This window comes from Lelliottia sp. (genome assembly GCF_045627565.1).
In the GTDB taxonomy this organism is placed as follows: Bacteria; Pseudomonadota; Gammaproteobacteria; order Enterobacterales; family Enterobacteriaceae; genus Enterobacter.
This window is the reverse complement of record NZ_JAZQNX010000026.1, coordinates 1-115,343: the sequence shown is the minus strand read 5'-3', so window position 1 is coordinate 115,343 and position 115,343 is coordinate 1. Positions and strand designations below refer to the sequence as shown.

Below are 115,343 nucleotides of genomic sequence, written 5' to 3'. Positions count from 1 at the left end.
TGAAATGGTGACGGTTAGCCAAATTTCAATCGGTTTGCACGGATATTTTTTTGGAAACATTCAAGCGGTGACTCATTTCACAGATTAATAATTATCATGTCGCGAGGGCGATAATAAGTGATCCAGGTTACGGCAATTCGCTATCATCAGCATATCATCTCGGGTATCTGGCTGATTGAGGGAATAATCGTCGGTCAGCAAATATTCAAAACCACATATCTACTGTGTGTTTAGTACAATCCATCGGCAGCTTTAAAAGAAGGTTCACATGTTAAACAACATTCGTATCGAAGAAGATTTGTTGGGTACCAGGGAAGTTCCAGCGGATGCCTACTACGGTATTCACACTCTGAGAGCGATTGAGAACTTCTACATCAGCAACAACAAAATCAGTGACATCCCTGAGTTTGTACGCGGTATGGTGATGGTGAAGAAAGCCGCAGCCCTGGCAAACAAAGAGCTGCAAACCATTCCTAAAAGCGCTGCAAATGCCATCATCGCAGCCTGCGATGAAGTGTTGAACAACGGAAAATGCATGGACCAGTTCCCCGTCGACGTTTATCAGGGCGGCGCAGGTACCTCCGTGAACATGAATACCAACGAAGTATTGGCAAACATTGGCCTGGAGCTGATGGGTCACCAGAAAGGTGAGTACCAGTACCTCAATCCTAACGACCACGTAAACAAGTGCCAGTCCACCAACGACGCCTACCCGACCGGTTTCCGTATCGCGGTTTACGCGTCCGTTGTGAAACTGATTGACGCGATTAACCAACTGGGCGACGGCTTCCAGCGCAAAGCGGTTGAGTTCCAGGACATTCTGAAAATGGGTCGTACCCAGTTGCAGGATGCGGTGCCGATGACCCTCGGTCAGGAATTCCACGCGTTTAACGTGCTGTTGAATGAAGAGACCCGCAACATTCTGCGTACCTCCGAACTGCTGCTTGAAGTCAACCTCGGCGCAACGGCCATCGGTACGCGTCTGAATACACCAGACGGTTATCAACAGTTGGCCGTCGCGAAGCTGGCAGAAGTGTCTAACCTCGCGGTTGTTCCCGCCGAAGACCTGATCGAAGCGACATCCGACTGCGGCGCTTACGTCATGGTGCACAGCGCGCTGAAACGCCTGGCGGTTAAACTGTCCAAAATTTGTAACGACTTGCGCCTGCTCTCTTCCGGTCCGCGCGCTGGCCTGAACGAAATCAACCTGCCAGAGCTGCAGGCCGGTTCGTCCATCATGCCAGCCAAAGTCAACCCGGTGGTGCCAGAAGTGGTGAATCAGGTATGCTTCAAAGTCATCGGTAACGACATCACCGTCACCATGGCGTCCGAAGCCGGTCAGCTGCAGCTGAACGTGATGGAGCCCGTGATTGGCCAGGCCATGTTTGAGTCCATCCACATCCTGACCAACGCCTGCTACAACCTGCTGGAAAAATGCATCAACGGCATCACGGCCAATAAAGCCGTGTGTGAAAGCTTCGTCTACAATTCTATCGGCATCGTCACCTATCTGAACCCGTTCATCGGCCACCACAACGGCGATATCGTTGGTAAGATTTGTGCTGAAACCGGTAAGAGCGTGCGCGAAGTGGTCCTTGAGCGTGGATTGCTGACAGAGGCTGAACTGGATGATATCTTCTCGCCGCAAAACCTGATGCATCCGGCATATAAAGCGAAACGGTATACCGATGAAAGCGAACAGTAACAGTTCCGGTTAAATTTCCGAAAGGCACGTCACCCAGTGACGTGCCTTTTTGCTTTTATAGGACATCACAAAAATAACATTTATGTATCCAACATCTAACATTCAAGGAAGCGATTATGATTGTCATTGAGCTGATTATCGTTTTAGCGGCGATTTTCATCGGCGCCAGGCTAGGAGGAATTGGTATCGGCTATGCCGGGGGATTGGGCGTGCTGGTTCTGGCAGCCATTGGTGTCGCTCCGGGGAAAATCCCTTTTGACGTGATCTCCATCATCATGGCGGTGATTGCGGCTATCTCGGCTATGCAGATTGCAGGGGGTCTGGATTATCTGGTTAATCAAACCGAAAAACTGCTACGCAAAAACCCGAAATACATCACTATTCTCGCGCCAGTCGTCACTTACTTCCTGACGATTTTTGCCGGTACGGGCAACATCTCTCTGGCGACGCTGCCGGTTATTGCCGAAGTGGCGAAAGAGCAAGGTATTAAGCCGTGCCGCCCGCTGTCGACTGCCGTGGTGTCTGCGCAGATTGCGATTACCGCCTCGCCGATTTCTGCCGCGGTGGTATATATGTCATCGGTAATGGAAGGCCATGGCGTCAGCTACATTCATCTGCTCTCCGTGGTGATCCCGTCGACGCTGCTGGCCGTACTGCTGATGTCGTTCCTGGTCACCACGCTGTTTAACTCCAAACTTTCTGACGATCCGGTGTACCTGAAACGTCTGGAAGAAGGTCTGATCGAACTGCGCGGTGAAAATAAAGTTGAGATCAAACCGCGCGCGAAACTGTCGGTGCTGCTGTTCCTGCTGGGGGTGGTCTGCGTGGTGATTTATGCCATCGTCAACAGCCCAAGCCTGGGTCTGGTGGCAACGCCGCTGATGAATACCACCAACGCGATCCTGATTATTATGCTGAGCGTCGCGACCCTGACCACCGTGCTGTGCGGCGTGGAAACGGACAGTATTCTCAGCTCCAGCACTTTCAAAGCCGGGATGAGCGCCTGTATCTGTATCCTCGGCGTGGCGTGGCTGGGTGATACCTTCGTCTCCCACAATATCGACTGGATTAAAGATACCGCAGGCACCGTGATTCAGGGCCATCCGTGGCTGCTGGCGGTGATTTTCTTTGTGGCTTCCGCGCTGCTGTACTCTCAGGCCGCGACGGCGAAAGCGCTGATGCCGATGGCGCTGGCGCTGAACGTGTCGCCACTGACAGCGGTCGCCTCCTTCGCTGCCGTTTCTGGCCTGTTTATTCTGCCAACCTACCCGACGCTTGTCGCAGCCGTGCAGATGGACGATACCGGGACTACGCGCATCGGGCGTTTCGTCTTTAACCATCCGTTCTTTATTCCAGGCACGATGGGCGTAGTGTTTGCCGTGTGCTTCGGTTTCCTCATCGGCAGCGTGATTCTTTAAGCGTTCGATGTTGTAAAATTTGTTAAATTCGGGCCGCTCAGCGGCCCGATTCATTAATGCCCTCTGACCCGCCGTGATATAGTGATTTTTTCGCGATGAGGAGGTCGACTTGTGAACACGCCTGACGCCGTTGTTGTGCTTTGTACCGCTCCCGATGAAGCAACCGCCCAGGAACTGGCCGCCAAAGTACTGGCTGACAAGCTCGCGGCCTGCGTTACGATCCTGCCTGGCGCCACCTCCCTGTACTACTGGGAAGACAAGCTTGAGCAAGAGTACGAAGTGCAAATGCTGCTTAAAACCTCGGTAGCGCATCAGCAGGCGCTCCTGGATTGCCTCAAATCTCATCATCCTTACCAGACTCCGGAACTGCTGGTTCTCCCAGTGTCCCACGGCGATAACGACTATCTCTCATGGCTCAACGCTTCTTTACGCTGATCCTGCTGCTGTGCAGCACATCAGCTTTTGCCGGGTTGTTCGACGCACCTGGCCGCTCAAACTTTATTCCTGCTGATCAGGCGTTTGTCTTCGACTTCCAGCAAAACCAGCACGATCTCAGCCTTAGCTGGCAGATCAAAGACGGATATTATCTCTACCGCAAACAGGCCAGCATCACGCCAGCCAATGCGAAAGTCGGCGAGCCGCAACTGCCTGCGGGCGAGTGGCACGAAGATGAGTTTTACGGCAAAAGCGAAATCTACCGCCACCAGCTTGTCGTGCCGGTCAGCGTCAATCAGGCCAATAAAGGCGCGACGCTCACCGTGACGTATCAGGGCTGTGCCGACGCCGGTTTCTGCTATCCGCCAGAAACCAAAATTGTGCCGCTCAGTGAAGTGGCTGCTTCTGCTCAGCCTGCTGCGCCTCCTTCCACTGAGAAGGGGGAAGACAGCGCAGAACTGCCGTTCTCTGCGCTCTGGGCGCTGCTCATCGGTATCGGTATCGCCTTTACGCCATGCGTGTTGCCGATGTACCCGCTTATTTCAGGCATTGTGCTCGGCGGTAAACAACGTTTATCCACCGGTCGCGCATTGCTGCTGGCGTTTATCTACGTTCAGGGCATGGCGCTCACCTATACCGCACTCGGGATTGTGGTTGCCGCCGCCGGACTTCAGTTCCAGGCCGCGCTTCAGCATCCGTATGTGCTGATCGGCTTGTCGGTCGTGTTTACTCTGCTGGCGCTGTCGATGTTTGGCCTGTTCACCCTGCAACTGCCCTCCTCGCTACAAACGCGTTTAACGCTGATGAGCAATCGCCAGCAAGGCGGCTCCGCAGGCGGCGTGTTTGTGATGGGTGCGATTGCCGGGCTGATTTGCTCGCCGTGCACCACCGCGCCGCTGAGCGCGATCCTGCTCTACATCGCGCAAAGCGGGAACATGTGGCTGGGCGGCGGCACGCTCTATTTGTACGCGCTGGGTATGGGTCTGCCGCTGATTCTGATCACCGTGTTTGGCAACCGTCTGCTGCCGAAAAGCGGCCCGTGGATGGAAACGGTCAAAATCGCCTTCGGTTTCGTCATCCTGGCGCTGCCGGTGTTCCTGCTGGAGCGCGTGATGGGTGACGTATGGGGCCTTCGTTTGTGGGCCATTCTTGGCGTCGCGTTCTTCGGCTGGGGGTTTATCACCAGCCTGCAGGCGCAAAAAACGTGGATGCGTATCGTACAAATCATTCTGCTGGCGTCTGCGCTGATCAGCGTGCGACCGCTTCAGGATTGGGCATTTGGGGCACCTGCTGCGCAAAACCAGGCTCATCTTAACTTCATTCAAATCAGCAACGTTGATGAGCTGAACCACGCGCTGGCACAGGCAAAAGGCAAACCCGTCATGCTCGATCTGTACGCCGACTGGTGTGTCGCCTGCAAAGAGTTCGAAAAATACACCTTTAGCGATCCGCTGGTGCAAAATGCGTTAAAAGATACGGTTCTGTTGCAGGCGAACGTGACTGCCAATAATGCGCAGGACAAGGCTTTGCTGAAACAACTCAGGGTACTCGGTCTGCCGACGATTTTATTCTTTAATGCGCAGGGAGAAGAGCAGCCGAGCGAACGTGTGACAGGATTTATGGATGCAACCGCGTTCAGCGCGCATTTGCGCGATCGCCAACCGTAAACGACACTGTTAACGGGACAAACCGTTAGCATTGGGAGGAGAAAACCGTGCAACGCGAAGACGTACTGGGACAGGCCCTGCAATTACTTGAGATACAAGGGATCGCCAGCACCACGCTTGAGATGGTCGCCGAACGCGTCGATTATCCACTGGATGAATTGCGCCGTTTTTGGCCGGATAAAGAAGCGCTGCTCTACGATGCGCTCCGCTATCTCAGTCAGCAGGTCGATATCTGGCGCAGACAGCTGATGCTGAACGACGCGCTGACGGCCGAGCAAAAAGTGCTGGCACGCTATACGGCGCTGGCGGATTGTGTGCGTAACAACCGTTACCCTGGCTGCCTGTTTATCGCCGCCTGCACGTTCTACCCCGATCCGGGCCACCCGATCCATCAGCTCGCCGATCAGCAAAAACGTGCCGCTCACGACTTTACCCACGAGCTGCTCACGAAGCTTGAGGTTGACGATCCGGCGATGGTCGCTAAACAGATGGAGCTAGTGCTGGAGGGCTGCCTGAGCCGCATGCTAATCAATCGTAGCCTGACCGACGTGGAGACGGCGCACCGTCTGGCAGAAGATATTCTGCGCTTCGCTCAGTGTCGCATGGGTGGTGCGCTAACCTAAGCCAGCATTCCCGCCCACGCGGAGACAAACAGACACAGCGCCATCAGGCGCTGAAAGCGCACCATCGCCACGGTGGTGCGAAACACCCGATTCACCGCTTTTCCCAACCACGCCCAGCACATCAAACACACAATCGAAATTATCAGAAACCACAGCGCCATTAACGTGACATCGTGCAGCGCATTCTCGCCTGCCGGTGCAAACAAGCTCACAACCGCCAGCGCCATCATCCATGTTTTGGGGTTAATCACCTGCAATAGCGCCGCCGCTCGGGCCGTAAAACGTCGATGTGATGGCGTCGATAAATTGGCCGCTGGGGCGCTGAAAAGCTGCCAGCTCATCCAGCTCAGCCATAGAACCCCTGCCCAACTCATCACCTGACGAACCAGCGGATATTGGCGTAAAACCTCCCCAGCCCCCGCACCGGAAATCAACACAATCAGGCTTGCCGCAAAACATCCGCCCAGAATCGCAGGCACGGTTTTTTTAACGCCAAAGTGCTGGCTGTTGGTCAGAACGAGAATATTAGTCGGGCCGGGCGTTATCGAGGCGACAAACGCAAACAGCAGAAACGGCATCAGATTCACAGGTGACTCCTTTTTTTTTAGAGTCCTGACTGTGCCGCTATTTTCTGGAAACGTCTGGAAGGTTTGTGCACAACCGACGGTAGTGGGCAGGCGTTATGCGATAGGCACGCTGGAACCAGCGTCCTAAATGACTTTGATCGGCAAAACCGAGCGCCGCGGCCACCTCGACAGGCTGTTCGCCCATCCCCAGCATCTGACGCGCTTTTGCCAGGCGCAACTGGATAAGCCAGGCGTGCGGTGCCAGGTGGAATTCGCGCTTAAAGCAGCGCGTCAGCGTAAAACGATCGGTGCCCGTTTCTCGCGCCAGATCGGACAGACCAATGTTGTCCCCCATATGAGCATACAAATAATCACGCGCGCGATGGGCAACCGCAGCGCTTTGTCGCTGCACGGGCAGTCTTTTGCGCCAGTGACAATGGGAGGTAATTTGCGCGAGCAGATTATCCATTGTGCTCTGCTGCACGATCTTCATCTCCTCATTGTGAAGCGTGGAAAAGGTGTCGCTAATGGTCCTCACCAGCTGCGGTTCACGCGTCAGAGTCTGCGCGAAATGCAGCGAGTAACTGCCCGGCGTGGATTCATATAGACCGTGCAGCGTGTTGGTCAGCCAGTGCTCATCTAGATAAAAGGTCAGATAGGTAAAGCCACCGTCTACTGGCGCGTCACCGTCGTGGATTTCACCCGGTTCCAGTAAAAACGCATCACCTGGATGACTGCGATGCCGCTCGCGGCGGCAGTGGAATTGTTGCGTACCAGACAGGGTAATGCCCACCAGATAACTGTCGTGCCAGTGCGGATCGAAGGCGTGGCCTTCAAAGTGTGCTTTGATCGTCTCAATACCCGTTTCCGCATGCTGACGCAGCTCAAGCCAGTCGTTTGCCATACCCCCTCCTCATCACAATCAGCATTGCTCGCCCTGGCGTTTTTGTCTGGAAGATTTGTGCAAAATCGACGCGTAGATCGACAGATTGCCGTAAAGTTAAGCAGTTGAACAGCTTTCCCCGAATTAGGGTTGACGATCAAACGGGATTAAGGTTTAATGCGCTCCGTTGCCCGGATAGCTCAGTCGGTAGAGCAGGGGATTGAAAATCCCCGTGTCCTTGGTTCGATTCCGAGTCCGGGCACCACTATTTAGAAGAACCCGCCTATGGCGGGTTTTTTGCTTTCCGGAACACCAAAATTTCGATCTTCGTTCGATTTTCCCCCGCAAGCAGCATACCGCGAGTTCAACTTTTCTCTATACGCATCCCCCGCCCACTCCCCACCAATTACTGAAGCACTTCCGCCCCGAGTGGGTTATAAATGTGGGATACCCATTCCGGAAGCCCCCTTATGATGCGATTGATCCTGATTCTGCTCGGCGTTGATTATCTGCGTTCGCACTGGCGCGGACTGCGGCGCTTCGGGTGGGTCACGCTGATTGCCGGGACGGTTATCTTTATCGACGCGATGGACGGCGTGCTCTACTTCCCTATCGAACCTTTTGCGTTTCTGCTGCTGATTGAAGGCGGTGCAACCTTACTGGTCGCGCACAGCGGCATGGGCGGGCAGCGCATTTTGCGCTATGTCAAAGGTGCGACGTTTTCACTGGCCGCCGTGCTGATCCTCGCCGGAAACCACGACGGTAATATTGTGCTGGCAATGATTTTCGGCACGCTGTTCTTGCTGGATGGCGCGCTACAAATCGCCTCGGCCATTGTAGTGCGCTATCGGCGCTGGCGGCCTGCCCTGGCAGGAGGAATCGTCGAAATTGCGCTGGCGATTTTCTTCTATCAACCGTGGCCCTCGAATTATACAGGCACCGTTCCGTACTGCCTCGGTCTCGGCCTGGCCTTTGCGGGCTGGAATATGTTTATTCTCGCTAACCGGGTCAAAATGGCGGCAGCCAACCCAGGTCTCAAAGGCGAAGAGTATATGGAAGAAGCCGACACGCATCAGCCTGCCGTGGTGGAATGGGATGGCCCGCCAGACGACGATGAAAAAGCGCTGACGGTTCACGTCTGGACTCCCGTTGGCTCAGCATCCGGCGAGACGATTTCCCGTCCCGTGATCAGCCGTTATATTGCTGCCGTGGATAAAAATGGCGTGATCTCAACCGGACACGCGGCGCTGGAATCCCCTGGCGGGATTTACATCAGTTTATATCCCGCCGTTGAGATCGACCGCTCACCGGATGCCTTCGCCCGCCTGCTACGCGCCACGCCCGAAAATAACGTGCCGGGTGAATTTCAGTCGGATTACATCACCGAATCCAGTAAATGGTGCCACTCCACCCGCAAGGTGCGGATTCGCAATTACAGCGAAACGCGTCTGGCGGCATTCTGGGAAAACTACCGCCAAAACGAATCCTATAATCTGACCCACCGTAACTGTTCCAGCAGCGTGGCAAGAGCGCTGGAAGCGGCGCTTGAGGGTTCTGTCGGCAGGTTGTGGCAAAAGCGCGGCTTTTGGCTCTCGATTGGAAAACTGATATCCACACCCGAACTGTGGGTCGCGTTGCAGCTGCGAAAACGTGCCGAAACAATGGCCTGGACGCCCGGACTGGTGCTGGATTACGCGCGCGCCATGAGCATGCTGGCCGACCCGCGCCCGACAGGCTGGTTCAATACCCTTGGCCGGGCCTTGAGAAAAATGTTCCATCGCCGCCTCGCATGGGTGAAAGGGAAACATGGCGAAGGGGTGACAGGTGAGGAAGACGCTGGCTGATAGTTAAAGCCGATTTTGCATAGCGCCCTTTCGGACAGAAAAATCAAAGAGCGAACAACAGGGTGCTATACCGCTTCCACGGCAGATAAATGGGATAACCGTTTTACCCAACCCTGGCTTATCGCGACGGACAGGCGACGACAATTGAAGTCGAGTTTTGCGAATGCATAACAGCCCGTGAGCGCCCCGCAAAATGCCCTCGCCGCCTCGCAACTCACGCTATACTTGCCCCAGAATCCCCCTCCTGGCAGGCCGCAACATGACGACAAAAATTCTCTCGCGTGACTGGCGTATTCCCACGGCAGGCCTGCTTTTGTTGCTGGTTCTGTTTAGCGGATTCACTTTACATGCTCACTGGAGCGCGTTTATTCAATGGTGTCTCGCCACGCAAATCACGCTGCACCGCTATCTGGTGATGTATTTGTTGCAGCTGAATAATCATCAGTACAGCGGCGGATTGTGGCTCCTGACGGGCGCGTTCTTCTATGGCGTTCTACACGCGATCGGCCCGGGACACGGTAAATTCATCGTCACGACCTATCTCACCACCAATAAAGAGAGCCAGCTTGCCGCGCGCGTCGTGCCCTTCCTCGGTAGCCTGATGCAGGGCCTCAGCGCCATTCTGTTCGTCTTTGTGTTGGCCGTTGGGTTTAACCTCGCCTCTGGCGATCTCAGCGCCAGCCGCTGGTACGTGGAGAAGATCAGCGCATTGCTGATCGGTGCATTCGGTGTCTTTATGATTTACCAAACTCTGAAAAGCCTGCGGCCACGCAGGCTTTCTATTCGCAGCGTAACACCGCTCCATCAGCACGATGATCGCTGCGGTTGCGGGCATCACGGCGTCAGCACAGATGTGGAAAAAGGCGACTGGAAAACGCGTCTGGGAGTGATTCTGGCGATCGGCGCACGCCCATGCAGCGGGGCGATCATGATTCTGATGTTCTCAAATGCGCTAGGAATTGTGACGTGGGGAATGGCGGCGGTGATGACCATGTCGCTCGGTACCGCGCTGTCGATTATGGGACTATCGCTGGCGGTGCGCTATGCGCGGGAACGGACGGTCGCTTTCTTTGGCGGCAGTTCTACAATGAGTTGGCTGGTGCCCGCGGCAAAAATTGCCGGGGGAATCGTGCTGATCCTGTTTGCAACAGTGCTGTTCCTGACGGTGATCCCCATCAGCGCCAACGGCGACTACATCGCCGCCGGATGCTAATAAAAAACCCGCCGAAGCGGGTTTTTCGTTTTACTCGTTAATGCGAGGATGCTGATCCACCAGACGAGAGCGCTTCTTCTGCAGCTCTTCAATCTCTACGTCAAGATCGTCAATCTTCTGCTCAACATTGTCGTAGTGTTCGCGCAAAATCTCTTTCGCTTCCTGAAGGTCAGACGCCGCAGGCGTGGCCCCTTTCAGTGGCTGATTCGCGGTCTCTTTCATTGTCAGACCGGTAATCAAACCAATCACCGCAATCACCATCAGATAGTACGCAGGCATCATCAGGTTCTGCGTGCTTTCGACCAGCGAGGCCGCAATGGTCGGCGTCAGGCCGGCAACCAGCACCGAAATATTGAACGCTGCCGCCAGCGCGCTGTAGCGAATATGCGTTGGGAACATCGCCGGAAGCGTTGACGCCATCACCCCGATAAAGCAGTTCAGAATCACCGCCAGCATCAGCAGACCGGCGAAAATCAGGCCCAGCACGTTACTGTTAATCAGGATAAAGGCCGGGATCGCCAGCAGTAAGAGCGCAACGCTACCCAGAATAATGAACGGACGGCGACCATAGCGGTCACTCAGCAGGCCCATAATCGGCTGCACAAACAGCATCCCCACCATGATGGCGATAATAATCAGCACACCGTGATCTTCGGAGTAATGCAGGTTATGCGACAGGTAGCTCGGCATGTAGGTGAGCAACATGTAGTAGGTCACGTTGGTCGAAATGACCAGACCTACACAGGTCAGCAAGCTACGCCAGTGTTTCGTCGCAATCTCTTTAAAGGAGACTTTCGGTCCTTCCTGCAGCCCTTCGCGATCGCCCTGCTCCAGTTTTTCAACATGCTGCTGGAACGCTGGCGTCTCTTCTAACGCATGACGCAGGTATAGACCAATCAGACCCAGCGGCAGCGCCAGGAAGAACGGAATACGCCAGCCCCACTCAAGGAAGTTATCTTCGCCGACGACGGTGGAAATCAGCACCACGACGCCCGCACCCAGCACAAACCCGGCAATCGAGCCAAAGTCCAGCCAGCTACCCATGAAGCCGCGTTTACGGTCCGGAGAATACTCGGCGACAAAGATCGACGCACCGGTATATTCACCACCGACCGAGAAGCCCTGCGCCATTTTACACAGCAGCAGCAGTATCGGCGCCCAGATGCCAATCGTCGCATAGGACGGAATCAAGCCGATACAGAATGTACTGATCGACATGATCACAATCGTGATGGCGAGTATCTTCTGGCGACCGTATTTGTCGCCCAGCATCCCGAAGAATAAACCACCCAGCGGGCGAATCAGGAAGGGTACGGAGAAGGTACCTAAAGCCGCGATCATCTGCAGGCTCGGGTCGGCACCCGGGAAGAAGACTTTACCTAAAGCGTAGGCAACGAAACCATACACACCGAAATCAAACCACTCCATCGCGTTACCCAGCGACGCAGCGGTAATGGCTTTACGCAACTTGCTGTCATCAATGATAGTGACGTCGCGCAGCGTAATGGGTTTGACTTTTTTCCTTTTAAGCATTGCTATCCTCGTAGACTCAGCCCTGTCCATACCACAGATCTTCTTGCGGTCTGTGAACCTCGAATTCGCCTCATGCGAATCTTCTTCTTCAAGCGTAGCAGGTTTACTTACATTGACGTTTCTCGTCGATACAACCGAACCTGTTGACGCCTGTCTGGGCAGTTAGTGACGTCTTTACCCTACCAGCCTTTAAATAGGTGATCAACTTCACAGATATTTACGTGAGGTGTCAGATGTTGTCAGAAAACGTCAACACACTTTAATGACCGTGAAAATCCTGTGTCCTTTAGGATTCACTTTATAAGGTTATTATTTTCATCAAAATTCGAAAAAACACTCACCTTTATTCACATTAAATTCACAGCAATTTTAATAACTAATAATGTAGACACGTGTTTACAAAAATATGTGATCCAGATAACTAAAACATTGTTTTATTTTCATTGAATCATAATTCCAAAGATCAGATGATAAGCCCGAACACGCCGCCCCGGGTGCATTTCACCCGCCGTAAACAAGGTAAAACTGATTACGGCTTCTGGTTAAACAGACGGTTCACCAGACAGTAAGAATTCACAATAACTTGAATTCAATACGAATTTCTACCCGACTTGTCCGCCAGAAACGCGAGATAAGATGTGAGGATTTATCATGAAAATCAAAGCCACAATTGAACGCATCCCTGGCGGGATGATGTTGGTCCCTCTGGTACTTGGCGCAATCTTAAATACCCTGGCCCCGAATACCGGCGCTTATTTTGGCGGGTTTACCAAAGGAATGATTTCCGGCACGGTGCCAATTCTGGCGGTGTGGTTCTTCTGTATTGGCGCATCCATTAATTTACGTGCAACCGGAACCGTATTACGTAAATCCGGTACGTTAGTGCTCACCAAAATTGCTGTTGCCTGGGTTGTTGCCATGGGCTGTGCGATGTTCATTCCTGAGAATGGCATTCAAACCGGTTTCTTCGCCGGTCTCTCCGTTCTGGCGATTGTGTCTGCCATGGACATGACCAACGGCGGTCTGTACGCCAGCCTGATGAATCAGTACGGCACGAAAGAAGAGTCCGGCGCATTCGTGCTGATGTCTCTGGAGTCTGGCCCACTGGTGACCATGTTAATCCTCGGCTCCGCAGGTCTGGCATCGTTTGAGCCGCACCACTTCGTGGGCGCAGTCCTGCCATTCCTGATTGGTTTTGCCCTGGGCAACCTGGACACCGACCTGCGCGATTTCTTCAGCAAAGCAACGCCGGTTCTGATTCCCTTCTTCGGCTTCGCGCTGGGTAATACCATCAATCTGAACGTGATTATGGACACCGGCCTGCTGGGTATCGTGCTGGGTGTTGCGGTTATTATTATCACCGGTATTCCGCTGATTATTGCCGACCGCGTGATTGGTGGTGGGAATGGTACCGCCGGTGTCGCCGCTTCGTCAGCCGCAGGCGCTGCGGTAGCGAACCCGATGATCATTGCGCAGATTAACCCGTCATTCGAGCCTGTTGCGGCCTCCGCGACGGCACTGGTGGCCGCGTCAGTCATCGTGACCGCGATTCTGGTGCCAATCATCACCGCCCTGTATGCCAAACGCTACGGCAATATCCCCAAAGCCGACGTCGAGCCGCAGCCGGTCGAATCGTTGCACCACTAAGCTCCTCACATAAAAAACCTCTCAGATGAGAGGTTTTTTGTTTTACCGACGTACCATGTTATTCGCCGAACATCTCGCCCACCATCGCGTCCGCCAGCCTTTTCGCCGAACACAATCGCGGCATGCCAAGCGCCACCGTTTGCCAGCTCTGCGTCACCGACCAGCTCACCGGATGACGGTCCACATGACACCAGTCCCCCAGCCAGCCGAGCATATCTTTATGATCCATTAAACCCGGCGATACCGGCGTGGCGAGCCATTGATGGTAAAAATGACGTGTTGTTGGGGCAGCATTAATGCCCTGAGCAAGATAGTTCGCTGCCAGGCTGCGCAAATTGTCCTTCAGCATCGCCGCGACATCATCATTCGCCAGACGGCAGGCATCACCAAATGCCCCCCAGCGCAGCTCTTCCAGCGCGACATAACACCGTCCCGCCAGCGACCAGCCATCGTATTGGCCCGCCCGCCAGTGGTTAAAGATTTGCTCGCTGTGTTCGCCCGCCTGCACCGTCAAGCCACGCTGTGACAACGCTTTTTCTTTATAGGCCGCGCGCTGGTGAAAATAGGAAGAGAGATCGTCATATTGCTGTATCAATCCCAGAGAGTGTTGCTTGGGACGGTTAGTTTGCTGGCGCAGAGAGGTTAATTTGTCGGTCATACGCGTCAAGGCCAGGTGTCCAGGATCGAACATACCGGCCAGTTTTTCCGCCAGACCCAGCCGCAGGGCAGCATTTTCGCTGAACATTCCCGTCATCGCCCAGGGTCGAAGCTTCGTCTGAGTCATGATCTCCTGGGCTAAACGCTCACGAAACTGCTGCTGCTGAGGCACCAGCGGAGTGAGACGCACCGCGTCCACTCCTTGCACCAAATCAACCATAAATTTGGGATGAATACACTCTAACGTCCGCCCGGGACCGTCCAGCAATGGAGTTGTCATGTTTGCTCTGCCGCGAATAAAGTTTGAATATCATCGCGTAACAATCGGGTATCTTCCTGAATCCACGTCGCAGTTGTAATACATTGCTGCAACAGCTGGCTGAGCGCTCTGGTTGAATGCTCATTTTGCTGCCGCACTGCGAGGCTATCACGCAAGCTTTCCTGTAAACCGGTGAGGCATAACGAGAATTCCGCAAAAAACGTTGCCATGCCTGCCGTAACAGAAACATCGACCTGCGCCACCAAAGCTTTATAGATTTGTTCACAAAATTGATCAATATGTTCTTTGATTCGCGTATGAAGCTGCGCGACGTCAATGACGTATCGCGTGCGCGTCACCACGCAATCTTCCCAGCCCCAGCCCGGATTGTTTAGCCAGCGTGAAACCGTTTCGCGCACGCTGCTGGAACCAGAGATCTCACCGGCGGGACGATTTTCTGAGGCAATCGCGTCGTTGAACAGCCCGCGCGTGTTGAAGTTGAGCTGACTGGCCTGGAACGCCGGGAAGCTAATCCGCGCCCGAAATCCAGCGTGGCTTAACTCTTCCTTGATGCGTTTCTCAATCGGACGCATCGCCTCGTTTAAGGATCGCGCCAGCGTCGACTCAAGCTGATCAAAGCGCAACGCCAGCTCGCGGCTGATTTTGCCCTGTGCGTCCAGCATCACGAGTTCACAGGATGAACGGATTTTGCTCAGCACAATCTGCGCCTGGCCTTCGTCATCGAGCACCAGTTGCCCCATGTCGTGTTGCGCCCCGTTTCGCAAATTCATGCGGTCAATGCCGGCCAAATCGAGAATGTTATCGCCGTCAAAAATATGGCTAATCGCCTGCTGGATCTGGTTTTTCTGATGAGTGATAAACGTTTGTGCTGCATCCAGTGCCTGCTCGACTTCGTGTCCGACTTCGTCGCTCACCACATCCTGACGCATCTGAAGCAGCGCCATATCCTCTTCCAGACGCGAAATATTCAACTCCAGCTCATCAAAGGCGACTGTCAGCCCCTGATAGCGGAAATCCAGATATTCACGGGCGTTCTGCGCATAGTTGAGGAGCTTATGGGACGCCGAGCGCAACGCATACAGCGACGCGTTGGCATACGCGGCATAAATCAGTTTGCGAATCGGCTGCTCAAACAGCGAATCTTCCCACAGCAGATCGGCGGCATGGCGAATATGTTCTACGTCATCCAGATCCGCCGTGCGCCAGCGACGTCCCAGCGCGGCTTCGGCAAAATCTTGCACCCAGCGCTGTTCCTGATGATCCGGCAAACGGCCATTGTTGGCGATTTCAAAGCGCGCACGATTCGCCAGATAGGCCCACATCGAGGAGACGGGATAAATCTGCCCCGGTGAAATATTGCCTTTCATCAGCGTGCCGGAAATCATCGCCCGCACCTGTTCTTCATCGTCGCTATTGCGGTCTTTCTGATCGAATTTATTGACCAGCGCGTACAGCGGCACTGATTTGCCCACCGCCGAAATCGCCTGCCGCACCTCTTCATCGGAAATCGATTTAAGCTGGGTGTAATCCATCACTGCCAGCACCGCCGAGGAGCGCGCCAGCTGCTCGTTGAGCATTTTTTGCAGATGCGGTTGCCCGGCTTCATTCGGCCCCGGCGTGTCCAGCAGCGTCAGTTGCCCAAGGTGAGAATCCATGCCCGCGAGGTGGACAAACTCCACTTCAATCACCGGAATATGCTCAATCGCGGTGTATTCAGTAAACGGAAAATCAACGCCTAACGCTTGAGAGAGCCGCACTAAATCATTCAGGCTTTTCAAACACTGAAAAATAGGCTCCGCGCCAAGATAATGTTTTTCGAAGGCTTGACCTTGTTCAATGCGCCCGAGCAACGCATTCATGTCTTTATCAATTTCGAGGCGCTGCGTCAGCTTGCCGCGATCGTGATTACACAGTTTTTCCTGCAATTGTTTAATCAGCGTGTCGATCGGTGAAACATGGGCAAAATGCAGCACCGGCTCTTTTTGCCCCGGCGTGTGGCGGATCATCGTCGGCAGCGCGGTCATTGGACGATTACGGTTGGGTAAGACTTCCGTGCCGACAATCGCATTAATCGTGGTCGATTTCCCGGCCTTCATCGTGCCAACAATGGCCAGCACCATCTCAAGACGGGTTATTTTTCGTAATTCGTTATTCAGCATCGACAGCTGGGTTTCAACACCCCGGGTGCTGAAGTGCAAAGGCAGCACATTATTGCTGACACCGGTTATTGCTGCAGTAGTGCTATCCATTGCCGCAATCGGCATTGATTTCAAGGCATCAAGATTCTGTAAAGCAAGTTGTAGCAGCCGCTCGGCTTCCTGGCTCAATTCAAATATTGTTTGTGTGTGCATGATAAAAGCCTTTCCTTAACGCAAATTTATTACTTTTATTAAGCCAGATAGTTTTAATAATGAAATTTCGGCTTTATTGATTACGCGTGGAAATTAGGTTCATTGAATATAAGCGTCTGATGACAAAACAAATATAATCTGTTTGCAGCGTAGAGCGCTCGTACACTCCTCTCGGCTAGAAAAGCCGAAAGATAATGAGCGTAGACCATTTTTATGGAGCTATAGGATATATCAAAGTAATTTACCCACCTAAAAAGAGAGGTAATTCCCGGTCACCAAAGAAGAAGTGGCAAATCCGGTTGCGGTTGCTAAATAACAACAGCGCACCTCACCTTATCCGAAATGTCAGTACCTGGCAATTTGCGCAATAAAATATTCTATATATTTCATCGCGATGTTTATCTCTTAAGCACGCTGTTAGCATCGCTTAACTGACTGACAGGAAATGTCACTCCAGATGCGGTGTTTTATTTATTTTTTAAAAAAAGAATATCACCGACAAAAGTGGGGGCTTACGCTATACTTGACGCCTTTTTCGGCAAACTGCCGTGTTTTGGCTGGCGCTTTCCAGCCCCGTTCGCACTTTTAGAGGATACCGATATGTCTCTTCCACACTGTCCAAAATGTAATTCCGAATACACCTACGAAGATAACGGCATGTTCATTTGCCCTGAATGCGCCCATGAATGGAATGACGTAGAAACATCGCAAGATAGCGATGCGCTGATCGTAAAAGACGCCAACGGTAATCTGTTGGTCGATGGCGATAACGTCACCGTCGTAAAAGACCTGAAAGTAAAAGGCAGTTCTTCCATGCTGAAAATCGGCACAAAGGTGAAGAATATTCGTCTGGTTGAAGGCGACCATAATATTGACTGCAAAATTGACGGCTTCGGCCCAATGAAGCTCAAATCAGAATTCGTTAAAAAGAACTGATTTGTCTGCCCGGTAGCGCTTAGCTTACCGGGCAGACTGGAACTACACTTATTGAGCTTCTCTTACCTGAGGTAATGATTATGCCGTTAAGTCCCTACATCTCTTTCGCCGGAAACTGTGCAGAGGCCACCGCCTTTTATCAGCAAACGCTCGGCGCAGAACTCCTCTACAAAATCACCTTCGGCGAAATGCCCAAAGACGAGCACAGCGAAGACGGCTGCCCTTCCGGCATGTCATTCCCTGACTCCGCCATTGCCCATTCCAACGTCCGCATCGCCGGGAACGATATTATGATGAGCGACGGCCTGCCCGGAGACAAAGCCCAGTACGCAGGCTTTACGCTGGTGCTCGACACGCAGGATGTGTCAGAAGGCAAACGCTGGTTCGATAATCTCGCCGAGGGCGGCAAGATTGACATGGCGTGGCAGGAAACCTTCTGGGCGTACGGCTTCGGTAAAGTCACCGACAAATATGGCGTTCCGTGGATGATTAACGTCGTTAAACAGCAGTAGCAGGCTGGCGGAGGCCGCGTGCTTCCGCCTGTCATCCCTTTCACCTCAACTCTTCAAACTCCCGCAACCAATACTTAACCCAAATGTCACATTAATCCGCCAGCATGAGGCCACATTTATCGTGAGGCCCAGCACATGCAAACTGTCATCCGCGTCGAGAAACTGAGCAAGACCTTTCATCACAATAAGGCCCTGCATGCCGTTGATCTGACCGTCGAGAAAGGCGAAATGGTGGCGCTGTTGGGGCCTTCCGGTTCAGGCAAATCCACGCTTCTGCGCCATCTGAGCGGCTTAATCACCGGGGATAAAACGCCTGAAAGCCACGTCGAACTGCTGGGAAATACCGTGCAGCGCGCGGGCCGTCTGGCAGGCGACATCCGTAAAAGCCGCGCGCAAACCGGCTACATCTTCCAACAGTTCAACCTGGTAAACCGCCTGACGGTGATGGAAAACGTACTGATCGGCGCGCTCGGCAGCACCCCTTTCTGGCGCACCTGTCTGCGCTGGTTTTCACCCGTTCAAAAACAGCACGCTCTTCAGGCGCTGACCCGCGTTGGCATGGCGCATTTCGCCCACCAGCGCGTCTCCACGCTGTCCGGTGGACAACAGCAGCGCGTGGCGATTGCCCGGGCGCTGATGCAAAAAGCCAAAGTGATTCTGGCCGATGAACCCATTGCCTCTCTCGATCCGGAATCTGCCCGCATCGTGATGGAAACCCTACGCGACATTAACCAGAACGACGGCATCACCGTGGTCGTGACGCTGCATCAGGTGGATTACGCCCTGCGCTACTGCGAGCGCATCGTCGCCCTGCGTCAGGGACACGTGTTTTACGACGGCTCAAGCCAGGCCTTTGATAACGACCGTTTTGACCATCTCTACCGCGGCATTACCCGCGTCGAAGAGAATGCACAGGCTGCTTAACGCACACAAAAAGACCAGGCTGCCCCATGAAATAGCCTGGAACATTGCCCAAGTGAGGAAGATAGATGAGCTATAAAGCCGTTGCCGCGCTGGCTTTCACCAGCATGTTCAGTATCAGCACCCTGTTAAGCCCGGCGTACGCCGAAGAACAGGAAAAAGTGCTGAACTTTGGCATTATTTCGACCGAATCACAGCAAAACCTGAAGCCCCAGTGGGAACCGTTCCTGAAAGATATGGAAACCAAACTGGGGATCAAAGTGAACGCCTTCTTCGCGCCGGATTACGCGGGGATAATCCAGGGCATGCGCTTTAACAAAGTGGATATCGCCTGGTACGGCAACCTCTCCGCCATGGAAGCGGTGGATCGTGCTAACGGCCAAGTCTTTGCACAGACCGTCGCCGCTGACGGTTCTCCGGGTTACTGGAGCGTACTGATTGTTAACAAAGATAGCCCAATCAATAACCTCAATGACATGCTCGCCAGGCGCAAAGATCTGACGTTTGGGAACGGCGATCCGAACTCAACGTCCGGTTTCCTCGTCCCAGGCTACTACGTCTTTGCCAAAAACAATATCTCCACCAGCGAATTCAAACGCACCGTCAACGCGGGACATGAAACCAACGCGCTGGCTGTCGCCAATAAACAGGTCGATGTTGCCACCAACAACACCGAAAACCTCGACAAGCTGAAAACCTCCGCGCCCGAAAAACTGAAACAGCTGAAGGTTATCTGGAAATCACCGCTGATCCCTGGCGACCCGATCGTGTGGCGTAAAAACCTCTCCGAAGGTACCAAGGACAAGGTGTACGACTTCTTTATGAATTACGGCAAAACGCCAGAAGAGAAAACCGTGCTGGAACGCCTGGGCTGGGCACCGTTCCGCGCCTCCAGCGACCTGCAGCTGGTGCCGATTCGCCAGCTCGCGCTGTTTAAGCAGATGCAGAGTGTGAAGGATAACAAAGGCCTGAGTACGGAAGAGAAGACCAGCAAAGTGTCCGGCCTGCAGGCGCAACTGGAAGATCTCGACCGTCTGACCGCCGCCCTGAGCGCGATGACCAGCGTGAATAAAGCGGTGCAGTAACACAAGTCCCCTCTCCCTTGAGGGAGAGGGAGAACAGATTAAGGAGCCAACATGCAAACCATCACCGTTCCACCGCCAAAGCGCAGCTGGTTCTCGCTGATCAGTTGGGCCATTTTGCTGGCGGTCCTGGTCGTCTCCTGGAAGGGCGCGGAAATGAACCCGCTGATGCTCATTCAGGACTCCGGCAACATGGCGACCTTCGCCGCCGACTTCTTCCCGCCAGACTTTAGCCAGTGGAAGGATTACCTCAGCGAAATGGCGGTCACCATGCAAATCGCTGTCTGGGGTACCGCGCTCGCGGTAATTCTCTCAATTCCATTTGGCCTGATGAGCGCCGAAAACATCGTGCCGTGGTGGGTTTACCAGCCGATGCGCCGCCTGATGGACGCTTGCCGCGCCATCAACGAAATGGTGTTTGCGATGCTGTTCGTGGTCGCCGTCGGCCTTGGTCCTTTCGCGGGCGTCATGGCGCTGTTTATCCACACCACCGGCGTGCTCTCGAAGCTACTTTCTGAAGCGGTCGAAGCCATTGAACCCGGCCCCGTCGAAGGCATCCGCGCAACGGGTGCCAATAAAATCGAAGAAATTCTCTACGGCGTGCTGCCCCAGGTAATGCCGCTGCTGATCTCCTACTCACTCTACCGTTTTGAATCCAACGTGCGCTCCGCCACGGTGGTCGGCATGGTTGGCGCAGGCGGAATCGGCGTCACGCTCTGGGAAGCAATCCGCGGCTTCCAGTTCCAACAAACCTGCGCGTTGATGGTGTTAATCATCATTACCGTCAGCCTGCTGGATTTTCTGTCTCAACGTTTGCGTAAGCACTTCATCTAAGTTGCGAGGCATTGATTGTTATGCACTTATCCAGACATCCGACCAGTTACCCAACCCGCTGGCAAGAGATTGCCGCAAAGCTCGAAGTGGAGCTGCGCACCCACTACCGCTGCGGGGATTTTTTGCCTGCCGAGCAACAGCTCGCCGACCGCTATGAAGTCAACCGCCACACCCTGCGCCGCGCCATTGACCAGTTGGTCGAGCGCGGCTGGGTACAGCGCCGTCAGGGCGTGGGGGTGCTGGTCCTGATGCGTCCGTTCGACTACCCGCTCAATTCCCAGGCGCGCTTTAGCCAGAATTTACTCGATCAGGGCAGCCACCCGACCAGCGAAAAACTGCTCTCGGTGCTGCGCCCGGCCTCCAGCCATATCGCCGATGCGCTGGGGATTCAGGAGGGAAATAACGTGGTGCATCTGCGCACGCTGCGTCGCGTTAATGGCGTGGCGGTTTGTCAGATCGACCACTACTTCGCTGACCTCGCCCTGTGGCCGATTCTGCAAAATTTCTCCAGCGGCTCGCTGCATGATTTTCTGTTTGAGTCGACCGGGATCGCGCTCAAACGCACCCAGACGCGGATCAGCGCCCGTCGCGCGCAGGCCAAAGAGAGCAAAGTGCTGGAGATCCCCAACATGGCCCCGCTGCTCTGCGTGCGCACCCTTAACCATCGTGACGGCGAGATCAACGCGACGGAATACTCCGTCAGCCTGACCCGCGCCGACATGATCGAATTCACCATGGAGCACTGAATGCATTTCACCCTCTCCACTCGCCAGCGCTGGATGAGCGTGCTCGCGCACAGCCAGCCCGCCGCGCTACAGGCACACATGCATCGGCTGAATATCACTGCGGACTATGAGTCGATCCGCGCGCCCGAAATCGGTCTGGTACAGATCCAGGCACGAATGGGCGGCACCGGCGCACGTTTTTTTGCCGGTGACGCCACGCTGACCCGCGCGGTGATTCGTCTCACCAGCGGGACGCTCGGCTACAGCTATCTGCTCGGGCGCAACAAAGACCACGCCGAGCGGTGCGCCGTTATCGACGCGTTGCTGCAAGAACAACCCCATTTCCAGACCCTAATGGAAACCTTAATTGCCCCGCTGGAAGCCGATCGCGCCGCACGTATCGCCGCGCGTCAGGCCGAAGTGAACACCAGCCGGGTCGACTTCTTTACGCTCGTTCGCGGAGATAACGCATGACTCTCAAACCCGCTTTTACGCTGCCCGTGCAGGATGCCCAACACAGTTTTCGTCGTCTGCTCAAAGCCATGAGCGAGCCGGGCGTGATTGTCTCCCTGCATCAACTCACCCACGGCTGGCAGCCGCTGAATCTCGCCACCACCAGCGTGCTGCTGACGCTCGCTGACAGCGACACACCCGTATGGCTTTCCACCAGCCTGCAAAACGATATTGCCAGCCAGAACCTGCGTTTTCACACCAGCGCACCGTTGGTCGATCAGCCGCAGCAGGCGTTGTTCGCCGTCGCAGATGAAAAAATCAGCCACGAGCAACTGAACGCGCTTTCCGAAGGCTCGGCCGTCGCGCCGGAAACCAGCGCCACGCTGATTTTGCAGGTCTCAAGCCTGAGCGGCGGCCGCATGCTGCGCCTGACGGGTGCCGGGATTGCCGATGAACGCATGGTCGCGCCACAGCTGCCGGAATGCATCATTCATGAACTCACCGAGCGTCCGCATCCGTTCCCGCTGGGTATCGATTTGATCCTCACCTGCGGCGAGCGCCTGCTGGCGATTCCGCGGACCACGCATGTCGAGGTGTGCTGATGTACGTCGCCGTCAAAGGGGGCGAAAAGGCGATAGCCGCCGCCCATGCGTTGCAGGAATCCAGACGACGCGGCGATGAAGCGCTGCCCGAGCTGGACGTCGCCCAAATAGAACAGCAGCTCAATCTCGCCGTCGACCGCGTGATGACCGAAGGCGGCATTGCCGACCGCGAGCTGGCAGCACTGGCGCTGAAACAGGCCAGCGGCGATAACGTCGAAGCCATTTTCCTGCTGCGCGCCTACCGCACGACGCTGGCAAAACTGGCGGTGAGCGAGCCGATTAACACCACCGAGATGCGCCTTGAGCGCCGAATCTCGGCGGTCTACAAAGATATCCCTGGCGGCCAACTGCTGGGCCCGACCTACGATTACACCCATCGCCTGCTGGATTTCACCCTGCTGGCAAACGGAGAAATCCCTGCGCTGCAAACCCGCGACGCCGAGCACGCGTCGTCCCCGCACGTGTTTAGCCTGCTGGCGAATCAGGGGCTGGCGAAAGCGGAAGAAGATTCGGGCGCCACGCCCGATGACGTGACCCGCACGCCACCGGTTTATCCCTGCTCACGTTCGTCACGCCTGCAACAGCTGATGCGCGGCGACGAAGGTTATCTGCTGGCGATGGCCTATTCCACACAGCGCGGCTACGGGCGCAATCACCCGTTCGCGGCGGAAATTCGCAGTGGTCAGGTGGATATCGAAATTGTGCCAGAAGAGCTTGGTTTTGCGGTGAACGTCGGCGAATTGCTGCTCACTGAGTGCGAAATGGTCAACGGATTTGTCGCGCCAGCACAGGAAGATCCGCATTTTACGCGCGGCTACGGGCTGGTGTTTGGCATGGGCGAACGCAAAGCGATGGCAATGGCGCTGGTTGACCGCGCGCTACAGGCCCCCGATTACGACGAGAACATTGCGGGTCCGGCGCAGGACGAAGAGTTTGTGCTGGCGCACGCGGATAACGTCGAGGCGGCGGGCTTTGTCTCGCACCTCAAACTGCCTCACTACGTCGATTTCCAGGCCGAGCTGGAACTGCTGAAACGTCTGCAACGGGAGCGCAAAAATGGCTAATCTCAGCGGGTATAACTTTGCTTATCTGGACGAGCAAACCAAGCGCATGATCCGCCGCGCCATCTTAAAAGCGGTAGCTATTCCCGGCTATCAGGTGCCGTTTGGTGGCCGTGAAATGCCGATGCCTTACGGCTGGGGAACCGGCGGAATTCAGCTTACCGCCAGCGTGATTGGCGAGACGGACGTGCTGAAGGTGATCGATCAGGGCGCAGACGATACCACCAATGCCGTGTCGATCCGCAACTTCTTCAAGCGCGTCACGGGCGTGAACACCACCGAAAAAACCGAAGACGCCACGCTCATTCAGACCCGCCATCGCATCCCGGAAACGCCGCTGAGCGACGATCAAATTTTGATTTTCCAGGTGCCGATCCCGGAACCGTTGCGCTTTATCGAGCCGCGCGAAACCGAAACCCGCACCATGCACGCCCTGGAAGAGTACGGCGTGATGCAGGTGAAACTGTACGAAGACATCGCCCGCTTCGGCCATATCGCCACCACCTACGCCTATCCGGTGAAAGTGAACGGGCGCTACGTGATGGACCCGTCGCCCATCCCGAAATTCGATAATCCGAAAATGGACATGATGCCCGCGCTCCAGCTGTTTGGTGCGGGACGCGAAAAGCGCATCTACGCCGTGCCGCCGTATACCCGCGTGGAGAGTCTCGATTTTGACGATCACCCGTTCACGGTGCAGGAGTGGGACGAGCCGTGCGCTCTCTGCGGCTCCAAACACAGCTATCTCGACGAAGTGGTGCTGGACGATACGGGCAAACGAATGTTTGTCTGCTCCGACACCGATTTCTGTCGCCAACAGAGCGAGGCGAACGGCCAATGAAACCGCTGCTTTCGGTGAATAATCTGACCCATTTATACGCGCCAGGAAAAGGCTTTAGCGACGTGTCGTTCGAGCTGTGGCCGGGCGAAGTGCTGGGCATTGTCGGTGAATCCGGCTCCGGCAAAACGACGCTGCTGAAATCCATTTCCGCGCGCTTAACGCCGCAAAACGGCGAAATTCGCTATCAGGATGAGCCGCTGTACGGTATGAGCGAAGCCGAGCGCCGCCGTCTGCTGCGCACCGAATGGGGCGTGGTGCATCAGCACCCGATGGACGGACTGCGCCGCCAGGTGTCGGCGGGCGGAAATATTGGTGAACGACTGATGGCCACCGGCGCACGCCATTACGGCAATATCCGCGCCACCGCCCAGCAGTGGCTGGAGGAGGTGGAAATCCCCGCATCGCGCATTGATGACCTGCCGACCACGTTTTCCGGCGGGATGCAGCAGCGTCTGCAAATTGCCCGCAACCTGGTGACCCATCCCAAACTGGTGTTTATGGATGAGCCAACCGGTGGGCTGGACGTTTCGGTCCAGGCGCGGCTGCTGGATTTACTGCGCGGCCTGGTGGTGGAACTGGATCTCGCGGTGGTGATTGTGACCCACGATTTAGGCGTGGCGCGTCTGCTGGCGGATCGTTTGCTGGTAATGAAGCAGGGCCAGGTGGTGGAAAGTGGTTTAACTGACCGCGTGCTCGACGATCCGCATCACCCCTACACGCAGCTGCTGGTGTCATCCGTTTTGCAGAACTAAGAGGTCAACATGATCCGCGTAGAAAATGTCAGTAAAACCTTTGTGCTCCACCAACAAAACGGCGTGCGCCTGCCGGTCCTGCAAAACGCCTCGCTCGAGGTAAACGGCGGCGAATGTGTGGTGCTGCACGGTCATTCCGGCAGTGGAAAATCGACGCTTTTGCGCTCGCTGTACGCCAACTATTTGCCCGACGAAGGACATATTCATATTCGCCACGGTGATGAATGGGTGGATCTGGTGCAGGCCCCGGCGCGCAAAGTACTGGAAGTGCGTCGGGCGACGATCGGCTGGGTGAGCCAGTTCCTGCGGGTGATCCCGCGGATCTCTGCCCTCGACGTGGTGATGCAGCCGCTGCTGGATCTGGGCGTGCCGCGCGAAGCGTGCGCCGCGAAGGCCGCGAATTTGCTGACGCGCCTGAACGTACCGGAACGCCTGTGGCATCTCGCGCCATCGACGTTTTCCGGCGGGGAGCAGCAGCGCGTGAATATCGCGCGCGGGTTTATCGTCGATTACCCCATTTTACTGCTCGATGAGCCGACCGCCTCGCTGGACGCCAAAAACAGCGCCGCCGTCGTCGAACTAATCGAACATGCCAAAACGCGGGGCGCAGCGATCGTCGGGATCTTCCACGACGCTACGGTGCGCGATCGCGTGGCGGATCGTTTGCATGCCATGGGAGTCGCGCCATGATTATCAATAACGTCAAACTGGTGCTGGAAAACGAGGTCGTCGAGGGATCGATTGAAGTCCAGGACGGCGAAATCCGCGCCTTTGCCGAAACGCAAAGCCGAACGCCTGCGGCGATGGACGGCGAAGGCGGCTGGCTGATGCCGGGGCTTATCGAACTGCACACCGATAACCTCGACAAATTCTTCACGCCGCGCCCGAAGGTGGACTGGCCCGCCCATTCGGCGATGAGCAGCCACGACGCGCTGATGGTCGCCAGCGGGATCACCACCGTGCTGGACGCGGTGGCGATTGGCGATGTGCGTGACGGCGGCGATCGTCTGGAAAACCTCGAGAAGATGATTAACGCGGTGGAAGATACACAGAAGCGCGGCCTGAATCGCGCTGAGCACCGCCTGCATCTGCGCTGCGAACTGCCGCATCACACCACACTGCCGCTGTTTGAAAAGCTGGTCGGGCGCGAACCGGTGTCGCTGGTGTCGCTAATGGATCACTCGCCGGGTCAGCGCCAGTTCGCCAATATTGAAAAGTATCGTGAATATTATCAGGGCAAATATTCGCTCAGCGATGATGAAATGGCGCGCTACGAAGAGGAACAGCTGGCGCTGGCCGCGCAGTGGTCGCAGCCGAACCGGCTGTCGATTGCCGCGATGTGCCGCGAGCGCAATATTGCCCTCGCGAGCCACGACGACGCCACGCACGATCATGTACTCGAGTCCCATCAGCGAGGCTGCGTGATCGCCGAATTTCCCACCACGTTCGAAGCCGCAGAAGCCTCCCGCAAGCACGGGATGAACGTCCTGATGGGCGCGCCCAATATCGTGCGCGGCGGCTCGCATTCCGGCAACGTTGCCGCCAGCCAGCTCGCCTCGCTCGGGCTGCTGGATATTCTCTCGTCCGACTACTATCCCGCCAGCCTGCTGGATGCGGCTTTCCGCGTTGCCGACGACGCAGGTAACCGCTTTACCCTGCCGCAGGCGATTCGTCTGGTGACCAAAAACCCGGCGGATGCACTGAACCTACAGGATCGCGGCGTCATCGGTGAAGGCAAACGCGCCGACCTGGTGCTGGCGCATCGCAAAGGCGAGCATGTTCATATTGACCACGTCTGGCGTCAGGGAAAAAGGGTGTTCTGATGGGAAAACTGATCTGGCTAATGGGGCCGTCCGGCTCCGGAAAAGACAGCCTGCTGACGGCGCTGCGCCAGCAGGAACATACGCGGCTGTTAGTGGCGCATCGTTACATTACCCGTGCGGCCAATGCAGGCAGCGAGAACCATATCGCCCTGAGCGAGCAGGAATTTTTTACCCGCGCCGGGCAAAATTTACTGGCACTGAGCTGGCACGCGAACGGCTTTTATTACGGCGTCGGCGTGGAGATCGACCTGTGGCTGCACGCGGGATTTGACGTGCTGGTGAACGGTTCGCGCGCCCATTTGCAACAGGCGCGCGCCCGGTACGAACAGGCGCTGCTGCCGGTCTGTTTGCAGGTCTCCCCTGACGTGCTGCGTCATCGCCTGCAAAATCGAGGCCGGGAAACTGCGCGTGAGATTGACGAGCGGCTGGAGCGCGCCGCACGCTATACGCCATCCGATTGTCATCTCCTCAATAACGACGGAAGTTTGCTACAGTCAGTCGATAATTTAATCGCGCTTATTCGCCAGAAGGAAAAACGCCATGCCTGCCTGTGAACTCCGTCCCGCCACCCCTGAAGATGCTCAGGCCGTTTACGGCCTGATTTGCGAACTCAAACAGGCGGAATTCGATCGTGACGCCTTTCTGGCGGGCTTTCTCGCCAATCTTCAGGATCGCAACATGCATTATCAACTGGCGGATCTGAATGGACAGACCGTCGGCATGATTGGCCTGCATCTGCAATTTCACCTCCATCACGTTAACTGGATCGGCGAAATTCAGGAGCTGGTGGTACTGCCGCAGGCACGCGGTCTGAAGGTCGGTAGCCAGCTGCTGACCTGGGCTGAAGACGAAGCGCGCAAAGTGGGTGCGGAGATGACGGAGCTGTCGACCAGCGTGAAGCGCGTCGATGCCCACCGTTTTTATCTTCGCGAAGGGTATGCCCAGAGCCACTATAGATTCACCAAACCTCTGTAAGGAGGCGCTATGAGTTTGACGATTACGCTGACGGGAACGGGCGGCGCGCAGCTGGTGCCGGTCTTTGGCTGCGACTGCGCGGCGTGTCGTCGGGCGCGATTACAGGAGGCTCATCGCCGTCGCCCGTGCAGTGCGGCGGTCAAATTCAACGACGCGGTGACGCTGCTGGACGCAGGCATTCCGCATCTGATGGATGACTGGCCGGCGGGCAGTTTTCAGCAGTTTTTGCTGACGCATTACCATATGGATCACGTCCAGGGGCTTTTCCCGCTGCGCTGGGGTGTGGGCGCGACCATTCCCGTTTACGGCCCGCCGGACGACGCGGGCTGCGACGATCTGTTTAAACATCCCGGTATTCTGGATTTCAGCCACACAGTAGAACCCTTTGTGATGTTCGAACTCCAGGGTTTGCGGGTGACGCCGCTGCCGCTGAACCACTCTAAGCTGACGTTTGGCTATCTGCTGGAAAGCGCGCACAGCCGCATGGCGTGGCTGTCTGACACCGCCGGGCTGCCGGAAAAAACGGTAAAATTTCTGCTCAACAACCAACCGCAGTGCATCGTTATCGATTGCAGCCACGCGCCGCGCGAGGAAACGCCGCGCAATCATGGCGATCTGAACACGGTTATCGCACTCAATGAGGTGATTGGCTGCCCGCAGGTAATTTTGACCCACATCAGCCACCAGTTTGACGTGTGGTTAATGGATAACCCGTTGCCAGACGGGTTTGAAGCGGGGTACGACGGGATGGTTTTGGTGCTGGATTGACACCACTTCACTGTCACTTCACTTACGCTGTTTATGCTCCCCTTCAAATGACTATCTGAAGGGGACTTTCATGACCAAAACACGCCGTATTTTCCATCACGCCTGCTGGTTTGCTTTACTGGGACCGCATCTCGGCGTCCCTGTTACCTTCACCGGCGAACTGCTCACCAATCACCGCTCGGCGGAAAACCTCTTGCTGCAAATCGTCCTGAATTTTCCGTTTTTTATGGCCGTGACGTGGTTTCTGGGAGGGGTTTCTGCCCTGCTGACCGGGGTCGCCGCAGCCTGTCTTCCGCCGCAAATTTATCAGCACGCCTGGCATAGAACACTCGCCTGTGGGGCAATGGGTTCAGTGATTGCAACGCTTTACGGGCTGATTTATTCAGGCTCCGTCGATTCAGTGATTTTCTGGATGGCAACGGGTCCCGGGCTGTTGGCCGGGCTGATCATGGGCAGGTTTGTGCCTTATCTTCCTGGCCGCGGGGATAAAAAATATGTGCGTCCAGCCCTCGTGAAAATCCCAACAGAGAATGCGCAAGCCGAAGTCAAAGAGTAGAGCCTGACCGTTCGCGGTCTGCGCATGAGTGCGGCTCATCCCACGCACTCACTCTCATCGACGGCTACCGATCGTAATTGTCTTCCAGCCGCTGTTCATCGTCTTCAAGCTGACGTCTGTCCTGATCGAGCTGGCGCTGTCTGTCATCTAACTGACGGCGGCGGTCTTCAAGCTGACGACGTCGGTCGTCATACTGACGGCTGTCGTTGCGACGACGGTCTTCATAGCGATCATCATCGTCATCCCGGCGGCTATTGCTGCTGGGAGTGTAGGCGTCGTTAATCGCCTGCTGAATGTTGCCGATAGCATCGTCAACAATGTCGGCATGTGCCAGCTGGCTGGTTAAAGACAGCAGACCAAATAACAGGGCAGAAGCGTATTTTTTCATAATGCCAGTCTCGCAGGTGGGCTGGCTGTACGTTAATCAACGGCGTAAACCGGGAGTAGCGGAGGAATCTCAAATTTTCATCGCTTTGCGCAGCGCCTGCGCCAGCTGCGCACGTGTGAACGGCTTGCGCAATAGCTCAACGTCCGGCAACTGTGGATTGTGCGTGGGACGTAAATCCTGGCCGCTTACCAGAAGCACCGGAAGAAGGGGGAAATGCGTGCGAACGTGGTGAATCACCTCCGCCCCGCTCATGCCGCCTGGCAGCATTAAGTCGCTGATAAACATTTCGATATCAGGTGAGGATCCCAGCATTTTCAGCGCCTGTTCGCCGTTTTCAGCCTCCAGGGTTAAATAGCCAAGCTGATGCAGTTGCTCGCACAGCGTCTGGCGCACGTCAGCTTCATCCTCCAGCACCAGCACCAGCCGATCGCTTTGCGGTGACGCACTTGCCGCCAGCGTTTCATCCTCAATCATCACCTGCTGCAATGAGCGCGGGAGCTGGAGCCGCACGGTCGTGCCCTGCCCCGGCGCGCTTTCGATTTCCACGCGCCCGCCGGACTGGCGCACGAATCCGTAGACCATCGACAGGCCCAGTCCGCTGCCGCTGCCGGTCTGTTTGGTGGTGAAGAACGGTTCAAACACCCGCGATTTCACCTCCTGCGACATGCCGCTGCCGTGATCGATGACCTCCAGCGCCACCATATCCTGTCGACGTCCATCGCTGCGGGTAACACGCTGATTCCATGTGCGGATCCTGATAATGCCGCCCTCGCCTTCCATCGCATCGCGGGCGTTCATCACCAGATTGATAATGGCGTTTTCCAACTGGCTGACGTCAATCCACGCGGGCCATGCGGGGTGCTGCGCCTCAATGTCCAGCGTGATGGTGGCAGGCAACGAGTGGCACATCAGCTCGCCGAGATTTTCCAGCAGCGGCTTCATCTCGACCGCATGCGGATGCAGAGATTGTTTGCGCGAAAAAGCCAGCAGGCGCTGCGTGAGCAACGCCCCACGCTCGGCGGCTTTGAGCGCACGGGTGATGCGCGGCGCGTCCGGCGAGTCGGGATTCGCCAGTTCAAGGCTGCCGATAATCACCGCCAGCAGATTGTTAAAATCATGCGCCAGCCCGCCCGTGAGCTGGCCAACGGCTTTCATTTTTTGGCTGTGCAGCAGGGCTTCTTCCAGCCCCTGACGCTCCAGCCTGTCGATTTCCATCTGCGTGGTTTTTTGTTTCAGCAGACGGGTGGTGTGCTCAAGCGAGGCGGTGTTGCGGGCAAACACGTTGAATGCGCGTGCCAGTTCGCCCAGCTCATCGCGCCGCTGCAGCGCAGGCACCGACACATCCGGCTCGCCGTGCGCCAGTCGCGACATGGCGCGGGAAATGGCCGTGAGGTTGGAGCCTAAATTGCGGTAGATATACCAGCATGCGCAGCCGGTGATGATCAGCGCCAGCAGCGCAAAAACGCTGATGAACACGCTGATCGAGCGCAGCTCTTTATGGCTCTGCGCGGTGCGTAATTCCGACGCCTGCGCCACCTGCGCCACGTACTGATTGATATCGCTGTTTAAAATCGCCACCAGCGCTTTGATGTGGAACATGTACCAGCTGATCGCCAGCTCGCTCTCTTCAAGCTGCTTTGACAGCGGCGCGAGCTTGCGCAGCTCGGCGTTGAAATCTGGCAGCACAAAATCAATCACCGGCAGCGTGGCCGACCGCGGCAGAGAGGCCATCACTGCATGCAGTTGCTGGATAGTGGCGCGCGGTGACGGGGTTTCAATGGCGGCCATCAGCAGCCGGTCCATCTCGCCAAGCAGCTGTGCATCCGGCACATCGCCGTCATCGCGACGGTTGATGTCCTGCAAATGGCGCAAAAAGCTTTGGCTTTGATAGAGCGAGCTCAACAGCTCGTTGCGTTCCAGATGGCGGCGCTGTCCGCGTTCGAGCATCCCGGTCACACTTTGCTGTAATTCATTGCTGCGGCGAATGATTCGCGCCACCAGCGCCGGTTCCTGCTGCGCCAGCGGCGCATCGGCGAGTTGTTCCAGCGAGTGGCGCAGCGCCATCTGCGTTTGCTTGAGCCGATCCGCCTTGCTTTTGTACTCCAGCGCCCCCACTACCTGCGACAAGCGCACCGCCGCCGTCGCCACATTCGCGGTGTCGCGCGCCAGATTCATGCTGCCGGTCATGTCGTTCAGCGTTTGCTGCTGGACCTGCTCCTGTATCTGGCTGGCATGCCGAAAACCGAGCACCGCCACGCCGCTGACCATCAACGTCACCGCTACCACCAGCAGATTAAAAATCAGCAGGCGGCCACGGGCGCTGGCAAAAAAGGGCGGGCGGCGAGATGGCATGTTTGTTGGCTCCAGTGTGCTGTGATGCCCTCACCCCGACCCTCTCCCACAGGGAGAGGGGGAAGAGCAAAGCCTCCCGATAAGGCGAGGCGTAATGTCATTCTTTTCCCTACAACGCTCCCCCAAAGAACCGAGGGCGTGGTTTTCTTCCTCTCCCTTAGGGAGAGGGCTGGGGTGAGGGTAAAAGGTCATCACAGCCCTAAACTGTGATCCACATTAACTATTCATAACTATGACAAATATGAACGGCTTCTGACATTTTGCATTTACCGGGATGTGATGGACTGCTGATATCGACCTTCACAGGAGATCCGCCATGAGCAGGACCCCGGTATTAGAGATGCGCAATATTGCCAAAACCTTTGGCAACTTCCACGCGCTCAAGGGTGTGGATCTGACGGTCTGGCCCGGCGAGATCCACGCGTTAATGGGCGAAAACGGCGCAGGCAAAAGCACGCTGATGAAGATCCTCGCGGGAGCGTATATCGCCACCAGCGGCGAAATTCTGATCGACGGCCAGCCCTACACCATCAAAGGCCCAAAAGACGCGTTGGCAGCAGGCATCACGCTGATTTATCAGGAGATGCAGCTCGCGCCCAATCTCACCGTGGCGGAAAATATTTTCCTCGGCAGCGAGCTGTCACGCGGCGGGCTGGTACAGCGTAAAGAGATGGCCGCGCAGGCGCAGACGGTCATTGACCGGCTGGGTGCGCATTTTAAATCCACCGATTTGGTCATGAAGCTCACCATTGCCGAACAGCAGCAGGTGGAAATCGCCCGCGCGCTGCACCGCAAAAGCCGCGTGCTGGTGATGGATGAACCCACCGCCGCCCTCTCCTCACGTGAAACCCATCGCCTGTTTGAACTCATTTTGCGACTGCGCGATGAAGGGATGGCGATCATCTACATCAGCCATCGCATGGCGGAAGTGTATGAGCTTTCTGACCGCGTGAGCGTACTGCGCGACGGGCAGTACGTCGGCAGCCTGACGCGCGACAAACTGAATGCCTCCGAGCTGGTGCGCATGATGGTCGGCCGTCCGCTGAGCGATCTGTTCAACAAAGAGCGCGATATCCCGCTCGGCGGCCCGCGTCTCAATGTGCACCACCTGACGGATGGCAAAAAAGTCCAGCCGTGCAGCCTGCAGGTACGTTCCGGCGAAATCGTCGGGCTGGCCGGGCTGGTCGGTGCCGGGCGTTCCGAGCTGGCACATCTAATTTTTGGCGTACGTAAAGCCACGGGCGGCATGATTGAGGTCGACGGCGAACCGGTGGTGATTCACTCCCCGCGCGCCGCCATCGATCAGGGTATTGGTTATTTGACCGAGAACCGCAAAGAGCAGGGGCTGTTCCTGGAACTGGCGGCGCAGGAAAACATCACCATGGCGACGCTCGAGCGCGACGCCTCCTTCGGCATGCTGAATCGCAAAAAAGCGCAGTCAATTTCCGATGACGCCATCGCCCTGCTCAACATCCGCGTGCCGCATTCGCAGGTGCGCGCAGGCGGGTTATCGGGCGGCAATCAGCAAAAGCTGCTGATCTCCCGCTGGGTAGCGATTGGCCCGCGCATTCTGATTCTGGATGAGCCAACGCGCGGCGTGGACGTCGGCGCAAAAAGTGAGATTTACCGCATCATGAACCAGATGGCGCGCAAAGGGGTGGCGATTTTGATGATCTCCAGCGAGCTGCCGGAGGTGGTCGGCATGAGCGACCGGGTCTACGTGATGCGCGAAGGCAGCATCGCTGGCGAACTGCACGGCGAAAGCATTACCCAGGAAAATATCATGACGCTGGCAACCGGCGTGAACGACTCTCATCATCAGGCGGTGCAACCATGACACAAACTCCTACTCCGCAACAGGTGGCGAAATCGGCCTCCGCCAAAAAAATGCTGATGAGCGATCTGATGCAAACGGTCGGGATTTTGCCGATTTTGATTCTGATCGTGGCGGTATTTGGCTTTATCGCACCTAACTTTTTCACCGAAAGTAACCTGCTGAATATCACCCGTCAGGCATCGATTAACATCGTGCTGGCGGCGGGCATGACCTTCATCATTTTGACCGGCGGGATCGACCTGTCGGTGGGGTCCATTCTGGGCACCACAGCGGTGGCCGCGATGGTGGTATCGCTGATCCCCGAATTCGCGATGCTTTCAATTCCGGCCGCGTTAATGCTCGGCATGGTGTTAGGGCTGTTCAACGGCGCGCTGGTGGCATTTGCCGGGTTGCCGCCGTTTATCGTCACGCTCGGCACCTATACCGCGCTGCGCGGCGCGGCTTATCTGCTGGCCGACGGCACCACGGTGATTAACTCCAATATCAGCTTTGAATGGATCGGCAATAACTATCTGGGCCCGGTTCCGTGGCTCGTGGTGATCGCCCTGGCAGTGATCGCAATTTGCTGGTTCATTCTGCGCCGCACCACCCTTGGCGTTCATATCTATGCGGTTGGCGGCAACATGCAGGCGGCGCGTCTGACCGGTATCAAAGTGTGGCTGGTGCTGCTGTTTGTCTACGGCATGAGCGGCCTGCTGTCCGGCCTGGGCGGCGTGATGAGCGCCTCGCGGCTCTACAGCGCTAACGGCAATTTAGGCATGGGATACGAGCTGGACGCCATCGCGGCGGTGATCCTCGGCGGCACCAGTTTTGTCGGCGGGATCGGCACGATCACCGGCACGCTGGTGGGCGCGCTGATTATCGCCACGCTGAATAACGGCATGACGCTGATGGGCGTTTCGTACTTCTGGCAACTGGTGATCAAAGGGGCGGTGATCATCATTGCGGTTCTGATCGACAAATACCGTACCCGACATCATCAAAGTGCATAACAACAACATCTTACCTTGAGGACTACCCTATGCGTTTGAAGCCATTAGTTACCGCGCTTTGTGCAGGCGCACTGCTTGCCGTAACGCCGTTTGCGCAGGCAAAAGATCTGAAATCCATCGGCGTGACGGTGGGCGATTTGGCCAACCCGTTCTTTGTGCAGATAACCAAAGGTGCGGAGCTGGAAGCGCGCAAACTGGCGGGTGACAACGTCAAAGTGACGCTGGTGTCCAGCGGTTACGATTTGGGCCAGCAGGTGGCGCAGATTGACAACTTTATCGCCGCAAAAGTGGACATGATCATCCTGAACGCCGCGGATTCCAAAGGGATCGGCCCGGCGGTGAAACGTGCGAAAGAGGCGGGGATCGTGGTGGTGGCGGTTGACGTGGCGGCCGAAGGGGCCGATGCGACGATCACGTCCGATAACACCCAGGCGGGTGAGATGGCCTGTAAATACATTACCGATCGCCTGAAAGGCAAAGGCGATGTGGTGATCATCAACGGACCACCGGTGTCTGCGGTGCAAAACCGTGTCGAAGGGTGTCAGACCGAGTTTAAACGCCATCCGGGAATCAAAGTGCTGTCGTATAACCAGAACGCCAAAGGCAGTCGTGAAGGCGGCCTGGAAGTGATGACCGCGCTGCTGGCCGCCAATCCGAAGATCGACGGCGTGTTTGCCATTAACGATCCTACGGCGATCGGTGCCGATCTGGCCGCAAAACAGGCGCAGCGTAACGAATTCTTTATCGTCGGCGTGGATGGTTCACCGGATGGTGAAGAGGCGCTGAAGCGTGAAAATTCGCTGTTTGTCGCAACACCAGCGCAGGATCCGCAGGTGATGGCGGCCAAAGCGGTTGAGATTGGCTACGACATTTTGCAGGGCAAAGCCGCGCCGAAAGAGCCGGTGCTGATCCCGGTGACGATGATCGATAAGAAGAGCGTCGCGAACTATAAAGGCTGGACGGTTAAATAAGATGAGTGCGGTCTGATGCCCTCACCCTAACCCTCTCCCACAAGGAGAGGGAACCGGTGGGTGCGGTTGATGCCCTCACCCTGGCCCTCTCCCACAAGGCGAGGGAACTGTTTGGAGCGGTCTTTTCTTTCCCCCTCTCCCCTGGGGAGAGGGCCGGGGTGAGGGGCACAGCGCGCACATTCATTCAAGGAGTTCCCATGAAACGCTCCGAAATTAATGAAATCCTCGGCCATACGCGGCAGTTTTTCTCGAAGCATGATGTGCATTTGCCGCCGTTTGCCAGCTTCCCGCCAACGCAGTGGCAGCAGCTTGACCATCACGCCTGGCGCGAAGTGTTTGACCTCAAACTCGGCTGGGACGTGACAGCATTCGGCGGGAACCACTTCGCAGAGCGCGGGCTAACGCTTTTTGCGCTGCGTAATGGGTCGCCCAACGGCAGGCCCTATGAAAAATGCTACGCCGAAAAAATCATGCACGTGCGCGACGGCCAGGTGACGCCCATGCATTTTCACTGGCGCAAGCGCGAGGACATCATTAATCGCGGGGGCGGGAACCTGATTATCGAACTTTGGAATGCTGGCACGCATGAAGAAACGGAAGAAACCGACGTCACGGTCAGCGTTGACGGTTGCTTTCAGACGCATGCAGCGGGCAGTCAGTTGCGCCTTTCACCAGGGGAAAGCATCTGTCTGACACCGGGGCTTTATCACAGTTTTTGGGGGGAGCGGGGGTTTGGCGATGTGCTGGTTGGCGAAGTCTCATCGGTCAATGACGATGATCACGACAACCACTTTTTGCAGCCTGTCTCGCGTTACAACAATATCGAAGAAGATGAACCGGCCGTGCTGGTGCTGTGCAACGAGTACAGCCTGTTTCGTCTATAAGGAGTGAATAATGCCGCTGATTTCTCTCGCCGCGGGGCTGGAACACGCCCGTGAAAACCGTTATGCACTTGGCGCGTTCAACGTGCTCGACTCCCACTTTCTGCGCGCGCTGTTCGCCGCAGCAAAACAGGAGCGCTCGCCGTTTATCATCAACATCGCGGAAGTGCATTTTAAGTATTTGTCCCTCGATTCATTAGTCGAAGCGGTGAAGTTTGAAGCCGCGCGCCATGATATTCCCGTGGTACTCAATCTCGACCACGGCCTGCATTTTGAGGCGGTGGTGCGAGCGCTGCGCTTAGGATTCAGCTCCGTGATGTTTGATGGCTCGACGTTGAGCTATGAAGAGAATATTCGCCAGACCCGTGAAGTGGTGAAAATGTGCCACGCAGTCGGTGTGTCGGTGGAAGCCGAACTGGGTGCGGTGGGCGGTGACGAAGGCGGCGCGCTGTACGGCCATGCCGACGAGGCCTTTTTCACCGATCCGCAGTTAGCGCGTGAGTTTGTCGACCAGACGGGTATCGACGCGCTGGCCGTGGCCATCGGCAATGCGCACGGCAAATACAAAGGCGAGCCGAAACTCGACTTCCCGCGTCTGGACGCCATCCGCCAGCAAACCGGTCTGCCGCTGGTGCTGCACGGTGGATCCGGTATCAGCGACACCGATTTTCGCCGCGCCATTGAACTGGGTATTCACAAAATCAATTTCTACACCGGGATGTCGCAGGCCGCGCTGGCCTCGGTTGAGCAACGCATCACGCATCGCCAGCCAATTTATGATGAGTTTGCCGAGCTGCTGTTAGGCATTGAAGAGGCGATTACTGACACCGTTTCTGAACAAATGCGCATTTTTGGTAGCGCGGGGCAGGCGTAATGGAACGCAAAGGAATTATCGCCGCGGGCAACATGCTGGTCGATCATGTGCATCAGATCGTCCAGTGGCCGGAGCGCGGCTGGCTGGCGGAGATTATTCACAGCGAGCGGGCGACCGGCGGCGCACCGCTTAACGTCCTGCTGACGCTGGCGAAAATGCACGTCGGCTTGCCGTTGCAGGCGGTCGGTCTTATCGGAGAAGACAGCGATGGCGACTACATTATGGCGATGCTCGACCAGTACCACGTCAATCGCCAGCGGGTACAGCGCACCACGTTTGCCCCCACGTCAATGTCGCAGGTGATGACCGATCCCAGCGGGCAACGCACCTTTTTCCATTCACCTGCCGCCAATCGCCTGCTCGATCTCCCCGCTTTTGACCGACTCGATTCGTCGATGAAGATTTTCCATCTGGGATATCTGCTGCTGCTCGACAGCCTGGATATGCCGGATGACGAATTTGGCACCCGCAGCGCACGCCTACTGGCGCAAATGCGCGAGCAAGGGTATGAAACGTCGCTCGATTTGGTGTCACGCAAAGGCGATCCGCGCTATCAGCCGCTGGTGCTCCCTGCCCTGCGCTATGTGGATTATCTGGTGATTAACGAGCTGGAAGCCGGAGAATTTAGCGGGCTGGAGATGCGTAACAGTGATGACGCCCCGGATATTGACCACATCGCGCTGGCGGCGTCGCAGCTGTTGGCCGCAGGGGTCAAACAGCGCGTGGTGATTCATTGTCCCGAAGGCGCCTGGGGCGAAACGCCGGGTGAGCCGGGCCAGTGGATTGCGTCAAAACAGCTCGAACAGGACGAGATTATCGGCAGCGTCGGCGCGGGCGATGCGTTTTGCGCAGGTTTTTTGTATGGCTGCCACGAAGCCTGGCCGTTGACGGACAGTATTCAGTTGGCGCATGCCTGCGCGCGAGCCAGCCTGCTGGCCGCGAATGCGATTGACGGGGCAAAAACGTTGGAGGAGCTTAAGACGCTGATTCACGACAACGCTTAGGCCGCTTTATCGTGATGGGACACGTCTGCGGCAAAGACGTAGCCCAGCCCACGAATGGTTTTAATCAGCAGCGGCTGATGCGGATTGATCTCGATTTTGCGTCGCAGACGCATGATTAACACGTCAATGGTGCGGTCAAACACGTCGGCGCTTTCGCTGTGGGTCAGCTCCAGCAGCTGTTCGCGGCTTAACACCCGCCGTGCGTTTTGCGCCAGCGCCAGCAAAAGACCGTATTCCCCCTGCGTTAAAGGCACCGTCATGCGCTGGGGATCGCTCAGCTCACAGCGCGTGGTATCGAGCGTCCAGCCGTTAAAACCGATCCCTGAAACACGCGGTGTAGTCGGTTCCGCCGCCAGTACGCCGGTGCGCCGTAGCACGGCTTTGACCCGCGCGACGACCACACGCGGATTGAACGGTTTACCGATGTAATCATCCGCGCCCATCTCCAGCCCTACCACCACATCGGATTCGCCGCCCATTCCTGTAAGCATCACCACGGGCAGCTCGGGCCGTAATTTTTGCAGTTGCTGCAACACCATCAGGCCGTTGATATCCGGCAGCATCATATCCAGCAACACCAGCGCAATCGCGGGTTCACGCTGCGCTATCGCCAGCGCATCCAGCCCGTTATGACAGACATGCACGGCAAAAACGTGCTCATTGAGCACATCCTGCAGCAGTTCGCAGACCGCCATATCGTCATCAACAACCAGAATCGCCGATTTCATCGTATGCTTCCGTCAGGGGATTATGTTAAGTCTGACCTATTCTGCAAACGGCTCCAGCCAAATCCATGACCGCGTGACGGAATTTCAACCCATGTCACATCCATTGCCCTTCGACACGTCAATTTTGACGATTGCCTGCTCCTCGTCAGGGTTTTTGGTGCATATCGCCCGTAAAGTCAGGGCATACCCACAATAAAAACATGGCATAAAAGCTGCATAATGGGTGCGAAGAACTGATTAACTGGAGCGAGACCGATGAAAAAAGTCGTCACGGTTTGCCCCTATTGTGCCTCGGGTTGCAAGATAAACCTGGTGGTCGATAACGGCAAAATCGTCCGGGCGGAGGCTGCGCAGGGTAAGACCAATCAGGGCACGCTGTGCCTGAAAGGCTATTACGGCTGGGATTTTATTAACGATACCCAGATCCTGACCCCCCGTCTGAAAACCCCGATGATTCGCCGCACGCGCGGTGGCAAGCTGGAGTCTGTCTCCTGGGATGAAGCGCTGGATTACGTCGCCAGCCGCCTGAGCGACATCAAAGCGAAGTATGGCCCGGATGCGATCCAAACCACCGGATCATCACGTGGGACGGGGAATGAAACCAACTATGTAATGCAAAAATTCGCGCGCGCCGTTATTGGTACCAATAATGTCGACTGCTGCGCTCGCGTCTGACACGGCCCATCGGTTGCAGGTCTGCACCAGTCGGTCGGTAACGGCGCAATGAGTAATGCGATCAACGAGATAGATAACACCGATCTGGTGTTTATTTTCGGCTATAACCCGGCGGATTCACATCCGATCGTGGCGAATCACGTCATTAACGCCAAGCGCAACGGGGCGAAAATCATCGTCTGCGATCCGCGTAAAATCGAGACGGCGCGTATTGCGGATATGCATATCGCGTTAAGAAATGGCTCAAACATCGCCCTGCTCAACGCGATGGGACACGTCATCATTGAAGAAAACCTGTACGACCAGGCGTTTGTCGCCAGCCGTACCGAAGGGTTTGAAGAGTATCGCAAGATTGTCGAAGGCTATACGCCGGAGTCGGTCGAAACGATCACCGGCGTGAGCGCGCAAGAGATTCGCCAGGCCGCTCGGATGTATGCGGCGGCGAAAACCGCGTCGATTTTGTGGGGCATGGGCGTCACCCAGTTCTATCAGGGCGTGGAAACCGTGCGATCGCTGACAAGCCTCGCGATGCTGACGGGTAATCTTGGCAAACCGCACGTGGGCGTTAACCCGGTACGTGGTCAGAATAACGTACAAGGTGCGTGTGACATGGGCGCACTGCCGGATACCTATCCGGGCTATCAGTACGTGAAGTTCCCGGAAAATCGCGCGAAATTCGCCAAAGCCTGGGGCGTTGAAAGCCTGCCGGAGCATACCGGGTATCGCATCAGCGAACTGCCGCATAGAGCGGCGCATGGCGAAGTGCGCGCGGCGTACATCATGGGCGAAGATCCGCTTCAGACCGACGCTGAGCTTTCTGCGGTGCGCAAAGGATTTGAGGATCTTGAGCTGGTGATTGTGCAGGACATCTTTATGACCAAAACCGCGGCAGCGGCGGATGTGATTTTACCGTCAACGTCATGGGGCGAGCATGAAGGGGTTTACACGGCGGCGGACCGCGGATTCCAGCGCTTCTTTAAAGCGGTTGAGCCGAAGTGGGATCTGAAAACCGACTGGCAGATTATCAGCGAAATCGCGACCCGCATGGGCTATCCGATGCACTACAACAACACCCAGGAAATTTGGGACGAGTTGCGTCATCTGTGTCCGGATTTCACCGGCGCCACCTACGATAAAATGGGTGAGCTGGGGTATATCCAGTGGCCGTGCCGCGACGAATCGGATGCCGATCAGGGAACGTCATATCTCTTCAAAGAGAAATTCGATACCCCGAACGGACTGGCGCAGTTCTTTACCTGCGACTGGGTCGCGCCTATCGATAAGCTCACCGACGAGTACCCGATGGTGCTCTCCACGGTGCGTGAAGTGGGCCACTATTCGTGCCGTTCGATGACCGGTAACTGCGCGGCGCTGGCAGCGCTGGCCGACGAACCGGGCTACGCGCAGATCAACACCGCCGATGCCGCACGACTGGGTATCGAAGATGAGGCACTGGTGTGGGTAAGTTCGCGTAAGGGCCGCATCATCACCCGTGCACAGGTCAGCGATCGCCCCAATAAAGGCGCGGTGTACATGACCTATCAGTGGTGGATTGGGGCCTGTAACGAGCTGGTGACGGAAAACTTAAGCCCGATAACCAAAACGCCGGAGTATAAGTATTGCGCCGTGCGCGTGGAGTCTATCGCCGATCAGCATTCTGCCGAGCAATATGTCATTGATGAATATGCGAAGCTGAAAGCCAGTTTGCGCGAAAGCGCCATGGGTTGATTCTCACGCGGCGTTCGATAATGAAATGGGATGAATTATTCATCCCATTTTTATTTCTAACTTAAAACCATTCAATTCCTGAATAGGAAATAGCGATATTTTCCATCATGCCGGGAGTGTGAGAACCGGGCATATATGCATGGGCCGCGTTAACTGACATGATCACAATACTGTTAAGTGTAAGACGGTAGATCTCATACTCAATATCCGCTTCGTTTATATCGTAGTAGTGAATGACGGCCTTTTTTAGCCGTTTGCTTTGGCAGGCAGCCACTGCGAAATAGGGAGAGGTTTTATCAATTTCTTTATGCAGCGTAAATGCATTGTGTTGCCGCGATCCCATTAATTTACCCGTATTACGGCATGTGTTTTGGAAAACGCCGTAGCTGCTATTCATGATCTCAATAGCCCCCTCACGGCCCAGGGCCATGCAGCTACCTTTAATCTGGTTTCCATTTTCATCGTAAAGATACATATAAGCTGGTAATGACATTGCAATTTCCTTATTGAGAGCTTTGAACGTTCCAGTCGTTGTCGATAAAAAACACGTAGCGCTAATTTCACACATGATGCGGGGTAGGAAAGCGAGAAAATCTGTTCAGAGGCAAATTCTTTGTATTTTCCACCTTGTGTAGTAGAAGAAATGTTATAGCGGCTTAAAATGTCCTCTTTATTCACTGAGAAGCAGACTTTCTCTTTATCCACGAGTACTGAGCGCCAGGGGCTGCTCGATCGCCAACGCCGCAACCAGTGAGAATGGCAAAGCATGGAAGGAGGGTAAAAAAACGCCTCATTGTGGGAAACTCCCTAATATCTTCTGATAACGAGCCATAAGCTGTGGAGTGGGTTCTGATGGGTCATAATCTTTGAGGCGGTATAAGTCACTACGATTGCCGAAGCCGTATGTTTTCAGCAGCCAGTAATCACTAACAATGCAAGCCTGGGTTTCAATGCCGTAATCCATGAGGTTTGGTTTATTGAGCTCGTCGTTATAATCAACTGCCCATGAGAATGCTCCCGCGTTCTGACCATCATTCCACGCTGATGCTGCCAGACGTGCATCATCTCATGCAGAAAAATATGCTGGCCCCCGACGCGATCCCGTTTGAGGAAAGGTCTGTAAAAATCAGACTCATATACTCCCTCCTGAAAATACATTTCACCGTTTGAGGTCATAGCATAATTGCTGGCCTGCATGTTGAAAGGTAAGTAACTGGCTCTGTGGATCCACACCTCGTTATAACGAATGCTGAAACTATAGAGTGTGCGGGCCAGATTGATCTCCCCAAGCGTTAGGCGACGTAAACCATCTCTGTCAATGTCGTTCATTTCCCTGATCATTTGCAGGCCTTATTCACTGGTCAAAAAATCTTCATACCTTGTAATTTAAAGCCTTTCTTGCAAAAAAATGCTTACCTTCATTGTCAGGCAGCCAGGTCACCCTTTCTCATTTTGTCGCATATTTATTATACTGCGCGCCATGTACCCCAATGATAAGACTCCATGAAAGCCATTTTTTCCCTGCTGTTACTTTTTACAACACTTGCCAACGCTGACGAAATTGGCAGCCAATTTAAAGAAAAGGCCGAAGCCGGTGATGCGCGCGCGCAGTACTACCTGGCAGACACCTGGTTCAGCTCGGGTGATGATAAGCAAGCCGGGCTGTGGGCCGAAAAAGCCGCCAAGGGCGGTGATATCGACGCCATGGCGCTGCTCGCGCAAATCCATTTCAAGCATGGCGAATATGCTCAGGCAAAAACGCTGGCGCAACAGGCTACGCTTGCGGGCAGCAAACGCGGTGCCATCATGCTGGCGCGTTTGCTGGTGAATACCCAGGCCGGAACCACCGACTATCCACAGGCAATCAAACTGCTGCAAACCGCGACGGACGATATCGATAACGATTCGGCGGTGGATGCGCAAATGCTGTTAGGCCTGATTTACGCGAACGGCGTGGAGATGGCGCAGGATGATGCTCAGGCCGAACTGTGGCTCAAGCGCAGCTCTGCCCTTTCACGCACGGGGTATGCGGAATACTGGGCCGGAATGGTGTTCCAGCAGGGTGAAAAAGGGTTTATCACGCCCAACAAACAGAAAGCGCTGTACTGGTTTAATCTGAGCTGTAGCGAAGGATTTGATACGGGCTGCGAAGAGTTTGAGGCGTTGAGCGGCGAATAACAGAGTTCCCTCTCTCTGCTGAGAGAGGGAATCAAAGCATTACTGATCGGCCGTCTTATCGAAACGACCAAGCACTTCCCGTTCGTATGCCATCGCTTTTTTGCGATCGAACTGGTGTTCCCACTTGGCGATCACCAGCACCGCCAGCGCATTGCCCACCACGTTTAACGCAGTACGCGCCATGTCGAGAATACGGTCAACACCGGCGATAAAGGCCAGACCTTCCAGCGGAATACCGACGCTGCCCAGTGTCGCCAGCAGAACCACAAACGACACGCCCGGCACGCCCGCGATGCCTTTCGATGTCACCATCAGCGTCAGTACCAGCACGATTTCCTGCCACAGTGACAGATCGATTCCGTACAGCTGTGCGATAAAGATCGCCGCAATACTCTGATACAGCGTGGAGCCATCCAGGTTAAACGAGTAGCCGGTCGGTACCACAAAACTGGTGATAGACGCCGGTGCACCGTAAGCTTCCATCTTCTCGATGATACGCGGCAGCACGCTCTCAGAGCTGGCCGTGGAGTACGCCAGAATCAGCTCCTCTTTCAGGATGCGAATCAGGATCCAGATACGTAATCCGCAGAGACGCGCCACCAGTCCCAGCACCACCAGCGCAAAGAACAGAATCGCGAAGTGTACCAGGATAACCAGCTTCGCCAGCGGCCATAGCGAGGCAAAACCGAAGTTCGCGACGGTAACAGCAATCAGCGCAAACACGCCCACCGGCGCATAACGCATCACCATATGCGTCACTTTAAACATGGTTTCGGAAATCGAACGGAACACCGTGACCAAGGGTTCGCGATGGGTCGCTGGCAGGGACGAAAGCCCCAGGCCAAACAGCACCGAGAAGAAGATGATCGGCAGCATTTCGCCTTTCGCCATCGACGCCACGATATTGGTCGGCACCAGCGAAAGAATGGTTCCCATCAGGCCATGAGCATGGCTTTGCACTTCTGCCGTTGTGCTTTGGTATTTCGAAATATCCACCGTCGCCAGCTGCGACATATCAATCCCGGAGCCTGGCTGGAACACATTCGCCAGAGTAATACCCAGAATGATAGCAACCGTAGTGATCACTTCGAAATAAAGGATGGTTTTTGCGCCGATGCGGCCTAACTGCTTCGCATCGCCGACGCCTGCAATACCGACCACCAGCGTCGAGATCACAATCGGGACAACAATCATTTTGATCAGGTGAATAAAGATATCTCCGGCAGGAGACAGCATGTTCACCACCAGCCACTCGCGGCTGTCGCTATGATAATGCAGATAACTACCCAGCAAGATGCCCAGCACAAGGGCGAGCAGAATTTGCCAGGCCAGGCTGATTTTCAAAATTTTCATAAAAACAGGCTTCCTCAATGAAGCGTCCTGATCATCAGGAATGAATATGGACACATACTGAAAGGGTATGAATTGTGTTGCGTTGGTTTATAGGGTTTTTTAACGCGGCGTATCATTATCATCTGCATGGCCTGCTGCGCAAGCCTTATAGAACGAGGCATTTCACTGACAAAAGGCGTTATGACGCTAATTTATAATAATTCCTATTAATAACCTTTTGTTATAAAAACGGTTTTTTTTCATTATTTGTGAATAATCATTCATCTGAATTATTTCCCTTCTAAGTGTCATTTGCTGGTTTTTTGAACTATTCAAACATTGCGTGATCTGTCGCCCAAATAACAAACAAAGCTGGCAAAGCCCCTACAATTAACGTTTTTGCGACATATTATTAACATCTTACAAGGAGAATAAAAGCCATGAGCCAAATCCACAAACACGACATTCCCGCAAATATTGCGGACCATTGCCTGATTAATCCGGAGCAGTATAAAGAGAAGTATCAGCAATCCATTTCTGACCCTGACGCCTTCTGGGGCGAGCAGGGCAAAATTCTTGACTGGATGAAGCCGTATCAGAAGGTGAAAAACACCTCTTTTGCGCCGGGCAATATCTCCATTAAATGGTATGAAGACGGCACGCTGAATCTCGCGGCTAACTGCCTGGACAGACACCTCGCCGAGCGCGGCGACCAGACCGCCATTATTTGGGAAGGCGACGACGCGTCCCAAAGCAAAAACATCACCTATAAAGAGCTGCACCGCGACGTGTGCCGTTTCGCCAACGTCCTGCTGGAGCAAGGCATCAAAAAAGGCGATGTGGTCGCCATTTATATGCCGATGGTGCCCGAAGCCGCCGTCGCCATGCTCGCCTGCGCGCGCATCGGGGCGATCCATTCTGTTATTTTCGGCGGATTCTCGCCGGAAGCCGTGGCCGGACGCATTATCGATTCCAACTCAAAACTGGTGATCACTGCCGATGAAGGCGTGCGCGCTGGACGCAGTATTCCGCTGAAGAAAAACGTCGATGAAGCGCTGAAAAACCCGAACGTGAAGAGCATCAGCAATGTGGTGGTGTTCAAGCGTACCGGCGGTAACGTTGAGTGGAAAGAGGGGCGCGACCTGTGGTGGAGCGACCTGATTGAACAAGCGAGCGACCAGCATCAGCCCGAAGAGATGAACGCCGAAGATCCGCTATTTATCCTGTACACCTCCGGCTCTACCGGCAAGCCGAAAGGCGTGCTGCACACCACCGGCGGCTATCTGGTGTACGCGGCGTCCACGTTTAAATATGTCTTTGATTATCATCAGGGTGATATTTACTGGTGTACCGCTGACGTGGGCTGGGTCACCGGTCACAGCTATCTGCTGTACGGCCCGCTGGCCTGCGGCGCAACCACGCTGATGTTTGAAGGCGTACCCAACTGGCCAACGCCTGCGCGTATGTGTCAGGTGGTTGATAAGCATAAAGTGAACATTCTGTATACCGCACCGACGGCGATCCGCGCCCTGATGGCGGAAGGCGACAAAGCCATCGACGGCACTGACCGTTCTTCCCTGCGCATTCTCGGCTCCGTTGGCGAGCCTATCAACCCGGAAGCGTGGGAGTGGTACTGGAAGAAAATCGGTAACGAAAAATGCCCGGTGATCGACACCTGGTGGCAGACCGAAACGGGCGGCTTCATGATCACCCCAATGCCTGGTGCAACCCAGTTGAAAGCCGGTTCGGCGACCCATCCGTTCTTCGGCGTGCAGCCTGCGCTGGTGGATAACGAAGGCAATCTGCTGGAAGGGGCAACCGAAGGCAACCTGGTGATTACCGATTCGTGGCCGGGTCAGGCGCGTACGCTGTTTGGCGATCACGATCGCTTTGAGCAGACCTATTTCTCGACCTTCAAAAACATGTATTTCAGCGGTGACGGCGCGCGTCGTGACGAAGACGGCTATTTCTGGATTACCGGGCGCGTGGATGACGTGCTGAACGTCTCCGGCCACCGTCTGGGGACGGCTGAAATTGAGTCTGCGCTGGTCTCGCATCCAAAAATTGCCGAAGCGGCTGTGGTGGGGATCCCGCACAACATCAAAGGCCAGGCGATTTATGCTTACGTCACGCTGAATCACGGCGAAGAACCGACGCCGGAACTGTACACCGAAGTGCGCAACTGGGTGCGAAAAGAGATTGGCCCGCTTGCCACACCCGACGTGCTGCACTGGACCGACTCCTTGCCAAAAACCCGTTCCGGCAAAATCATGCGCCGAATTCTGCGCAAAATCGCGGCGGGTGACACCAGCAATCTGGGTGATACCTCAACGCTCGCCGATCCAGGCGTAGTGGAAAAACTGCTTGAAGAGAAGCAGGCCATCGCGATGCCATCGTAACTGAATGCCGCTCCAGGCGGTTCCCTCTCCCTTGAGGGAGAGGGTTAGGGTGAGGGGGATTTCTGCGGTCTGATGCCCTCACCCCGGCCCTCTCCTACAGGGAGAGGGAGAACACCACTGATAACTATAAACCTACCTTACCTTTGGAGAGTTCTGTGATGAATGATGACATTTATCAACGGATAGAAAACAGTGCGCATTTCAGGGAGCTCGTCGAAAAACGGCAACGGTTTGCCTTCACGCTTTCTATCATCATGCTGATCATTTACGTCGGCTTTATTCTGCTGATCGCCTTTGCACCGCACTGGCTCGGCACGCCTTTGCATGCCGGAACCAGCGTGACGCGCGGCATCCCCATCGGTATCGGCGTAATTGTGATTTCATTTGTACTGACTGGCGTGTACGTCGTGCGCGCGAACGGTGAATTTGATCGCCTTAACAAAGAAGTGTTGCGTGAGGTAAAAGCCCCATGAAGCGAGTCCTGACGGCGCTAGCCGCCACACTGCCCTTCGCGGCCAACGCGGCCGATGCCCTTACCGGCGCGGTGGAACGCCAGCCAACCAACTGGCAGGCGATTATCATGTTCCTGATTTTCGTGCTGCTGACGCTGTATATCACATACTGGGCGTCGAAACGCGTGCGCTCACGGAATGATTACTACACGGCGGGCGGCAACATTACCGGCTTCCAGAACGGGCTGGCGATTGCGGGTGACTTTATGTCCGCCGCGTCATTCCTGGGGATTTCTGCGCTGGTCTACACCTCCGGCTACGACGGACTGATTTACTCGCTCGGCTTCCTCGTGGGCTGGCCGATTATTCTGTTCCTGATCGCCGAACGCCTGCGTAATCTTGGGCGCTACACCTTCGCCGACGTGGCATCTTATCGCCTGAAACAGGGACCGATCCGCACCCTGTCTGCCTGCGGCTCGCTGGTGGTCGTCGCGCTGTACCTGATCGCACAAATGGTCGGGGCAGGCAAACTGATTCAGTTGCTGTTCGGCCTGAACTATCACATCGCCGTGGTGCTGGTGGGGGTGCTGATGGTGATGTACGTGCTGTTTGGCGGCATGCTCGCCACCACGTGGGTGCAAATCATTAAAGCCGTTTTGCTGCTGTTTGGCGCAAGTTTTATGGCCTTTATGGTCATGAAACACGTGGGCTTCAGCTTCAATAATCTGTTTACCCAGGCGATGGCGGTTCACCCGAAAGGGGAAGCGATTATGAGCCCTGGCGGGCTGGTCAAAGATCCGATATCCGCCCTGTCGCTTGGTCTCGGTTTGATGTTTGGTACCGCAGGCTTGCCACACATTCTGATGCGTTTCTTCACGGTGTCAGACGCCCGCGAAGCACGTAAAAGCGTCTTCTACGCCACCGGTTTTATGGGTTATTTCTACATCCTGACCTTTATTATCGGCTTTGGCGCGATCATGCTGGTGGGTGCGAATCCGGCGTTCAAAGATGCTGCTGGCGCGCTGATTGGCGGTAATAACATGGCGGCGGTGCATCTGGCCGATGCCGTGGGCGGTAACCTGTTCCTCGGCTTTATCTCCGCTGTCGCCTTCGCCACCATTCTGGCGGTTGTGGCGGGTCTGACGCTGGCGGGCGCTTCGGCGGTCTCGCACGATCTGTATGCCAACGTGTGGCGTAAAGGTGCGACGGAACGTCAGGAGCTGAAAGTCTCCAAAATCACGGTTCTGATTCTGGGCGTGGTGGCGATTCTGCTGGGCATTCTTTTCGAAAATCAGAACATCGCCTTTATGGTGGGACTGGCCTTCTCGATTGCGGCAAGCTGTAATTTCCCGATTATCCTGCTCTCGATGTACTGGTCAAAACTGACCACGCGCGGGGCGATGATTGGCGGCTGGCTGGGCCTGCTGACGGCGGTGATCCTGATGATCCTCGGTCCAACGATTTGGGTGCAGATCCTCGGTCACGAAAAAGCCATCTTCCCGTACGAATACCCGGCGCTGTTCTCAATTGCCGTGGCGTTTATTGGGATTTGGTTCTTCTCGGCCACCGATAATTCAGCGGAAGGTAAGCTGGAGCGTGAAAAATTCCGCGCCCAGTTTATCCGTTCTCAAACCGGCTTAGGCATCGATCAGGGCCGCGCGCACTGATCGACTTATCTCCCCGGCCGCGCTGGCCGGGGAATTTTAGAACATCATCCACGCCACCAGCGGCGCTGCCAGCACCATCACCACGCCAGACAGCATCATCACCAGACTCGCGACCACCCCTTCTTGCTGACCAAGCTCATAGGATCGCGCCGTGCCTGCGCCGTGCGACGCCGCACCAAACCCGGCACCTTTCGCCATGCCTTCCCGAATCGACAAACGCAAAAACAGAATATCGCCCACCGCCATGCCAAACACGCCGGTAACGACGACAAACAACGCCACCAGATCCGGCTGGCCGCCCAGCGGTTTTGCCGCCGCCAGCGCAAACGGCGTCGTCACCGATCGCACCGCCAGGCTGCGCTGAATTTCATCCGATAACGTAAACCAGCGCGCCAGCCAGACGGAGCTGGTGACGGCGACCACCGTGGCGGTGACCACGCCTGCGGTCAGCGACATCCAGTGACGTTTGATAATGGCGAGATTGTCATACACGGGGACGGCAAACGCGATCGTCGCCGGGCCTAAAAGCCACAGCAGCCAGTGCGATTCGCCGATGTAATTCTGCCAGGAGATGTGGCCAAAAATGAGCATCAGCACCAGCAAAATGGGCGTAAACACCAGCGGCATCAGCGGCAATTTATGAAAGCGGCGATACAGGCGCTTATTGGCAAAATAGATAACCAGCGTGGCGATAAGGCACAGCAGGCTGACCTGAAAATTAGTCATGCTTCTGCCTGCTGATTTCAAAGCGATACACTTTATCCACTACCCACGCCGTCGCGCCCAAAACCATTAACGTACTCAGCGCAATGACGGCAAAAATGCGCCAGCCATCAACCATCAGCAGTTGGGCATAATTGACCACCGCCACCACCGCTGGCACGAAAAACAGCAGCATTTCCGCCAGTAGCCAGCTTGCGCCTGCGCGCACCCAGTTCAGCGGGATAACGCGACACACAATCAGCGTCAGCATTAACATCATGCCCACCAGATTGGCGGGCAGCGGCAAATGCAGCCAGCTGACGAGATATTCTGCGAAAACAAACAATCCAGCATAAAGCCCGACCTGAACCGGAATCTGGAGTCGTTGCACAACGGCAGGCGTAACACGACTTAACGCCACGGCCATGGGGATTTCCTTGAAATGAGATGAAGCGCCAGTATAGAGACCGCACGTAACGGACTGAAATGAATTAAAATCATCAAATGCATAGTCTCGGGGAATAATCATGGACATCAGAACGCTGCGCTATTTTGTCGAAGTGGTTCGCCAGCAGAGTTTTACTCGCGCAGCGGAAAAGCTGTTTGTCACCCAACCCACCATCAGCAAAATGCTGAAAAACCTTGAAGACGAACTGAACTGTACCCTGCTGATTCGCGACGGGCGCAAGCTGTTGCTCACCGATACCGGGCGCGTGGTGTTTGAACGTGGCCTGGCGATTCTTGCGGAGTTCCGCCAGCTCGAAGCAGAGCTTGGCGATATTAACCACCTGAACAAAGGGCTGTTGCGCCTCGGTATTCCTCCGATGGTCGGGATGATGATGGCTGGGCCGATCAGTCTGTATCGCCAGCGCTATCCGGGCGTCGAGCTAAAAATATCTGAATTTGGCGGATTAACCGTGCAGCAGGCGGTGATGAACGGGGAACTGGATCTGGCGATGACCGCCCTGCCCGTCGAAGAAGACAGCGGCCTGGCGACGCTACCGCTGTTCAGCCATCCGCTGTGCGTTTTGGTCCCGCGCTCGGGCGACTGGCTGGATATTAAAACCGTTAAGCCCGAACTGCTGGCAGAGCATCCCCTGCTGATTTACAACGAAGATTTCGCCCTCAGTCGCCAGCTGATGCAGCTGTTTAGTCAGCACGACGTGAAGCCGCGCATCGCCGTGCGCAGCGGCCAGTGGGATTTTCTCGCGGCAATGGTACAGGCGGGTGTAGGCATCGCGATTTTGCCGCAACCCATTTGCGAACGGCTGGATAAAAACACGCTGCGCTGGATCCCGCTCGAAAGCGATCTGCACTGGCAGCTAGGCATGATTTGGCGCGAAGGGGTTTATCTGTCGAACAGCGCCCAGGCGTGGCTGACGTGCTGCGAGGGGTTTTGGGTCCCTTCACCCTAACCCAAAGGGAGAGGGAACGTAAAACGCATCCGACAGAGCGGGACGCCCTAAGAGGGTGAGCGAACCACTCCCTCTCCCGTGGGAGAGGGTCGGGGTGAGGGCATCAGACCGCACGTATTACTGACTCTCGATCAACAGCGCTTCCAGCAAATCGAGATCGTGCAGCAATTTTTGCAGCGTCTCATTGCTGATCTGGCGCGTCGCGCGCAGGTGGTACAGCTCGGCACGCTCGGAGCGCAGCGCGGCCAGGCGGAAGCGTCGCTCAAGTTTCTCGGCCAGCATGGAGCTTTCAACATCGTTGCTCCCATCGGCACGACGGCGCAGGTTACCGATCACCCGCGAACTGACCTCGGTCAACAGCTGGTTATCAATGTTCTCTTCGATATCTGCGGCAAGACGCTCCTCCATTTTCTGGATCGCCACAATCGCCACTTCTGCCGTTGCGGCGCGCGCGATGCGCTCCTCTTTCTGCTGCTGGGCATGGTCGGCCACTTCCAGATGTTGCAGCAGAATCGGCAGCATCACCACGCCAATAAACAGTGAGAACAGAATCACGCCCGCCGCTAAAAACACCAGTTCGTAACGCGCCGGGAAGACGTTTCCGTCGGGCAGAAGCAGCGGAATAGAGAGCACACCGGCAAGGGTGATGGCCCCACGCACGCCCGCAAAAGACGCAATCAGCAGTTCGCGCGTGGTCCACGAGCCAAACTCCATCGGCTTGTTCTTCAGGAAGCGCATGCTGAAGTTTTTCATCGTCCACAGCCAGCCAAAGCGCACCAGCATCAGCGCGACGTAAATCAGCACAATATCGGTAAACAGCATCCAGGTTTCAACGTTCGGATCGGCTTCGGCCGCCACCAGCGAGGATTCCAGAATGCCCGGAAGCTGCAGGCCCAATAGCAGGAACACCATGCCGTTAAACACAAACTCAAGCATTGCCCAGGTGCTGTTGGCGCGCAGACGCATCGCCAGCGGCGCGCGGCGCATCACACCTGCACGGGTGATGGTCATCCCCGCCGCCACGGCCGCCAGGATGCCGGAAACGCCAATATGTTCCGCAATCAAATAGGACGCGAACGGCAGCAGGAACAGCAGAACGATTTGCGTTGCAGGCTCATCGCCGCCCCAGCGACTGAGAAAGCCCAACGAACGGCCATACAGCCAACTGACGACAAAACCGGCCAGGATGCCGCCAATCGCCACTTTGAAGAACTCAACGGTTGCGCCGCCGATAGTGAAAATCATGGTGCCCATCGCCACGGCGACAGCAAACTTGAGCGCCACTAGGCCAGAGGCGTCATTCATTAGCGCCTCACCCTGCAAAATCCCCATGATTTTCTTCGGAATGCGCCCTTCGCCGACAATACCGGACAGCGCCACGGCATCGGTAGGCGACAGCACGGCGGCCAGCGCAAAGGCTGGAATCAGCGGGATGCCCGGCACAATCCAGTAGATCAGGAAGCCTATCCCGACCACCGTGACGACCACCAGGGCCAGCGCGAGGCCGAATATCTCTCGCCCGTGCTCAAGGAATTCGCGCGTGGGCGTTTTCCAGCCGTCGGCAAACAGCAGCGGCGGGATGAACAGCACGAGGAACAGTTCGGGATCGAACTCGACGTGCAAGCCAAACGTCGGCCATGCCAATAGCGCACCAATGGCAATTTGCATCAGCGGGAGGGGTAACTGGAAGGGTAGTACGCGGGTGACTACCCCGGAAAGTGAGACCACGAGGGTCATGATGAGAATGGTGAAGAAAATTTCCATGCGTTCCCTGTTTGCGTGTTTCTTATTGTCTAAAACCTGAAGCGTCGTGCTTCTATTTTACCCTCTTCAGAGTAACGCAAATGACAACGAGATGTGGTCTGAAAATGAAAACGGGCGGCCTAAGCCACCCGTTTTCGCAGGTTCTGCTAAATCAGATGGCCCAGCCGCCCGCATAGAACGCAACCAGCGCAATCGCGATCACCACGGTGCCAACGTTCAGCTTGCGCCATTCGCCCGACACCAGACGACCAATCACCAGTGAGGCAAAGCCGATCATGATGCCGGTGACGATATTGCAGGTCAGCACGATAAAGACGGCGGTAATCAGGCCGGACATCGCGTCAACGAAATCGGCAAAATCGATTTTCGCCACGTTGCTCAGCATCAGCAGGCCGACGTACATCAGCGCCGGTGCGGTCGCATAAACCGGCACCAGATAAGAGAGCGGCGAGAGGAACAGAATGAGCAAGAACAGCACGCCGACGGTGATAGCCGTCAGACCGGTTTTCCCGCCTGCTGCCGTACCCGCGGCTGATTCAATGTAGACCGCAGCCGGAGCCGCGCCCACCAGGCCGGAGAACACGCTGCTCAGGGAGTCGGTGGTCAGCGCTTTGCCGCCATCGATAATCTGGCCGTCTTTATCCAGCAAATTAGCCTGACCCGCGACCGCACGGATGGTCCCCGTGGCGTCAAATACCGCGGTCATGACCAGCGCCAGTACGCTTGGCAGCACAATCGGGTTCAGCGCGCCGACAATATCGAGGCTACCAATCAGCGAGTTGCCATGTTCATCACTCAGCGACGGCATGGCAAAGATACCGGAGAAGTGAACGGTCGGATCGAAAAGCAGGCCGACCACGGAAATCCCGATAATCGTCAGCAAGATACCGCCAGGCACTTTCAGTTTTTCCAGACCGATAATGACCGCCAGGCCAATGAGCGACATGATCACCGGGAAGCTGGCGAAATGGCCCATCGCAACCGGCAAGCCGTCGAGTGGGTTTTTAACCACCAGGCCCACGCCGTTGGCGGCAATCAGCAGCAGGAACAGACCGATACCGATGCCCGTACCGTGCGCGACGCCTTGCGGCAGGTTCCGCAAGATCCAGCTACGGATGCCGGTCGCAGAAATCACCGTAAACAGCACCCCCATCAGGAACACCGCACCCAGCGCAACGGGCACGCTGATGTGCTGACCCAGCACCAGGCTGAACGCGGTAAATGCGGTCAGTGAGATTGCGCAACCAATCGCCAGCGGCAGGTTAGCCCACAGACCCATCACGATAGAACCCAGACCCGCAACCAGACAGGTGGCAACGAACACCGCAGCAGGCGGGAAGCCCGCTTTACCCAACATGCCCGGCACAACGATCACGGAGTAAACCATCGCCAGGAAGGTCGTCAGACCGGCGACAACTTCCTGACGCACGGTGCTGCCGCGAGCAGAAATTTTAAACATGGCGTCGAGTGAACCGCCAGTACGCGCTGAAGGCGTAGACATAGAAAGCATCCCCTGAGAATTTTTATCATTCGTTTATAAGCGTGGTGGACAACTCCACTGCCAGCGAAACGTCAAATCCTTGTGCTGCGTTTGTGACGAATAGGGGCCGTCACAAAAAAAGCAAACGTTTAGCTCCGCGCTTACAAAACGGGTGGTTAATTGAAGGCAAACGATTATCTAGCCTAATACAGGGCGTTTTCAACTTAACTTTGTCGTTTTTCGCTAAAATTAGCTTATGACGCTGAAGAAATAACCAGAGGATGCGCAAACGTTATCGTGAATGCGCAATTTAATAACAATTAATGTTTATCCGGGGATTTCAAATGGTCCACCCTGTTGAATCGCACGTTGCCACGCCGGACGCATTTCAACCTTTTTCTTCCACGCGTGTAGATGCGGCAGGTTGTCGACTCCACCGCGCGCAAGTAACGCGAATACCGGGAAGCTCATCTGAATATCCGCCATGCTGAGATGATCGCCAGCGAACCAGCTGTTCTCGGCCAGATGCGATTCGACAAAACGCGCGTGCGTTTCAATCTGAGCGTTGAGATAGCCTTTCTGTACGCCTTGTCCCAGCAGTTTGCCCAAGGTTCGCATGCCGAAAGGCACCGGCGGTTTACCCAGACTGTTAAAGACCAGTTTCATCATCAGTAAGGGCATCAGCGACCCTTCGGCGTAATGCAGCCAGAAGCGATACTGGGTTTTATGCGCCGCATCCTGAGGCTTGAGATGCGACTCCGGATCATAGGTTTCTTGCAAGTATTCAAGAATTGCACCCGATTCTGCGAGGATCAGTCCGTTATCTTCTACCACGGGCGATTTACCCAGCGGGTGGATTTTCTTGAGTGACGGCGGCGCCAGCATGGTTTTTTCACGCTGATAGCGGACAATTTGATACGGCACGCCAAGTTCTTCGAGCGCCCAGATCACGCGCTGTGAACGGGATTGATTCAAGTGGTGGAGCGTGAGCATGGATTTCTCCTCTGATTCATACAAACTAACTATAGAAAATTGCACAACTCCGCGAAAAAATTTTGGCTAAAATCTGAACGTTCGCGCTGGCGAAGATGACGATTTTGCATACAATTAAAGTGTCAGCACAAACCGGAACCTCCCCAACTGCTCGACATGAGGGGTGCTGATGTCGGGGGAAACCCTCCCGTGAACCAGCGGGATAGAGAGAAAGACAAAGACCGGGAATAAACTAAAGCGCCTTAGTCTGGCGCTTTAGTTTTTTTATTCTTCGCCCAGCAGTCGTGCGCCCGTGCCCTGCTCACCCAGTTTGTCGCCAGGGTTACGCAACGGGCAATCGCTCCGCGAAAGGCACCCACACCCGATGCATCCATCCAGCTCATCGCGCAGCGCAACCAGCGTATGGATACGCCGGTCCAGCTCCTCGCGCCACTGCGAGGAGAGATCTTTCCACTCTTTTACACTCAGCGAATGACCTTCTGGCAGCACGCCAAAAGCGTCGCTGATGGTCGCCAGCGGGATCCCGATGCGTTGCGCAATTTTGATAATCGCCACGTAACGCAGCACATCGCGGGTATAACGGCGCTGGTTGCCGCCGTTACGGATGCTTTTAATCAGCCCTTTTGTTTCATAGAAATGCAGCGCCGAGACCGCCACCCCGCTGCGTTTTGCGACTTCACCCGGAGTCAGCAACGCTTTAATTCTCGGTAATCTCTTTTCCATAAAACCTCTTTACCTCAAGTTAACTTGAGGAATTATACTCCCCCGCAGAGAAAACGACCAATCAACTGAAAGTGTTGTATTTAAAGAGGGGCAACCTTATGTCACATCAGCAAATTATTCAGACATTGATTGAATGGATTGATGAACATATCGACCAACCATTAAACATTGACGCCGTCGCGAAGAAGTCGGGCTATTCGAAGTGGTATCTGCAGAGAATGTTCCGCACGGTCATGCATCAGACGCTGGGGGATTACATTCGTCAGCGCAGATTGCTTTTGGCAGCGCAGGCGTTGCGCAGCACGCGCCGTCCGATTTTTGATATCGCGATGGATTTGGGATACGTTTCACAGCAGACATTTTCCCGGGTATTTAGACGCGAATTTGATCGCACCCCGAGCGATTACCGCCACCAGCTCAACTAGCTGGTACGCGGGACCAGAACGTGAACAGGGTGCTGCTGCCAGTCCATAAACTCTTGCGGCGGCATCGCCTTCGCAAAATGCCAACCCTGGCAATATTGCACGCCACGCTTCAGTAACCAGGTCACCTGCTCCGCCGTCTCCACCCCTTCAGCGATGGTTTTCAGCCGCAAGCTCTGGGCCATTTCAATGATGTGTTCTGCAATCAGGTGACTGGTGCTGTTGGTCGTCAGGGTATCGATAAACGATTTATCGATTTTCAGGATGTCGACGTTCAGTGAATACAGGTTATGCAGGTTGGAATAACCGGTACCAAAGTCATCGATCGCGACTTCATACCCGGCCTGACGGAAAGCCTGAATCACAGGGGTGGTTTTCGGCACATCAATAAATCCGCGCTCTGTCACTTCAATCTTAATTTGTTGAGCGCGCACGGAATATTGCTGAGCTTTATCAGAGATCAGGGCGATCAGGCGAGAAGAGTGGAAATCGGATGCCGACAGGTTAATGGAGATATAAAGATGCGGGTTATTCCCCAAAAAATGGCCGAGATCGTTAAAGACCTCTTCAACAACATAATCGGTAATCCGCTCAATCATGCCCTCTTTCTCTGCCAGCGGAATAAACTCTGCGGGACTCATTACCTGACCGTTAAAACCTGGCCAACGAAGCAGGGCTTCCGCACCTACGCATTGCTTATTTTTTATATCAATAATGGGTTGATAATGTACACACAGCTGGCGTTTATTTAATGCGCGGTGCAATAAACGTCCAGGTGAATTAAATTCTCGATGTGTGCGTGACCACACCAGCAATATAATTACGCTGCAAATCATTCCCAGCGGCAACGTCAATGTCGCCTGATGATAAAGCATTTCATAAAATCGGGTATTCGAGGTAGAAACAATCGCGGCGATAGGACGTTTCGCAGAATTTGCGGTGGTGTAAAAACGACCATTACTTTGAAATGCTTGCTCAGGATTACCTAATAGCGAATGTAATAAAGAAATTTCGGCGTGTGGACTGACGGAAAAGAAATCATTAGTCACCGTATCATATACACCCCATGTCAATGTATGGTCGGCAGACATGACTTCACCATATGACAATGGGTTGACCACCACCACGTAATTTCCGCGCTGCATATATGTCATTTTATAACCGGCGAAGAACGGCGTATCGCGGAAATAATAGATAGAGACGTCGGGTTTACGTGTGTAATTTGCGGTAGGGATAATGTAGGGCTGATCTGGCGTGGAGACCGTGGAACATAAAAAGCGCTGACCATCTGCATATATTAAATCAGCCACGTAGAGACGTCCACGAACGACATTTAACATATATTGCCGATGCGCAGGCGAACACACTTCACCCTGGTATTTTTTGGCAGCGTCGCGGGCTAAATCAACCTGCTCAATAACGAGTTCAGTTTTATCTAAAGCGAGTTGGGCAAAGGTACGTAGCTGGCTGCTTGTTTCGGTAACGGCTCTTAGCTGGGCAAACCATAGCGCAAGCATCACCGGTAGCAAAACTACCATGATGACCCCGACTACCCTCAGCACCTTGCGCCGTGCGCTACGATTCATTTCCGCCCTATATCCCTGCAATATGTGTGCCTGTAGTAATGAAGGCCGGATGCTTTGATAAACAGGTGATTACGTTGCATGAATCATGCGAAGTTAGCAACTGACTTTTAGTATTAAAATTCTCAAAGTTAGTTATGACGATAATATGTGTCCGTAACTCAAACTAAAAGTATGCGTTTCGTTTTTATTAGGGAAAGTTATTATCCAGCATTACCGGTGAGTTTTAAGATAACACGACAAGGGATCATTGATTAAGTCAAACTCGCAACAGCATGGAAAAAACACACCTTAATCATGAAATTTAAGATTATTTGCAGATAAACATTACGAATGATGATTTATAAATAATCAATGGCGATCACCGTTTTTCCTCTTCCGCTACGTTTTGCATCATATAACGCTTTATCGGCACGCGTAAGCAGTGAAGAGGTATCGCGTTGACCATGACAGACCTCTACCACACCCGCACTAAAGGAAAGAACCAACGATTTGTCTTCGACCCGCATGGGTCTGTCAAAGAGCGAGGAACGCAGCAGTGTGGAAAGCGCCATCGCCGCCTGACTATCGGCTTGCGTGAGCAGAAGCAAAAACTCCTCGCCGCCAACCCGACCCAGAGCAGAGAGTCTCGGGCTCAACTCACGCAGCCGATCGCAAAAATAGACCAGGGCCGCGTCTCCGACCTGATGGCCCCACTCATCATTAATCTGTTTGAAATAGTCAAGATCGAACATCAACACGCAGAAAGGGCTTCCCGTTTCTGACAGCTGATGTTGCTCCGTCGCCGCCTGAAGCTTCTGCAAAATTGCGGAACGATTAAAACAGCCGGTGAGATCGTCAGTGGTGGCCCTCAACGCCAGCTGACGTTCCGCTTTTTTGCGTTCGGTGATATCCAGACCAATATTCAAAATAGAGCCATCGGGCAGCAGAATATTCGACCACAAAATCGTGAGCTGCGATCCGTCTTTTCGCAGCGGGTGCCACTCGTACATATCTTTCAGGGACGAAATATGGATTGAATCGCGCACCCGTCGGCGCTCTTCGGGATCGGGATAAAAAAGCGCCAGAGGATCGGGATGGGCATTGATTTCCACCATGCTCCAGCCGAATACTTTTTCGCATTCACCGTTCCCCAACACGCAACGGTTATGTCGATCAAAAGAGGTCATTAATACCGGGGCACGTTCAAACAACGTTTTATATTGAGTCACCACACGCTGCATCTCAATGGCCGTGCGCTCTCGGGAAATAATTTCGGCAAAATAATCTTTGAGCTTTTCTGCGAGCACAACAACAATATGTTTCAGCACGGGCAACGTATCAATACGCTGCGAAAACGCGAGAAAGAAATAGCCGCTGCAACGTCCATCCCGGGAGGATAATTTACATAACACCCCGCTTTGTAATTGCGCATGCCCTGGATGCTGGGGTGAAAATATTACCCTGCCGACGTTTTCTTTCCAGTAAATAGACCGCCACGCGCGGTGATGCTGTTGCAGCAACGTGCTGGCCAGGAAACCCGTCACTTCAAAAGGGTGACAAGTCACCTCCCCCGCGCAAACAACGCGCGACTGAGCGCTTTCATCATCGATACTGACCCAGGCAAGCGTCGAGCCAAGCGTACGGTTAATCGTTTCCAGCATCTCAGACAGCGAACGCTGAAGAGTAAGCAGCGGCATCAGTTTTGCTAAAGCATGCAAAGCCAGCATGCTGTCGTTAATCACTTCGCGGCATGTGTCTTTCATCATTTTTATTCGCAGGTGATTGAATAATATAAATCGGGCATAACGAATAACTCAAGATTCGTATAAAATTGATTTAATGATTATTTAAAGACAGCGCATACTTATGTAAATATAAAAATTGCATGTGTGAAGAAGAAATGACAATGAGAACAAATAATCTATTAATTCAGAAAGTTGAGTTATTAGCTGTGCGTATAATTAATTGTTCGTTCAAGCATAAGTCATAGTAGTAATACTGTAAATATTCTCGTTCCTCACCTAATCCATCCCCCCTTTTCGCTATCCTAATGAATTCCTTATGAACACACAGTAAAACTGTCCCTTAGCCTGCGAAGATATATTTTCACGACAACGGATCCTTACGCAGAAGCGGCTTATCACGCACAATTTTTCCGCAACAGAACTGGCGAATAAAAGAACAAACGTGATATAGTTCACACATATTTTGCAACGTGAAACGCCGTTTCATTGTTACTTTTTTGTTATCTCGAGGATAGGTTTTATGGCAACCATTACTACCAGCATGGTTCTTTTGCGCTGGCCGTTATTGAGTGCAGTGATGATGTTTTTAGCCAGCACGCTCAATATTCAGTTCCGTAAATCAGATTATGCAGGACTCGCCGTGATCAGCACCTTATTGGGACTGGGCGCAGCATGCTGGTTTGCGACGGGCTTACTGGGCATTACGATGGCGGACGTGGCAACTATCTGGAGCAATGTGAAAGTCGTCATGGTGGAAGCCATGAGCCATACCCCACCCGACTGGCCGATGGTCATCACCTGATCAATCGCGCAATTTTGGCGTAACGCATCGACTTTCTGAAACAAAAAGCCCTGCAAATGCAGGGCTTCTGGCAATACAAAACATGTCGTCTATAACAATCAGAACGGAATGTCGTCGTCGAAATCCATTGGGGGTTCGTTAGACGGTGCCGGTGCGGACTGCTGCTGCGGACGAGACTGCGCGCCGCCGCTGAACTGGTTGCCGCCGCCCTGTGGCTGTTGGGGTTGACCCCAGCTGCCCTGCTGCTGCTGACCGCCGCCTGCCGGAGCACCACCGCCCTGACGGCCACCCAGCATTTGCATGGTACCGCCAACGTTAACCACGACTTCAGTCGTGAACTTCTCTGCACCGGACTGATCGGTCCATTTACGGGTACGAAGCTGACCTTCGATATACACCTGAGAACCTTTACGCAGATATTCACCAGCCACTTCGGCCAGTTTGCCGAACAGCACAACACGGTGCCATTCAGTCTGCTCTTTCATCTCACCGGTCGCTTTATCACGCCAGGATTCGGAAGTAGCCAGCGTAATGTTGGCAACTGCGCCACCACTCGGCATGTAGCGTACTTCCGGGTCCTGGCCCAGATTACCGACGAGAATCACCTTGTTTACGCCTCTGCTGGCCATGATCGTGTCTCCTGAATTCGTTTCTTAATAGTGTAACGCGCGAGTGTATCATTTCCATGTAGCATTTTGATAGTTGCGTAGCATGTTCCAGAGTTCTCTTGCGAACTCGACATTGTTACACAACGAATCAGAAAATGCATTCCAATACTGTATATTCAAACAGGTCAGATTGTGTCATAATTAGCCGTTTCTGCCGTTTGTCCTTCAAACAAACCAGGCATCCGAGTCTCTACCGGGAAAGGTGAATGGATAAGATCGAAGTACGGGGCGCCCGCACCCATAATCTCAAGAATATCAACCTCATAATCCCTCGCGACAAGCTTATTGTCGTGACCGGGCTTTCGGGGTCTGGCAAATCATCACTGGCTTTCGACACCTTATATGCCGAAGGACAGCGCCGTTACGTTGAATCGCTTTCTGCCTATGCGCGTCAGTTTTTGTCGCTGATGGAAAAGCCGGACGTTGACCACATTGAAGGGTTATCGCCTGCCATTTCTATTGAGCAAAAATCAACATCGCACAACCCGCGCTCAACGGTCGGCACCATTACTGAAATTCACGACTACCTGCGCCTGCTGTTTGCCCGCGTAGGCGAACCGCGCTGCCCGGACCATGACGTGCCGCTGGCGGCGCAAACCGTCAGTCAAATGGTGGATAACGTGCTGGCACAGCCGGAAGGCAAACGCCTGATGTTGCTGGCCCCCATCATTAAAGACCGAAAAGGCGAGCATGCGAAAACGCTGGAGAACCTGGCAAGCCAGGGTTACATCCGCGCCCGTATCGACGGTGAAGTGTGCGATCTGTCCGATCCGCCAAAACTTGAGCTGCAAAAGAAACACACCATTGAAGTGGTCATTGACCGCTTTAAAGTGCGTGAAGACCTCACGCAGCGCTTAGCCGAATCGTTTGAAACCGCACTGGATCTCTCCGGTGGGTCGGCGATTGTGGCTGACATGGACGATCCAAAAGCAGAAGAGCTGCTCTTCTCGGCGAACTTTGCCTGTCCAATTTGCGGCTATAGCATGCGCGAGCTGGAACCGCGTCTGTTCTCGTTCAACAACCCGGCGGGTGCGTGTCCAACCTGCGACGGTCTGGGCGTGCAGCAATATTTCGATCCGGATCGCGTGATCCAGAATCCAGAGCTTTCGCTGGCGGGTGGTGCGATTCGCGGCTGGGATCGCCGTAATTTCTACTATTTCCAAATGCTGAAATCACTGGCAGAACACTACAAATTCGACGTTGATGCGCCGTGGGGCAGCCTGGGCGCAACTGTTCATAAAGTGGTGCTGTACGGTTCTGGAAAAGAAAATATTGAATTCAAATACATGAACGATCGCGGCGATACGTCCGTGCGTCGTCATCCGTTTGAAGGCGTCCTGCATAACATGGAACGCCGTTATAAAGAGACAGAATCGAGCGCCGTGCGCGAAGAACTGTCGAAATTTATCAGCAACCGTTCCTGTACTTCCTGCGAGGGGACGCGTCTGAAGCGCGAGGCACGCCACGTCTTTGTCGAGAACACCGCGCTACCGACCATCTCGGATATGAGCATCGGCCATGCGATGGATTTCTTCACGAATCTCAAGCTTGCGGGCCAACGCGCGCAAATTGCCGAGAAAATCCTGAAAGAGATCGGCGATCGTCTGAAGTTCCTGGTCAACGTCGGCCTGAACTATCTGTCACTTTCTCGCTCGGCGGAAACCCTCTCCGGCGGTGAAGCGCAGCGTATCCGTCTGGCAAGCCAGATTGGTGCGGGTCTGGTTGGTGTGATGTACGTGCTGGATGAGCCGTCAATCGGCCTGCATCAGCGCGATAACGAGCGTCTGCTCGGCACGCTGATTCATCTGCGTAACCTTGGCAACACGGTGATTGTGGTTGAGCACGATGAAGATGCGATCCGCGCCGCTGACCATGTGATCGACATCGGTCCTGGTGCTGGCGTGCACGGTGGCCAGGTCGTGGCAGAAGGCACGCTGAAAGACATTATGGCGGTGCCGGAATCGTTGACCGGCCAGTTCATGAGCGGCAAGCGTAAAATTGAAGTTCCGAAGCAGCGCGTCGCCGCCAATCCGGAAAAAGTGTTGAAACTGACCGGCGCGCGCGGCAACAACCTGAAAGATGTGACCCTGACGCTGCCGGTGGGGCTGTTCACCTGCGTAACGGGCGTGTCGGGTTCCGGTAAATCGACGCTGATTAACGACACGCTGTTCCCGATTGCACAGACTCAGCTAAACGGCGCAACGCTGGCAGAACCCGCGCCGTATCGCGAGATCCATGGCCTGGAACATTTCGATAAAGTTATCGATATCGACCAAAGCCCGATTGGTCGTACGCCGCGCTCGAACCCGGCGACCTATACCGGCGTGTTTACGCCTGTACGTGAACTGTTTGCCGGTGTTCCTGAATCACGTTCGCGCGGGTATACGCCAGGACGTTTCAGCTTTAACGTGCGCGGCGGACGCTGTGAAGCCTGTCAGGGTGACGGCGTGATCAAAGTCGAAATGCACTTCTTGCCGGATATTTATGTGCCGTGCGATCAGTGCAGAGGCAAACGCTATAACCGCGAAACGCTGGAGATTAAGTACAAAGGCAAAACGATCCACGAAGTGCTGGATATGACCATCGAAGAAGCGCGTGAGTTCTTTGATGCGGTGCCTGCGCTCGCGCGTAAGCTGCAAACGCTGATGGACGTGGGGTTAACCTACATTCGTCTGGGGCAATCGGCGACAACGCTGTCCGGCGGCGAGGCACAGCGCGTGAAGCTGGCGCGTGAGCTGTCGAAACGCGGGACGGGTCAGACGCTGTATATCCTGGATGAACCGACCACCGGTTTGCACTTTGCCGATATTCAGCAGTTGCTTGAAGTGCTGCATCAGTTGCGCGATCAGGGCAACACGATCGTGGTGATTGAGCACAACCTGGACGTCATCAAAACCGCTGACTGGATTGTGGATCTCGGTCCAGAAGGCGGCAGCGGCGGCGGTGAAATCCTTGTCTCCGGTACGCCAGAGACGGTGGCTGAGTGCGAAGCCTCGCACACCGCACGCTTCCTGAAACCTCTGCTGTAGTTCTTAGACTGAAAGTTGCTGCCGGGTAGTATCCGGCAGCAACTCGATGGCCTGCTGATAAGACGCATCCACCAGATAGTAAATCTGCGAATCCGGTAGCGATCCGTCGAGATAAATCGTGCTCCAGTGTGCTTTATTCAGATGCTTGCTGGGACGCACATCGCTGTGCTGCTGACGCAGCAAATCCGCGAGCTCCGGACTGGTTTTTAATGAGGCTGCCGGGCGACCTTCGACATCTTTCACCATCGCAAACAACACGTCAGCCACTTTGATTTGCGTGGCTTTCCAGTCGCTGTGAACGCTTTGTTCAGCGCCAGTTTTGTTCATGCAGTATTGCAATATCTCCGAAACTGTCATCTGTGTTCCCCTTTCAGTGGGTTGAATGCGACCTGAGAAACTGCCCCCTTTAAGTGTGCAGCAAGACGGCGAAAGGTAAACCCAGGCAAGCCTGATTTGTTCAAAAAATAATCACAAATCAGTATTCGGAATTCACAATCACCTCTTCCCCGAACGCTCCCGCCATCGGCAACGGACGATATGTCGAGTTTGAAGCCCGCAACACGCGGATGCCTCTGGCACCGACATCGCGGGCTGCAGTGATGTCGTTATCCGAATCACCATAGAAAACTTTGATGTTTTTCTGTTCCAGCCACTGTGTTTTGGTGTTTTGCCCCGCTTTATCACCCGCAAAAATTACCGGATTCATGTTTGCAGACGGAATCGCAAAATCACCCTGCAGCGTTTTAGAGACAGCTTCGGTTTTCGTCTGGCTGCGACCGGTCACGAAATAAATACTGTCGCCGCGTTTCACGTGCATGGCGATCAGCGCGCGGCCGACTTCTTTCGGAATGCTGAATTCATCCCAGCCGTTATTCATTTTTTCCCAGAATTCAGGATTTTTGAGGTATTCCTCGTTGGCTGGTGAGAAAGTTTTTTTGCCGCGCCAGAAGCCAGGGCTTGAGAAAAGGACGGTATCGTCGATGTCGAAACCGACAGCCATAGGCGCGCGGCCCATCAGACTGTTTTCAATTTGTGCCACAGAGACCCAGTGAATGGGGGCTTGTTCAGCCAAAATGGCGGCGGTAGTACCGGTATAAAGTGGTGTCGGTGCAGAAGCGCGGGCGACGACTGCACTATTTAGCGAGAACAATAAGCAGGCGGCGCTGAGCGCCAGTGTGATCTTGCGCATGTATTCCCCTGAATATTCTATTTTTTATGCTTTTAAATTGAGCGAATGGTCAAAAAACTATCAGACCATAACCTCTGAAGCAGATGATGGGAAGACAATTCTTAATATTAACCCTGGTAGAATGAGGGATATCACAGAGGACGCCATGAAGCAGGAACCCTCTCTTCGCAAGAGAGGGTTTGTTGGTAAGCACTTACATTACAGCGGCAAACGCCTGTGCCACACGCTGGACGTTGTGGGCGTTTAGACCCGCGACACACATGCGGCCACTGGCGATCAGGTAGACGCCAAACTCTTCACGCAGACGGTCGACCTGTGCCGCGCTCAGACCGGTATAACTGAACATACCGCGCTGTTTGAGCAGATAATCAAAGTTATGCTCCGGCACGGTCTCTTTCAGTACGTTCACCAGTTCCTGACGCATCGCCAGGATTCGCTTACGCATGGCTTCGACTTCCGCAAGCCACAGCGATTTCAACTCGTCGTCACCGAGAACGGTCGCCACCACCTGCGCGCCAAAGGCCGGCGGGCTTGAATAGATACGGCGAACGGTGGCTTTAAGTTGCCCCAGCACACGCCCCGCGGCCTCTCCATCTTCACAGATAACGGACAAGCCGCCGACGCGCTCGCCGTACAGTGAGAAGATTTTTGAGAAGGAGTTGCTGACCAGTGCAGGCAATCCGGCGCTGGCAATGGCGCGAATGGCGTAGGCATCTTCTTCCATGCCTGCGCCAAAGCCCTGATAGGCGATATCGAGGAACGGGATCAGATTGCGTGTTTTCAGCACCTCAATCACCGCATCCCACTGATCGTTGGTCAGGTCAGCGCCGGTCGGGTTATGGCAGCACGGATGCAGCAGGACAATGCTGCGTTCCGGGAGCGTATTGAGCTTTTCCAGAAGCGCATTAACGCGCACGCCGTTGGTTTTATTGTCGAACCACGGATAGGTGTTCACCACAAAACCCGCGCCTTCAAAGATGGCGACGTGGTTTTCCCACGTTGGGTCACTCACCCAGACACCTGAATCCGGGAAGTATTTCTTCAAAAAGTCTGCACCCACCTTCAGCGCACCAGAACCGCCCAGCGTCTGAATAGTCGCCACACGCTTTTCCTGCAACACGACATGATCGGCTCCAAAAAGCAGCGGCGCGATGGTATTGCGATAGGTGTTCAACCCTTCCATCGGCAGGTAAAGCGACGCGCCATGCGGCACTGAATTCATACGCGCTTCGGCTTCGGAGACGGCTTTCAACTGAGGAATAATGCCATCTTCGTTGTAATACAGACCGATGCTCAGGTTCACTTTGTCGCTGCGCGGATCTTCTTTAAAACGCTCCATTAAGGAGAGGATGGGGTCGCCGGCGTAGGCGTCAACTTTCTGGAACACGCGATGATTCTCCGGATATCTAAGAGGCAGGGATTTCAACAATAAACCGGAAGTGAAAGAAGGTCGAGAGGATGTTAATGAAGTTGGGGTGCGGCCTGTTTGCCTGCACCCCAAATGCCTCATCAAAAGACAAAGAAGGCGTTAGTCGATGTATTTCATTGCCACGCGTGAGGTCAAACGCGTAATAAGTTCGTAAGCACTCACTTTCGTAATTTCAGCGATGCGCTCAACGGGGAGACCTTCGCCCCACAATACGACTGCATCGCCCGCTTTATCCTGAGCGTCTGGCCCAAGATCGACGCAAATCATGTCCATCGCGACACGGCCGACAATCTTCACTTCACGGCCATTCACCAGCACGGGCGTTCCCGAAGGTGCCGCGCGTGGATAACCGTCGCCATAACCCATCGCCACAACGCCCAGGCGCGTATCGCTCTCGCTCACCCAGGTGCCGCCATAGCCAACAGGTTCACCCGCTTTGTGCTCGCGCACAGCGATCAGGTTCGACACCAAAGACATTACCGGCTGCAGACCAAAATCAGGGCCCCAGGGTTTGTTTTCCAGCGGTGAAACGCCGTAAAGAATGATGCCAGGCCGCGCCCAGTCAAAGTGCGATTGCGGCCACAGCAAAATGCCGCCAGAGGCCGCAATGGAACGCATGCCTGGCTTGCCTTCGCAAAAGGTGTTGAAAATATCGAGCTGCTGCTCCGTTGCGCCGCATTCCGGTTCGTCGGCGCGGGCAAAATGGCTGACGATATTCACCGGCTGGTGCACGTTTTTGCACTGGCTTAACCGCTGATAAAACGCCTCGGCCTGTTCCGGACGTACGCCCAGGCGATGCATGCCTGTATCGAGCTTCATCCACACGGTCACCGGTTCGCTCAGTTCAGCCGTTTCCAACGCCAGCAGCTGTTCTTCATTATGAATCGCGGTGTGCAGATGCTGATCGGCGATCGTCGTCAGGTCAGTGGCTTCAAAGAAACCTTCTAACAACAGAATGGGTTGCGTAATACCGCCCGCGCGTAAGCGTAGGGCTTCTTCGAGACGGGCGACGCCAAAGGCATCGGCATCAGGGAGCGTTCGCGCGGTCTCAAGAAGACCGTGTCCGTAAGCGTTCGCTTTCACGACTGCAACGAGTTTACTGGCGGGCGCCAGTTCACGCAGACGTTGCAGGTTGTGTCGCAGAGCGCGGCGGTTAATGACTACAGTTGCCGCTTGCATTTGAATTCCTTGCCGTAAAGAAAAGTATTCCTCTAAATCATTTGCGTCACAGCAAGGCGGCAAGACCGTAAATCCCCGGGAGCTTAGATAACTAAGCGACCGGGGTGAACGGGTAAAGCCAACGCCGCTGTGGCGCGAAGGATGACGAGGAATTATTCGTCGTCGTATTGAGGTCCCGCATAATTATCGAAGCGCGACCATTGTCCGTTAAAGGTCAGGCGCACCGTACCGATCGGGCCGTTACGCTGCTTACCAATAATGATTTCTGCGATGCCTTTCATGTCGCTGTTTTCGTGATATACCTCGTCACGATAGATGAACATAATCAAATCGGCATCCTGCTCGATGGAGCCAGATTCACGCAAGTCTGAGTTAACCGGGCGCTTGTCAGCACGTTGCTCCAGGGAGCGGTTAAGCTGAGAAAGTGCAACGACGGGTACCTGTAATTCTTTCGCTAACGCCTTGAGCGAGCGCGAGATTTCGGCGATTTCCAGCGTACGGTTATCCGACAGCGACGGAACGCGCATCAGCTGCAGGTAGTCGATCATGATGAGACCAATGCCGCCGTGCTCACGGGCAATACGACGCGCGCGCGAGCGCACTTCGGACGGCGTCAGGCCGGAAGAGTCATCGATATAAATATTACGTTTTTCCAGCAGGATGCCCATGGTGCCAGAGATGCGCGCCCAGTCCTCATCATCGAGCTGTCCGGTACGGATGCGGGTCTGATCGACGCGTGACAGCGACGCAAGGGTACGCATCATGATCTGATCTGAAGGCATCTCCAGACTAAAGATAAGCACCGGTTTATCCTGCAACATCGCCGCATTTTCGACAATGTTCATCGCAAATGTCGTTTTACCCATCGACGGACGTGCCGCGACAATAATCAGATCCGACGGCTGTAAACCGGCGGTTTTTTTATTCAGGTCGTCATAACCGGTGTTCACACCCGTGACGCCGTCGTGCGGCTGCTGGAACAGCGCTTCGATGCGCGCAACCGTCGAATCAAGCACGTCGGCGATATTGCGCGGGCCTTCATCTTTATTTGCCCGGCTTTCGGCAATTTTAAATACGCGTGATTCCGCGAGATCCAGCAGATCTTCACTGGTCCGGCCCTGTGGATCAAAACCGGCTTCGGCGATTTCGTTTGCTACGGCGATCATTTCACGCACAACCGCACGTTCACGAACGATGTCAGCGTATGCGCTGATGTTCGCCGCGCTTGGCGTGTTTTTTGATAACTCTGCGAGGTAGGCGAAGCCACCGACGCTATCCAGTTGCCCCTGACGCTCAAGCGATTCCGCGAGCGTGATCAGGTCAATCGGGCTGCCCGACTCCTGCAGACGCGCCATTTCGGTGAAAATATGGCGGTGCGGACGGGTATAGAAATCGTCAGACACAACGCGCTCGGCGACATCGTCCCAGCGTTCGTTGTCCAGCATTAAACCGCCCAACACCGACTGTTCCGCTTCAATCGAGTGCGGCGGGACCTTTAGCCCGGCAACCTGGAGGTCGCGGTCACGGGGTTCAGTCTGTTTGTTGAAGGGTTTATTTCCTGCCATAGTGAATGGAGTTACCGAGATAAAGAATGGGTCGAAAGATTACCACATTTTCTGGAGGAATCATGGCAACGCGCATTGAATTTCACAAGCATGGTGGCCCCGAAGTACTCAAAGCGGTGGAGTTCACTCCAGCCGCGCCTGGTGAGAACGAAGTCCAGGTAGAAAATAAAGCGATTGGCATCAACTACATCGACACCTATATTCGCGGCGGGCTGTATCCGCCACCGACCATGCCGAGCGGTTTGGGAACCGAAGCGGCGGGCGTGGTGGTCAAAGTCGGAAGCGCCGTTAAGCATATTAAAGAAGGCGACCGCGTGGTGTATGCGCAGTCGCCTCTGGGTGCTTACAGCTCTGTTCATAACGTCCCTGCCGATAAAGCCGCAGTACTGCCCAATGCCATCTCGTTTGAGCAAGCCGCAGCGTCATTTCTCAAAGGGCTAACTGTCTTCTATCTGCTGCGTAAAACCTACGAAATTAAACCGGATGAGCCGTTCCTGTTCCATGCTGCCGCAGGCGGCGTAGGGTTAATCGCCTGTCAGTGGGCGAAGGCGCTGGGCGCAAAACTGATCGGCACCGTCGGCAGTGCGCAAAAGGCGCAGCGTGCAAAACAGGCTGGTGCATGGCAGGTGATTAACTACCGCGAAGAGAGCATTGCGGAACGGGTGAAAGAGATCACCGGCGGTAAAAAGCTGCGCGTGGTGTATGACTCTGTGGGAAAAGACACCTGGGAAGCCTCGCTGGATTGCCTGCAACGCCGCGGGCTGATGGTGAGCTTTGGTAATTCCTCTGGCGCGGTGACGGGCGTTAACCTGGGCATTTTGAACCAGAAAGGCTCGCTGTATGTGACTCGCCCTTCCCTTCAGGGATATATCACTACGCGTGATGAATTGACCGAAGCCAGCAACGAATTGTTCTCGTTGATCGCCAGCGGCGTCATTAAAGTGGATGTGTCTGATGCGCAGAAATATCCGCTGAGCGAGGCGCAGCGCGCGCATGAGGTGCTGGAAAGTCGTGCGACAGAGGGATCGAGTTTGCTGATTCCCTAATATGCTCATTTGCCCTCAATAATTCATGTTGCAAAAAGGCGGCAATTGAATGAATCCCCGGGAGCTTACGCAAGTAAATGACTGGGGTGAATGAAAGCAGCCAACGCATCTGCGGCTTGAATTATGACGGGGATATAAGAAATTGGGCTTCCCGTGGGAAGCCCTTTCTTTTTTTAGTTCGGCTGTATGTAGGGTACAGCGCGATGAATTCTTTATCGGCAACAATAGTGACAGATTTGATAAGTAAATCCTATTCTGTTCTAAGCCGTGCTGCCGGAAAAGTTACAGGTATGTGACGAACGCCTCAATACCTTAGTAACGAAAGCGGTTATTGCGCTGATAATTTGGGACTTTTGGCGTTTTCACTGCCCTTATGACCCACACAACCGCAATCGCCAGCAGTAACCACGGCAACAGTTTGATCATCAGCGCAAACAACCCACCGACGAACATCAGCGCCGTGGCGACAACCAGCGCGGCGATAATCCCGAGCAATGAAATACCCGTCACCATCAGCATGACAAAAAATCCAATCACAAAAAGCAGTTCCAGCATGACGCTCTCCCGAATATCCCACAACGATGCCAAAGCTATTACAAGAAACGTGCCAAAATTAACTTACTGATTTAGAAACAAAAACACCCCGCAGCGATGTGCAGGGCGTGGTGAATTTGACGATCTTTTAGTGAAAATTATCGTTTGTCGGCGACCAGGCGCAGAGCGTGTTCCAGCACTTCAATATCTGCGCCCGCTTTATGCGCATTTTCACTCAGGTAACGACGCCACTGACGCGCACCCGGAATTCCCTGGAAAAGCCCAAGCATATGGCGGGTGACGTGCCCCAGATAGGTGCCATTGCTCAGCTCACGTTCAATGTACGGATACATCGCACGGACCACGGCAACCGGATCGCTGTCCGCACTCTCAATACCGAAGATTTCGCGGTCAACGGTCGCCAGAATGCCCGGATTTTGGTACGCCTCACGCCCGACCATCACGCCATCCATATGCTGCAGGTGCGTTTTAGCCTCTTCGAGAGATTTAATGCCACCGTTGATCGACATCGTCAGATGCGGAAAATCACGCTTGAGTTGATACACGCGCGGGTAATCCAGCGGCGGGATCTCGCGGTTTTCTTTCGGGCTAAGACCCGACAGCCAGGCTTTGCGTGCGTGAATGATAAACGTCTCGCACTCGCCTTTCCCTGCAACGGTATCAATGAAATCACACAGGAATTCGTAGCTGTCCTGATCGTCGATTCCGATACGCGTTTTGACGGTAACCGGAATCGACACCACGTCGCGCATCGCTTTAATGCCGTCAGCCACCAGCTGTGCGTTGCCCATCAGACAGGCGCCAAACATACCGTTCTGCACGCGATCGGACGGACAACCCACATTGAGGTTAATTTCGTCGTAGCCACGCGCTTCTGCAAGCTTTGCACATTCTGCCAGCGCGGCCGGATCGCTGCCGCCCAGCTGCAGCGCTACAGGATGCTCTTCTTCGCTGTAGGCCAGATAGTCGCCCTTACCGTGAATAATCGCTCCGGTGGTCACCATTTCGGTGTACAACAGCGTGTGACGAGACAGCTGACGCAGGAAGTAGCGGCAATGTCTGTCCGTCCAGTCGAGCATCGGCGCGATGGAAAAACGGTGTGCAGGGAAAGTGGACTTTAATTCTGACGACATGGCGAAGTTTTAGGCATCTGCTGGAAAAGGGGCGCTACTATAGCACAAAGAAAACCGGAGGCGCATGGCCTCCGGTTCGCCTTAGAACGTCACGCTTAACTGCGCGCCCGCGCCCCAGGTTTCGTCTTCGCCATACAGACCCATCAGATCCACATGGACGGTGTTGAACGGTGCAAAGCCGACACCGCCGGTGAACACGTTGCTATCGTTCCCCTTCACATCCGCACGATAACCGGCACGCACTGCCAGCCAGCTCAGCGGGGTGACTTCCGCACCTACGCCGACATACTGTGAGTTTTCTTCACTTTTGAAGCCTTTGGTTTCGGTGAGGTCGCCATCAGCCGTTAAGGTCAGCAGATCGGTGTGCCACGCCACGCCTGCGGTCACCAACGGACGAATCTGGTAAGTATCTTTGTAGTTCACCACATCGCCCGTACGACCATTACGGATACGAATGTCTTTGGTATCAATATCACGAGACATCAGGTTCTGCCCGCTCAAGCCTACCGTCCAGTTTTCACCAAAATCAGCGGTCACGCCGGCATCAACGTTAAAACCAGTATCATCCGTACGGTAACGGCTGCTGTTCCAGTCGTTACTGTCATAGTCGTAAATGGAGGTGGTGTAGTTGTAGAGCCAGGTTTTCTGCAGTTTTGGTGTGATACCCACGGACACCGGGATATCCGCAATATCAAACTGGCGGGCAACCGCAACACCGTAGTCAGAGACAATGGCTGCTCGGCCAGATGCCGTGGAGTTGAGGTTTTCGGTAATTTGATCGGTGCCGTTTAACGCGGCGTCCAGCGCAACCCCACCCGCGACAATTTTGCTGTTCTGGATGCTGCGCAAATAATCAATATCTTGCTGATCGATAGAAGAGCTTACGCGAGCGTGCGCGTTGCCTTTCGCCACGAAGGCTACCGAGAGCACGTTATTAGGAATACTGACCGCAATACCCGCGCCCGCATTTGCACGCGCCGTTTTGCCTTTCAGACTACTAAGTTCATCAGCGAGATCTTTTGCCGCACCCTGGAACTGATTAACAGAACCTAATGGGTTAGCGATAATCTGCGCTGCCGTGAGGCTGTCCACAACATCGCTGTAGTGGTCAACTTTGTCACTGATGTCGTCGATTTGATCCTGAAGATTATCTTTATCCGTAATTCTGGCGCCAACGGACGGCAAAATGACAGTAATGTCATCATCAGGTTTAGCTTTAGCCAACAGCGCCGGGTTGATTAACACCCCGCTGCCATAATTGCCCGCCGCCACGCCCGTGCCACCCATTGCATCACTACGCGCTTCCGTCCAGGTATTAGCGGCAGACGCCTGATTTGCCATCAGCAGAGATACAGCAATGCTAACCACCGAAAATTTAAAAGTTTTTTTCACAGTATGCCCGTCTTATAGTGTTATTAAACAACCCCCCGCTATTTACGCCCATACGGGAGCGAACTATTGCTGTGAATAGGAACCAAAAGACCTGCTATTTCCTTAAGTTAAATCACCCAACTGGCCTATTGTATTTGTGACGGCCCTCAATATTTATAGAAGAGGATATTATTTTCGCCCAGGTTTTCCGTCATGGGGACCAAAAAACTGCGGAGGATGGTCGACCCAACGGTCTTCTCGAGTGGCGGCATACATCGGATTAAGCGGGTAGTAGATACGGTTGTGTTTTTTGTTCGCTTCCCCTACCACCAGCAGTCGTACATCCTCGTCGGTGTTGTTGATAAAGGTATGGCACACGCCCGTTCCGGCAGGAAAACCGACGCTGTCCCCTGGCTCCAGCTTCCACAGATAACCGTTGATCCACACTTGCGGATGACCTTCAATAACGTGGATAAACTCTTCCTCGTCACTTTCTGCATGCGGATAGGAAGTGCGACGACCCGGCGGTAAGCGCTCATGATGGATTCCAATACGCCTTAGCCCCATTTTGCGAGCCAGCGGCGCGCCAATTGCAAACCGTTCTTCACTGTCCGGATACGTCGAATCGTCAGCACCTTCGACGTCGCGCCAGTGTTGAATGCAGTCAGGTCTTCTCATTGTTTAACTCCCCATATTGCGTTGCGTCAGGTATAGCACACCGCGTGGGATCTCGGCGTTTTTAACAGAACATGATAAAGTGGGGGTTTTCCGGCCTACTACTTTTCGAGGTGCAAATGGATAAGACCACAACGCAGGAGCTGCTCGTGCAAGCTGAAAAGCTCTGCGCGCAACGCAATGTGCGCCTGACCCCGCAGCGCCTTGAAGTTTTGCGTCTGATGAGCCTGCAACAAAACGCGATCAGCGCTTACGATTTGCTTGATCTGCTGCGTGTTAACGAGCCGCAGGCTAAACCGCCGACGGTTTACCGTGCGCTCGATTTCCTGTTGGAACAAGGCTTTGTGCATAAAGTGGAATCGACAAACAGCTACGTGCTTTGCCACTTTTTCGATCAACCGACGCACACATCTGCGATGTTTATCTGCGACCGATGCGGAGCCGTGAAGGAAAAAGCGGCGGAAGGGGTAGAAGACATTATGCATTCGCTGGCGGCCAAAATGGGCTTTGCGCTACGTCATAATGTGATTGAAGCACATGGCTTGTGTTCAGCCTGTGTGGAGGTGGAAGCGTGCAGCCATCAGGACGCGTGTCAGCACGATCATTCAATTCATGTAAAAAAGAAGCCGCGCTAAAATGCAAATCGGGCGGCCTTTAAGCCGCCCTCAGGGATAGTACGTCCTTGTACTTTCGGGTAGAACTTTTCGCTACGGAATTGCCTACCAGCGATAATCGTGACGTTTTTCCCAATCACCGACCTCTTTCTCGGCCTGATCTTTCTGGTAACCGTAACGTTCCTGAATTTTACCGACCAGTTGGTCACGCTTACCTTCGATAATAGTCATATCATCGTCAGTCAGCTTACCCCACTGCTCTTTCGCTTTACCTTTAAACTGTTTCCAGTTACCGCCGATTTCGTCTTTATTCATAATCATGTCCTCATCGTTCGGTTATCACGTAAATTTGTATCGTCCGTTACGTTCATTTCCTGCTGGACGTGATAATAATTGTAGATAAGGATTCGGCAGTCGTTTCGATATTCAGAATCTTTAACCATTTTGCCAAAAGAAGCCGCTACGAGAACCAGCTATTTTTGCGCCAGTGACGCCGCCAGATAACCCACAGCGACAGGCCTCGCAGAGCAAGAAAGACAGCTAATGCCAGCCACAAACCATGGTTCCCCAAATAGGGAACGGTGAGCAAGGTCAAACCGAAACCCGCCGCGGCGACCGCCATGCTGTTGCGCATTTCCGCGCCCCGGGTCGCACCAATGAACATGCCATCCAGCAAATAACACCAGACACCCACCACCGGTAAAACCACTTGCCAGAAAATGTAATGACGAGCCAGTTCACGCAGTTCAGGTAATGACGTCAGAAGGGCGACAATATGCCCACCAAAGAGAGCGTAAATCAGCGCAAACACCAGCGCGACCAACCCGGACTGACGACAGGCAGCACGCCAGACTTCCTGTAATTTTCCGGCCTGCCGCGCACCGTATGCCTGCCCCGAGTGGGCCTCAATGGCATAGGCAAAACCATCCAGCGCATAAGCGGTAAACGTTAGTAGCGTCATCAGCACCGCATTGACCGCAACGATTTCAGGCCCAAGACGCGCACCCATTACGGTCATCGCACCGAAGCATAGCTGGAGCAACAGAGAGCGCAACATGATGTCGCGGTTCAGCGCCAGCAGCTTGCGCATATTGCCCCGCCAGGCATTTTTCAGCATCGCGAGCGAGACACCACGCATCACCAGCACGCGTTTGACCATCCATAAGCCGATAAAGAACGTGGCATATTCCGCGACAACGGTTGCCAGTGCGGCACCCTGCACATTCATATGCAAACCTATCACCAGCCACAGATCGAGAACGATATTCAGGACATTCCCCACCACCAGCAAAATGACCGGGGCACGGACATATTGCACACCGAGTAGCCAGCCAAGCAGAACGAGGTTAGCGAGTGATGCAGGGGCACTGAGCCAGCGAATCTCCAGAAAACGGCGCGCCTGTTCCAGCACGGCTTCGCTGCCACCGACGATATGCAGCGCCAGATCGATTAGAGGTGTACGCAATACGACAATCAGAAGCCCGGCACCTAACGCCAGGATCAGCGGCTGAATCAGCGCCCGCCCAAGGCGAACGGGATCTTTCGCGCCAAAGGCCTGGGCGGTCAGTCCGGTCGTGCTCATGCGCAAAAACAGGAGCAGCATAAAGAGGAAGCTGGTCGCCATCGCACCAATCGCGATGCCACCTAAATAGACTGGAGAATCAAGATGTCCAATGACGGCCGTATCCACCAGTCCAAGCAAAGGAACGGTGATATTGGAAAAAATCATTGGCAGCGCAAGACGCCATAATGCCTTGTCTGAAGTTGTCAGCAGAGACATAGGAAATTACCGGAAGCAAGATAAGACAGTCAGGCTGCGAGGATGACGCAGCCTGTCAGAGAGAAATTACAGCCATTCACCGTTGCGGATAACACCAACCGCCAACCCTTCGATAGAGAAGGTTTGCTCGCGCAGATCCACCACAATAGGAGAAAACTCACTGTTTTCAGGCAGAAGTTGCACGGTGTTACCCTGTTTTTTCAGGCGCTTAACCGTGACTTCGTCGTCAATACGCGCAACCACAACCTGTCCGTTGCGCACATCCTGAGTTTTATGTACTGCCAACAGATCGCCGTCCAGAATACCAATATCCTTCATGGACATACCGCTAACACGCAGTAAGAAATCTGCGCTCGGCTTAAACATACCCGGATCAACCTGATAATGGCCTTCAATGTGCTGCTGTGCCAGCAACGGCTCACCCGCCGCAACGCGACCGATAAGAGGGATGCCCGTTTCTTCTTCCACCAGTAAGCGGATACCGCGTGACGCGCCTGAAACAATCTCAAGAACGCCTTTACGTGCCAGCGCTTTAAGATGCTCTTCAGCGGCGTTTGGTGAACGGAAGCCCAGGCGCTGTGCGATTTCCGCACGCGTGGGTGGCATTCCCGTCTGGCTGATGTGATCCCTGATGAGATCAAACACCTCTTGCTGTCTGGCCGTTAACGCTTTCATTCCGCCCCCTGGGTGTATATACAGTTATGCTGTGAGTATATACAGTCAAAGGCGAATTTGGAATCAAAAACTGCACAAAAAACCAGAGACTTATTCGATTCCTGAAAGCTTATCGAAAATGTGACCAAAGGAGGGTGACCCAGGTAATGGCAGCGATGATAATCGCCAGCAGTACGGCGGCAGAGCCCATGTCTTTCGCACGACCAGAAAGCTCGTGGAAATCAGAGCCAATACGATCAACAACGGCTTCGATAGCGCTGTTGAGAATTTCCACTATCATCACCAACAGTACTGAGCTAATGAGAAGTACGCGGGTAATAGCATCAACATCAAGGAAGCACGCGATAATCACGGCAATAATTGCGGCAACGCCTTCTTGCCGGAAGGCGGCTTCATTTATCCATGCCGCGCGGAAACCTTTCCATGAATATCCGGCAGCTTTGATGATTCGGGTAAACCCAGTGGTATTATTGGCCATTAAAAGAACCTTTTATTAAATTTAGCGTCAGTAACAAGGGCTGCGGCGGGTTTCGCAGCAGCCTGAAGTATGACGGGTAACAACAGAAATCTTGCGCGCTTTCTGTTATCCTTGCGCCGCAATTGCATTATTAACCAGAGGCTTTACATCGTTTATGTCCGGCTGGCCACGAATTTACTACAAATTACTTAATTTACCATTAAGCGTACTGGTAAAAAGTAAGTCTATCCCGGCGGAACCCGCGCTGGAATTAGGGCTCGATACCTCGCGCCCTATTATGTACGTTTTGCCTTATAACTCGAAGGCAGACTTACTCACGCTGCGCGCCCAATGTCTGGCGCACGATTTACCAGATCCTTTGGAACCTCTGGAAATCGACGGCACCCTTCTCCCTCGCTATGTGTTTATCCACGGCGGGCCGCGCGTGTTTACCTATTACACGCCGAAGGAAGAGTCCATCAAACTGTTCCACGACTATCTTGATCTGCACCGCAGTAACCCCGACCTGGATGTCCAGATGGTGCCGGTGTCGGTGATGTTTGGTCGTCGTCCAGGGCGTCAAAAAGGCGAAGAGAATCCGCCATTGCGCATGCTTAACGGCGTCCAAAAATTCTTTGCGGTGTCATGGTTGGGTCGCGATAGTTTTGTTCGTTTCTCGCCGTCTGTGTCGTTACGCCACATGGCTGATGAGCACGGCACCGATAAAATTATTGCCCAAAAACTGGCACGCGTTGCGCGTATGCATTTCGCCCGTCAGCGTTTAGCCGCTGTGGGGCCACGTTTACCCGCGCGTCAGGATCTATTCAACAAACTGCTGGCATCCAAAGCGATTGCTCGCGCGGTTGAAGACGAAGCGCGAAGCAAGAAAATCTCCCATGAGAAAGCGCAGCAAAACGCTATCGCACTGATGGAAGAGATTGCCGCGAACTTCTCTTACGAGATGATCCGTCTGTCTGACCGTATCCTGAGCTTCACCTGGAACCGTCTGTACCAGGGGATTAACGTTCACAACGCCGAACGTGTGCGCCAGTTGGCCCACGACGGCCATGAGATTGTCTACGTGCCCTGCCACCGCAGCCACATGGATTATCTGCTGCTCTCCTACGTGCTCTATCACCAGGGGTTGGTTCCGCCGCATATCGCCGCCGGGATCAACCTGAATTTCTGGCCAGCAGGTCCGATTTTCCGCCGACTGGGCGCGTTCTTTATTCGTCGTACCTTCAAGGGCAACAAGCTCTATTCAACGGTTTTCCGCGAATATCTGGGCGAACTGTTCAGCCGCGGCTACTCCGTAGAGTACTTTGTTGAGGGTGGTCGTTCCCGTACCGGTCGTCTGCTCGATCCGAAAACCGGGACGCTGTCGATGACCATTCAGGCCATGCTGCGCGGCGGTACACGTCCTATTACGCTGGTGCCGATTTATATCGGTTACGAGCACGTGATGGAAGTGGGCACTTACGCTAAAGAGCTGCGTGGCGCGACGAAAGAGAAAGAGAGCTTACCGCAGATGCTGCGCGGTCTGAGCAAGCTGCGTAATCTCGGTCAGGGCTACGTAAACTTTGGCGAACCGATGCCGCTGATGACGTATCTGAATCATCACGTGCCGGAATGGCGAGAGTCTATCGATCCGATCGAAGCCATTCGCCCGGCGTGGTTGACGCCTACGGTAAACAATATTGCTGCCGATTTGATGGTGCGCATTAATAACGCGGGTGCGGCTAACGCCATGAACCTGTGTTGTACCGCGCTGCTGGCCTCTCGTCAGCGCTCACTGACGCGCGAACAGCTAACCGAACAGCTCGATTGTTATCTCGACATGATGCGCCATGTTCCGTACTCAACGGACTCAACCGTACCGTCTGTGACTGCGGGTCAACTGATCGACCATGCGCTGCAAATGAACAAGTTCGAGGTCGAGAAGGACACGATTGGTGACATCATCATTCTGCCGCGCGAGCAGGCGGTGTTGATGACGTACTATCGCAACAATATCGCGCATATGCTGATGCTGCCGTCGTTGATGGCTGCCATCATTACTCAGCACCGTCGTATTTCCCGTCAGGAAATACTGCGTCATGTTGAAGTGCTTTACCCGATGTTAAAAGCGGAGTTATTCCTGCGCTGGAGCAAAGACGAGCTGGCGGCAGAGCTGGATAAATTGACCGAAGAGTTGCTCCGTCAGGGGTTGATCGCGGTGAAAGGCGATGAGCTGCATATCAATCCGTCACGTTCTCGCACGCTTCAACTGCTGGCTGCTGGCGCACGCGAGACGCTGCAACGCTACGCCATCACCTTCTGGCTGCTGAGCGCTAATCCGTCCATTAACCGTGGAACGCTGGAAAAAGAGAGCCGCACGTTGGCTCAGCGTTTGTCTGTGCTGCACGGCATCAACGCACCAGAATTCTTCGATAAAGCGGTGTTTAGCTCACTGGTGCTGACGCTACGTGACGAAGGCTATATCAGCGATACCGGAGATGCCGAGCCTGGCGAAACCATGAAGGTTTATCAGATGCTGGCGGAACTGATTACGTCTGATGTGCGTTTGACGATTGAGAGTGCAACGCAGGACGAGTAGCGGGCTTCTGCGATCCGCTTTAGTGCGGAAACTAAAACGGCAACCTGATGGTTGCCGTTTTGCTTTTGCCTTGTGCGGTCTGATGCCCTCACCCGAGGCCTCTCCTGCGGGGAGAAGGGGGAACATCGAAAACGACAATGGGGTTGCCGTTTTGCGTTGACCTAAGACCAGTAACTCATCGCCAGACCTAAAAACAGCACCAGTCCAACGTAGTTATTATTCAGGAAGGCTTTAAAGCAGGCTTCACGATCGCGCCTGGCGATCAGCTTTTGCTGATACGCAAACAACAATCCCGCCACCAGCACCGACCAGTAAAACTCCCAGTTCAGCCCGTTCAGACGGCCAATGACCACCATCAGCGCCAGTACGGCGACCTGCAATATCCCAATGATCAGCTTGTCGTGACGACCGAATAGAATCGCCGTCGATTTGATGCCGATTTTCAGGTCATCATCACGGTCGACCATAGCGTATTGAGTGTCGTAGGCCACCGCCCACAAAATGTTGGCGAGAAACATCAGCCAGCAGCTCAGCGGCACAGACTCACTGACGGCAGCAAACGCCATGGGAATTGACCAGCCGAACGCTGCGCCTAGCACCACCTGCGGCAAATGCGTATAACGCTTCATGAACGGATACACCCACGCCAGCGCCAGCGCCGCCACCGAGAGCAAAATCGTCATGGTATTAAGCGTGAGCACCAGCAGGAAAGAGAGTACGACCAGCACAACAAACAGCGTGCGCGCCTCTTTTTCCGATACCTGGCCGCTGGGCAGTGGGCGATTGGCGGTGCGTTTAACGTGTCCGTCAAACTTACGATCGGCATAATCATTCACCACGCAGCCCGCCGCGCGCATTAGCCAAACGCCCGCCACGAACACCGCCAGGATCCACAGCGGGGGCAAACCGGGAGTCGCGACCCAAAGTGCCCACAGCGTTGGCCACAGCAGCAGCAAAGCACCGATCGGTTTATCCGTTCGCATCAGGCGGTGAAAGGCCAGCAGCTTGTCCTGCGTCAGACTCCACTCCATTTTCATATCCTCTTAGTACAACGGCGATGCGGGCAAAAACAGCTCCGTCAGCATTAACGGTTTGCCGCTTAAGCGCAGGCGGGAACGGCGTCCCCACAGATCGGCATCGCGCCCTATTTCAATAAAATCACGGGTGAGCTCGGACGACGTAAAAAGATAGCGTCCCAGCGGGGTTTTACCCAATGTTTGCAGAGCCAGTTCCGGACCAGAAAGCGTGGATTCCGGAACGACGGTGCGCCCAGCAAGCCATGGCTCGCCATCCGCGCATAGCAGGATTTCACGCAGCCAGTAGCGTTCTTCTTTTGGCAACAACGAGAGCTCGCTGGAGACCTCATCAGCGGACACAAATCCTTCCTGAATCAGCGTCACGGTGACGTTTTTCCCCTGCTGCTCAAAACGTTTCGTCATGGAATCTTCCAGCAGCAACCAGTCGAGTTGCTCAGGGCTCAGCGCGGGTATTTGGTCAAAATAGCGCAGCGCACGCAGTTGCGTTAGCGCAGGGTGTGACATGCCAGACTCTCCGATACATAACGTATGGCTATTGTATCGCAGAAATGCAGGTTGGGGGCGTTCAAACGTGGATTAGCGAACATTATCGCAACAGTGGCGCAACAGCATAAACAGCGCCAAAAAAAGTGCGCCCACTCAGGCGCACTAAACTACTGACAAAATCAGCACTGTGGGGAAACGGTCACCCCTTGCCTTTTACACTGCTGATAAAGGTGGAACGGGCAGTGGTTGAACCTAAACGCTCAGCTTCATCAAGCAGCTTCAGCGCTTTGTCGACATCGCCGCGCTTCACGGCCTGCTTGATGGCGTTGTTGAAGTAGGTTTCGGTATCGTTCAGCACAGGCTCGGCGCTCTTCGCCGGGGCAGGTGCTGGTGCGGCAACCGGCGCGGCTGCGGCTGGCGCGGCGTAAACCGGTGCAGCCGTGTTACCCACGGTGACTGGGCCGGTGCCGGAGGAGCCAAACAGCGGGCCAACCAGCACGCTGGAGGCATTGTTCGTGGAGACTTTCAGCTTAAGCAGGCCGTCAGTGACATGGCGCGCTAACGGGTCCGGGATATCCGGCACCGCGTTGCCTGCCCCTTTGGCATAGGCTTTTGCCGGGTCCACGAGCTTCGTGGTCTGCTGCAAATCTTTCTCTGTCGTGAAGACCAGCACATAAATTTTCTGCTGGCCCAGCGCAGGCGTCAGACGCATTTTCCCTTCCAGACGGTCAGCGCTCATGACGCCAGGCTCCTGGTAGCTGAAATAATCACTCGGGAAGAAGGCTGATGGCGTCAGGTTCTGATCCAGAATCAACACGTTTGGCGCAAATACGCTGGCTTGCTTGTTCACTTCACTGGTCAGCGTCAGCGTCAGTTCGCCGATGTTCGCCGGAACGCTAAACGCCGCCACAGGGCCGGTGATGCCCGGCACATTCAACTGTTGGCCACCCGCAGAGAGCTGTGTTGATTGGGTTTTGGATTGATCGACCGGAGTCCAGGTCAGTTGCTGGAGTGCCGCCGCCGGAATGGCTGGTGCCGCACTGGTATTTTGTGGAACGAAGTTCACATCTGCAAAGGTGACAGCCGGAACACAGGCCAACAGCCCCGCAGAGAGGCACAGCGCGACGAGACTTTTCTTCATTTTCATTGTTATTACCTCTGATAGCGTGAGCACTGCGGTGGCCAGGCAATAGCGCGCAGCACCCTAAGGAGAGAGGGGCTTGCGCCCCTCTTTTAGATCATTACGTCAGGTCTGACGACTTACCACCAGATTTCCATCTGGGCACCGAAGGTCCACTCGTCGCTGTCGCCACGGCTGAAGGTTTTCGCGGAAGTGTCGCTGTACGCGATACCAGAGTCATATCCGGCACCGGAGTCGTTGTTCGCGTAACCCCATTTCTCATCCCACTTCGCATAGGTTGCGAAGACACGGATAGCCGGACGGGACCAGATGCTGTCGCCTGCCTGCCATTGTTGTGCCAGGGTGATTTTGTACTGGCTGTTGGTGTCGTCTGCTTTCTGGGATTTGACGTTGTCGTAACCCACTTCCAGCAGGGTGCTCATGATTGGCGTCCATTTGTACATAGGACGAACACCGACGGTCCACCATTTGGTGCCGTTGTTGTTATCCAGGTTGATGTCCTGGTACATACCGACGTACATCAGATCCCAGGAGTCGCCCAGCGAGATCGCACCGTGGTCCAGCACGCGCCACATGTCGCCGTTATTGTTGATGTTGCCACCTTCCGGACGGCCTTTACCGTTGGAGGTCATAGAGTCCGTTGCATATTGCAGCACGAACTTGTTGAAGCCCTTCAGCATGCTCTGGGTGTGTTCAGCGGTGAACATCCAGCCATCTTTCGATGCGCCTGGCGCCAGAGAGTAGTCGTCTGGCAGGTTGGTATGACCGTAGTCAACACCGAACTCCAGCGTACCGCCTGGGTTAACTTCCATCTGTGCTAAACGAACGTCGAAGACATCGTTCGGTACCAGGTTGTCATAAATACGGTTGCCCAGCGCGTCACGGTCGGCGAAGGTGCCGGAACCGCCTGCTTCAGAAGAACGGGTCGCTGCGACAGACAGTTTACCGAAGCCCAGATCGATGTTTTCGATACCTGCACCAGGACCAGAGATATCCCAGTAGTAGAAGTCGATCATGTGGACGTCATGACGTTGATAGAAACGCTTACCGGCCCAGATGGTGGAACCTGGCAGTGCGTCAATGAGGTTTTTACCCTGCACGTTCGCTTCACGGAAGGCCGGGCTGGTAGATTCCCAGTCGTTCTGCTGAGAAACGGAATACGCGACGTTAGTATCGAAATAGAAACTCTTATCGCCCTCTTTCCATACTTCCTGGCCCAGTTTTAACTCGGCATAGGTTTCACATTCGTTACCAAGACGGTATTTACTTTGAGCACCCGTCGCCTGGAAACACTGTTGTTCACCACCACTCCCGGTCCAGCCAATGCCAGAACGAGCATAACCTTTAAAGTCGACAGCACCGGCCTGGGCAGACAAGATGCCTGCCGCAATGGCGAGTGCCAGAGGAACTTTGCGCAGAGTAATCATTATTCTATCTCCTGAGATCATTGCTTTTCTTTGAACACTTCACCTGACGGTTTCGTGCCTTTTATTGGGAGTGCTTAAACGCCAGGCTCTTTGTGCAACCGACGACATGCGGTGCCATCCTCACGGAACAGATGGCAACGCTCTGGCGGCAAGCCGATAGCGAATGTGGCACCCTCTTCTACCAACACCACGTCATTCTGGCGGTACACCAGGTTCTGACGGATGGCGGGGATCTGGATATGAATCTGTGTTTCATGACCAAGCTGTTCGACGACCTGAACTTCACCTTCCAGCGTCACATCTGCTATCTGACTCGGCAATAAATGTTCAGGACGGATACCCAGGGACATATTCGCCCCGACCTGTACGTTGGCGCTGTCCACTGGCAGCCAAATCTGCTGACGGTTAGGCAGTTCCACCTGTACCTGTTCGATAGCTGTCGCAGTCACTTTTACCGGCAGGAAATTCATCTTTGGCGAGCCAATAAAGCCCGCAACAAAACGGTCAGCCGGGTAGTGATACAGCTCTAAAGGTTTGCCCACCTGCGCGACACGGCCTGCGTCCAGCACCACAATTTTGTCGGCGAGCGTCATCGCTTCAACCTGATCGTGGGTGACGTAAATCATCGTGCGGCCAAGACGTTTGTGCAGACGGGAGATTTCAATGCGCATCTGAACGCGCAGTGCGGCGTCCAGGTTAGAAAGCGGTTCATCAAGCAAAAACACGCGCGGTTCTGCCACCAGCGTACGACCAATCGCCACGCGCTGACGCTGCCCACCGGACAGGGCTTTCGGTTTGCGCTCCAGCAAATGCGCCAGCTGCAGTACTTCGGCCACCTGATTCACGCGCTGGTTGATAACGTCTTTTTTGGCTCCGGCCAGCTTCAGACCGAAGGACATGTTCTCGGCAACGGAGAGATGGGGATAAAGCGCATAGGACTGGAACACCATGCCCACGCCGCGTTCTGCGGGCGGGATGTCATTCATGCGAGTCTCACCAATAAACAGATCGCCGCTGGTGATGGTTTCAAGTCCGGCAATCATACGCAGCAGAGTTGATTTACCGCAGCCCGATGGACCGACAAACACCACGAACTCACCTTCGTGGATGTCCAGATCGATGTCTTTCGACACCACTACGTCGCCCCAGGCTTTCGTTACATTCCGCAGCTGTACGCTCGCCATGCCCTTCTCCCTTCGTTACAACCTGTCACCGACAGAAACATTCAAGATGGGCTGAATATGGGGCATCCATTACTGTTGTGAATCCTCCACCCCCTCGTTTTTTTGTGGGGGAGGAGGCGGGAGGATGAGACAGACGGTTCTGCCCCCGCATCAGGCGGGCTGTGGCTAATTTCGTGATGTGTGCGACAAAAATCAGCGCGTTTTTATGTGCGCCATGACTCATAACTTAAATCTATGCAACACAGATCACATAAAGAGGGGGTGGGGCGTAGGGCTAAGGAGGATGGAAAGAGGATGTCAAATAAGGAGACTGAGTCACGTTGAACGACCTCAGTGTATCCACGAGCACATCACCCAAAAGGATGGCAGATATGAAGATCAATACTGGCGCACGCGTTTTCGCCTTGTCCGCCCTGGCAGCAATGATGATTTCCGCACCGGCGCTCGCCAAAATTGAAGAAGGTAAACTGGTTATCTGGATTAACGGCGACAAAGGCTACAACGGCCTGGCCGAAGTGGGTAAAAAATTCGAAAAAGACACCGGCATTAAAGTCACCGTTGAACACCCGGACAAACTGGAAGAGAAATTCCCGCAGGTCGCAGCAACGGGCGATGGCCCGGACATTATCTTCTGGGCACATGACCGTTTCGGCGGCTACGCACAATCGGGTCTGCTGGCGGAGGTCTCTCCAGATAAAGCGTTCCAGGACAAACTGTTCCCGTTCACCTGGGACGCAGTGCGTTATAACGGCAAGCTGATCGCTTATCCGGTCGCCGTTGAAGCACTTTCTCTGATTTACAACAAAGACCTCGTACCGAACCCGCCAAAAACCTGGGAAGAGATCCCGGCTCTGGATAAAGACCTTAAGGCGAAGGGTAAGAGCGCGCTGATGTTTAACCTGCAAGAACCGTACTTCACCTGGCCGCTGATTGCTGCTGACGGCGGGTATGCGTTCAAGTTTGAAAACGGCAAATACGACGTGAAAGACGTTGGCGTGGACAGCGCTGGCGCGAAAGCCGGTCTGACCTTCCTGGTCGACCTTATCAAAAACAAACACATGAACGCGGATACTGATTATTCCATCGCAGAAGCGGCGTTCAACAAAGGCGAAACCGCGATGACCATCAACGGTCCGTGGGCCTGGTCTAACATCGATAAGAGCAAAATCAACTACGGCGTCGCGCTGCTGCCAACCTTTAAAGGCAAGCCGTCTAAACCGTTCGTTGGCGTGCTGAGTGCGGGCATCAACGCCGCCAGCCCGAACAAAGAGCTGGCGAAAGAGTTCCTCGAAAACTACCTGCTGACCGATCAGGGTCTGGATGTGGTGAACAAGGACAAACCGCTGGGTGCTGTCGCACTGAAATCCTTCCAGGAGACGCTTGCGAAAGATCCACGCATTGCCGCCACCATGGATAACGCCCAGAAAGGCGAAATCATGCCAAACATCCCGCAAATGGCGGCGTTCTGGTATGCCACACGTACTGCTGTGATCAACGCGGCAAGCGGTCGTCAGACAGTGGATGCTGCGCTGAAAGACGCTCAGGGTCGTATTACGAAGTAATGCTTTTACCCCTTATTTCTCAGGGAATAAGGTTTATTGAATACGTTGTTTACGCGACATCATTCGCGTTGTATCGAGGCGGCAAGGATGCAAATCCCCGGGAGCTTACAACAGTAAGTGACCGGGGTACGCGTCCGCAGCCAACAAAGAGGCAGCGTGAAGGATAAAGTGTAAAGAGGAAGATCCCCATGGATGTCATTAAAAAGAAACACTGGTGGCAAAGCGACACGCTGAAATGGTCAGTGATAGGTCTGCTCGGCTTACTGGTGGGCTACCTTGTTGTTTTAATGTATGTACAGGGGGAGTACCTGTTCGCCATCATGACGCTGATTTTAAGCTCAGTTGGCCTGTATATTTTTGCCAATCGCAAAGCCTACGCCTGGCGGTATGTGTATCCGGGTGTCGCCGGGATGGGGCTGTTTGTCCTGTTCCCCCTGATTTGTACTATCGCCATCGCCTTCACCAACTACAGCAGCACCAACCAGCTCGCTCAGGAGCGCGCCCAGCAGGTGCTGATGGACCGTTCCTACCAGGCCGGAAAAACCTTTGACTTTGGTTTATATCCAGCGGGAGAGGAGTGGAAGCTGGCGCTGTCGGACGAAGAAAGCGGTAAATATTATGTCTCCGATGCTTTCAAATTTGGCGGCGAACAAAAGCTGACGCTTAAAGAAGCGGATGCCCTGCCAGAAGGCGAACGCGCCAATCTGCGTATTATCACTCAGAATCGCCAGGCGCTGACGCAGCTCACCGCCGTGCTGCCTGACGAAAGCAAAGTCATCATGAGCTCGCTGCGCCAGTTCTCAGGCACGCAGCCGCTGTACACGCGGGCGGATGACGGTTCGCTAACCAACAACCAGACCGGCGTGAAATATCGTCCAAATAACGATATCGGGTTCTATCAGTCCGTAAATGCCGATGGCAAATGGGGCGACGATAAACTCAGCCCAGGCTATACCGTCACTATCGGCTGGGACAACTTTACCCGCGTCTTTACCGACGAGGGCATTCAGAAACCGTTCATGGCCATTTTCGTCTGGACGGTGGTGTTCTCAGTCCTGACGGTGATCCTGACCGTGGCGGTCGGCATGGTGCTCGCGTGCGTGGTGCAGTGGGAGTCCCTGAAGGGCAAAGCCATTTACCGCGTGCTGCTGATTCTGCCCTACGCCGTCCCGTCGTTTATCTCGATTTTGATTTTCAAAGGCCTGTTCAACCAGAGCTTCGGTGAAATCAACATGATGCTGGGCGCGCTGTTTGGCATTAAGCCGGCGTGGTTTAGCGACCCAACAACAGCTCGCTCGATGATTATCATCGTCAACACCTGGCTCGGCTATCCGTACATGATGATTCTGTGCATGGGCCTGCTGAAAGCGATTCCGGACGACCTGTACGAAGCCTCCGCGATGGACGGCGCGGGCCCGTTCCAGAACTTCTTTAAGATTACGCTTCCGCTGCTGATCAAGCCGCTGACCCCGCTAATGATTGCCAGTTTTGCCTTTAACTTTAATAACTTCGTACTGATTCAGCTTCTGACCAACGGCAGCCCAGATCGCCTCGGCACCACCACGCCCGCGGGTTATACCGACCTGTTAGTGAGCTACACCTACCGCATCGCCTTTGAAGGCGGCGGCGGGCAGGACTTCGGTCTGGCGGCCGCGATTGCCACCCTGATCTTCCTGTTGGTTGGCGCGCTGGCGATTGTGAATCTGAAAGCGACACGTATGAAATTTGATTAATCGGAATCACCAGGCGTCATTGGCGCAGCCAGTCTGGACGCTGCCAGCGTTCAGAATGGCAAGTGAAATAGCCTGGAGCGGTATTAAGGAGTAAGAATTATTATGGCTATGGTCCAACCCAAATCTCAAAAGCTGCGCCTCTTCGCAACGCACTTAGGTCTGCTGATTTTTATCGCAGCCATTATGTTCCCGCTGCTGATGGTTATCGCCATCTCGCTGCGCGAGGGCAACTTTGCCACCGGCAGCCTGATCCCGGAAAAAATCTCCTGGGAGCACTGGCGACTGGCGTTAGGTTTTAGCGTCGAGCACGCCGATGGCCGCGTGACGCCGCCGCCGTTCCCGGTTCTGCTGTGGCTTTGGAACTCAATCAAAGTGGCCGGTATTACCGCCGTGGGGATTGTGGCGCTCTCAACCACCTGTGCTTACGCGTTTGCCCGCATGCGCTTCCCGGGCAAAGCGACGCTGCTGAAAGGGATGTTGATTTTCCAGATGTTCCCGGCGGTGCTGTCGCTGGTGGCCTTGTACGCATTGTTTGACCGTCTCGGTCAATACGTACCGTTTATCGGTCTGAACACGCACGGCGGCGTGATCTTCGCCTATCTGGGCGGCATCGCGCTGCATGTATGGACGATTAAAGGTTATTTCGAAACCATCGACGGATCGCTGGAAGAAGCGGCTGCGCTGGATGGTGCCACGCCATGGCAGGCCTTCCGCCTTGTGCTGTTACCGCTGTCGGTGCCGATTCTGGCCGTGGTCTTTATTCTGTCGTTTATCGCGGCCATTACTGAAGTGCCGGTCGCGTCCCTGCTGCTGCGTGATGTGAATAGCTACACGCTGGCAGTCGGTATGCAGCAGTATCTCAACCCGCAAAACTACCTGTGGGGCGACTTTGCCGCAGCCGCTGTACTCTCCGCCATCCCGATTACCGTGGTGTTCCTGCTGGCTCAGCGCTGGCTGGTGAACGGCCTGACGGCAGGCGGTGTGAAAGGTTAAGTTTCATCATGTTATGCCACTGCAACCCTCAACTTTGACGTAATGCCCCGTAACTCAAGATGTTCCGGGATGCTGAAAGGCGGTGAGTGAATGTCGTCAACGCCTCAGCAATCTGTAACATGACGAGTAACTTGTGACTGTTGTTTGGCGGCCCTCGGGCCGCCATTTTTTTATTCCCGCTTCAGCCGTTTGGAGTTGCACAGCCACAAAGTGATCACCAACAGCAGGATCGCCGCCGAGTAGATCAGCACGTCGAGCGGTGATTTATGATCGACGATGATCAGCCGCACAATCGCGGTGATCCCGATATAGACAAAATAACGCAGCGGGAAGTGAAAGCCGGATTGAAAGTACTTCACAATCAGGGCGATAAATTCGAAGTAGAGAAAGTAGACCACCAGTCCTTCCACCAGCTCATATTTGCTGGTTTGCTCGGGGGCAAACAGCACATCAGCCAGATGTACCGTTTCTTTGCCCAGAAAGACGACCAGTATCAGGCCAAGGCTTAACAGACCCATATTCAACACGGTCTGGAGAATCGTTGAGATAAACTCAACGCGCGGACGCGTCAGGGATGTCATACAGCACCTCAATCTCAGGGGCGAAGTACCTGTATAACGCAAAATTGTGACGGAGATCTATATTTTTTGTTTATGTTTTATGCGATGCAGAATAATCCCCCTCACCCCGGCCCTCTCTTTAAAAGGGAGAGGGCGAAAACCAGCCCCCTTTGGGGAGAAGGTTAGGGTAAGGGGAAAGCATCAGCGGAAGTTCACGCTTCGATCGCTGGTCATGTCATACAGCTGGAACTTACGTCCAAGCTGCTGACCCCCGTCGCGCGTCAGCGGCGTCCAACCAATTGCCGCACGGCTGCGGGTTGGTCCGGATGAGAACAGATCCAGCGGAATCGACACATACACGCCTTTGGTGAAGTCCCCTTCACCGTATTCGTCTGGCGAAACGTTGGTAATCGTGGCGTAACCGCCGACCACCACGCCGCTGTCGAAGCGTTTGGCGATCTCCAGCGTGCCGCCTTTATCGCCCGCCAGATACTGCCCGACGCTGGCTTTCACCAGCACGTCCTGCGCAAACGACGGCGTCCAGTAGGCAGTCAAATGCCCGGTTTTGACGCTGTAATCGGTGAACTTCATCATGTCCTGCGCGCTACGCCAGTCACGCTGTTTCACGTAGTTGGCATCAAGACCAAACGCCCAGTTGCTGTCGACCGGGCGGTACAGGAGTTCTGCACCCGCACCGCCGTACATGGTTTCCAGATAACCGCCATACACCTGGCCATAGAAACTGTTGCCGAGATACTGGAAATAGTTGGCCTGCATGTTGTTCACATACACATCGTTCTGTACATACTCGCGCACGCGGGTACGCACACGCGGCAGTTTTGAGTCGCTTGGTGGATTGGTGTAGTTAAATTTGTCGTAGTTATTGGCGATATTGCCAAACAGGCTACCGGTGGTCAGGAGATGATCCGTCACCCACAGATCCGCCGTGGCCATTACACCCAACTGATACATATAGAAATTTTCTGGCCCGCCAACGGACTGGTTCAGCACCGGATCGACATGGAAATCAAAGCGAGATTTGTCGATATACCAGCCCTGTTCGGTGGTTTCCGGTACCACCGGTTCTACGCGTTTTTGCACCAGTTCGGTTTCATGCCCCAGCGGTTCGCCTTCGAGATGACGCTTCAGGCTGGCCACGTCCGTTTCGGTCGTCACCTGCGGCATATTGAGCCGATTTTCCGTCACGCGGATCGTGCGGATCCCATCCGGCAGATCGTTCATGATGATCCGATTGGCGCGCTCTATGCCTTCACGGGAATCGCGGTATTTCACCTGCTCGCCGGTCACGTACAGCGTATCGCCTTTGGTCTGAATCTTCGGATCCGCCAGGCCCGCGTTGTATTTCAACAGCGTCAGCTGATTGGCGACCACCGAGTGCTGAATGATCGCATCCTGCGGCTCTGGCTGATACTTCGGTCGCGCGTTGTCGTTGTAATGCGGCCGCATATCGTTAAAGTTGGTGCGCAGCGTAAAACCAAACATCACGGTGTTACCGCGCTCGTAGCTGAGGTTAACGTCGGCCCAATCGGTGACGCGGTAAATAGCGCCAACGTTAAACTTGCTCTTCTGCTCAATCTTGCCCGCAAAGTCTTCGGTGTAATTATTGCCTTCGTATTCCAGCTTCAGGCGCAGCGGCTGCCATGGCGTTTGATATTCCACGCCACCGAACAGCGATGCCGGGCCGTGGAACATCTGGTCCCCGCTCACCGAACCGGCTTTCTTATAGCTGTTGTCGCGATAGCAATATTTGTCGCTGTAGGAGCAGAATGGGTTTTTCACGTTGCCACTGGTGCCGAGATACCCCCAGCCCAAACCGAGTGAGAAATCGAACGGTCCCCAGGCTTTGCTGGCGACCAGGTATTCCGCATCAAAAAGCCCTGTGCCGCCGATATCGCGCGCGCCCACGGACACCTGCGGCATCCAGTAGCTCTCTTCCCACAGACGCAGTTTGAGGTCGAACGCTTTGTCTTTGTAAGTCTGGTTACCGGAAAACGCATCAACGCTGCTGTACTGTTTGGTGCGCACATCGGTATAACGCAGCGTCGTTTCCAGCCATGGGAAAAGCTGTACGGAAGCGGAGTAGTAGCGGTACTGGTCGTTATCGCGATAGTTAAGGCTAATTTCGCCCTCACGCGCCATACGCGCAGTGGGCGTTTGCATGAGCCCGACGCCGCCGAAATCTGACTGTGACGGGCCAATGGGTGCCGGATACGTTTCGGCATGACAGGCGGCGCTCACGCACAGCGCCAGCATGCTATAGAGATAAGGTCTTTTCATTAATCCGGTATCCGCTGCGTCAGAGAGCGAAGCATGTCGGTGTTCAGCCCGTCATACGCCTTCGTCCAGAAGTGATCGGCAAAGCCGACAAAAATCACGCTACCCGGCATGGGTTCGATGTGGCGCTTATTCCAGTACGCGACAGGGACGTTTTGCCTGCGGCCATCGGGGTAAATCACCCACGCGTAGCTGTTTTCCGCGCCACTCAGAAAGTGTTGTTCATCCAGATAACTCGCCACGTCGCGTCCTGGCGTAAAGGGTTTTTGGCCTGGGCTGCTGACCAATCCCGCCACGGTAACGGTTGAAGGCTTCGCCACAATCCACAGCGTGTAGTCGCCTTCCAGCGTCGGGTTGCCGTTTTCCGTTACGCGGACTTCATCGGGATCCAGATTCACCCGCTGGCGTCCGGTCACGGTGATCGCCTGCAACTGCTGGCGCACCGCATTGATTGCTGCCGCCGTGTCGCCGTCTTCCTGCTCTGCCAGTCCGGTCAGGCGAGCCAGTAAGGCCTGGTGTTTTTGTTCTGCTATCGCCGTTGCCTGGCGTTCGCTGATGATGGCGCCGGGCCACCAGCTGTTTGCCAGCCGGGGCTGCCCAACGAGATCGATCAGATGTTCGGCATTGGATAAGGTTTTTGGCTCTTTGTTGTTCGGGGTATAGACCTTAACAGTGCCCGCAGACCACGCCAGCGGCGCGGCGAGCGTGGCGATAAGCGCAACGCTTGTGATGATTTTCATGATTTCGCCGCCTTGATCAGGGTGGCTTTTACCGGGAAGAAATCCGCACCCAGGTACTGGAGCGACTGACGAATCTGCCCTTCCTCATCCACCCAGAAGCGGTTATGCCACGTCGCCCGATCGGTTGTAACTTCTTCATCCAGCACGCGGACCTGGGTTTCATCGCTGCCCAGCGTCACGGTATCGGTGCCATCCCAGCGGAATACGGAACGCGCGGTGGCGTAGCGGACCTGCTTGTGTTCGGTCCAGCCCAGAGTGCGCGTCCAGCTTGCACCATCGACAATTTGATTGGGTTTGATGAGGGGGTCCGCCGCGAGATTATTCACCTCAAGCAGGTTGTCACCGGCCAGCAGGGTTTTCACGATACGCCCATGCTGCGTCACGATGGTGGCCTGATCTTGCGTCACCCATTTCTGCTGCCCGTTTTCATCGAAAGCGAGCACCACAAAAAGCTGCGGGCCATCGTTTAACTGCATGTACTGGCTGGCATACGGCATGTTCTGGATGTCATCGTCCGTAAGATGTACGCCAGGCGTGCCAAACACGCTGTCCCACAGTGAGTTGCCCAGCCCTTTTGTGGTGGCTGAACAGGCCTGTAAAAGCAGGCAAATCAGAATGATTGCAGGTCGCTTCACGACTCTTCTCCGAAGGGGCGAAATAACCACACCGAAGTGTGGTTATGATTAAAACACCCGTGATTACTGAGTGCTGGTTGTCGTGGTGGTCGTGGTTCCGGTATTGGAGCCATCACCGCCACCGGTTGCCGCCAGAGCGACACCCACGGCCGAGCCTACGGTGCTTGTCGCCGTCGCGGTAGAACTCCCCGCTGAGGCAGACGTTGCTGCTGAGCCTGCTGCTTCCCCGACCTGAACCGGAGCTGCATAGACAGACGTTGCCGCAAGCGCAGTTATGGCAAAAATGCCATACAGTACTTTCTTCATAACAATTTCCCTTCAATGAATGAATGGAGATTTGCCCAAAAAGAAATTCAGGCGGATTCGAGTATACACAACTAAAGCAGGCGGATTGACGTACGGGGAAATAGAGGCGGGGTTTTCAGATAATTGGATAAATTTGATATATAAGAATAATTAAATATATATATAATCAGTAAAAATCAAATAGATAGAATAGGTCATCGATAAGAAGATTATCCGTATACTCCTAAAATAAACCGCAGTGATTAACGGGTTAACCGTCTTTTTCAGATTAAACTCATGACAGGAATTTGAGTTAACTAACAGACATCAGGAATTATCCGATAAAAAAATGCCGGCTTATCGCCGGCATTTTCCATGACATATTAATTACGCACGCCAGGCTTTATAACGATTAATCAAACCGTTCGTAGAGCTGTCGTGGCTGTCGATGGCTTTATCATCACCCAGCTCTGGCAGAATACGGTTTGCCAGCTGTTTACCCAGCTCAACGCCCCACTGATCAAAGGTGAAGATGTTCAGGATGGCGCCCTGAGTAAAGATTTTGTGCTCATACAACGCAATCAACGCGCCCAGACTGAACGGCGTAATTTCACGCAGCAGGATGGAGTTGGTTGGGCGGTTGCCTTCGAAGACTTTGAATGGCACCACGTTTTCCAGCGTCGCCGGATCTTTACCCAAATCGCGGTATTCCTGCTCAACCACCTCGCGCGCTTTACCAAACGCCAGTGCTTCGGTCTGTGCAAAGAAGTTAGACAGCAGCTTCTGGTGATGATCGGACAGCGCGTTGTGGGTTGTCGCTGGGGCGATGAAATCACACGGTACCATTTTGGTGCCCTGGTGAATCAGCTGATAGAACGCATGCTGACCGTTGGTACCCGGCTCACCCCAGATGATTGGGCCAGTCTGGTAGTCCACCGCGTTGCCGTTACGGTCAACGTATTTGCCGTTGGATTCCATGTTGCCCTGCTGGAAGTACGCCGCAAAGCGGTGCATGTACTGGTCGTACGGCAGGATCGCTTCGGTCTCAGCACCAAAGAAGTTGTTGTACCAGATGCCGATCAGCGCCAGCAGAACCGGCAGGTTTTTCTCGGGCGCGGTGTTGGCGAAGTGTTTGTCCATCGCGTGTGCGCCGGAGAGCAACTCAACGAAATTGTCATAACCAACGGACAGAATGATCGACAGGCCAATCGCCGACCACAGAGAATAACGACCGCCAACCCAGTCCCAGAATTCAAACATGTTGGCGGTGTCGATGCCGAACTCACCCACGGCTTTGCCGTTTGTGGACAGTGCCGCGAAGTGTTTCGCCACGTGTTTATTGTCACCCGCCGTTGCCAGGAACCAGTCGCGCGCGCTGTGGGCGTTGGTCATGGTCTCTTGGGTGGTGAAGGTTTTAGACGCCACCAGGAACAGCGTGGTTTCTGGATTCACTTTTTTCAGCACTTCGGCGATGTGGGTGCCATCGACGTTAGACACAAAGTGCATGTTCAGATGATTTTTGTACGGGCGCAGCGCTTCGGTCACCATGAATGGGCCGAGGTCAGAGCCACCGATACCAATGTTGACCACATCAGTAATCGCTTTGCCGGTATAGCCTTTCCAGCTTCCGGAAATAATTTCTTCTGAGAAGGTTTTCATCTTCTCCAGCACCGCGTTGACTTCTGGCATCACATCTTTGCCATCAACCATAATCGGCGTATTGCTACGGTTACGCAGCGCAACGTGCAGCACGGCACGGTCTTCGGTGCGGTTGATCTTCTCGCCGGAGAACATGGACTTGATTGCCCCAGCCAGATCGGTCTCTTTCGCCAGATCCTGCAATTTCGCCAGCGTCTCTTCCGTGATGCGGTTTTTGGAGAAATCCACCAGCATCTGGTCATCGAAGGTTGCGGAGAATTTGCTGAAACGGTCGCCGTCTTTCGCGAACAGATCCGCGATGGAGACGTCTTTCATTTCGTCGAAGTGTTTTTGTAGTGCCTGCCAGGCAGAAGTCTGCGTTGGATTGATGTTTTTCATTAGCAATACTCTTGTGATTTGAGAATTGTGACTGCGGTCGATTGTAGCGCCTGCGCGGAGAAATTGTGATGGTTTTTATGCCATTGGCCTGGCCTGTATCAAACGCGAGTGAAAAGACCCAAAAAGTATAGCTGCTGAATCCTGGGACTGCGGACGGTCAAAAGTAGCCCGTTCAGCCATAAAGTGAAGGATAAAATATCGTCCTTTTATAAGTCCTGTTACTCAGGGGGTACCCCCCATGAAAAATCCGCATAATCCCAGCGTTGACAGGACTCCTCCCGCATTTTATTTATAGGGCGGTATTTGCGCCTGCACCTGTTTTCGTTTTCATTTTCGTTCTTGTGCCAGGGTCGCTTTATTCTTTTCCTACACGAGGATGTTATGACGAGTTTTGTTGTCGCCAAGTTTGGCGGGACCAGTGTGGCCGATTACGCTGCCATGAACCGCAGCGCCGATGTGGTGCTGGCCGATCCGAATACCCGCCTGGTTGTGCTCTCTGCATCAGCAGGTGTGACTAACCTGCTGGTTGCGCTGTCTGAAGGACTGGAAGCGACCGAACGCTTTGTGAAGCTCGATGCGCTGCGCAAAATTCAGTTCGATATCCTCGAGCGTATGCAGAATCCGCACGTCATTCGTGAAGAAATTGAACGCCTGCTGGAAAATATCACCACTCTGGCAGAAGCGGCCTCGCTAGCGACATCCACTGCGTTGACCGACGAACTGGTGAGCCACGGCGAGTTGATGTCCACCCTGCTGTTCGTTGAGATCCTGCGCGAACGCGGCGTGATGGCCCAGTGGTTTGACGTGCGCAAAGTGATGCGCACCAGCGACCGTTTTGGCCGTGCCGAGCCGGACGTTGCCACGCTTTCCGAGTTGTCAAAACAGCAGTTGGCCCCACGCCTTGCAGAAGGCATCGTCATTACCCAGGGCTTTATCGGGAGCGAAGCCAAAGGCCGTACCACGACGCTTGGCCGTGGCGGAAGCGACTACACGGCAGCCCTGCTGGGTGAAGCGTTGTATGCGACGCGCGTTGATATCTGGACTGATGTCCCTGGTATCTATACCACCGATCCACGCGTGGTGCCTGCCGCCAAACGTATTGACGTGATTGCGTTCGAAGAAGCGGCTGAGATGGCCACCTTCGGCGCGAAAGTGCTGCACCCGGCCACATTATTGCCTGCCGTGCGCAGCGATATCCCTGTGTTTGTCGGCTCCAGCAAAGATCCAAAAGCGGGCGGCACATTGGTGTGCAAAAACACCGTAAACCCACCGCTGTTCCGCGCGCTGGCAATGCGCCGCAAGCAGACGCTGGTCACGCTTCACAGCCTGAATATGCTGCATTCACGCGGATTCCTCGCCGAAGTGTTCGGTATTCTGGCGCGCCACAATATCTCGGTTGATTTGATTACCACGTCGGAAGTGAGCATCGCGTTGACGCTGGATACCACCGGCTCAACGTCAACCGGCGATACGCTGCTGACTCAGTCGCTGCTGATTGAGCTTTCCGCTCTGTGCCGTGTGGAAGTGGAAGAAGATTTGGCACTGGTCGCGATCATCGGCAATAAGTTGTCACGCGCCTGCGGCGTGGGCAAAGAGGTGTTTGGTGTACTCGACCCATTCAACATCCGCATGATTTGCTACGGCGCATCCAGCTACAACCTGTGCTTCCTGGTGCCGGGTCATGAAGCCGAGCAGGTCGTGCAGAAACTTCATCATAATTTGTTTGAATAAAATTGCTTAGCAGGATAAACAATACCTATCAGCCGGGCACAGACCCGGCTTTTTTTATAACTAAACAACACACTAAAATCGCAAGGAAAGACTATGTTATCCGCCATCACTCGGCTGTTCCCGTTATGGGCCCTGCTGCTCTCTGTGCTCGCTTATTACACGCCAACGACGTTCACCCCAATCGGCCCGTGGGTCACCACGCTGCTGATGCTGATTATGCTTGGCATGGGCGTGCACCTAAAAATCGACGACTTTAAGCGCGTGCTGTCGCGCCCTGCGCCCGTCGCGGCGGGCATTTTCCTGCACTATCTGGTGATGCCGCTGGCCGCGTGGCTGCTGGCGATCGCATTTAAGATGCCGCCGGATTTATCCGCGGGTATGGTTTTGGTCGGCAGCGTCGCCAGCGGTACGGCGTCGAACGTGATGATCTATCTGGCGAAAGGCGATGTGGCGCTGTCTGTCACCATTTCATCCGTTTCGACACTGGTGGGCGTGGTTGCCACGCCATTGCTGACGCGTCTGTACGTTGATGCACATATTCAGGTTGATGTGATGGGGATGCTGCTCTCGATTCTGCAAATCGTGGTCATTCCGATTGCGCTAGGCCTGGTGATTCACCATCTGTTCCCGCGCGTGGTGAAGGCCGTTGAGCCGTATCTGCCCGCCTTTTCCATGGCGTGTATTCTGGCGATTATCAGCGCCGTGGTCGCGGGTTCAGCCTCGCACATCGCCTCTGTCGGTTTTGTGGTCATCATCGCGGTGATCCTGCATAACACTATTGGTCTGCTGGGCGGTTACTGGGGCGGAAAACTGTTTGGCTTTGACGAATCCACCTGCCGCACGCTGGCGATTGAAGTCGGAATGCAGAACTCTGGTTTGGCTGCCGCGCTGGGTAAAATTTACTTCTCCCCGCTCGCCGCACTGCCAGGCGCATTGTTCTCGGTCTGGCATAATCTGTCTGGATCCTTGCTGGCGGGCTACTGGTCAGGGAAACCCATTGAACAACAACACAAGAAAGATGGGGTGAAAGAGGGTTAATTCGCTTCGCGCCAGGTCTGGCTTGCTTTACACTGAAGCCTCTATAACAGGAGGCTTCAGCGATGGCTACACCGAGATTGACCCAGAAAGACATGACGGAAAGCGAACAGCGCGAGCTGAAAACCCTGCTCGATCGCGCGCGCATCGCTCATGGACGCACGCTGACCAACGCCGAGACCAATCAGGTCAAAAAAGAGTACATCGACAAACTGATGGCTCAGCGAGAAGTTGAGGCCAAAAAAGCCCGCAAAGTCAAAAAAGCGCAGGCGTTTAAACCCGACACCGAATCAACATTTTCCTGGTCAGCGAATACTGCACCACGTGGAAGGCGCTAATTAGCGCCCTTTCTTTTTGCGGCCAGGCTGAACAAAACGCTTTCCGGCTGGCTTGTTGCGTTCTTTTTCGGCGGAGGCCGGTGCGTTCACAACAGGCCGCTTAATGCCCTGAGTTTTCGGTTTGGCCTTCGTCTTTGGCTTCGCGTCAGACGACGAATTTTCGATGAGCTTAAACAGCTCAATCAGTTCATCACCGTTCAAATCGCGCCATTCCCCGAGCGGAATACCCGCAAGGCTAACGTTCATAATACGTGTGCGTTCCAGCTTTGTGACTTCAAAGCCAAAGTGCTCACACATTCGACGAATCTGTCGGTTTAACCCCTGAACCAGCGTAATGCGAAACGCAAACGGCGCCTCTTTTTTGACTTTACACTTCTTGGTGACGGTGCCCAGAATCGGGACGCCAGCGCCCATTCCACGAATAAAATCGTCGGTGATCGGTTTATTGACCGTGACCACATACTCTTTTTCGTGGTCGTTACCTGCACGCAGGATTTTGTTGACCAGATCGCCGTGGTTGGTGAGGAAAATCAGCCCCTGTGAATCTTTATCGAGACGACCAATCGGGAAGATACGGCTGCTGTGGTTAACGAAATCCACGATATTATCGCGCTCGCCATCTTCCGTGGTGCTGACAATGCCAACAGGTTTGTTCAACGCGATAAACACCAGGTCTTCTTCGTTTCTAGGCTCGATCAACTGACCATTCACTTTGACCACATCGCCAGGAGCGACCTGATCGCCGATAGCCGCGCGTTTACCATTGATAAACACGTTACCCTGCTCGATGTAGCGGTCAGCTTCGCGGCGCGAGCAAATCCCACTCTCGCTAATGTATTTGTTTAATCGGGTTGATTGGTTGGGCAGCATAATTTCTCCTTTATAGGCGAAATATACCTTAGGTTGCGGGGGACAAAAAAGCGTTAGTATCCATTGATAAGAAAATCCAGCGCATCTCGCAAAGCCGTTCTCTCCATGTTCAAATCAGCGACACGCTCACCTAACTCTTTGGCAGGGATTCCGGCCATCATATGGGTCATAACAATATGTGACTTTCCGGCGATCTCGACAACAGGACAAATTTTGGTAGGCGGCGGGTTCCCTGAAAGCTGTGTTAATTTGATAGCGGGAGCCACCAGTACATGTTTTAAAACGTTGGCAACCGGATGCTGAAGATTGATCAGATAGGGATAGGATTTCTTTCCGCTACCTGCATTCTCATAAGCAAAATATTGCTCCATTAAAACGACCTCTGAAAATCAGTGAATGAGCCGTTTTCGTCGACCCACTGATTAACCGTTTCAATCGATGCCGCATTGTCTCTTAACCATTCCGCCCGTTGATTTTCGCGAAATTTTTCAAGCAATGCCTCTGTCAAGAGTGCCGACAAATTGATCTTTTGTTTGCGAGCTTCTTCCAGTATCTCAGGTGCTAAGGAGACATTAACCGACTTTTTGAGGCTTGATGTAGTGCGCATAATAACCCCCATCGCAATGCGCATGGATTGGCGAAGAGTAGCGTAATAAACGAGCGTTTCCTAGACCCTCAGTTAAGTTGAGGGCCTAACGTTATCTCGCCCGCAAATGCTCGTCATGCATTGTGGTGCTTTTTTGCGAAGCGCTTTCCGGATTAATAATCATCCCTTTCGTCATCTTCGTCCGGCTGTTCCATCACGCTGTAAGCCACGGAGCAAAACAGCGAGTTGAGACGCTTCATGTCGCCGAGCAGCCCCAGGTGCAGAGAGCTGGTTTCGATACTTTGCACGTTTTGCTGATGCAGGCGGTCAACGTGCGCATGCGAGTAGCGGCGATTGAGAATACGAAAGCGGTGCTTATTCCGGCGCAAACGGCGTGCGCTGGGCACATCGCCGGAAAAGAAGACCGACATCGCCAGCTTCAGGTTGTTAAGCAACAGTTCCTGCAATGCGTCCAGTTCAGCCACACCTTCGAGGGAAAATGCCCGACGAGCCGCCAGCGATTTATCGGCAATTTCGCTGCCCATACGCTCGACGATATCGGATGCCTGTTCAAGGTTTAGCGACATCTCGATAATCTCCGCCCAACGGCGGGATTCCTCTTCGGCCAGTTCGTCCTGCGGCATGCGCGCCAGATAGAGTTTGATGGCGGTATAAAGCACGTTGATATCGTCAGCCACCTTACGCAGCTCTTTTTCTTCGCGCGGCTCACCGTGCATGACCTTTTTCAGGCCATTCAGCATCGTCTCCATCGCATCGCCAATACGCAGGGTCTCGCGCGCGGCGTTAGCCAGTGCCAGCGCAGGCGTATCCAGCGCGGAGGTGTCCAGGTGTTTCGGCTTCAGGCGTGCGTCGAGCTCTGGCTCATCGCGGATCATTCGTTTGCAGAACCGCGCCATTGGCCCGGCAAAGGGCACCATCGCCACGCAGCGCACCAGGTTGTAGAAAACGTGAAAGTAGATAACCAGTTCAGCTTTCGGTAAGGGAAGATTGTCCATCGCGTTCGCCAGCGGATGAACAAACGGCAGAATAATCAGGCTGCCCACCAGCTTAAACAGCAGACTGCCGAGCGCCACACGACGGGCGGCGGCGTTGGCTCCGCTGTTGTTCAGCATCGCCAGCAACCCCGAGCCGAGGTTTGCGCCGATCACCAGACACAGCGCCACCGGGAACGAAATCGCTCCCGCCGCCGTCAGGGTAGCCGTCAGCAATACCGCCGCCAGGCTGGAGTAACTGATGATGGCGAAGACCGCGCCGATTAGCGCATCGAGCATGATGTCGCCGGTCAGCGAAGCAAAAATCACCTGCACACCGTTAGCCTGGGTAATCGGCGTGACGGCCTGAACAATCAGCTCCAGCGCCAGCAGGATCAGCCCGAGGCCAATGCCCACGCGCCCGAGCTGGCCTTCGCGCGTCTGTTTGCGCCCCAAAAAGAAGATCACGCCGATGAAAATCAGCAGCGGCGAGAGCCAGGAGAGATCGAAGGTTAATACGCGCGCCATCAGCGCGGTCCCCACGTCCGCGCCCAAGACGATAACCAGCGCGGGCGTCAGCGCGACAAGGTCTTGCGCCACAAACGAGGTGACGAGCATCGTGGTCGCATTGCTGCTTTGCACAAGCGCGGTGACGCCGATACCCGCGCAAAAGGCGAGCGGTTTCTTCTCAACGCTGCGGCTGAGGACGGTCCGTAAGCGTGCGCCAAACACACGCATCACCCCGGTACGGACAATATGGGTGCCCCATACCAGGAGAGCGACGGCAGAAAGCAGGTGTAACAGTGTCAGCACGGAAGTGGGTTCTCCTTATCGTTATGTGTTCCTTTGGTTATCTCCCCGCTTTTTTATTTACGCCAGGAGAGACCTTCTTCCAGTATAAGGCTTTAAATGTAAGAAAGAGACAGGGCGCCTCATGAGCGCCCTGTATGTTGTAAGAAAAAGTGATTTAGGTCTGGCAAGTCAGCAGGTTAATCCGCGTCGTAGCCCAGATTTGGCGCTAACCAGCGCTCCACTTCTGAGACGCTCATCCCTTTACGCATGGCGTAGTCTTCCACCTGATCGCGTTGAATCTGTGCGACCGCGTAATATTTGCTGTCAGGATGGCTGAAATACCAGCCCGAAACGGACGCGCCGGGCCACATGGCGAAGGATTCCGTCAGCTTCATGCCGGTATGGGTTTCGACATCCAGAAGTTGCCAGATTGTCCCTTTCTCGGTGTGTTCAGGGCACGCCGGATAGCCAGGCGCCGGGCGAATACCCTGGTAATTCTCGCGAATCAGCTCCTCATTGCTGAGGTTTTCGTTCGGAGCATAACCCCAGTGCACTTTGCGCACGCGCTCATGCAGATATTCCGCGAAGGCTTCGGCCAGTCTGTCAGAAATCGCTTTAACCATGATTTTGTTGTAATCATCGTGCTGTGCTTCAAAGGCATCAGCGAGGGTGTCTTCTTCAAGGCCCCCGGTGACGGCAAACGCGCCAATGTAGTCCGCTTTGCCGCTCAGTTTAGGCGCGACAAAATCGGCCAGGCAGTAGTTCGCAAACCCGACTTTTTCAGTTTGCTGGCGCAGATGACGGCTGACCGCCAGCACGTTGGTACGGGTTTCATCACGATAAATTTCGATGTCATCGCCCACGCGATTAGCCGGGAACAGGCCAACCACACCGCGCGGATTCAGCGTTTTTTCTGCACTTAGCTGGTCGAGCATATCGTTGGCATCTTTGAACAAGCGCTGGGCTTCTTCGCCCACCACGTCGTCCTCGAGGATGCGCGGGTATTTCCCGGCCAGCGACCAGGTCATGAAGAACGGCGTCCAGTCGATGTAATTACGCAGCGTTTCGATGCTGGCGGTGACGTCCTGCACACCCAAACGGTGCGCCACGGGCGGCGTATAGCTGGACCAGTCGAAAGCCAGATCATTTTCGCGCGCGGCGGCCAGCGTCACCGGCGGTGTACGCGGCTTTTTGCGCGCATGCTGGATACGCACGGTGTCGTACTCTTTGCGCGTTCTCGCCACAAAATCATCGCGTTGCGTGTCGGATAGCAGTGCGGACACCACACCAACGGTCCGCGAAGCGTTCTGCACGTAGACCGTCGGACCGCTGTAGTTCTGCTCAATTTTGACCGCCGTATGCGCTTTCGACGTGGTCGCCCCGCCAATCAGCAGCGGAATGGTAAAGCCCTGGCGTTCCATCTCTTTTGCCACGTTAACCATTTCGTCGAGCGACGGGGTGATCAACCCGGACAAGCCAATCAGATCGGCATTCACTTCACGCGCAGTTTTGAGGATTTTATCCGCCGGAACCATCACGCCTAAATCGATGATTTCGTAGTTATTACACTGCAGCACCACGCCGACGATATTTTTGCCGATGTCATGCACATCGCCCTTCACGGTGGCGATCACCATCTTGCCGTTGCTGGAGCTTTTTTCTTTACTGGCCTCAATATAAGGCTCGAGATAGGCCACGGCTTGCTTCATCACACGCGCGGATTTCACCACCTGCGGCAGGAACATTTTTCCCTCGCTGAACAGATCGCCCACCACGTTCATGCCGTCCATCAGCGGCCCTTCAATCACTTCGATAGGGCGTGCAGCCTGCTGGCGCGCTTCTTCGGTGTCCAGCTCGATAAACTCGGTGATCCCTTTGACCAGCGAATATTCCAGACGTTTTTTCACATCCCAGGCGCGCCATTCCGCCTGCTGAATATTGGCGCTTTCATCGGCTTTACTGCCGCGGTATTTTTCTGCCAGATCCAGCATGCGTTCGGTGGCGTCATCGCGACGGTTTAAAATGACATCTTCCACACCCTCGCGCAGCTCGGCAGGCAGGTCATCGTAAATCGCCAGCTGTCCGGCGTTGACGATGCCCATGTCCATCCCGTTGCGAATCGCGTAGTAGAGGAATACGGCGTGGATCGCCTCACGCACCGGGTCATTGCCACGAAACGAGAACGACACGTTGGAAACGCCGCCGGAGATCAGCGCATGCGGCAGCTCGCGTTTGATGTCTTCACACGCGCCAATAAAATCCTGCGCATAGTTGTTGTGCTCTTCGATACCGGTCGCGACGGCGAAAATATTCGGATCGAAAATAATGTCTTCCGGCGGGAAGCCGACCTCTTCGGTCAAAATCGTGTAGGCGCGGCGGCAAATCTCAATTTTGCGCTCGCGCGTATCCGCCTGACCGACTTCGTCAAAGGCCATCACCACAACTGCCGCGCCATAACGGCGCACCAGTTTGGCGTGGTGGATAAACGGCTCAACGCCTTCTTTCATCGAGATGGAGTTAACGATGCCTTTACCCTGAATGCACTTCAGCCCTTTTTCGATGACCTCCCATTTTGAGGAGTCGATCATGATCGGTACGCGGGCAATATCTGGCTCACCGGCAATCAAATTCAGGAAACGCACCATCGCCGCTTCGGCGTCGAGCATCCCTTCATCCATGTTGATGTCGATGATCTGTGCGCCGCTTTCGACCTGCTGACGCGCAACGTCCAGCGCTTCGTTGTATTTCTCTTCTTTGATCAGCCGTTTGAATTTGGCAGAGCCGGTGACGTTAGTACGTTCACCGACGTTCACAAACAGGCTCTCTTTGCTGATGGTCAGCGGTTCAAGGCCCGCCAGACGACAGGCCACCGGCAGGTCCGGCAGCTTGCGCGGCGGCAAACCTGCGACGGCGTGACTCATCGCGGCGATATGTTCTGGCGTGGTGCCGCAACAGCCACCAACAATATTCAGGAAGCCGGACTCCGCCCATTCACGAATTTGCGCCGCCATGGTCACCGCATCAAGATCGTATTCCCCAAAAGCGTTTGGCAGGCCCGCGTTGGGGTGCGCGGTGACGTAGCAATCGGCGATACGCGAAAGTTCCTGGACGTACTGACGCAGTTCGTCAGGTCCCAACGCACAGTTCAGGCCGAAGGTCAGCGCATCCGCGTGGCGCAGAGAGTTGTAAAACGCTTCGGTTGTCTGCCCGGAGAGCGTACGCCCGGAGGCATCGGTAATGGTGCCCGAAACCATGATTGGCAAATCTACGCCCAGCGCTTCCATCTCTTCTTTTACGGCGAAGATGGCGGCTTTGGCATTGAGCGTGTCGAAGACCGTTTCGATCATGATCAGATCGGAACCGCCTTCCACCAGCGCTTTGGTCGATTCACGATACGCGGCCACCAGCTGATCGAAGGTAACGTTACGGAAAGCAGGGTCGTTAACGTCTGGCGAAATTGACGCGGTACGGTTAGTCGGCCCAAGAACGCCGGCCACATAGCGTGGCTTTTCCGGCGTTCGCGCGGTCCATTCGTCAGCGCAGGCGCGCGCCAGCTTTGCCGCGGTGAAGTTGATTTCCGCCGACAGGGATTCCATCTGGTAATCGGCCATGGCGATGGTGGTCGAGTTAAACGTGTTGGTTTCGACAATGTCCGCCCCCGCCTCAAAATAGGCGTGATGAATCGCCGCAATGACGTCAGGTTTACTGAGCACCAGCAGGTCATTGTTGCCTTTCAGGTCGCAGGGCCAGTCGGCGAAACGTTCGCCGCGGAAATCGTCTTCGCTCAGACGGTAGCTTTGGATCATGGTGCCCATGCCGCCGTCCAGCACCAGAATTCGTTCGTTTAACTGCGCACGCAGTTGCTCTATTTTGCTGCTCACACTTACTCCCGACAACGCTCACCCAGGCCACCAGGCCAGTCATCCATACTGGCATAATCTGACAGAGCGGAGAAGTCACACAGCGTTAACATGAGACATGTTCACTATCACTCCTCCGATCAGTCAGGATAACGGTTGCAAAATCACCAAATAAAACGAAAATGATTTCCACGATACAGAAAAAGGAGTTCGCTATGGTTGCTACCGTTCCCGCAAAACGCGGCAGAAAACCTGCTGCCACCACCGCCGCTCAGCCTGCGGGTCAGGTCCAGTCATTGACGCGTGGATTAAAGCTGCTGGAATGGATAGCCGAATCGCACAGCAGCGTAGCGTTAACCGAGCTGGCGCAGCAGGCGGGCTTACCGAACTCTACAACGCATCGATTGCTGACCACTATGCAGCAGTTGGGTTTTGTCCGTCAGGTTGGCGAGCTCGGGCACTGGTCGGTGGGCGCACATGCGTTTATCGTCGGCAGCAGTTTCCTTCAGAGCCGTAATTTGCTGGCAATTGTGCATCCGATTCTGCGCAAGCTAATGGAAGACTCCGGCGAGACGGTCAATCTGGCGGTGTTGGACCAGAGCGATCATCAGGCGATTATTATCGACCAGGTACAATGTACGCAGTTGATGCGTATGTCTGCGCCGATTGGCGGCAAGCTGCCCATGCACGCTTCTGGCGCGGGGAAAGCGTTCCTTTCGCAGTTGAGTGAGGAGCAAGTCACTGGCCTGCTGCATCGTAAAGGGCTGCATGCTTATACGCATGCCACCCTGGTTTCACCGGTACATCTAAAAGAAGATTTAGCCCAGACCCGCAAACGCGGCTACTCGTTTGACGATGAAGAGCATGCACTTGGCCTGCGCTGCATCGCGGCGTGTATTTTTGATGAGCATCGCGAGCCGTTTGCCGCGATCTCCATTTCCGGACCGATTTCACGCGTGACTGACGATAGCGTAACGGAGTTGGGTGCGCTGGTGATTAAAGCGGCCAAAGAAGTGACGCTGGCCTATGGCGGGAGCCGTTAAGGTTTTTGCTGTCTGATGCCCTCACCCCAACCCTCTCCCACCGGGAGAGGGAATACTAAAAACGGCAACGGAGTTGCCGTTTGCTTTATCCTCGCAGGCAAAAGCGCTGCCGTTTGCGGTACGCGTACACATCTTCGACATGCCCCTCTTTGATGCGCGTTTGCAGACTGCGCCAGTAATCGGCGCGGAACAGATCGTCGTGCATCTCTTCAAAGAGCGGTCCGATACGCGGGTCGGCGCAGAGCCAGTGGCGAAACTCCTCAGGGAAGACATCACCGGGTGAGACGCTGTACCACGGCTCGCTGGCGAGTTCATCCTCAGGATATCTTGCCGCTGGAATGGTGCGGAAATTCACCTCGGTCATGTAGCAAATTTCGTCGTAATCGTAGAACACCACCCGCCCGTGACGGGTGACGCCGAAGTTTTTAAACAGCATGTCGCCCGGGAAAATATTGGCGGCGGCAAGCTGGCGAATCGCGTTGCCGTATTCTTCAATCGCATCGCGCAATTGCGCCCCCTCAACCTGCTCCAGCCAGATATTCAGCGGCACCATGCGACGTTCAATATAAAGATGGCTGATAGCAATTTTATCGCCTAGATCGGTAATTTTACCCGGCGCTTCCTGAAGCAGGAGCGCCATGAGCGTGGGGTCGATCTGGCACTTATCCAGCACAAAGTTTTCAAACTCTTGCGTGTCCGCCATACGCCCGACGCGATCGTGCTCCTTCACCAGTTGATAGCAGGCGCGAACGTGCGCCGCCGTCATCTCTTTTTGTGGTGCAAACTGATCTTTAATGACTTTAAACACGCGGTCAAAACCTGGCAGCGTGAACACCAGCATCACCATCCCGCGGATACCCGGCGCTTCGATAAACAGCTCATCAGTGCTGGTGATGTAGTGCAAATACTCGCGATAGCTTTCGGTTTTAGCGTGCTTTTGGCACCCAATCGCCATGTAGAGTTCGGCGGTGGTTTTGACGGGTAAAATTTCACGTAGCCATTCGACCAGCGCGGCGGGAAACGGGGCATAGACCATGAAATACGAGCGGGCGAAACCGAAGACAATGCTGGCCTCAGCGCTCGTCGTCAGGCAGGTATCGACAAACAGTTCGCCATCATCAGAGCGATGGATGGGCAGCAAAAAAGGGAGCGTGGCCTCGGGTGTGATGAGTTTGCCAACCAGCCATGCCGCTTTATTGCGGAAAAATAGCTCATTTGCGACCTGTAAGTGGCTGCGGCGTAACGTCTCTTCACCAAGGGTTTCGACCAGATGCGCCGAGATGTAGCCGACATCCCGCGTTTTATTCTGCCAGGGCAGCCGTAGGGGCAAGTCCGACAACACGTTGTTGAGTGCTTTTTCCCAGCCCTGTTCGGGGAAAAAATCTTTAGCTAACGGACGAGGGATCGCCCGAAAGCGGCGCGCCGGCTGAGAACTGAAAATAAATAACCGCTCAGGAGATAACGAGCGGTGGTCAAATAACCGACAATAGACGGAGTTGAAAAAGCTCTCCGCAATCTCGAAGCGCGGGTAATCCGGTAATAAATGGGTGTAGTGCTCTTTCACACGCAGCAGAAAATCGACGTCGGTGCTTTTGCCCTCGGTGATGCAACGTAACTGTTCTACCACGAGGCCGACATGGTGGTCGTAAAGATGGATACGTTGCTTCATCGCCTGCTGTACGGCGTGCCAGTCGGCGTGTTCAAAGCGCTGTTGTGCGCCTGAAGTGACTTCCAGAAAACGACCATACTGCGCATCGAAGCCCTGCAGAATGGTTTGTGCAATCAGTAACTCCAGACCTCGCGACATACCTTCCCCCTCACCCCAACCCTCTCCCCAAAGGGGAGAGGGGGAAAAGATTAGAACTGTGCTTCTTCTGTTGAACCCGTTAAGGCGGTGACGGATGAGGCGCCGCCCTGAATGATGGTGGTGACTTTGTCGAAGTAGCCCGTTCCGACCTCCTGCTGATGAGAGGCGAAGGTGTAGCCTTTTTGGCTCGACGCGAATTCCGGCTGCTGCACTTTTTCGACATAGTGGCGCATGCCCTCGCCCTGCGCATAGGCATGCGCCAGGTCGAACATGTTGAACCACATGCTGTGAATGCCCGCGAGCGTAATAAATTGATATTTGTAGCCCATCTCAGAGAGCTGCTGCTGGAAGCTGGCGATGGTGTTGTCATCCAGATTCTTCTGCCAGTTAAACGATGGCGAGCAGTTGTAGGCCAGCAGTTTGCCAGGGTATTTGGCATGGATAGCATCGGCAAAGCATTTTGCCAGCGCCAGATCTGGCGTGGAGGTTTCACACCATACTAAGTCTGCATACGGCGCATAAGCCAGACCACGGCTGATGGCCTGCTCGATACCCGCATGAGTACGATAGAAGCCTTCGCTGGTGCGCTCGCCGGTAATGAATTCGCTGTCATAAGGATCGCAGTCGGAGGTGATCAGGTCAGCGGCATCAGCATCGGTACGGGCGATAACCAGCGTCGGGACACCCAGTACATCTGCCGCCAGACGCGCGGCGACCAGTTTCTGAATGGCTTCCTGAGTCGGGACCAATACTTTGCCGCCCATATGCCCGCACTTCTTCACGGATGCCAGTTGATCTTCAAAGTGAACCGCCGCTGCACCGGCTTCAATCATGGATTTCATCAGTTCGAAGGCATTCAGCACGCCGCCAAAACCGGCTTCTGCATCGGCAACGATCGGCAGGAAATAATCGACATAACGCGGATCGTTCGGCTCAATCCCCGAAGACCATTGGATCTGATCGGCACGACGAAACGTGTTGTTGATCCGATCGACAACCGACGGCACGGAGTTAGCCGGATAGAGCGATTGATCCGGGTACATGCTGGACGCCAGGTTAGCATCGGCCGCCACCTGCCAGCCGGAAAGATAGACCGCTTCGATTCCCGCTTTCGCCTGCTGTAACGCCTGTCCGCCCGTCAGCGCACCGAGGCTATTGATGTACCCTTTTTTCGATTCACCGTGCAGCAGACGCCACATTTTGGCCGCGCCAAGCTGTGCAAGCGTACATTCCGGGTTGACTGAGCCGCGCAATTTCACCACATCCTCTGCGCTATACGGGCGTTCAATGCCTTCCCAGCGCGGCTGTGTCCACTCTTTTTGTAATTCTTCGATCTGTTGGGTACGCGTTTTCATGTGCAGATGCTCCGTATTGTTATGAGGTGGATTTATGCAAGCAGGCGATAACCTGGCAGAGTGAGGAAGTCGATTAATTCGTCTGACGTAGTGATTTGTTCCATCAGACGCGCGGCGTCGTCGAAACGACCGCTGCTAAAGCGGTGTTCGCCCAGCTCGTCCTGGATAGTCATCAACTCTTCGCCCAGCATCTGGCGGAACAGCGATTTCGTTACCGGTTTGCCGTTGCTGAGGGTCTTCTGGTGATGAATCCATTGCCAAATGGAGGTTCGCGAAATCTCGGCCGTCGCGGCATCTTCCATCAAACCGTAAATCGGTACGCAGCCGTTGCCCGAAATCCACGCTTCGATGTACTGCACGGCGACGCGAATATTTGCGCGCATACCTGCTTCAGTACGTTCCCCTTCGCAGGGTTCAAGGAGTTGCTCTGCGGTGATAGGGGCGTCGCCTTCCCGGGTGACGAAAAGTTGGTTCTGTTTATCGCCTAATGTCCGGCTGAACACTTCCATTGCCGTATCTGCAAGGCCTGGATGCGCAATCCATGTGCCGTCGTGACCGTTATGGGCTTCCAGTTCTTTGTCCGCCTTCACTTTGCTCAGCACCTGATGGTTGCGTTCGACGTCTTTGCTCGGAATAAACGCGGCCATTCCGCCCATCGCGAAAGCACCGCGTTTGTGGCAGGTTTTAATCAGTAAGCGCGAGTAAGCGTTCAGGAAAGGCTTATCCATCGTGACCGCCTGACGATCGGGTAAGACACGGTCAGGATGATTTTTCAGGGTTTTAATGTAGCTGAAAATATAGTCCCAGCGCCCACAGTTCAGGCCTGTGATGTGATCACGCAAGGCGTGCAGGATCTCATCCATCTGGAATACCGCCGGCAACGTTTCTATCAACAACGTGGCTTTGATGGTGCCACGCGGCAAATCAAAGCGATCTTCCGCATAGCTAAACACTTCACTCCACCAGGCCGCTTCCTGCCAGGACTGGGTTTTTGGCAGATAAAAATAGGGACCACTGCCTTTTGCCAGCAGGTTTTGATAGTTGTGGAAGAAGTACAATGCAAAATCAAACAGGCTGCCGGGAATCGGTTCTCCGCGCCAGGTAACGTGTTTTTCAGGCAGATGTAGGCCACGGACGCGGCAGATTAAGACGGCAGGATCCGGCTTGAGCTGGTAGATTTTCCCGGCTTCGTTGGTGTAGCTGATCGTACCATTAACCGCATCGCGCAGGTTGATCTGACCTTCGATCACTTTACGCCAGTCCGGAGCGAGTGAATCTTCGAAGTCCGCCATAAACACTTTAACGTTGGCATTCATGGCGTTAATCACCATTTTGCGCTCAACCGGGCCGGTGATTTCAACGCGACGATCCTGCAAATCTTGAGGAATACCGCGAATTTTCCAGTCTGATTCACGAATGGAAGCGGTTTCCGAAATAAAGTCAGGCAGCTTGCCGTTATCAATATCCTGCTGTTGCTGAATGCGCGCCGCCAGCAGCGTATGACGCGTTGGGGCGAAGCGCGTGACTAGCTCAGCGAGAAATTCGACTGCCTCTGGCGTCAAAATCTGTTTTTCCTGCTCTCCGTGTGGCTGATTAAAGGCCAGCTCGTCTGCTGTCGTTGCCTGTTGAGTCATTACGCTGCTCCTCATCAAAGATCCAAATACACTCATCCAATGCGAGCGAAAGATCGTTGGACAGTTTTCGCTCAGCAGAGTTAAGACTATCCATTATTTTTATAAAATCAAAAACAATTTCCATTTTAATTATTAAATGCGTTTAACTAACTGATTACAAATAAGTTAAATATTTTTAAGTAGTTGGTTTTGATTTCGGAAATAAAAAAGGCACCCGAAGGTGCCTTATCTGGAGAGCTGAAACGCTTTAGGATCGTTCGAGTCAGTCAATTATTCTAGCGTTGGATTCATATGTCGCAGATCGTATGGCGTGATCTGGTAGACGTAATAATTGAGCCAGTTGATAAACAGCAAATTACCGTGGCTACGCCAGGATGCTCTTGGCGGGATTTGCGGATCGTTTTTGGGGAAATAATTGTACGGCACTTCCGGGCTCAGGCCCGCTTCGACATCACGGAAAAACTCGCTTGCCAGAGTATGTGCATCGTATTCAGGGTGCCCTGTGACAAAGGCAATACGCTTGTCTTTGCTGGCAAAGAGATAGGCATCCCCATCTTCCGTCTCGGCCAGGATTTCCAGATCGGTGTAATCACGAATGAGTGCGGCCGGGAAATCAGCATAGCGTGAATGAGGCGCCAGGAAAAAGTCATCAAAACCGCGCGTCAGCAACGCGTGTGGATGAAGAATATGGTGTTCGTAAACGCCAGACAGCTTGTCTGAACGCGTCTGTTTAGGGATGCCGTAAAGAATATTCAATGCCGCCTGAACCGCCCAACAGACAAACAGCGTTGAAGTCACATGATCTTTAGCCCACTCCAGCACCTGTTTGATCTGCGGCCAATAGGCGACATCGTTAAACTCAACCAGCCCAAGCGGTGCCCCCGTGACAATCAATCCATCGAAATTATCGTTACGGATATCTTCAAAATCACAGTAAAAGTTGTTGAGGTGCTCCGAAGGAGTGTTGCGTGACTCGCGTGCATCGATACGTAAAAGCTGAACATCCACCTGCAGCGGGGAGTTCGACAGAAGGCGAAGGAACTGGTTTTCCGTTTCGATTTTTTTGGGCATCAGATTGAGGATAAGGACCTTCAGCGGACGAATTTCCTGACCTGTCGCACGCGAGGCCTTCATCACAAAGACGTTTTCTTCTCGCAAAAAATTGACGGCTGGTAGCTCGTCTTGCACCCGAATCGGCATAACCTTAGATCCTCACAGCATACGTATAAACGTTTAGACATCCAGATAGCTGACAATAACGAAGATTGATATGAATGTCGAGTCTGTATGAGAAAGGTGAGAAAGTTTCACAGCGGGGAATTAAGGTGATTGGCTTATTTTCTGAGCATTCTCACTGAAAAACACAAGCAAAAAACCCCGGGCCTTTCGGACCGGGGTTCTTCTTTATTGATGCCTGGCAGTTCCCTACTCTCACATGGGGAGACCCCACACTACCATCGGCGCTACGGCGTTTCACTTCTGAGTTCGGCAT

At 54.5% G+C, this 115,343-nt stretch carries 103 protein-coding genes and 1 tRNA gene; 51 read left to right on the top strand and 53 right to left on the bottom strand.

What is annotated here, in order from left to right:
- The first annotated feature begins 268 nt into the window (after positions 1-268).
- From aspA to ACKI5T_RS14540, 5 genes are all read left to right on the top strand, one after another.
- Complete coding sequence (aspA, locus tag ACKI5T_RS14560; RefSeq protein ID WP_407438334.1) at positions 269-1,705, top strand: aspartate ammonia-lyase; 1,437 nt, start codon at positions 269-271, stop codon at positions 1,703-1,705.
- Positions 1,706-1,821: 116 nt separating this feature from the next.
- Positions 1,822-3,123, top strand: a complete 1,302-nt coding sequence (locus tag ACKI5T_RS14555; protein ID WP_059179908.1) for an anaerobic C4-dicarboxylate transporter — start codon at positions 1,822-1,824, stop codon at positions 3,121-3,123.
- Positions 3,124-3,234: 111 nt separating this feature from the next.
- The gene (cutA, locus tag ACKI5T_RS14550) at positions 3,235-3,558 is read left to right on the top strand and encodes a divalent cation tolerance protein CutA (protein WP_407438332.1); all 324 of its coding nucleotides are present in this window, start codon (positions 3,235-3,237) and stop codon (positions 3,556-3,558) included.
- Entirely contained in the window at positions 3,534-5,225 is a 1,692-nt protein-coding gene (locus ACKI5T_RS14545) for a protein-disulfide reductase DsbD (protein WP_407438330.1), read from the top strand. Before cutA ends, ACKI5T_RS14545 begins: the two co-directional genes overlap by 25 nt.
- A 47-nt stretch (positions 5,226-5,272) precedes the next feature.
- A complete protein-coding gene (locus tag ACKI5T_RS14540) occupies positions 5,273-5,848 on the top strand; it encodes a transcriptional regulator (protein WP_407438328.1) in 576 nt (191 codons plus the stop codon).
- Here the strand turns inward: ACKI5T_RS14540 and ACKI5T_RS14535 are convergent.
- Together ACKI5T_RS14535 and ACKI5T_RS14530 are read right to left on the bottom strand one after the other, a co-directional pair.
- On the bottom strand, positions 5,845-6,435 hold the full coding sequence (locus ACKI5T_RS14535) for a LysE family translocator (protein WP_407438327.1): 591 nt from the start codon (positions 6,433-6,435) through the stop codon (positions 5,845-5,847). The two genes, ACKI5T_RS14540 and ACKI5T_RS14535, sit on opposite strands and share 4 nt — an antisense overlap.
- A 37-nt stretch (positions 6,436-6,472) precedes the next feature.
- On the bottom strand, positions 6,473-7,318 hold the full coding sequence (locus tag ACKI5T_RS14530; protein WP_407438325.1) for an AraC family ligand binding domain-containing protein: 846 nt from the start codon (positions 7,316-7,318) through the stop codon (positions 6,473-6,475).
- Between the two features lie 168 nt (positions 7,319-7,486).
- Here ACKI5T_RS14530 and ACKI5T_RS14525 point away from each other — a divergent pair.
- The 3 genes from ACKI5T_RS14525 (at position 7,487) to ACKI5T_RS14515 (ending at position 10,354) form a co-directional block, all read left to right on the top strand.
- A tRNA-Phe gene (locus ACKI5T_RS14525) sits at positions 7,487-7,562 on the top strand.
- A 205-nt stretch (positions 7,563-7,767) separates the two neighbouring features.
- Positions 7,768-9,141, top strand: a complete 1,374-nt coding sequence (locus tag ACKI5T_RS14520) for an HdeD family acid-resistance protein (RefSeq protein ID WP_407438324.1) — start codon at positions 7,768-7,770, stop codon at positions 9,139-9,141.
- Positions 9,142-9,400: 259 nt separating this feature from the next.
- On the top strand, positions 9,401-10,354 hold the full coding sequence (locus ACKI5T_RS14515; RefSeq protein WP_407438322.1) for a nickel/cobalt transporter: 954 nt from the start codon (positions 9,401-9,403) through the stop codon (positions 10,352-10,354).
- Between the two features lie 30 nt (positions 10,355-10,384).
- Here ACKI5T_RS14515 and proP read toward each other — a convergent pair whose 3' ends face one another.
- Positions 10,385-11,887: a glycine betaine/L-proline transporter ProP gene (gene proP, locus ACKI5T_RS14510; RefSeq protein ID WP_407438320.1), complete on the bottom strand. Its 1,503-nt coding sequence runs from the start codon at positions 11,885-11,887 to the stop codon at positions 10,385-10,387.
- 651 nt (positions 11,888-12,538) lie between these two features.
- On the opposite strand from proP, the gene kdgT reads away from it, so the two are divergent.
- Positions 12,539-13,534 carry a 2-keto-3-deoxygluconate transporter gene (kdgT, locus tag ACKI5T_RS14505; RefSeq protein WP_011915576.1) on the top strand — a complete coding sequence of 332 codons (996 nt, stop codon included), beginning with the start codon at positions 12,539-12,541 and terminating at the stop codon, positions 13,532-13,534.
- Between the two features lie 58 nt (positions 13,535-13,592).
- On the opposite strand, the gene ACKI5T_RS14500 is transcribed toward kdgT, so the two are convergent.
- Together ACKI5T_RS14500 and crfC are read right to left on the bottom strand one after the other, a co-directional pair.
- Positions 13,593-14,471 carry a diguanylate cyclase regulator RdcB family protein gene (locus ACKI5T_RS14500; RefSeq protein WP_407438318.1) on the bottom strand — a complete coding sequence of 293 codons (879 nt, stop codon included), beginning with the start codon at positions 14,469-14,471 and terminating at the stop codon, positions 13,593-13,595.
- On the bottom strand, positions 14,468-16,822 hold the full coding sequence (gene crfC / locus ACKI5T_RS14495) for a clamp-binding protein CrfC (protein ID WP_011915574.1): 2,355 nt from the start codon (positions 16,820-16,822) through the stop codon (positions 14,468-14,470). Before crfC ends, ACKI5T_RS14500 begins: the two co-directional genes overlap by 4 nt.
- Before the next feature lie 600 nt (positions 16,823-17,422).
- Here crfC and ACKI5T_RS14490 point away from each other — a divergent pair.
- From ACKI5T_RS14490 to ACKI5T_RS14410, 17 genes are all read left to right on the top strand, one after another.
- Entirely contained in the window at positions 17,423-17,758 is a 336-nt protein-coding gene (locus ACKI5T_RS14490; RefSeq protein WP_407438316.1) for a zinc ribbon domain-containing protein YjdM, read from the top strand.
- Between the two features lie 80 nt (positions 17,759-17,838).
- The gene (gene yjdN / locus ACKI5T_RS14485) at positions 17,839-18,270 is read left to right on the top strand and encodes a VOC family metalloprotein YjdN (protein WP_407438314.1); all 432 of its coding nucleotides are present in this window, start codon (positions 17,839-17,841) and stop codon (positions 18,268-18,270) included.
- A gap of 135 nt (positions 18,271-18,405) precedes the next feature.
- Entirely contained in the window at positions 18,406-19,194 is a 789-nt protein-coding gene (phnC, locus tag ACKI5T_RS14480; RefSeq protein ID WP_407438312.1) for a phosphonate ABC transporter ATP-binding protein, read from the top strand.
- Between the two features lie 65 nt (positions 19,195-19,259).
- Complete coding sequence (gene phnD, locus ACKI5T_RS14475; protein WP_407438310.1) at positions 19,260-20,276, top strand: phosphonate ABC transporter substrate-binding protein; 1,017 nt, start codon at positions 19,260-19,262, stop codon at positions 20,274-20,276.
- 51 nt (positions 20,277-20,327) lie between these two features.
- Positions 20,328-21,107 (top strand): phosphonate ABC transporter, permease protein PhnE, encoded by a 780-nt coding sequence (phnE, locus tag ACKI5T_RS14470; RefSeq protein ID WP_407438308.1) that lies wholly within the window; start codon positions 20,328-20,330, stop codon positions 21,105-21,107.
- 20 nt (positions 21,108-21,127) lie between these two features.
- Complete coding sequence (gene phnF / locus ACKI5T_RS14465; RefSeq protein ID WP_407438306.1) at positions 21,128-21,853, top strand: phosphonate metabolism transcriptional regulator PhnF; 726 nt, start codon at positions 21,128-21,130, stop codon at positions 21,851-21,853.
- Positions 21,854-22,306: a phosphonate C-P lyase system protein PhnG gene (gene phnG / locus ACKI5T_RS14460; protein WP_407438305.1), complete on the top strand. Its 453-nt coding sequence runs from the start codon at positions 21,854-21,856 to the stop codon at positions 22,304-22,306.
- Positions 22,303-22,887, top strand: a complete 585-nt coding sequence (gene phnH / locus ACKI5T_RS14455; RefSeq protein WP_011915566.1) for a phosphonate C-P lyase system protein PhnH — start codon at positions 22,303-22,305, stop codon at positions 22,885-22,887. The genes phnG and phnH overlap by 4 nt, the downstream gene beginning before the upstream one ends.
- Positions 22,887-23,951 carry a carbon-phosphorus lyase complex subunit PhnI gene (locus tag ACKI5T_RS14450; RefSeq protein ID WP_407438303.1) on the top strand — a complete coding sequence of 355 codons (1,065 nt, stop codon included), beginning with the start codon at positions 22,887-22,889 and terminating at the stop codon, positions 23,949-23,951. The genes phnH and ACKI5T_RS14450 overlap by 1 nt, the downstream gene beginning before the upstream one ends.
- On the top strand, positions 23,944-24,789 hold the full coding sequence (gene phnJ, locus ACKI5T_RS14445; protein ID WP_407438301.1) for an alpha-D-ribose 1-methylphosphonate 5-phosphate C-P-lyase PhnJ: 846 nt from the start codon (positions 23,944-23,946) through the stop codon (positions 24,787-24,789). The genes ACKI5T_RS14450 and phnJ overlap by 8 nt, the downstream gene beginning before the upstream one ends.
- Complete coding sequence (phnK, locus tag ACKI5T_RS14440) at positions 24,786-25,541, top strand: phosphonate C-P lyase system protein PhnK (RefSeq protein ID WP_407438299.1); 756 nt, start codon at positions 24,786-24,788, stop codon at positions 25,539-25,541. The genes phnJ and phnK overlap by 4 nt, the downstream gene beginning before the upstream one ends.
- Positions 25,542-25,550: 9 nt before the next feature.
- Entirely contained in the window at positions 25,551-26,231 is a 681-nt protein-coding gene (gene phnL / locus ACKI5T_RS14435; RefSeq protein WP_407438297.1) for a phosphonate C-P lyase system protein PhnL, read from the top strand.
- Positions 26,228-27,364, top strand: coding sequence for an alpha-D-ribose 1-methylphosphonate 5-triphosphate diphosphatase (gene phnM, locus ACKI5T_RS14430; RefSeq protein ID WP_407438296.1), 1,137 nt, complete (start codon positions 26,228-26,230; stop codon positions 27,362-27,364). The genes phnL and phnM overlap by 4 nt, the downstream gene beginning before the upstream one ends.
- Positions 27,361-27,918, top strand: coding sequence for a ribose 1,5-bisphosphokinase (gene phnN / locus ACKI5T_RS14425; RefSeq protein ID WP_407438534.1), 558 nt, complete (start codon positions 27,361-27,363; stop codon positions 27,916-27,918). The genes phnM and phnN overlap by 4 nt, the downstream gene beginning before the upstream one ends.
- Positions 27,905-28,339 (top strand): aminoalkylphosphonate N-acetyltransferase, encoded by a 435-nt coding sequence (gene phnO / locus ACKI5T_RS14420; protein ID WP_407438295.1) that lies wholly within the window; start codon positions 27,905-27,907, stop codon positions 28,337-28,339. The genes phnN and phnO overlap by 14 nt, the downstream gene beginning before the upstream one ends.
- 9 nt (positions 28,340-28,348) lie before the next feature.
- A complete protein-coding gene (gene phnP / locus ACKI5T_RS14415; protein ID WP_407438293.1) occupies positions 28,349-29,107 on the top strand; it encodes a phosphonate metabolism protein PhnP in 759 nt (252 codons plus the stop codon).
- Positions 29,108-29,177: 70 nt separating this feature from the next.
- Positions 29,178-29,663, top strand: a complete 486-nt coding sequence (locus ACKI5T_RS14410) for a hypothetical protein (RefSeq protein WP_407438292.1) — start codon at positions 29,178-29,180, stop codon at positions 29,661-29,663.
- A gap of 64 nt (positions 29,664-29,727) precedes the next feature.
- Here ACKI5T_RS14410 and yjdP read toward each other — a convergent pair whose 3' ends face one another.
- Both yjdP and ACKI5T_RS14400 read right to left on the bottom strand, forming a co-directional pair.
- Entirely contained in the window at positions 29,728-30,051 is a 324-nt protein-coding gene (yjdP, locus tag ACKI5T_RS14405) for a DDRRRQL repeat protein YjdP (protein WP_407438290.1), read from the bottom strand.
- Positions 30,052-30,120: 69 nt separating this feature from the next.
- A complete protein-coding gene (locus tag ACKI5T_RS14400) occupies positions 30,121-32,403 on the bottom strand; it encodes an ATP-binding protein (protein WP_407438288.1) in 2,283 nt (760 codons plus the stop codon).
- 316 nt (positions 32,404-32,719) lie between these two features.
- Here ACKI5T_RS14400 and ACKI5T_RS14395 point away from each other — a divergent pair, with 316 nt between their 5' ends.
- The 6 genes from ACKI5T_RS14395 to ACKI5T_RS14370 all read left to right on the top strand — a co-directional run bounded on the left by ACKI5T_RS14395 (position 32,720) and on the right by ACKI5T_RS14370 (position 38,962).
- Positions 32,720-34,240: a sugar ABC transporter ATP-binding protein gene (locus ACKI5T_RS14395; protein WP_131486853.1), complete on the top strand. Its 1,521-nt coding sequence runs from the start codon at positions 32,720-32,722 to the stop codon at positions 34,238-34,240.
- Positions 34,237-35,232: an ABC transporter permease subunit gene (locus tag ACKI5T_RS14390; protein WP_133631964.1), complete on the top strand. Its 996-nt coding sequence runs from the start codon at positions 34,237-34,239 to the stop codon at positions 35,230-35,232. The genes ACKI5T_RS14395 and ACKI5T_RS14390 overlap by 4 nt, the downstream gene beginning before the upstream one ends.
- A 29-nt stretch (positions 35,233-35,261) precedes the next feature.
- Positions 35,262-36,203 (top strand): ABC transporter substrate-binding protein, encoded by a 942-nt coding sequence (locus tag ACKI5T_RS14385; protein WP_407438285.1) that lies wholly within the window; start codon positions 35,262-35,264, stop codon positions 36,201-36,203.
- A gap of 197 nt (positions 36,204-36,400) precedes the next feature.
- Positions 36,401-37,087 carry a D-lyxose/D-mannose family sugar isomerase gene (locus tag ACKI5T_RS14380; RefSeq protein ID WP_407438283.1) on the top strand — a complete coding sequence of 229 codons (687 nt, stop codon included), beginning with the start codon at positions 36,401-36,403 and terminating at the stop codon, positions 37,085-37,087.
- Positions 37,088-37,097: 10 nt separating this feature from the next.
- Positions 37,098-37,958: a ketose 1,6-bisphosphate aldolase gene (locus ACKI5T_RS14375; RefSeq protein ID WP_407438282.1), complete on the top strand. Its 861-nt coding sequence runs from the start codon at positions 37,098-37,100 to the stop codon at positions 37,956-37,958.
- Positions 37,958-38,962 (top strand): carbohydrate kinase family protein, encoded by a 1,005-nt coding sequence (locus ACKI5T_RS14370; protein ID WP_407438280.1) that lies wholly within the window; start codon positions 37,958-37,960, stop codon positions 38,960-38,962. Before ACKI5T_RS14375 ends, ACKI5T_RS14370 begins: the two co-directional genes overlap by 1 nt.
- Here the strand turns inward: ACKI5T_RS14370 and ACKI5T_RS14365 are convergent.
- Positions 38,959-39,690 (bottom strand): response regulator, encoded by a 732-nt coding sequence (locus ACKI5T_RS14365; RefSeq protein ID WP_407438279.1) that lies wholly within the window; start codon positions 39,688-39,690, stop codon positions 38,959-38,961. The two genes, ACKI5T_RS14370 and ACKI5T_RS14365, sit on opposite strands and share 4 nt — an antisense overlap.
- A 255-nt stretch (positions 39,691-39,945) precedes the next feature.
- On the opposite strand from ACKI5T_RS14365, the gene fdhF reads away from it, so the two are divergent.
- Positions 39,946-42,093: a formate dehydrogenase subunit alpha gene (fdhF, locus tag ACKI5T_RS14360; protein ID WP_407438277.1), complete on the top strand. Its 2,148-nt coding sequence runs from the start codon at positions 39,946-39,948 to the stop codon at positions 42,091-42,093.
- 61 nt (positions 42,094-42,154) lie between these two features.
- On the opposite strand, the gene ACKI5T_RS14355 is transcribed toward fdhF, so the two are convergent.
- Both ACKI5T_RS14355 and ACKI5T_RS14350 read right to left on the bottom strand, forming a co-directional pair.
- Complete coding sequence (locus ACKI5T_RS14355) at positions 42,155-42,586, bottom strand: Hcp family type VI secretion system effector (protein WP_407438275.1); 432 nt, start codon at positions 42,584-42,586, stop codon at positions 42,155-42,157.
- 416 nt (positions 42,587-43,002) lie between these two features.
- On the bottom strand, positions 43,003-43,422 hold the full coding sequence (locus ACKI5T_RS14350) for a hypothetical protein (protein WP_407438273.1): 420 nt from the start codon (positions 43,420-43,422) through the stop codon (positions 43,003-43,005).
- 174 nt (positions 43,423-43,596) lie between these two features.
- On the opposite strand from ACKI5T_RS14350, the gene ACKI5T_RS14345 reads away from it, so the two are divergent.
- Entirely contained in the window at positions 43,597-44,271 is a 675-nt protein-coding gene (locus ACKI5T_RS14345) for a tetratricopeptide repeat protein (RefSeq protein WP_407438271.1), read from the top strand.
- Between the two features lie 39 nt (positions 44,272-44,310).
- Here ACKI5T_RS14345 and gltP read toward each other — a convergent pair whose 3' ends face one another.
- Entirely contained in the window at positions 44,311-45,624 is a 1,314-nt protein-coding gene (gene gltP, locus ACKI5T_RS14340) for a glutamate/aspartate:proton symporter GltP (RefSeq protein ID WP_407438269.1), read from the bottom strand.
- A gap of 419 nt (positions 45,625-46,043) precedes the next feature.
- Here gltP and acs point away from each other — a divergent pair, with 419 nt between their 5' ends.
- The 3 genes from acs to actP all read left to right on the top strand — a co-directional run bounded on the left by acs (position 46,044) and on the right by actP (position 50,121).
- Positions 46,044-48,002: an acetate--CoA ligase gene (gene acs / locus ACKI5T_RS14335; protein WP_407438268.1), complete on the top strand. Its 1,959-nt coding sequence runs from the start codon at positions 46,044-46,046 to the stop codon at positions 48,000-48,002.
- Positions 48,003-48,160: 158 nt separating this feature from the next.
- A complete protein-coding gene (locus tag ACKI5T_RS14330; protein ID WP_011915537.1) occupies positions 48,161-48,475 on the top strand; it encodes a DUF485 domain-containing protein in 315 nt (104 codons plus the stop codon).
- On the top strand, positions 48,472-50,121 hold the full coding sequence (gene actP, locus ACKI5T_RS14325; RefSeq protein WP_131486847.1) for a cation/acetate symporter ActP: 1,650 nt from the start codon (positions 48,472-48,474) through the stop codon (positions 50,119-50,121). The genes ACKI5T_RS14330 and actP overlap by 4 nt, the downstream gene beginning before the upstream one ends.
- A 36-nt stretch (positions 50,122-50,157) precedes the next feature.
- Here actP and ACKI5T_RS14320 read toward each other — a convergent pair whose 3' ends face one another.
- Positions 50,158-50,847 (bottom strand): LrgB family protein, encoded by a 690-nt coding sequence (locus ACKI5T_RS14320; protein ID WP_174342755.1) that lies wholly within the window; start codon positions 50,845-50,847, stop codon positions 50,158-50,160.
- Positions 50,840-51,250, bottom strand: a complete 411-nt coding sequence (locus tag ACKI5T_RS14315) for a CidA/LrgA family protein (protein WP_263094507.1) — start codon at positions 51,248-51,250, stop codon at positions 50,840-50,842. The genes ACKI5T_RS14320 and ACKI5T_RS14315 overlap by 8 nt, the downstream gene beginning before the upstream one ends.
- Before the next feature lie 100 nt (positions 51,251-51,350).
- Here ACKI5T_RS14315 and ACKI5T_RS14310 point away from each other — a divergent pair, with 100 nt between their 5' ends.
- Positions 51,351-52,238 (top strand): LysR family transcriptional regulator, encoded by an 888-nt coding sequence (locus ACKI5T_RS14310; protein WP_407438265.1) that lies wholly within the window; start codon positions 51,351-51,353, stop codon positions 52,236-52,238.
- Positions 52,239-52,355: 117 nt separating this feature from the next.
- Here ACKI5T_RS14310 and ACKI5T_RS14305 read toward each other — a convergent pair whose 3' ends face one another.
- The 4 genes from ACKI5T_RS14305 to soxR all read right to left on the bottom strand — a co-directional run bounded on the left by ACKI5T_RS14305 (position 52,356) and on the right by soxR (position 57,198).
- On the bottom strand, positions 52,356-54,002 hold the full coding sequence (locus tag ACKI5T_RS14305; RefSeq protein WP_059179859.1) for a Na+/H+ antiporter: 1,647 nt from the start codon (positions 54,000-54,002) through the stop codon (positions 52,356-52,358).
- A gap of 151 nt (positions 54,003-54,153) precedes the next feature.
- Positions 54,154-55,503: a guanine/hypoxanthine transporter GhxP gene (gene ghxP / locus ACKI5T_RS14300; protein ID WP_407438263.1), complete on the bottom strand. Its 1,350-nt coding sequence runs from the start codon at positions 55,501-55,503 to the stop codon at positions 54,154-54,156.
- Positions 55,504-55,809: 306 nt separating this feature from the next.
- Positions 55,810-56,475 carry a glutathione S-transferase family protein gene (locus ACKI5T_RS14295; RefSeq protein ID WP_407438261.1) on the bottom strand — a complete coding sequence of 222 codons (666 nt, stop codon included), beginning with the start codon at positions 56,473-56,475 and terminating at the stop codon, positions 55,810-55,812.
- 264 nt (positions 56,476-56,739) lie between these two features.
- Positions 56,740-57,198, bottom strand: coding sequence for a redox-sensitive transcriptional activator SoxR (gene soxR / locus ACKI5T_RS14290; protein WP_407438259.1), 459 nt, complete (start codon positions 57,196-57,198; stop codon positions 56,740-56,742).
- A gap of 98 nt (positions 57,199-57,296) precedes the next feature.
- On the opposite strand from soxR, the gene soxS reads away from it, so the two are divergent.
- Positions 57,297-57,623, top strand: coding sequence for a superoxide response transcriptional regulator SoxS (soxS, locus tag ACKI5T_RS14285; protein ID WP_011915528.1), 327 nt, complete (start codon positions 57,297-57,299; stop codon positions 57,621-57,623).
- On the opposite strand, the gene ACKI5T_RS14280 is transcribed toward soxS, so the two are convergent.
- On the bottom strand, positions 57,620-59,206 hold the full coding sequence (locus ACKI5T_RS14280; RefSeq protein WP_407438257.1) for an EAL domain-containing protein: 1,587 nt from the start codon (positions 59,204-59,206) through the stop codon (positions 57,620-57,622). The genes soxS and ACKI5T_RS14280 overlap by 4 nt on opposite strands.
- 338 nt (positions 59,207-59,544) lie before the next feature.
- A complete protein-coding gene (locus tag ACKI5T_RS14275) occupies positions 59,545-60,948 on the bottom strand; it encodes a diguanylate cyclase (protein ID WP_407438532.1) in 1,404 nt (467 codons plus the stop codon).
- A 502-nt stretch (positions 60,949-61,450) separates the two neighbouring features.
- Between ACKI5T_RS14275 and ACKI5T_RS14270 the strand changes: the two genes are divergently transcribed.
- Positions 61,451-61,732 carry a YjcB family protein gene (locus tag ACKI5T_RS14270; protein ID WP_011915525.1) on the top strand — a complete coding sequence of 94 codons (282 nt, stop codon included), beginning with the start codon at positions 61,451-61,453 and terminating at the stop codon, positions 61,730-61,732.
- Between the two features lie 98 nt (positions 61,733-61,830).
- On the opposite strand, the gene ssb1 is transcribed toward ACKI5T_RS14270, so the two are convergent.
- On the bottom strand, positions 61,831-62,361 hold the full coding sequence (ssb1, locus tag ACKI5T_RS14265) for a single-stranded DNA-binding protein SSB1 (RefSeq protein WP_011915524.1): 531 nt from the start codon (positions 62,359-62,361) through the stop codon (positions 61,831-61,833).
- Positions 62,362-62,606: 245 nt separating this feature from the next.
- On the opposite strand from ssb1, the gene uvrA reads away from it, so the two are divergent.
- Positions 62,607-65,429 carry an excinuclease ABC subunit UvrA gene (uvrA, locus tag ACKI5T_RS14260; protein ID WP_407438255.1) on the top strand — a complete coding sequence of 941 codons (2,823 nt, stop codon included), beginning with the start codon at positions 62,607-62,609 and terminating at the stop codon, positions 65,427-65,429.
- A 3-nt stretch (positions 65,430-65,432) separates the two neighbouring features.
- On the opposite strand, the gene ACKI5T_RS14255 is transcribed toward uvrA, so the two are convergent.
- From ACKI5T_RS14255 to dnaB, 5 genes are all read right to left on the bottom strand, one after another.
- Positions 65,433-65,786 (bottom strand): MmcQ/YjbR family DNA-binding protein, encoded by a 354-nt coding sequence (locus ACKI5T_RS14255; protein WP_011915522.1) that lies wholly within the window; start codon positions 65,784-65,786, stop codon positions 65,433-65,435.
- Between the two features lie 118 nt (positions 65,787-65,904).
- Complete coding sequence (gene aphA / locus ACKI5T_RS14250; protein ID WP_407438254.1) at positions 65,905-66,618, bottom strand: acid phosphatase AphA; 714 nt, start codon at positions 66,616-66,618, stop codon at positions 65,905-65,907.
- A gap of 193 nt (positions 66,619-66,811) precedes the next feature.
- Positions 66,812-68,005, bottom strand: coding sequence for an aromatic amino acid transaminase (gene tyrB / locus ACKI5T_RS14245; RefSeq protein WP_407438252.1), 1,194 nt, complete (start codon positions 68,003-68,005; stop codon positions 66,812-66,814).
- A gap of 141 nt (positions 68,006-68,146) precedes the next feature.
- Complete coding sequence (alr, locus tag ACKI5T_RS14240; RefSeq protein WP_011915519.1) at positions 68,147-69,226, bottom strand: alanine racemase; 1,080 nt, start codon at positions 69,224-69,226, stop codon at positions 68,147-68,149.
- A 152-nt stretch (positions 69,227-69,378) separates the two neighbouring features.
- Complete coding sequence (gene dnaB / locus ACKI5T_RS14235) at positions 69,379-70,791, bottom strand: replicative DNA helicase (protein WP_011915518.1); 1,413 nt, start codon at positions 70,789-70,791, stop codon at positions 69,379-69,381.
- A 62-nt stretch (positions 70,792-70,853) separates the two neighbouring features.
- On the opposite strand from dnaB, the gene ACKI5T_RS14230 reads away from it, so the two are divergent.
- Positions 70,854-71,837: a quinone oxidoreductase gene (locus tag ACKI5T_RS14230; protein WP_407438250.1), complete on the top strand. Its 984-nt coding sequence runs from the start codon at positions 70,854-70,856 to the stop codon at positions 71,835-71,837.
- 312 nt (positions 71,838-72,149) lie between these two features.
- Here ACKI5T_RS14230 and pspG read toward each other — a convergent pair whose 3' ends face one another.
- The 4 genes from pspG to ACKI5T_RS14210 form a co-directional block, all read right to left on the bottom strand.
- Positions 72,150-72,392, bottom strand: coding sequence for an envelope stress response protein PspG (pspG, locus tag ACKI5T_RS14225; RefSeq protein WP_059179845.1), 243 nt, complete (start codon positions 72,390-72,392; stop codon positions 72,150-72,152).
- A 137-nt stretch (positions 72,393-72,529) separates the two neighbouring features.
- Positions 72,530-73,525 (bottom strand): tRNA dihydrouridine(20/20a) synthase DusA, encoded by a 996-nt coding sequence (gene dusA / locus ACKI5T_RS14220; protein WP_407438248.1) that lies wholly within the window; start codon positions 73,523-73,525, stop codon positions 72,530-72,532.
- Positions 73,526-73,606: 81 nt separating this feature from the next.
- Positions 73,607-74,866 (bottom strand): conjugal transfer protein TraF, encoded by a 1,260-nt coding sequence (gene traF, locus ACKI5T_RS14215; RefSeq protein ID WP_407438530.1) that lies wholly within the window; start codon positions 74,864-74,866, stop codon positions 73,607-73,609.
- A 219-nt stretch (positions 74,867-75,085) separates the two neighbouring features.
- On the bottom strand, positions 75,086-75,574 hold the full coding sequence (locus tag ACKI5T_RS14210) for a cupin domain-containing protein (protein WP_407438247.1): 489 nt from the start codon (positions 75,572-75,574) through the stop codon (positions 75,086-75,088).
- A 116-nt stretch (positions 75,575-75,690) separates the two neighbouring features.
- Here ACKI5T_RS14210 and zur point away from each other — a divergent pair, with 116 nt between their 5' ends.
- On the top strand, positions 75,691-76,206 hold the full coding sequence (gene zur, locus ACKI5T_RS14205; protein ID WP_407438245.1) for a zinc uptake transcriptional repressor Zur: 516 nt from the start codon (positions 75,691-75,693) through the stop codon (positions 76,204-76,206).
- 84 nt (positions 76,207-76,290) lie between these two features.
- Here zur and ACKI5T_RS14200 read toward each other — a convergent pair whose 3' ends face one another.
- From ACKI5T_RS14200 to ACKI5T_RS14185, 4 genes are all read right to left on the bottom strand, one after another.
- Positions 76,291-76,500, bottom strand: coding sequence for a CsbD family protein (locus ACKI5T_RS14200; protein ID WP_059179840.1), 210 nt, complete (start codon positions 76,498-76,500; stop codon positions 76,291-76,293).
- Positions 76,501-76,645: 145 nt separating this feature from the next.
- Positions 76,646-77,965 carry an MATE family efflux transporter DinF gene (dinF, locus tag ACKI5T_RS14195; RefSeq protein ID WP_407438244.1) on the bottom strand — a complete coding sequence of 440 codons (1,320 nt, stop codon included), beginning with the start codon at positions 77,963-77,965 and terminating at the stop codon, positions 76,646-76,648.
- Positions 77,966-78,031: 66 nt separating this feature from the next.
- Positions 78,032-78,640, bottom strand: coding sequence for a transcriptional repressor LexA (gene lexA, locus ACKI5T_RS14190; RefSeq protein ID WP_011915509.1), 609 nt, complete (start codon positions 78,638-78,640; stop codon positions 78,032-78,034).
- A 109-nt stretch (positions 78,641-78,749) separates the two neighbouring features.
- Positions 78,750-79,118, bottom strand: a complete 369-nt coding sequence (locus ACKI5T_RS14185; RefSeq protein WP_011915508.1) for a diacylglycerol kinase — start codon at positions 79,116-79,118, stop codon at positions 78,750-78,752.
- Between the two features lie 154 nt (positions 79,119-79,272).
- Here ACKI5T_RS14185 and plsB point away from each other — a divergent pair, with 154 nt between their 5' ends.
- On the top strand, positions 79,273-81,693 hold the full coding sequence (gene plsB, locus ACKI5T_RS14180; protein ID WP_011915507.1) for a glycerol-3-phosphate 1-O-acyltransferase PlsB: 2,421 nt from the start codon (positions 79,273-79,275) through the stop codon (positions 81,691-81,693).
- A 161-nt stretch (positions 81,694-81,854) separates the two neighbouring features.
- Here plsB and ubiA read toward each other — a convergent pair whose 3' ends face one another.
- The 5 genes from ubiA to malK form a co-directional block, all read right to left on the bottom strand.
- Positions 81,855-82,724: a 4-hydroxybenzoate octaprenyltransferase gene (gene ubiA, locus ACKI5T_RS14175; RefSeq protein WP_407438241.1), complete on the bottom strand. Its 870-nt coding sequence runs from the start codon at positions 82,722-82,724 to the stop codon at positions 81,855-81,857.
- Positions 82,725-82,736: 12 nt separating this feature from the next.
- Positions 82,737-83,234, bottom strand: a complete 498-nt coding sequence (ubiC, locus tag ACKI5T_RS14170; RefSeq protein ID WP_407438239.1) for a chorismate lyase — start codon at positions 83,232-83,234, stop codon at positions 82,737-82,739.
- A gap of 181 nt (positions 83,235-83,415) precedes the next feature.
- A complete protein-coding gene (malM, locus tag ACKI5T_RS14165) occupies positions 83,416-84,363 on the bottom strand; it encodes a maltose operon protein MalM (protein WP_407438237.1) in 948 nt (315 codons plus the stop codon).
- A gap of 113 nt (positions 84,364-84,476) precedes the next feature.
- Positions 84,477-85,787 (bottom strand): maltoporin, encoded by a 1,311-nt coding sequence (locus ACKI5T_RS14160; protein WP_407438529.1) that lies wholly within the window; start codon positions 85,785-85,787, stop codon positions 84,477-84,479.
- 71 nt (positions 85,788-85,858) lie between these two features.
- Positions 85,859-86,968: a maltose/maltodextrin ABC transporter ATP-binding protein MalK gene (gene malK, locus ACKI5T_RS14155; protein WP_011915502.1), complete on the bottom strand. Its 1,110-nt coding sequence runs from the start codon at positions 86,966-86,968 to the stop codon at positions 85,859-85,861.
- Positions 86,969-87,339: 371 nt separating this feature from the next.
- On the opposite strand from malK, the gene malE reads away from it, so the two are divergent.
- From malE to malG, 3 genes are all read left to right on the top strand, one after another.
- Positions 87,340-88,530 (top strand): maltose/maltodextrin ABC transporter substrate-binding protein MalE, encoded by a 1,191-nt coding sequence (gene malE / locus ACKI5T_RS14150; protein WP_011915501.1) that lies wholly within the window; start codon positions 87,340-87,342, stop codon positions 88,528-88,530.
- A 188-nt stretch (positions 88,531-88,718) separates the two neighbouring features.
- Positions 88,719-90,263, top strand: a complete 1,545-nt coding sequence (gene malF, locus ACKI5T_RS14145; RefSeq protein WP_407438235.1) for a maltose ABC transporter permease MalF — start codon at positions 88,719-88,721, stop codon at positions 90,261-90,263.
- Positions 90,264-90,365: 102 nt separating this feature from the next.
- On the top strand, positions 90,366-91,256 hold the full coding sequence (gene malG, locus ACKI5T_RS14140) for a maltose ABC transporter permease MalG (RefSeq protein ID WP_011915499.1): 891 nt from the start codon (positions 90,366-90,368) through the stop codon (positions 91,254-91,256).
- A gap of 170 nt (positions 91,257-91,426) precedes the next feature.
- Here the strand turns inward: malG and psiE are convergent, their stop codons facing one another.
- The 6 genes from psiE to pgi all read right to left on the bottom strand — a co-directional run bounded on the left by psiE (position 91,427) and on the right by pgi (position 97,808).
- Positions 91,427-91,837 (bottom strand): phosphate-starvation-inducible protein PsiE, encoded by a 411-nt coding sequence (psiE, locus tag ACKI5T_RS14135; protein ID WP_011915498.1) that lies wholly within the window; start codon positions 91,835-91,837, stop codon positions 91,427-91,429.
- A gap of 180 nt (positions 91,838-92,017) precedes the next feature.
- Entirely contained in the window at positions 92,018-94,114 is a 2,097-nt protein-coding gene (locus tag ACKI5T_RS14130; RefSeq protein ID WP_407438233.1) for a YjbH domain-containing protein, read from the bottom strand.
- The gene (locus ACKI5T_RS14125; RefSeq protein WP_407438231.1) at positions 94,114-94,851 is read right to left on the bottom strand and encodes a capsule biosynthesis GfcC D2 domain-containing protein; all 738 of its coding nucleotides are present in this window, start codon (positions 94,849-94,851) and stop codon (positions 94,114-94,116) included. Before ACKI5T_RS14125 ends, ACKI5T_RS14130 begins: the two co-directional genes overlap by 1 nt.
- Positions 94,848-95,486 carry a YjbF family lipoprotein gene (locus tag ACKI5T_RS14120; RefSeq protein ID WP_407438229.1) on the bottom strand — a complete coding sequence of 213 codons (639 nt, stop codon included), beginning with the start codon at positions 95,484-95,486 and terminating at the stop codon, positions 94,848-94,850. The genes ACKI5T_RS14125 and ACKI5T_RS14120 overlap by 4 nt, the downstream gene beginning before the upstream one ends.
- Positions 95,487-95,549: 63 nt before the next feature.
- Complete coding sequence (yjbE, locus tag ACKI5T_RS14115) at positions 95,550-95,792, bottom strand: exopolysaccharide production protein YjbE (RefSeq protein WP_011915494.1); 243 nt, start codon at positions 95,790-95,792, stop codon at positions 95,550-95,552.
- A gap of 366 nt (positions 95,793-96,158) precedes the next feature.
- Positions 96,159-97,808, bottom strand: coding sequence for a glucose-6-phosphate isomerase (pgi, locus tag ACKI5T_RS14110; protein ID WP_407438227.1), 1,650 nt, complete (start codon positions 97,806-97,808; stop codon positions 96,159-96,161).
- Positions 97,809-98,189: 381 nt separating this feature from the next.
- Here pgi and lysC point away from each other — a divergent pair, with 381 nt between their 5' ends.
- The 3 genes from lysC (at position 98,190) to ACKI5T_RS14095 (ending at position 100,912) form a co-directional block, all read left to right on the top strand.
- Entirely contained in the window at positions 98,190-99,539 is a 1,350-nt protein-coding gene (gene lysC / locus ACKI5T_RS14105) for a lysine-sensitive aspartokinase 3 (RefSeq protein ID WP_407438225.1), read from the top strand.
- Positions 99,540-99,632: 93 nt separating this feature from the next.
- Positions 99,633-100,577 carry a ketopantoate/pantoate/pantothenate transporter PanS gene (gene panS, locus ACKI5T_RS14100; protein WP_011915491.1) on the top strand — a complete coding sequence of 315 codons (945 nt, stop codon included), beginning with the start codon at positions 99,633-99,635 and terminating at the stop codon, positions 100,575-100,577.
- 62 nt (positions 100,578-100,639) lie between these two features.
- Positions 100,640-100,912 carry a DUF3811 domain-containing protein gene (locus tag ACKI5T_RS14095; protein WP_011915490.1) on the top strand — a complete coding sequence of 91 codons (273 nt, stop codon included), beginning with the start codon at positions 100,640-100,642 and terminating at the stop codon, positions 100,910-100,912.
- Here ACKI5T_RS14095 and rluF read toward each other — a convergent pair whose 3' ends face one another.
- From rluF to metH, 5 genes are all read right to left on the bottom strand, one after another.
- Entirely contained in the window at positions 100,913-101,782 is an 870-nt protein-coding gene (gene rluF / locus ACKI5T_RS14090) for a 23S rRNA pseudouridine(2604) synthase RluF (protein WP_407438223.1), read from the bottom strand.
- A gap of 53 nt (positions 101,783-101,835) precedes the next feature.
- Positions 101,836-102,153, bottom strand: a complete 318-nt coding sequence (locus ACKI5T_RS14085; RefSeq protein WP_407438221.1) for a CcdB family protein — start codon at positions 102,151-102,153, stop codon at positions 101,836-101,838.
- Positions 102,153-102,413, bottom strand: a complete 261-nt coding sequence (locus tag ACKI5T_RS14080) for a type II toxin-antitoxin system CcdA family antitoxin (protein ID WP_407438219.1) — start codon at positions 102,411-102,413, stop codon at positions 102,153-102,155. The genes ACKI5T_RS14085 and ACKI5T_RS14080 overlap by 1 nt, the downstream gene beginning before the upstream one ends.
- Before the next feature lie 128 nt (positions 102,414-102,541).
- Positions 102,542-104,173, bottom strand: coding sequence for a Na/Pi cotransporter family protein (locus ACKI5T_RS14075; RefSeq protein ID WP_407438217.1), 1,632 nt, complete (start codon positions 104,171-104,173; stop codon positions 102,542-102,544).
- Positions 104,174-104,349: 176 nt separating this feature from the next.
- Complete coding sequence (gene metH, locus ACKI5T_RS14070; RefSeq protein WP_407438215.1) at positions 104,350-108,033, bottom strand: methionine synthase; 3,684 nt, start codon at positions 108,031-108,033, stop codon at positions 104,350-104,352.
- Between the two features lie 194 nt (positions 108,034-108,227).
- On the opposite strand from metH, the gene iclR reads away from it, so the two are divergent.
- Positions 108,228-109,055 carry a glyoxylate bypass operon transcriptional repressor IclR gene (gene iclR / locus ACKI5T_RS14065; RefSeq protein ID WP_011915484.1) on the top strand — a complete coding sequence of 276 codons (828 nt, stop codon included), beginning with the start codon at positions 108,228-108,230 and terminating at the stop codon, positions 109,053-109,055.
- A gap of 85 nt (positions 109,056-109,140) precedes the next feature.
- Here the strand turns inward: iclR and aceK are convergent, their stop codons facing one another.
- The 4 genes from aceK to metA all read right to left on the bottom strand — a co-directional run bounded on the left by aceK (position 109,141) and on the right by metA (position 115,051).
- The gene (gene aceK, locus ACKI5T_RS14060) at positions 109,141-110,862 is read right to left on the bottom strand and encodes a bifunctional isocitrate dehydrogenase kinase/phosphatase (protein WP_407438213.1); all 1,722 of its coding nucleotides are present in this window, start codon (positions 110,860-110,862) and stop codon (positions 109,141-109,143) included.
- 50 nt (positions 110,863-110,912) lie between these two features.
- Entirely contained in the window at positions 110,913-112,217 is a 1,305-nt protein-coding gene (gene aceA / locus ACKI5T_RS14055; RefSeq protein WP_407438211.1) for an isocitrate lyase, read from the bottom strand.
- Positions 112,218-112,249: 32 nt separating this feature from the next.
- Positions 112,250-113,851, bottom strand: coding sequence for a malate synthase A (gene aceB / locus ACKI5T_RS14050; RefSeq protein WP_407438209.1), 1,602 nt, complete (start codon positions 113,849-113,851; stop codon positions 112,250-112,252).
- 270 nt (positions 113,852-114,121) lie between these two features.
- The gene (gene metA, locus ACKI5T_RS14045) at positions 114,122-115,051 is read right to left on the bottom strand and encodes a homoserine O-succinyltransferase (protein ID WP_011915480.1); all 930 of its coding nucleotides are present in this window, start codon (positions 115,049-115,051) and stop codon (positions 114,122-114,124) included.
- Positions 115,052-115,343: the final 292 nt, after the last annotated feature.

What these genes read in the sequence shown, in the direction of transcription:
- aspA (WP_407438334.1), top strand. Translation starts at nt 269, where the DNA reads ATGTTAAACAACATTCGTATCGAAGAAGATTTGTTGGGTACCAGGGAA.
- ACKI5T_RS14555 (WP_059179908.1), top strand. Translation starts at nt 1,822, where the DNA reads ATGATTGTCATTGAGCTGATTATCGTTTTAGCGGCGATTTTCATCGGC.
- ACKI5T_RS14545 (WP_407438330.1), top strand. Translation starts at nt 3,534, where the DNA reads ATGGCTCAACGCTTCTTTACGCTGATCCTGCTGCTGTGCAGCACATCA.
- ACKI5T_RS14530 (WP_407438325.1), bottom strand. Translation starts at nt 7,318, where the DNA reads ATGGCAAACGACTGGCTTGAGCTGCGTCAGCATGCGGAAACGGGTATT.
- ACKI5T_RS14520 (WP_407438324.1), top strand. Translation starts at nt 7,768, where the DNA reads ATGATGCGATTGATCCTGATTCTGCTCGGCGTTGATTATCTGCGTTCG.
- ACKI5T_RS14515 (WP_407438322.1), top strand. Translation starts at nt 9,401, where the DNA reads ATGACGACAAAAATTCTCTCGCGTGACTGGCGTATTCCCACGGCAGGC.
- proP (WP_407438320.1), bottom strand. Translation starts at nt 11,887, where the DNA reads ATGCTTAAAAGGAAAAAAGTCAAACCCATTACGCTGCGCGACGTCACT.
- kdgT (WP_011915576.1), top strand. Translation starts at nt 12,539, where the DNA reads ATGAAAATCAAAGCCACAATTGAACGCATCCCTGGCGGGATGATGTTG.
- ACKI5T_RS14500 (WP_407438318.1), bottom strand. Translation starts at nt 14,471, where the DNA reads ATGACAACTCCATTGCTGGACGGTCCCGGGCGGACGTTAGAGTGTATT.
- crfC (WP_011915574.1), bottom strand. Translation starts at nt 16,822, where the DNA reads ATGCACACACAAACAATATTTGAATTGAGCCAGGAAGCCGAGCGGCTG.
- ACKI5T_RS14490 (WP_407438316.1), top strand. Translation starts at nt 17,423, where the DNA reads ATGTCTCTTCCACACTGTCCAAAATGTAATTCCGAATACACCTACGAA.
- yjdN (WP_407438314.1), top strand. Translation starts at nt 17,839, where the DNA reads ATGCCGTTAAGTCCCTACATCTCTTTCGCCGGAAACTGTGCAGAGGCC.
- phnC (WP_407438312.1), top strand. Translation starts at nt 18,406, where the DNA reads ATGCAAACTGTCATCCGCGTCGAGAAACTGAGCAAGACCTTTCATCAC.
- phnD (WP_407438310.1), top strand. Translation starts at nt 19,260, where the DNA reads ATGAGCTATAAAGCCGTTGCCGCGCTGGCTTTCACCAGCATGTTCAGT.
- phnE (WP_407438308.1), top strand. Translation starts at nt 20,328, where the DNA reads ATGCAAACCATCACCGTTCCACCGCCAAAGCGCAGCTGGTTCTCGCTG.
- phnF (WP_407438306.1), top strand. Translation starts at nt 21,128, where the DNA reads ATGCACTTATCCAGACATCCGACCAGTTACCCAACCCGCTGGCAAGAG.
- phnG (WP_407438305.1), top strand. Translation starts at nt 21,854, where the DNA reads ATGCATTTCACCCTCTCCACTCGCCAGCGCTGGATGAGCGTGCTCGCG.
- phnH (WP_011915566.1), top strand. Translation starts at nt 22,303, where the DNA reads ATGACTCTCAAACCCGCTTTTACGCTGCCCGTGCAGGATGCCCAACAC.
- ACKI5T_RS14450 (WP_407438303.1), top strand. Translation starts at nt 22,887, where the DNA reads ATGTACGTCGCCGTCAAAGGGGGCGAAAAGGCGATAGCCGCCGCCCAT.
- phnJ (WP_407438301.1), top strand. Translation starts at nt 23,944, where the DNA reads ATGGCTAATCTCAGCGGGTATAACTTTGCTTATCTGGACGAGCAAACC.
- phnK (WP_407438299.1), top strand. Translation starts at nt 24,786, where the DNA reads ATGAAACCGCTGCTTTCGGTGAATAATCTGACCCATTTATACGCGCCA.
- phnL (WP_407438297.1), top strand. Translation starts at nt 25,551, where the DNA reads ATGATCCGCGTAGAAAATGTCAGTAAAACCTTTGTGCTCCACCAACAA.
- phnM (WP_407438296.1), top strand. Translation starts at nt 26,228, where the DNA reads ATGATTATCAATAACGTCAAACTGGTGCTGGAAAACGAGGTCGTCGAG.
- phnO (WP_407438295.1), top strand. Translation starts at nt 27,905, where the DNA reads ATGCCTGCCTGTGAACTCCGTCCCGCCACCCCTGAAGATGCTCAGGCC.
- phnP (WP_407438293.1), top strand. Translation starts at nt 28,349, where the DNA reads ATGAGTTTGACGATTACGCTGACGGGAACGGGCGGCGCGCAGCTGGTG.
- ACKI5T_RS14410 (WP_407438292.1), top strand. Translation starts at nt 29,178, where the DNA reads ATGACCAAAACACGCCGTATTTTCCATCACGCCTGCTGGTTTGCTTTA.
- yjdP (WP_407438290.1), bottom strand. Translation starts at nt 30,051, where the DNA reads ATGAAAAAATACGCTTCTGCCCTGTTATTTGGTCTGCTGTCTTTAACC.
- ACKI5T_RS14400 (WP_407438288.1), bottom strand. Translation starts at nt 32,403, where the DNA reads ATGCCATCTCGCCGCCCGCCCTTTTTTGCCAGCGCCCGTGGCCGCCTG.
- ACKI5T_RS14395 (WP_131486853.1), top strand. Translation starts at nt 32,720, where the DNA reads ATGAGCAGGACCCCGGTATTAGAGATGCGCAATATTGCCAAAACCTTT.
- ACKI5T_RS14390 (WP_133631964.1), top strand. Translation starts at nt 34,237, where the DNA reads ATGACACAAACTCCTACTCCGCAACAGGTGGCGAAATCGGCCTCCGCC.
- ACKI5T_RS14385 (WP_407438285.1), top strand. Translation starts at nt 35,262, where the DNA reads ATGCGTTTGAAGCCATTAGTTACCGCGCTTTGTGCAGGCGCACTGCTT.
- ACKI5T_RS14380 (WP_407438283.1), top strand. Translation starts at nt 36,401, where the DNA reads ATGAAACGCTCCGAAATTAATGAAATCCTCGGCCATACGCGGCAGTTT.
- ACKI5T_RS14375 (WP_407438282.1), top strand. Translation starts at nt 37,098, where the DNA reads ATGCCGCTGATTTCTCTCGCCGCGGGGCTGGAACACGCCCGTGAAAAC.
- ACKI5T_RS14370 (WP_407438280.1), top strand. Translation starts at nt 37,958, where the DNA reads ATGGAACGCAAAGGAATTATCGCCGCGGGCAACATGCTGGTCGATCAT.
- ACKI5T_RS14365 (WP_407438279.1), bottom strand. Translation starts at nt 39,690, where the DNA reads ATGAAATCGGCGATTCTGGTTGTTGATGACGATATGGCGGTCTGCGAA.
- ACKI5T_RS14355 (WP_407438275.1), bottom strand. Translation starts at nt 42,586, where the DNA reads ATGTCATTACCAGCTTATATGTATCTTTACGATGAAAATGGAAACCAG.
- ACKI5T_RS14350 (WP_407438273.1), bottom strand. Translation starts at nt 43,422, where the DNA reads ATGAACGACATTGACAGAGATGGTTTACGTCGCCTAACGCTTGGGGAG.
- ACKI5T_RS14345 (WP_407438271.1), top strand. Translation starts at nt 43,597, where the DNA reads ATGAAAGCCATTTTTTCCCTGCTGTTACTTTTTACAACACTTGCCAAC.
- gltP (WP_407438269.1), bottom strand. Translation starts at nt 45,624, where the DNA reads ATGAAAATTTTGAAAATCAGCCTGGCCTGGCAAATTCTGCTCGCCCTT.
- acs (WP_407438268.1), top strand. Translation starts at nt 46,044, where the DNA reads ATGAGCCAAATCCACAAACACGACATTCCCGCAAATATTGCGGACCAT.
- ACKI5T_RS14330 (WP_011915537.1), top strand. Translation starts at nt 48,161, where the DNA reads ATGAATGATGACATTTATCAACGGATAGAAAACAGTGCGCATTTCAGG.
- actP (WP_131486847.1), top strand. Translation starts at nt 48,472, where the DNA reads ATGAAGCGAGTCCTGACGGCGCTAGCCGCCACACTGCCCTTCGCGGCC.
- ACKI5T_RS14320 (WP_174342755.1), bottom strand. Translation starts at nt 50,847, where the DNA reads ATGACTAATTTTCAGGTCAGCCTGCTGTGCCTTATCGCCACGCTGGTT.
- ACKI5T_RS14315 (WP_263094507.1), bottom strand. Translation starts at nt 51,250, where the DNA reads ATGGCCGTGGCGTTAAGTCGTGTTACGCCTGCCGTTGTGCAACGACTC.
- ACKI5T_RS14310 (WP_407438265.1), top strand. Translation starts at nt 51,351, where the DNA reads ATGGACATCAGAACGCTGCGCTATTTTGTCGAAGTGGTTCGCCAGCAG.
- ACKI5T_RS14305 (WP_059179859.1), bottom strand. Translation starts at nt 54,002, where the DNA reads ATGGAAATTTTCTTCACCATTCTCATCATGACCCTCGTGGTCTCACTT.
- ghxP (WP_407438263.1), bottom strand. Translation starts at nt 55,503, where the DNA reads ATGTCTACGCCTTCAGCGCGTACTGGCGGTTCACTCGACGCCATGTTT.
- ACKI5T_RS14295 (WP_407438261.1), bottom strand. Translation starts at nt 56,475, where the DNA reads ATGCTCACGCTCCACCACTTGAATCAATCCCGTTCACAGCGCGTGATC.
- soxR (WP_407438259.1), bottom strand. Translation starts at nt 57,198, where the DNA reads ATGGAAAAGAGATTACCGAGAATTAAAGCGTTGCTGACTCCGGGTGAA.
- soxS (WP_011915528.1), top strand. Translation starts at nt 57,297, where the DNA reads ATGTCACATCAGCAAATTATTCAGACATTGATTGAATGGATTGATGAA.
- ACKI5T_RS14280 (WP_407438257.1), bottom strand. Translation starts at nt 59,206, where the DNA reads ATGAATCGTAGCGCACGGCGCAAGGTGCTGAGGGTAGTCGGGGTCATC.
- ACKI5T_RS14275 (WP_407438532.1), bottom strand. Translation starts at nt 60,948, where the DNA reads ATGAAAGACACATGCCGCGAAGTGATTAACGACAGCATGCTGGCTTTG.
- ACKI5T_RS14270 (WP_011915525.1), top strand. Translation starts at nt 61,451, where the DNA reads ATGGCAACCATTACTACCAGCATGGTTCTTTTGCGCTGGCCGTTATTG.
- ssb1 (WP_011915524.1), bottom strand. Translation starts at nt 62,361, where the DNA reads ATGGCCAGCAGAGGCGTAAACAAGGTGATTCTCGTCGGTAATCTGGGC.
- uvrA (WP_407438255.1), top strand. Translation starts at nt 62,607, where the DNA reads ATGGATAAGATCGAAGTACGGGGCGCCCGCACCCATAATCTCAAGAAT.
- ACKI5T_RS14255 (WP_011915522.1), bottom strand. Translation starts at nt 65,786, where the DNA reads ATGACAGTTTCGGAGATATTGCAATACTGCATGAACAAAACTGGCGCT.
- aphA (WP_407438254.1), bottom strand. Translation starts at nt 66,618, where the DNA reads ATGCGCAAGATCACACTGGCGCTCAGCGCCGCCTGCTTATTGTTCTCG.
- alr (WP_011915519.1), bottom strand. Translation starts at nt 69,226, where the DNA reads ATGCAAGCGGCAACTGTAGTCATTAACCGCCGCGCTCTGCGACACAAC.
- dnaB (WP_011915518.1), bottom strand. Translation starts at nt 70,791, where the DNA reads ATGGCAGGAAATAAACCCTTCAACAAACAGACTGAACCCCGTGACCGC.
- ACKI5T_RS14230 (WP_407438250.1), top strand. Translation starts at nt 70,854, where the DNA reads ATGGCAACGCGCATTGAATTTCACAAGCATGGTGGCCCCGAAGTACTC.
- pspG (WP_059179845.1), bottom strand. Translation starts at nt 72,392, where the DNA reads ATGCTGGAACTGCTTTTTGTGATTGGATTTTTTGTCATGCTGATGGTG.
- dusA (WP_407438248.1), bottom strand. Translation starts at nt 73,525, where the DNA reads ATGTCGTCAGAATTAAAGTCCACTTTCCCTGCACACCGTTTTTCCATC.
- traF (WP_407438530.1), bottom strand. Translation starts at nt 74,866, where the DNA reads ATGGCAAATCAGGCGTCTGCCGCTAATACCTGGACGGAAGCGCGTAGT.
- ACKI5T_RS14210 (WP_407438247.1), bottom strand. Translation starts at nt 75,574, where the DNA reads ATGAGAAGACCTGACTGCATTCAACACTGGCGCGACGTCGAAGGTGCT.
- zur (WP_407438245.1), top strand. Translation starts at nt 75,691, where the DNA reads ATGGATAAGACCACAACGCAGGAGCTGCTCGTGCAAGCTGAAAAGCTC.
- ACKI5T_RS14200 (WP_059179840.1), bottom strand. Translation starts at nt 76,500, where the DNA reads ATGAATAAAGACGAAATCGGCGGTAACTGGAAACAGTTTAAAGGTAAA.
- dinF (WP_407438244.1), bottom strand. Translation starts at nt 77,965, where the DNA reads ATGTCTCTGCTGACAACTTCAGACAAGGCATTATGGCGTCTTGCGCTG.
- lexA (WP_011915509.1), bottom strand. Translation starts at nt 78,640, where the DNA reads ATGAAAGCGTTAACGGCCAGACAGCAAGAGGTGTTTGATCTCATCAGG.
- ACKI5T_RS14185 (WP_011915508.1), bottom strand. Translation starts at nt 79,118, where the DNA reads ATGGCCAATAATACCACTGGGTTTACCCGAATCATCAAAGCTGCCGGA.
- plsB (WP_011915507.1), top strand. Translation starts at nt 79,273, where the DNA reads ATGTCCGGCTGGCCACGAATTTACTACAAATTACTTAATTTACCATTA.
- ubiA (WP_407438241.1), bottom strand. Translation starts at nt 82,724, where the DNA reads ATGGAGTGGAGTCTGACGCAGGACAAGCTGCTGGCCTTTCACCGCCTG.
- ubiC (WP_407438239.1), bottom strand. Translation starts at nt 83,234, where the DNA reads ATGTCACACCCTGCGCTAACGCAACTGCGTGCGCTGCGCTATTTTGAC.
- malM (WP_407438237.1), bottom strand. Translation starts at nt 84,363, where the DNA reads ATGAAAATGAAGAAAAGTCTCGTCGCGCTGTGCCTCTCTGCGGGGCTG.
- malK (WP_011915502.1), bottom strand. Translation starts at nt 86,968, where the DNA reads ATGGCGAGCGTACAGCTGCGGAATGTAACGAAAGCCTGGGGCGACGTA.
- malE (WP_011915501.1), top strand. Translation starts at nt 87,340, where the DNA reads ATGAAGATCAATACTGGCGCACGCGTTTTCGCCTTGTCCGCCCTGGCA.
- malF (WP_407438235.1), top strand. Translation starts at nt 88,719, where the DNA reads ATGGATGTCATTAAAAAGAAACACTGGTGGCAAAGCGACACGCTGAAA.
- malG (WP_011915499.1), top strand. Translation starts at nt 90,366, where the DNA reads ATGGCTATGGTCCAACCCAAATCTCAAAAGCTGCGCCTCTTCGCAACG.
- psiE (WP_011915498.1), bottom strand. Translation starts at nt 91,837, where the DNA reads ATGACATCCCTGACGCGTCCGCGCGTTGAGTTTATCTCAACGATTCTC.
- ACKI5T_RS14130 (WP_407438233.1), bottom strand. Translation starts at nt 94,114, where the DNA reads ATGAAAAGACCTTATCTCTATAGCATGCTGGCGCTGTGCGTGAGCGCC.
- ACKI5T_RS14125 (WP_407438231.1), bottom strand. Translation starts at nt 94,851, where the DNA reads ATGAAAATCATCACAAGCGTTGCGCTTATCGCCACGCTCGCCGCGCCG.
- yjbE (WP_011915494.1), bottom strand. Translation starts at nt 95,792, where the DNA reads ATGAAGAAAGTACTGTATGGCATTTTTGCCATAACTGCGCTTGCGGCA.
- pgi (WP_407438227.1), bottom strand. Translation starts at nt 97,808, where the DNA reads ATGAAAAACATCAATCCAACGCAGACTTCTGCCTGGCAGGCACTACAA.
- lysC (WP_407438225.1), top strand. Translation starts at nt 98,190, where the DNA reads ATGACGAGTTTTGTTGTCGCCAAGTTTGGCGGGACCAGTGTGGCCGAT.
- panS (WP_011915491.1), top strand. Translation starts at nt 99,633, where the DNA reads ATGTTATCCGCCATCACTCGGCTGTTCCCGTTATGGGCCCTGCTGCTC.
- ACKI5T_RS14095 (WP_011915490.1), top strand. Translation starts at nt 100,640, where the DNA reads ATGGCTACACCGAGATTGACCCAGAAAGACATGACGGAAAGCGAACAG.
- rluF (WP_407438223.1), bottom strand. Translation starts at nt 101,782, where the DNA reads ATGCTGCCCAACCAATCAACCCGATTAAACAAATACATTAGCGAGAGT.
- ACKI5T_RS14085 (WP_407438221.1), bottom strand. Translation starts at nt 102,153, where the DNA reads ATGGAGCAATATTTTGCTTATGAGAATGCAGGTAGCGGAAAGAAATCC.
- ACKI5T_RS14080 (WP_407438219.1), bottom strand. Translation starts at nt 102,413, where the DNA reads ATGCGCATTGCGATGGGGGTTATTATGCGCACTACATCAAGCCTCAAA.
- iclR (WP_011915484.1), top strand. Translation starts at nt 108,228, where the DNA reads ATGGTTGCTACCGTTCCCGCAAAACGCGGCAGAAAACCTGCTGCCACC.
- aceK (WP_407438213.1), bottom strand. Translation starts at nt 110,862, where the DNA reads ATGTCGCGAGGTCTGGAGTTACTGATTGCACAAACCATTCTGCAGGGC.
- aceA (WP_407438211.1), bottom strand. Translation starts at nt 112,217, where the DNA reads ATGAAAACGCGTACCCAACAGATCGAAGAATTACAAAAAGAGTGGACA.
- aceB (WP_407438209.1), bottom strand. Translation starts at nt 113,851, where the DNA reads ATGACTCAACAGGCAACGACAGCAGACGAGCTGGCCTTTAATCAGCCA.
- metA (WP_011915480.1), bottom strand. Translation starts at nt 115,051, where the DNA reads ATGCCGATTCGGGTGCAAGACGAGCTACCAGCCGTCAATTTTTTGCGA.